Source organism: Promicromonospora sp. MEB111 (assembly GCF_030209445.1).
Taxonomy (GTDB): Bacteria; Actinomycetota; Actinomycetes; order Actinomycetales; family Cellulomonadaceae; genus Promicromonospora.
The window spans coordinates 1-115343 of record NZ_JARVSD010000028.1; the positions used below are offsets into that span (position 1 = coordinate 1).

88 protein-coding genes and 1 pseudogene (1 of these 89 running past the window's edge) are annotated in these 115343 nt (G+C 73.9%); 50 read left to right on the plus strand and 39 right to left on the minus strand.

All coding sequences use genetic code 11. The features are described from left to right. The 3 genes and pseudogenes from QRN56_RS25915 to QRN56_RS25925 all read left to right on the plus strand — a co-directional run. Nucleotides 1-200 (plus strand): annotated as a pseudogene (locus tag QRN56_RS25915) (ABC transporter ATP-binding protein); the annotation flags it as partial. A gap of 41 nt (nt 201-241) precedes the next feature. After that, complete coding sequence (locus QRN56_RS25920) at nt 242-2815, plus strand: ABC transporter permease (RefSeq protein WP_285108174.1); 2574 nt, start codon at nt 242-244, stop codon at nt 2813-2815. A gap of 55 nt (nt 2816-2870) precedes the next feature. Further along, nucleotides 2871-5540 carry an ABC transporter permease gene (locus QRN56_RS25925; protein ID WP_285108176.1) on the plus strand — a complete coding sequence of 890 codons (2670 nt, stop codon included), beginning with the start codon at nt 2871-2873 and terminating at the stop codon, nt 5538-5540. Between the two features lie 4 nt (nt 5541-5544). Here QRN56_RS25925 and QRN56_RS25930 read toward each other — a convergent pair whose 3' ends face one another. Both QRN56_RS25930 and QRN56_RS25935 read right to left on the minus strand, forming a co-directional pair. Further along, nucleotides 5545-6240, minus strand: coding sequence for a response regulator (locus tag QRN56_RS25930; RefSeq protein WP_285108178.1), 696 nt, complete (start codon nt 6238-6240; stop codon nt 5545-5547). Continuing rightward, nucleotides 6233-7681, minus strand: coding sequence for a sensor histidine kinase (locus QRN56_RS25935; RefSeq protein WP_285108179.1), 1449 nt, complete (start codon nt 7679-7681; stop codon nt 6233-6235). Before QRN56_RS25935 ends, QRN56_RS25930 begins: the two co-directional genes overlap by 8 nt. 153 nt (nt 7682-7834) lie before the next feature. Between QRN56_RS25935 and QRN56_RS25940 the strand changes: the two genes are divergently transcribed. From QRN56_RS25940 to purE, 4 genes are read left to right on the plus strand one after another with little or no spacing between them, the layout of a single operon-like run. Continuing rightward, nucleotides 7835-8518: a response regulator transcription factor gene (locus tag QRN56_RS25940; protein WP_026366105.1), complete on the plus strand. Its 684-nt coding sequence runs from the start codon at nt 7835-7837 to the stop codon at nt 8516-8518. 4 nt (nt 8519-8522) lie between these two features. Next, complete coding sequence (locus QRN56_RS25945; protein WP_285108180.1) at nt 8523-9878, plus strand: sensor histidine kinase; 1356 nt, start codon at nt 8523-8525, stop codon at nt 9876-9878. Between the two features lie 11 nt (nt 9879-9889). Next, complete coding sequence (locus QRN56_RS25950; protein ID WP_285108182.1) at nt 9890-11176, plus strand: 5-(carboxyamino)imidazole ribonucleotide synthase; 1287 nt, start codon at nt 9890-9892, stop codon at nt 11174-11176. Beyond that, the gene (gene purE / locus QRN56_RS25955; protein ID WP_285108184.1) at nt 11173-11682 is read left to right on the plus strand and encodes a 5-(carboxyamino)imidazole ribonucleotide mutase; all 510 of its coding nucleotides are present in this window, start codon (nt 11173-11175) and stop codon (nt 11680-11682) included. Before QRN56_RS25950 ends, purE begins: the two co-directional genes overlap by 4 nt. A gap of 82 nt (nt 11683-11764) precedes the next feature. Here purE and QRN56_RS25960 read toward each other — a convergent pair whose 3' ends face one another. From QRN56_RS25960 to QRN56_RS25970, 3 genes are all read right to left on the minus strand, one after another. Next, nucleotides 11765-12940, minus strand: coding sequence for an LCP family protein (locus QRN56_RS25960; protein ID WP_285108186.1), 1176 nt, complete (start codon nt 12938-12940; stop codon nt 11765-11767). A 421-nt stretch (nt 12941-13361) separates the two neighbouring features. Beyond that, nucleotides 13362-14690 (minus strand): LCP family protein, encoded by a 1329-nt coding sequence (locus QRN56_RS25965; protein ID WP_285108188.1) that lies wholly within the window; start codon nt 14688-14690, stop codon nt 13362-13364. Between the two features lie 164 nt (nt 14691-14854). After that, nucleotides 14855-15589, minus strand: coding sequence for a TIGR03089 family protein (locus tag QRN56_RS25970; RefSeq protein ID WP_285108190.1), 735 nt, complete (start codon nt 15587-15589; stop codon nt 14855-14857). Nucleotides 15590-16083: 494 nt separating this feature from the next. Between QRN56_RS25970 and QRN56_RS25975 the strand changes: the two genes are divergently transcribed. The 3 genes from QRN56_RS25975 to QRN56_RS25985 all read left to right on the plus strand — a co-directional run bounded on the left by QRN56_RS25975 (nt 16084) and on the right by QRN56_RS25985 (nt 21548). Then, complete coding sequence (locus tag QRN56_RS25975) at nt 16084-16425, plus strand: WhiB family transcriptional regulator (RefSeq protein WP_285108429.1); 342 nt, start codon at nt 16084-16086, stop codon at nt 16423-16425. 114 nt (nt 16426-16539) lie between these two features. Beyond that, nucleotides 16540-19911 (plus strand): glycosyltransferase, encoded by a 3372-nt coding sequence (locus tag QRN56_RS25980; RefSeq protein ID WP_285108192.1) that lies wholly within the window; start codon nt 16540-16542, stop codon nt 19909-19911. Further along, on the plus strand, nt 19908-21548 hold the full coding sequence (locus QRN56_RS25985) for a DUF5719 family protein (RefSeq protein ID WP_285108193.1): 1641 nt from the start codon (nt 19908-19910) through the stop codon (nt 21546-21548). Before QRN56_RS25980 ends, QRN56_RS25985 begins: the two co-directional genes overlap by 4 nt. A 24-nt stretch (nt 21549-21572) precedes the next feature. Here QRN56_RS25985 and QRN56_RS27680 read toward each other — a convergent pair whose 3' ends face one another. Next, the gene (locus QRN56_RS27680) at nt 21573-22220 is read right to left on the minus strand and encodes a metallopeptidase family protein (protein WP_350224612.1); all 648 of its coding nucleotides are present in this window, start codon (nt 22218-22220) and stop codon (nt 21573-21575) included. An 86-nt stretch (nt 22221-22306) separates the two neighbouring features. On the opposite strand from QRN56_RS27680, the gene QRN56_RS25995 reads away from it, so the two are divergent. After that, nucleotides 22307-23971, plus strand: coding sequence for a DUF2142 domain-containing protein (locus QRN56_RS25995; RefSeq protein WP_285108194.1), 1665 nt, complete (start codon nt 22307-22309; stop codon nt 23969-23971). A 1339-nt stretch (nt 23972-25310) separates the two neighbouring features. On the opposite strand, the gene QRN56_RS26000 is transcribed toward QRN56_RS25995, so the two are convergent. Beyond that, complete coding sequence (locus QRN56_RS26000) at nt 25311-26945, minus strand: glycosyltransferase family 39 protein (RefSeq protein WP_285108196.1); 1635 nt, start codon at nt 26943-26945, stop codon at nt 25311-25313. Between the two features lie 166 nt (nt 26946-27111). Between QRN56_RS26000 and QRN56_RS26005 the strand changes: the two genes are divergently transcribed. Genes QRN56_RS26005 through QRN56_RS26020 form a run of 4 tightly spaced genes read left to right on the plus strand, consistent with a single transcriptional unit; the run spans nt 27112 to nt 30674 of the window. Further along, entirely contained in the window at nt 27112-28191 is a 1080-nt protein-coding gene (locus QRN56_RS26005) for a glycosyltransferase family 2 protein (RefSeq protein WP_285108198.1), read from the plus strand. Continuing rightward, nucleotides 28188-29303: a glycosyltransferase gene (locus tag QRN56_RS26010; RefSeq protein ID WP_285108199.1), complete on the plus strand. Its 1116-nt coding sequence runs from the start codon at nt 28188-28190 to the stop codon at nt 29301-29303. Before QRN56_RS26005 ends, QRN56_RS26010 begins: the two co-directional genes overlap by 4 nt. Then, the gene (locus QRN56_RS26015; RefSeq protein ID WP_285108201.1) at nt 29300-30259 is read left to right on the plus strand and encodes a lysylphosphatidylglycerol synthase domain-containing protein; all 960 of its coding nucleotides are present in this window, start codon (nt 29300-29302) and stop codon (nt 30257-30259) included. Before QRN56_RS26010 ends, QRN56_RS26015 begins: the two co-directional genes overlap by 4 nt. Before the next feature lie 52 nt (nt 30260-30311). Beyond that, complete coding sequence (locus tag QRN56_RS26020) at nt 30312-30674, plus strand: DUF3499 domain-containing protein (RefSeq protein ID WP_026366101.1); 363 nt, start codon at nt 30312-30314, stop codon at nt 30672-30674. 72 nt (nt 30675-30746) lie between these two features. Here QRN56_RS26020 and manA read toward each other — a convergent pair whose 3' ends face one another. Next, on the minus strand, nt 30747-31997 hold the full coding sequence (manA, locus tag QRN56_RS26025) for a mannose-6-phosphate isomerase, class I (protein WP_285108203.1): 1251 nt from the start codon (nt 31995-31997) through the stop codon (nt 30747-30749). 180 nt (nt 31998-32177) lie between these two features. On the opposite strand from manA, the gene QRN56_RS26030 reads away from it, so the two are divergent. After that, the gene (locus tag QRN56_RS26030) at nt 32178-33683 is read left to right on the plus strand and encodes a phosphomannomutase/phosphoglucomutase (RefSeq protein WP_285108204.1); all 1506 of its coding nucleotides are present in this window, start codon (nt 32178-32180) and stop codon (nt 33681-33683) included. Next, nucleotides 33680-33880 carry a Trm112 family protein gene (locus QRN56_RS26035; RefSeq protein WP_285108206.1) on the plus strand — a complete coding sequence of 67 codons (201 nt, stop codon included), beginning with the start codon at nt 33680-33682 and terminating at the stop codon, nt 33878-33880. Before QRN56_RS26030 ends, QRN56_RS26035 begins: the two co-directional genes overlap by 4 nt. Before the next feature lie 31 nt (nt 33881-33911). On the opposite strand, the gene QRN56_RS26040 is transcribed toward QRN56_RS26035, so the two are convergent. Then, a complete protein-coding gene (locus QRN56_RS26040; protein WP_285108207.1) occupies nt 33912-35288 on the minus strand; it encodes a SpoIID/LytB domain-containing protein in 1377 nt (458 codons plus the stop codon). A 155-nt stretch (nt 35289-35443) separates the two neighbouring features. Between QRN56_RS26040 and QRN56_RS26045 the strand changes: the two genes are divergently transcribed. From QRN56_RS26045 to QRN56_RS26065, 5 genes are all read left to right on the plus strand, one after another. Further along, nucleotides 35444-37408, plus strand: a complete 1965-nt coding sequence (locus QRN56_RS26045; protein WP_285108208.1) for an N-acetylmuramoyl-L-alanine amidase — start codon at nt 35444-35446, stop codon at nt 37406-37408. A gap of 83 nt (nt 37409-37491) precedes the next feature. Further along, the gene (locus tag QRN56_RS26050; protein ID WP_285108210.1) at nt 37492-38427 is read left to right on the plus strand and encodes a hypothetical protein; all 936 of its coding nucleotides are present in this window, start codon (nt 37492-37494) and stop codon (nt 38425-38427) included. A gap of 110 nt (nt 38428-38537) precedes the next feature. Continuing rightward, nucleotides 38538-39875 carry a polysaccharide pyruvyl transferase family protein gene (locus QRN56_RS26055; protein ID WP_285108212.1) on the plus strand — a complete coding sequence of 446 codons (1338 nt, stop codon included), beginning with the start codon at nt 38538-38540 and terminating at the stop codon, nt 39873-39875. A gap of 106 nt (nt 39876-39981) precedes the next feature. After that, on the plus strand, nt 39982-40881 hold the full coding sequence (locus QRN56_RS26060; RefSeq protein ID WP_285108214.1) for a hypothetical protein: 900 nt from the start codon (nt 39982-39984) through the stop codon (nt 40879-40881). An 80-nt stretch (nt 40882-40961) separates the two neighbouring features. Further along, nucleotides 40962-42350: a polysaccharide pyruvyl transferase family protein gene (locus tag QRN56_RS26065; RefSeq protein ID WP_285108215.1), complete on the plus strand. Its 1389-nt coding sequence runs from the start codon at nt 40962-40964 to the stop codon at nt 42348-42350. Between the two features lie 197 nt (nt 42351-42547). Here QRN56_RS26065 and QRN56_RS26070 read toward each other — a convergent pair whose 3' ends face one another. After that, nucleotides 42548-44458: a glycosyltransferase gene (locus tag QRN56_RS26070; RefSeq protein WP_285108216.1), complete on the minus strand. Its 1911-nt coding sequence runs from the start codon at nt 44456-44458 to the stop codon at nt 42548-42550. Between the two features lie 66 nt (nt 44459-44524). After that, a complete protein-coding gene (locus QRN56_RS26075) occupies nt 44525-46633 on the minus strand; it encodes a polysaccharide pyruvyl transferase family protein (protein WP_285108218.1) in 2109 nt (702 codons plus the stop codon). A 237-nt stretch (nt 46634-46870) separates the two neighbouring features. Here QRN56_RS26075 and QRN56_RS26080 point away from each other — a divergent pair, with 237 nt between their 5' ends. The 3 genes from QRN56_RS26080 to QRN56_RS26090 all read left to right on the plus strand — a co-directional run bounded on the left by QRN56_RS26080 (nt 46871) and on the right by QRN56_RS26090 (nt 50341). Then, nucleotides 46871-48115, plus strand: a complete 1245-nt coding sequence (locus tag QRN56_RS26080) for an acylneuraminate cytidylyltransferase (protein WP_285108220.1) — start codon at nt 46871-46873, stop codon at nt 48113-48115. Nucleotides 48116-48172: 57 nt separating this feature from the next. Next, nucleotides 48173-49066, plus strand: a complete 894-nt coding sequence (locus tag QRN56_RS26085; protein WP_036959513.1) for an N-acetylneuraminate synthase family protein — start codon at nt 48173-48175, stop codon at nt 49064-49066. A 231-nt stretch (nt 49067-49297) separates the two neighbouring features. Continuing rightward, entirely contained in the window at nt 49298-50341 is a 1044-nt protein-coding gene (locus QRN56_RS26090) for a glycosyltransferase family 2 protein (RefSeq protein WP_350224613.1), read from the plus strand. 89 nt (nt 50342-50430) lie between these two features. On the opposite strand, the gene QRN56_RS26095 is transcribed toward QRN56_RS26090, so the two are convergent. After that, complete coding sequence (locus QRN56_RS26095) at nt 50431-51654, minus strand: DUF6716 putative glycosyltransferase (RefSeq protein WP_285108222.1); 1224 nt, start codon at nt 51652-51654, stop codon at nt 50431-50433. After that, nucleotides 51651-52724 carry a hypothetical protein gene (locus QRN56_RS26100; protein WP_285108223.1) on the minus strand — a complete coding sequence of 358 codons (1074 nt, stop codon included), beginning with the start codon at nt 52722-52724 and terminating at the stop codon, nt 51651-51653. The genes QRN56_RS26095 and QRN56_RS26100 overlap by 4 nt, the downstream gene beginning before the upstream one ends. Nucleotides 52725-52888: 164 nt before the next feature. Between QRN56_RS26100 and QRN56_RS26105 the strand changes: the two genes are divergently transcribed. Continuing rightward, nucleotides 52889-53884, plus strand: coding sequence for an ABC transporter permease (locus tag QRN56_RS26105; protein ID WP_285108225.1), 996 nt, complete (start codon nt 52889-52891; stop codon nt 53882-53884). Then, a complete protein-coding gene (locus QRN56_RS26110; RefSeq protein WP_502928841.1) occupies nt 53877-54890 on the plus strand; it encodes an ABC transporter ATP-binding protein in 1014 nt (337 codons plus the stop codon). Before QRN56_RS26105 ends, QRN56_RS26110 begins: the two co-directional genes overlap by 8 nt. Nucleotides 54891-55012: 122 nt before the next feature. On the opposite strand, the gene cysC is transcribed toward QRN56_RS26110, so the two are convergent. Continuing rightward, on the minus strand, nt 55013-56335 hold the full coding sequence (cysC, locus tag QRN56_RS26115; RefSeq protein WP_285108227.1) for an adenylyl-sulfate kinase: 1323 nt from the start codon (nt 56333-56335) through the stop codon (nt 55013-55015). Continuing rightward, nucleotides 56332-57396, minus strand: a complete 1065-nt coding sequence (locus tag QRN56_RS26120; protein ID WP_285108229.1) for a sulfite exporter TauE/SafE family protein — start codon at nt 57394-57396, stop codon at nt 56332-56334. The genes cysC and QRN56_RS26120 overlap by 4 nt, the downstream gene beginning before the upstream one ends. Before the next feature lie 239 nt (nt 57397-57635). Between QRN56_RS26120 and QRN56_RS26125 the strand changes: the two genes are divergently transcribed. The 4 genes from QRN56_RS26125 to QRN56_RS26140 all read left to right on the plus strand — a co-directional run bounded on the left by QRN56_RS26125 (nt 57636) and on the right by QRN56_RS26140 (nt 63095). Next, nucleotides 57636-58511, plus strand: coding sequence for an inositol monophosphatase family protein (locus QRN56_RS26125; RefSeq protein WP_285108231.1), 876 nt, complete (start codon nt 57636-57638; stop codon nt 58509-58511). 3 nt (nt 58512-58514) lie between these two features. Beyond that, complete coding sequence (gene cysD / locus QRN56_RS26130) at nt 58515-59417, plus strand: sulfate adenylyltransferase subunit CysD (protein WP_285108233.1); 903 nt, start codon at nt 58515-58517, stop codon at nt 59415-59417. Continuing rightward, on the plus strand, nt 59417-60739 hold the full coding sequence (gene cysN / locus QRN56_RS26135; RefSeq protein WP_285108234.1) for a sulfate adenylyltransferase subunit CysN: 1323 nt from the start codon (nt 59417-59419) through the stop codon (nt 60737-60739). Before cysD ends, cysN begins: the two co-directional genes overlap by 1 nt. Before the next feature lie 193 nt (nt 60740-60932). Next, complete coding sequence (locus tag QRN56_RS26140) at nt 60933-63095, plus strand: acyltransferase family protein (RefSeq protein WP_285108236.1); 2163 nt, start codon at nt 60933-60935, stop codon at nt 63093-63095. A 68-nt stretch (nt 63096-63163) separates the two neighbouring features. Here the strand turns inward: QRN56_RS26140 and QRN56_RS26145 are convergent, their stop codons facing one another. Beyond that, nucleotides 63164-64657, minus strand: coding sequence for a S8 family peptidase (locus tag QRN56_RS26145; RefSeq protein WP_350224614.1), 1494 nt, complete (start codon nt 64655-64657; stop codon nt 63164-63166). A 197-nt stretch (nt 64658-64854) separates the two neighbouring features. Here QRN56_RS26145 and QRN56_RS26150 point away from each other — a divergent pair, with 197 nt between their 5' ends. Beyond that, a complete protein-coding gene (locus tag QRN56_RS26150) occupies nt 64855-66966 on the plus strand; it encodes an acyltransferase family protein (RefSeq protein WP_285108240.1) in 2112 nt (703 codons plus the stop codon). Nucleotides 66967-67023: 57 nt separating this feature from the next. After that, entirely contained in the window at nt 67024-68385 is a 1362-nt protein-coding gene (locus QRN56_RS26155) for a CHAP domain-containing protein (protein WP_285108242.1), read from the plus strand. Here QRN56_RS26155 and QRN56_RS26160 read toward each other — a convergent pair whose 3' ends face one another. The 8 genes from QRN56_RS26160 to QRN56_RS26195 form a co-directional block, all read right to left on the minus strand. Continuing rightward, nucleotides 68386-69369, minus strand: a complete 984-nt coding sequence (locus QRN56_RS26160; protein ID WP_285108244.1) for an acyltransferase family protein — start codon at nt 69367-69369, stop codon at nt 68386-68388. An 11-nt stretch (nt 69370-69380) separates the two neighbouring features. Next, nucleotides 69381-71717: an acyltransferase family protein gene (locus QRN56_RS26165; RefSeq protein WP_285108246.1), complete on the minus strand. Its 2337-nt coding sequence runs from the start codon at nt 71715-71717 to the stop codon at nt 69381-69383. Between the two features lie 206 nt (nt 71718-71923). Then, a complete protein-coding gene (locus QRN56_RS26170) occupies nt 71924-73636 on the minus strand; it encodes a dipeptide ABC transporter ATP-binding protein (RefSeq protein WP_502928842.1) in 1713 nt (570 codons plus the stop codon). Further along, nucleotides 73633-74193 carry a GbsR/MarR family transcriptional regulator gene (locus QRN56_RS26175; RefSeq protein WP_285108248.1) on the minus strand — a complete coding sequence of 187 codons (561 nt, stop codon included), beginning with the start codon at nt 74191-74193 and terminating at the stop codon, nt 73633-73635. Before QRN56_RS26175 ends, QRN56_RS26170 begins: the two co-directional genes overlap by 4 nt. Before the next feature lie 22 nt (nt 74194-74215). Then, nucleotides 74216-75163, minus strand: a complete 948-nt coding sequence (locus tag QRN56_RS26180) for an ABC transporter permease (protein ID WP_285108250.1) — start codon at nt 75161-75163, stop codon at nt 74216-74218. Beyond that, nucleotides 75156-76082: an ABC transporter permease gene (locus QRN56_RS26185; protein ID WP_285108252.1), complete on the minus strand. Its 927-nt coding sequence runs from the start codon at nt 76080-76082 to the stop codon at nt 75156-75158. The genes QRN56_RS26180 and QRN56_RS26185 overlap by 8 nt, the downstream gene beginning before the upstream one ends. Further along, nucleotides 76079-77500, minus strand: coding sequence for a M14 family zinc carboxypeptidase (locus QRN56_RS26190; RefSeq protein WP_285108253.1), 1422 nt, complete (start codon nt 77498-77500; stop codon nt 76079-76081). The genes QRN56_RS26185 and QRN56_RS26190 overlap by 4 nt, the downstream gene beginning before the upstream one ends. Beyond that, the gene (locus QRN56_RS26195; protein WP_285108255.1) at nt 77497-79104 is read right to left on the minus strand and encodes a peptide ABC transporter substrate-binding protein; all 1608 of its coding nucleotides are present in this window, start codon (nt 79102-79104) and stop codon (nt 77497-77499) included. The genes QRN56_RS26190 and QRN56_RS26195 overlap by 4 nt, the downstream gene beginning before the upstream one ends. 173 nt (nt 79105-79277) lie before the next feature. On the opposite strand from QRN56_RS26195, the gene QRN56_RS26200 reads away from it, so the two are divergent. The 4 genes from QRN56_RS26200 to QRN56_RS26215 all read left to right on the plus strand — a co-directional run bounded on the left by QRN56_RS26200 (nt 79278) and on the right by QRN56_RS26215 (nt 82199). Next, a complete protein-coding gene (locus QRN56_RS26200) occupies nt 79278-79922 on the plus strand; it encodes an FMN-binding negative transcriptional regulator (protein WP_285108257.1) in 645 nt (214 codons plus the stop codon). Further along, nucleotides 79919-81526: an amidohydrolase gene (locus tag QRN56_RS26205; protein WP_285108258.1), complete on the plus strand. Its 1608-nt coding sequence runs from the start codon at nt 79919-79921 to the stop codon at nt 81524-81526. Before QRN56_RS26200 ends, QRN56_RS26205 begins: the two co-directional genes overlap by 4 nt. Before the next feature lie 164 nt (nt 81527-81690). Beyond that, the gene (locus tag QRN56_RS26210; RefSeq protein ID WP_285108260.1) at nt 81691-81954 is read left to right on the plus strand and encodes a ribbon-helix-helix domain-containing protein; all 264 of its coding nucleotides are present in this window, start codon (nt 81691-81693) and stop codon (nt 81952-81954) included. Beyond that, complete coding sequence (locus QRN56_RS26215) at nt 81951-82199, plus strand: toxin (protein ID WP_285108262.1); 249 nt, start codon at nt 81951-81953, stop codon at nt 82197-82199. Before QRN56_RS26210 ends, QRN56_RS26215 begins: the two co-directional genes overlap by 4 nt. Nucleotides 82200-82214: 15 nt before the next feature. On the opposite strand, the gene QRN56_RS26220 is transcribed toward QRN56_RS26215, so the two are convergent. The 7 genes from QRN56_RS26220 to QRN56_RS26250 are packed head-to-tail and all read right to left on the minus strand — an operon-like array spanning nt 82215 to nt 91122. Continuing rightward, nucleotides 82215-83240 carry a formylglycine-generating enzyme family protein gene (locus tag QRN56_RS26220; RefSeq protein ID WP_285108264.1) on the minus strand — a complete coding sequence of 342 codons (1026 nt, stop codon included), beginning with the start codon at nt 83238-83240 and terminating at the stop codon, nt 82215-82217. Continuing rightward, complete coding sequence (locus QRN56_RS26225) at nt 83237-83992, minus strand: GntR family transcriptional regulator (protein WP_285108265.1); 756 nt, start codon at nt 83990-83992, stop codon at nt 83237-83239. Before QRN56_RS26225 ends, QRN56_RS26220 begins: the two co-directional genes overlap by 4 nt. A 19-nt stretch (nt 83993-84011) precedes the next feature. After that, complete coding sequence (locus tag QRN56_RS26230) at nt 84012-85700, minus strand: dipeptide ABC transporter ATP-binding protein (protein WP_285108266.1); 1689 nt, start codon at nt 85698-85700, stop codon at nt 84012-84014. Then, on the minus strand, nt 85684-87612 hold the full coding sequence (locus tag QRN56_RS26235) for a gamma-glutamyltransferase family protein (protein WP_285108267.1): 1929 nt from the start codon (nt 87610-87612) through the stop codon (nt 85684-85686). The genes QRN56_RS26230 and QRN56_RS26235 overlap by 17 nt, the downstream gene beginning before the upstream one ends. A 5-nt stretch (nt 87613-87617) precedes the next feature. Further along, nucleotides 87618-88505: an ABC transporter permease gene (locus tag QRN56_RS26240; RefSeq protein ID WP_285108269.1), complete on the minus strand. Its 888-nt coding sequence runs from the start codon at nt 88503-88505 to the stop codon at nt 87618-87620. Continuing rightward, a complete protein-coding gene (locus tag QRN56_RS26245) occupies nt 88502-89455 on the minus strand; it encodes an ABC transporter permease (RefSeq protein WP_285108271.1) in 954 nt (317 codons plus the stop codon). Before QRN56_RS26245 ends, QRN56_RS26240 begins: the two co-directional genes overlap by 4 nt. 11 nt (nt 89456-89466) lie before the next feature. Then, entirely contained in the window at nt 89467-91122 is a 1656-nt protein-coding gene (locus tag QRN56_RS26250) for an ABC transporter substrate-binding protein (protein ID WP_285108272.1), read from the minus strand. Nucleotides 91123-91389: 267 nt separating this feature from the next. Here QRN56_RS26250 and QRN56_RS26255 point away from each other — a divergent pair, with 267 nt between their 5' ends. Further along, nucleotides 91390-92631 (plus strand): Nramp family divalent metal transporter, encoded by a 1242-nt coding sequence (locus QRN56_RS26255; RefSeq protein ID WP_285108274.1) that lies wholly within the window; start codon nt 91390-91392, stop codon nt 92629-92631. An 86-nt stretch (nt 92632-92717) separates the two neighbouring features. Here QRN56_RS26255 and QRN56_RS26260 read toward each other — a convergent pair whose 3' ends face one another. Continuing rightward, on the minus strand, nt 92718-93902 hold the full coding sequence (locus QRN56_RS26260) for a glycosyltransferase (RefSeq protein WP_285108275.1): 1185 nt from the start codon (nt 93900-93902) through the stop codon (nt 92718-92720). Continuing rightward, nucleotides 93899-94831: a DMT family transporter gene (locus tag QRN56_RS26265; protein WP_285108276.1), complete on the minus strand. Its 933-nt coding sequence runs from the start codon at nt 94829-94831 to the stop codon at nt 93899-93901. Before QRN56_RS26265 ends, QRN56_RS26260 begins: the two co-directional genes overlap by 4 nt. A gap of 127 nt (nt 94832-94958) precedes the next feature. On the opposite strand from QRN56_RS26265, the gene QRN56_RS26270 reads away from it, so the two are divergent. The 3 genes from QRN56_RS26270 to QRN56_RS26280 are packed head-to-tail and all read left to right on the plus strand — an operon-like array spanning nt 94959 to nt 98224. Beyond that, nucleotides 94959-95933, plus strand: coding sequence for an alpha/beta fold hydrolase (locus QRN56_RS26270; RefSeq protein WP_285108278.1), 975 nt, complete (start codon nt 94959-94961; stop codon nt 95931-95933). 11 nt (nt 95934-95944) lie between these two features. Beyond that, the gene (locus tag QRN56_RS26275) at nt 95945-96994 is read left to right on the plus strand and encodes a glycosyltransferase family 4 protein (protein ID WP_285108279.1); all 1050 of its coding nucleotides are present in this window, start codon (nt 95945-95947) and stop codon (nt 96992-96994) included. 39 nt (nt 96995-97033) lie between these two features. Next, entirely contained in the window at nt 97034-98224 is a 1191-nt protein-coding gene (locus QRN56_RS26280; protein ID WP_285108281.1) for an acyltransferase family protein, read from the plus strand. Between the two features lie 57 nt (nt 98225-98281). Here QRN56_RS26280 and QRN56_RS26285 read toward each other — a convergent pair whose 3' ends face one another. Continuing rightward, nucleotides 98282-99109, minus strand: a complete 828-nt coding sequence (locus tag QRN56_RS26285) for an RDD family protein (protein WP_285108282.1) — start codon at nt 99107-99109, stop codon at nt 98282-98284. Between the two features lie 78 nt (nt 99110-99187). On the opposite strand from QRN56_RS26285, the gene QRN56_RS26290 reads away from it, so the two are divergent. From QRN56_RS26290 to QRN56_RS26315, 6 genes are all read left to right on the plus strand, one after another. Continuing rightward, nucleotides 99188-100177: a stage II sporulation protein M gene (locus QRN56_RS26290; protein ID WP_285108284.1), complete on the plus strand. Its 990-nt coding sequence runs from the start codon at nt 99188-99190 to the stop codon at nt 100175-100177. A gap of 112 nt (nt 100178-100289) precedes the next feature. After that, nucleotides 100290-101504: a DUF7544 domain-containing protein gene (locus tag QRN56_RS26295; RefSeq protein WP_285108286.1), complete on the plus strand. Its 1215-nt coding sequence runs from the start codon at nt 100290-100292 to the stop codon at nt 101502-101504. Between the two features lies 1 nt (nt 101505). After that, nucleotides 101506-102225 (plus strand): DUF4129 domain-containing protein, encoded by a 720-nt coding sequence (locus QRN56_RS26300; RefSeq protein ID WP_285108287.1) that lies wholly within the window; start codon nt 101506-101508, stop codon nt 102223-102225. Next, nucleotides 102222-103517: a DUF4350 domain-containing protein gene (locus QRN56_RS26305; protein ID WP_285108289.1), complete on the plus strand. Its 1296-nt coding sequence runs from the start codon at nt 102222-102224 to the stop codon at nt 103515-103517. The genes QRN56_RS26300 and QRN56_RS26305 overlap by 4 nt, the downstream gene beginning before the upstream one ends. Continuing rightward, a complete protein-coding gene (locus QRN56_RS26310) occupies nt 103514-104653 on the plus strand; it encodes an AAA family ATPase (RefSeq protein WP_285108291.1) in 1140 nt (379 codons plus the stop codon). The genes QRN56_RS26305 and QRN56_RS26310 overlap by 4 nt, the downstream gene beginning before the upstream one ends. A 7-nt stretch (nt 104654-104660) precedes the next feature. Then, nucleotides 104661-106013 (plus strand): DUF58 domain-containing protein, encoded by a 1353-nt coding sequence (locus tag QRN56_RS26315; protein WP_285108292.1) that lies wholly within the window; start codon nt 104661-104663, stop codon nt 106011-106013. An 82-nt stretch (nt 106014-106095) separates the two neighbouring features. Here the strand turns inward: QRN56_RS26315 and QRN56_RS26320 are convergent, their stop codons facing one another. The 3 genes from QRN56_RS26320 to QRN56_RS26330 all read right to left on the minus strand — a co-directional run bounded on the left by QRN56_RS26320 (nt 106096) and on the right by QRN56_RS26330 (nt 109479). Beyond that, complete coding sequence (locus QRN56_RS26320) at nt 106096-107262, minus strand: trypsin-like serine peptidase (RefSeq protein WP_285108294.1); 1167 nt, start codon at nt 107260-107262, stop codon at nt 106096-106098. Between the two features lie 112 nt (nt 107263-107374). Then, complete coding sequence (locus tag QRN56_RS26325) at nt 107375-108031, minus strand: response regulator (RefSeq protein ID WP_285108438.1); 657 nt, start codon at nt 108029-108031, stop codon at nt 107375-107377. A 47-nt stretch (nt 108032-108078) separates the two neighbouring features. Next, nucleotides 108079-109479, minus strand: coding sequence for a sensor histidine kinase (locus QRN56_RS26330; protein WP_285108295.1), 1401 nt, complete (start codon nt 109477-109479; stop codon nt 108079-108081). Nucleotides 109480-109674: 195 nt separating this feature from the next. Here QRN56_RS26330 and mtrA point away from each other — a divergent pair, with 195 nt between their 5' ends. The 3 genes from mtrA to QRN56_RS26345 are packed head-to-tail and all read left to right on the plus strand — an operon-like array spanning nt 109675 to nt 113986. Then, nucleotides 109675-110355 (plus strand): MtrAB system response regulator MtrA, encoded by a 681-nt coding sequence (gene mtrA, locus QRN56_RS26335; protein ID WP_182619134.1) that lies wholly within the window; start codon nt 109675-109677, stop codon nt 110353-110355. Between the two features lie 32 nt (nt 110356-110387). Beyond that, nucleotides 110388-112241 (plus strand): MtrAB system histidine kinase MtrB, encoded by a 1854-nt coding sequence (gene mtrB / locus QRN56_RS26340; protein ID WP_285108297.1) that lies wholly within the window; start codon nt 110388-110390, stop codon nt 112239-112241. Further along, a complete protein-coding gene (locus tag QRN56_RS26345; protein ID WP_285108299.1) occupies nt 112241-113986 on the plus strand; it encodes an LpqB family beta-propeller domain-containing protein in 1746 nt (581 codons plus the stop codon). Before mtrB ends, QRN56_RS26345 begins: the two co-directional genes overlap by 1 nt. 112 nt (nt 113987-114098) lie before the next feature. On the opposite strand, the gene hpf is transcribed toward QRN56_RS26345, so the two are convergent. Both hpf and QRN56_RS26355 read right to left on the minus strand, forming a co-directional pair. Then, complete coding sequence (hpf, locus tag QRN56_RS26350; protein WP_285108301.1) at nt 114099-114764, minus strand: ribosome hibernation-promoting factor, HPF/YfiA family; 666 nt, start codon at nt 114762-114764, stop codon at nt 114099-114101. Nucleotides 114765-115025: 261 nt separating this feature from the next. After that, nucleotides 115026-115343, minus strand: the 3' end of a protein-coding gene (locus QRN56_RS26355; RefSeq protein ID WP_285108303.1) for a ComF family protein. It continues 426 nt past the right edge of the window; only the last 318 of its 744 coding nucleotides appear in the window; its start codon lies off the right edge, out of view — the gene reads right to left on this strand; the stop codon is at nt 115026-115028.

Consider the following 115343-nt stretch of genomic DNA (forward strand, 5'->3'; position numbering starts at 1 on the left):
GTTCCGTGCGCGAGCTGGGCCGGACCATCATCATGGTCACCCACGACCCGTCCGCTGCCGCGTACGCGGACCGGGTCGTGCTGATCGCCGACGGCCGCATCGCCGGCGACATCTCCGACCCGACACCGGAGTCCGCCATGGCCGGGCTGGACGCCCTGCGCACCCTCGAACCCGCCGTCACCACCGGGGCCGGCGCCTGATGGCCGGGACCGCACCCTCCGCACGCCTCACGCTCGCGCAGATGCGCCGCAGCCTCGGACGCCTCGCGTCCGCGGGCATCGCGATCACCATCGGCACCGCGTTCGTCGCGGCGACGCTGCTGGCCGGCAACGTCATCACGCGCACCACCTACGACCAGGTCGCGGCGGGCCTCGCCGACTCCGACCTCGTCGTCTTCGACGACAACGAGTCCCTGACCGACGCCGACGTCGAGGCCGTCCGGGGCGTCGAGGGCGTCGTCGCCGCCGACACCCAGGCCATGTCCTACACGGAGCTCAACCACGCCGGCACCTCGATCTTCCAGGGCATCGTCGGCACGGCGTCGGACGAGCGGCTCACCCCGCTCGAGGTCGCCGATGGCGCCTGGCCCGCCAAGGACTCCGAGATCGCGCTCCCCACCGACGTCGCCGAGCGCCTCGGCGTGAGCATCGGCGACGTCGTCGCGTCGTCCCGGTGGGTCGCGGGCGAGCCGGAGATCGCCGACGACGGCAGCGAGATGTACGGGGGCGAGGAGGTCGTCGACAAGCTGACGGTCACCGGTCTCGTCGACGACCCGTACGCCGCCTACGGCGCGATGGGCGGCGCCGCCGTGGTGGCGCAGCAGACGCTCGCGCAGTGGCGCGCCGACGAGGCGGGGCCCGGCACCGAGCCGACCGCCGGCTCCGTCGTCGTCGCGCTCGACCCGTCGGCCGACGCCGACGCCGTCGACGAGGTGCGTGCCGCCCTCGCTGCTGCCGTCCCCGCGGCCACCGACGTCACCACGACCGAGGAGTACGCCGAGAAGTCGGTCGCCTCCATGTCGGGCGGCCAGGACATCATCTTCCTCGTCTTCGTCATGACCTTCGCCGCCGTGGCCCTCGTCGTCGCCGGCCTCGTCATCGCCAACACGTTCCAGGTGCTCGTCGCCCAGCGCGCCCGCACCCTGGCGCTGCTGCGCTGCGTCGGCGCGACGACAGGGCAGCTCTACCGCAGCGTGCTGCTGGAGGCTGCGATCCTCGGCACCGTCGCGTCCGTCGTCGGGATCGTCCTCGGCTCGGCTCTGGTCCAGGCCGGGCTCATGATCGCGCCGGCCTTCGACCTCGGCGTGCCGCTGCCCCAGGCCATCACCCTGAGCTGGCCCGTGTTCGTCGCGCCGCTCGCCGTCGGCATCGTCGTGACCCTTGTCGCCGCCCTCACCCCCGCCCTCGCGGCGGCCCGGGTGGCGCCGCTCGCCGCGCTCCGGCCGAGCGACGCGCCCACCCTGCAGAAGGGTGCTGGGCGCGTGCGCGCCGTCTTCGCCGTCCTCGCCACGGTGGGCGGCCTCGCGGTGCTCGGCCTGGGCGTCGTGCTCGGGCTGCGGGGCACCATCGACCTCGGCCTGCTGGCCGCCGTCGGCGGCGGCACCGTGTCGCTGATCGGCGTGATCGTCGGTTCGGTCTTCTGGCTGCCCAAGGTCACCGCGGGCATCGGCCGGCTGGTCGGCTCGACGGGCCCGTCCGCCCGCCTCGCGGCGGCGAACACCCTGCGCAACCCGCGGCGGACGGCGGCGACGTCGACCGCGCTGCTCATCGGCGTCACCCTCGTCGGCATGATGACGACGGGCGCGGCCAGCGCCCGCGTCTCGATGGACAACGAGCTCGACGCGCGGTACCCGGTCGACCTGGAGGTCGCGTCCACCACCTACGACGACGACGGCCAGCAGGCCGCCGTGCCGTCGGTGGTCACGAACGCCGTCGACGGCGTCCCCGGGCTGCGCGGCGTCACCGAGGTCACCTCGGTCACCGCGACGACCGCCGACGAGGACGGGCCGGTGGTCCCTGCGATCGCGGTCGCGCCCGACGCGCTGCGCGCCGTCGTCAACACCCCCGACGAGCTCGGGGACCTGCGGCCGGGCACGCTCGTGGTCCCGGACCAGGTCGCCACCAGCTACGGGCTCGAGGGGCTCGACGAGATCGAGCTGAAGGGCCCCGGGGGCACGACGACGCTCGACGTCGTCGGCAGCGACGTGCAGTACGCGTGGGCGTTCATGGTGCCGGAGGACCTGGCGGCCATCTACCCCGACCTGAGGCCGAACCTGGTCTGGGCCGGCGTGGCGGACGGCGAGGACGTGGCCGGCACCGTCGCGGCGGTGCAGGACGCCGTGTCCACCACCGACGAGGTCGTGGAGGTGACCGGCGCGGTCGTCGAACGGAACTCGTTCCAGCAGGTGATCGACGTGATCCTCGGGATCGTCGTCGGACTGCTCGCCGTCGCGGTGCTCATCGCGCTGATCGGCGTGGCCAACACCCTGTCGCTGTCCGTCATCGAACGGACCCGCGAGAGCGCCATGCTGCGGGCCATCGGGCTCTCGAAGGGGCAGCTCCGGGCCACCCTCGCCATCGAGGGGATGCTCATCGCGGGGGTCGGCGCCGTGCTCGGCGTCCTGCTGGGCCTGCTGTACGGCTGGGCCGGCGCCGCGACCGCGCTGTCCGTGATGGGCGAGGTGCCGCTGGTGGTCCCGTGGACCGACATCGCGCTGGTGCTCGGCGTCGCGCTCGTCGCGGGGCTGGTCGCCTCGGTCGTGCCGGCGCGGGCCGCCGTGCGCACCCACCCCGTGGCGGCGCTCGCCGCGGAGTAGCGCCCGGCACGGACGGTCAGCACGCAGCAGCCTCGTCGACCCGAGGAGAGATCCCGTGGACACCCATCGTGTACCTCCCGTCGGACCGGCCAGGCCGCGCGTGCTGACCGTCGGCCCCACCATCCGGCTGACCCTCGCGCAGATGCGGCGCAGCCTCGGCCGGCTCGCCGCGGCGGGGCTCGCGGTGCTCATCAGCACCGCGTTCGTCGCCGCGACGCTGCAGGCCGGCACCGTCGTCACCCGCACCACGTACGACCAGGTGGCCGCGCAGTACGCGGACGCGGACCTCGTGGTCTTCGACCGGGCGGGCACGATGACGCCGGCCGACGTCGACGCGGTGCGCGCCGTCGACGGCGTCGCGGCGGCCGACGGGTTCCGCGGCACGTACGTGGAACTCGCCCGCGGCGGCCGGACGGTCCGCCAGTCGCTCGTCGCGGCGCCGTCCGACCCCCGGCTGACGCCCCTCGTCCTCGCGTACGGCGTCTGGCCGGACGGCCCCGACCGCATCGCCCTCCCTGTGGACGTCGCGGAATTGTTCGGCGTCGGCGTGGGCGACACCGTCTCGTCGACGCGCTGCCTGCGGGCCGGCAAGCCCGGCCCCGGCAAGCCCGGCCTCGGCGAGCGCGGTGCCGAGTGCTACGGCGGCCAGGAGGCCGTCGAGAAGCTCACGGTGTCGGGCCTGGTCGACGACCCCGTCTCGGCGTACGCCGCGGGTGGTGGCGTCGCCGTCGTCACCCCGGCGGCGCTGGAGCGACAGCTCGCCGGGGCCGGGGCCGCCGCGGCGCCCGGCATGCGGACCGTCGTCGTCGCTCTCGACCGGCCCGGAGACGAGGCCGCCGTCGCGGCGGTCCGGAGCGCCCTCGCGGCGGCCGTCCCGTCCGCCACCGGCGTCACCACCCCCGAGGAGTACGCCGAGGACGTGGTGGCGGGGATCTCGGGCGGCCAGAACATCGTCTACCTCGTGTTCGTCCTGGCGCTCGCCGCCGTGTCCCTGGTGGTCGCGGGCCTGGTCATCGCCAACACGTTCCAGGTGCTGGTGGCGCAGCGCTCGCACACCCTCGCGCTGCTGCGCTGCGTGGGCGCCGGCACCGGGCAGATCCACCGGAGCGTCCTGCTCGAGGCGGCGCTCCTCGGCACGGTCGCCTCGGTGGCGGGCATCGCCGTCGGCTCGCTGTTCGTGCAGGCCGGGCTCCTGGTCGCGCCCGCCTTCGATCTCGGGGTCGCGTTGCCGCGGACGATCCCCCTGACCCCGACCGCGTTCCTCGTGCCGCTCGCGGCCGGGCTGCTGGTCACCCTCGCCGCCGCGGTCGCCCCGGCGCGGGCCGCGTCGCGCGTCGCCCCGCTCGCCGCGCTGCGCCCCGCCGCGGGCCTCGACCCGTCCGGGACCGGCCGGGCCCGTGCGGTGTTCGCGGGGTTCGCCACCCTGGGCGGGCTCGCCGTGATGGCCGCCGGCGTGGCCCTGGGCAGGTCCGGCAGCATCGACACCGGGCTGTTCGCCGCGGTCCTGGGCGGCTCCGTGTCGCTCGTCGGCATCATCGTGGGGTCCGTCTTCTGGCTGCCCCGGGTCGCCGCGGTCTTCGGGCGCCTGGCCGGCGCCGGGGGCGCCACGGCCCGCCTCGCGTCCGCCAACGCGCTGCGCAACCCCCGGCGGACGGCGGCGACCTCCACCGCCCTGCTCATCGGCGTCACCCTGGTCTCGATGATGACCACGGGCGCCGCCAGCGCCCGCCTCACCATGAACGACCAGCTCGACGCCCGGTTCCCGGTCGACCTGCGCGTCACCAGCACCGCGCACGACGCCGACGGCGCGGCGGCTGCCGTGCCCGCCGTCGTCACCGACGCCCTGGCCGGCGTGGACGGCCTGGGCGCCGTGGTCCCGGTGACGAACGCGTCGGCCCGGCGGGCGGACGGGGGCACACCCGTGCAGGTCGCCGCCGTCGACCCCGACGACCTGCGGTCCGTCGCGAACACCCCCGCCGACGCCGGCCGGCTGCGGCCCGGCACGATCGTCGTTCCGCAGCGGGCGGCCGAGCTGTACGACCTCGAGGGCGCCGGCACGCTCGTGCTCACCGGCCCGGGCGGCCGGGTGACGCTCGACGTCGTGCACAGCGGCTCCCGCTCCGACCGCGCCTACCTGACTCCCCAGGACCTCGCCGCCCTCGCCCCGGGCCTGGCCCCCGGCGAGGTCTGGGCGCAGGTCGACGACGACCGCGACGCCGCCGACGTCGTCTCCGCCGTGCAGGCGGCGGTCTCGACCACGGGGGAGACCGTCGGCGTCACCGGGACCGTCGTCGAACGGTCCGCCTACCAGCAGATGGTCGACGTGATCCTCGGCATCGTGGTCGGGCTGCTCACGGTCGCCGTACTCATCGCGCTGGTCGGCGTGGCCAACACCCTGTCGCTGTCGGTCATCGAGCGCACACGGGAGAACGCGATGCTGCGGGCCATCGGGCTCTCGCGCGGCCAGCTCCGGGCCACGCTCGCCGTCGAGGGCATGGTCATCGCCGGCGTCGGCGCGGTGCTGGGCATCGTGCTGGGCCTCGTGTACGGCTGGGTGGGCGCCACGACCGCCCTGTCCGTGCTCGGCCAGGTGCCCCTCGTCGTCCCGTGGACCGAGGTGGGGGTCGTCCTCGCCGTCGCGCTCGTCGCCGGGCTGCTCGCCTCGGTGGTGCCCGCCCGCGCCGCCGTCCGCACCCACCCGGTCGCGGCGCTCGCCGCCGAGTGACCCGTCAGGCGCCCGGGCGGACCAGGCCCGTCTCGTAGGCCGTCACCACGGCCTGGACGCGGTCCCGCGCGTCGAGCTTCGCGAGGATGCGGCCCACGTGCGTCTTGACCGTCGCCTCCGCGACGAACAGGTCGGACGCGATCTCCGTGTTGGACCGCCCGCGCGCCATGAGCACCAGGACCTCGCGCTCGCGGCTCGTGAGGCCCGCCAGCGCCTCCTGCGGCCCCGCCGCCTCCTCGGGCGGCAGCGCCGTGACCAGGCGCTCCATGAGCCGCCGCGTGGACGACGGCGCGATCACCGCGTCGCCCTGGTGCACGGTGCGGATCGCCGTGAGCAGCTCCTCCGGCTGGGCGTCCTTGAGCAGGAACCCGCTGGCCCCGGCCCGGATCGCGTCGAGCACGTACTCGTCCAGGTCGAACGTGGTGAGCACGACGACGCGGGGGTCGCCCGCCGCGACACCGCCCTCGCCCAGGAGCGCCCGGGTCGCGGACAGCCCGTCCATCCCCGGCATGCGCACGTCCATCAGCACCACGTCGGACGCCGTGGCGGCGAGCAGGCGCAGTGCGTCGCGGCCGTCGTCGGCCTCGACCACCACCCGCAGGTCGGGCTGGGAGTCGATCACCATCCGCAGCCCGGCGCGGACCAGCGGCTGGTCGTCGACCAGGGCGACCCGTACGGGCGCGTCGAGGGTGTCAGTCATCGTTCTCCTTCGGCGTGGTGCTCGGTTCGGTGGTGCGCGCGACGGGCTGGGCGGGCTCCGCGGGCGCGGTCGGTTCGGGGGCCTCGGCCCGCGGGATGGGCACGACGAACCGGACCGAGAACCCGCCGCCGCCGCGCGGCCCGGCGGTGAGCGTCCCGCCGAACATCTCGGCGCGCTCCCGCATCCCCAGCAGGCCGAACCCGGCCGCGGGCTGCGGTTCCGCCGCGTCGGCGGACCCGGCCGCAGCGAGGCCACGGCCGTCGTCGTCCACGCGGAGCTCCACCTCGTCCTCGCCCCAGCGCAGCAGCAGGGTGACGGCGGGCCGGGGGCCGGCGTGCTTGCGCACGTTGGTGAGCGCCTCCTGGCACACCCGGAACAGCGTGAGCCCGACGCCGGGCGGCAGCCGCCGCTCGACGCCCACCCGGGCCCAGGAGACGCGCAGGCCGTCGTCCCGGGCCTGGTCCACGAGGTCGCGCAGGTCCGTGACGTCGGGCTGGGGGCGCAGCGGCGCCCCGCCGTCGGGCGCCCCGGCCCCCGCCGAGGGCGCGGCTTCCGCCCGGTCGTCACCGGGACCGGCCGCGGTGCCGCCCGCGCCGGACGCCGGCCGGGGGTGGCCCGACGATGCGCGGTCCGGCGCGACCAGGCCGAGCGGGATGCCGCCGTCGTCCGGGCCCTCGCGCAGCACGCCGAGCAGCCGGCGCATGTCGGCCAGCGCCGCACGGCCGGTCTCGGCGATGGTGCCCAGCGAGCGCTGGGCGGCCGCGGGGTCGGCGGCCGCGGCGTACCGTCCGCCGTCGGCCTGCGCGATGACCACGGACAGGGAGTGGGCCACGATGTCGTGCATCTCGCGGGCGATGCGGGCCCGCTCGGCGGCCGTGGCGATCTGCGCCTGCTGGTCGCGCTCGATCTCGAGGCGCTCGGCGCGGTCGCGCAGCGCCTCCATCATGAGGCGGCGGGACCGGCGCACCAGGCCCAGGGCGAAGGCGGTGGCCAGCAGGGAGCCGGCCCCGATCATCGTGGGGATCCCGTGCGCGAGGCTGCTGCCGAAGTGGAGCCAGCCGGAGATGCCGAGGGTCAGCACCCCGACGACCGCGGCGCCGCCGGCCGCCAGGTAGGACCACCGGGGCCCGTACACGGTGACGCAGTACAGCGACACGAGCACGACGAGGTCCGCGGGCAGGACGATCGGCACACCGAGGAACGTCATGTGCACCATGCAGGCGACGAAGACCAGGGCGCAGGAGACCACGGGGCGGGTGCGGCACCACGGCATCGGGGCGAGCACGGAGGCGGAGATGATGACGGCTTGTGTCGTCGGTCCGGACGAGTAGAGGTCGGTCGAGGTGACCAGCGCGAGGAGCCCGAGCAGGACGGTCCACGTGAGGTCCACGAGGAACCTGTGCCGCTCCGTCCACCCCTGCCACTGTTCGTACCAACCCATGCAGGTCAGAGTAGGTGGAACCGTTGCGCCGGCGCGTCATACCGTGGTAGCACTTGCGCCATGGCGGTGTCAGCCGAAAGGATTCGGTATGACGGCTGTCAAGAGCCGTGACCGGGTAGCGCCAGAGCGTCGGTTATGCCCTACGATGGCGAAATGACTCACGTACTCCTAGCCGAGGACGACCCGGCCATTGCCGAGCCGTTGGCACGAGCGCTCTCCCGTGAGGGATACGACGTCGTCGTGCAAGGAACCGGCAAAGGTGCGATCGAGAGCTCGACCGGTGCGGACATCGTAGTTCTGGACCTGGGCCTTCCCGACATGGACGGGCTCGATGTCGCGCGCGAGATCAGGGCCAACGGCCTCACCGTGCCCGTGCTGGTGCTGACCGCCCGTGCCGACGAGGTCGACCTCGTCGTGGGCCTCGACGCCGGTGCCGACGACTACGTCACCAAGCCCTTCCGCCTGGCCGAGCTGCTCGCCCGCGTGCGGGCGCTCCTGCGCCGCTCGCACGGCGAGACCGGCGAGGAGGAGGAGCTGCACGCGCAGGACGTCCGTGTCGACGTCTCCGCGCACCGCGCCTTCCAGGGCGACCGCGAGCTGCACCTGACCACCAAGGAGTTCGACCTGCTGCGCGTCCTCGTGCAGAACGCCGGCTCCGTGGTCGTCCGCGACACGCTGATGCGCGACGTGTGGGGCTCCGACCCGGTCGGTTCCACCAAGACGCTGGACATGCACGTCTCGTGGCTGCGCCGCAAGCTCGGTGACGACGCGAACGCCCCGCGCTACGTCTCCACCGTGCGCGGTCTCGGCTTCCGTTTCGAGATCGGGGCGAGCTAGCCAGATGCGCGCCCGCGTACTGCAGGCGACGATCGCCGCGGTTGCGGTCGCGGTCCTGCTCCTGGGCATCCCGCTCGCGATCTTCGGTGCCCGCTACATCTACGGCCAGGAAGAACAGCGGGTCGAGACCCGGGTGCAGGACCTCCTGGCTTCCTCCGTCAACTCCTACGAGCGCAACCGCTCCGCCGCCGAGGCCGGGTTCGTCGACCAGTCGGTCCTGGACCGGGCGGTGCAGCCGCAGGGCAACGACATCGTCGCCTACGTGACCGTGAACCAGCCGAACGGCATGCAGCTCACCTCGGGCGAGCCCATCGCCGGCGCCACGATCGAGCGCGGGCTCATCTCCGAGGAGCAGCCCGTCATGGGCGTGCTGGTCTCGGTCTCGGCCTGGCCCGCGTACATCAAGGCGATCAACGTCGTGGTGCTCGTCGTGTTCGGCAGCGTGGGGGCCTTCGCCGCCGGCGCGGTCACGGCGGCCTGGCAGGCCAACCGGCTGGCGCAACCGTTCGTGTACCTCGCGGCGTCGGCGGAACAGCTCGGCGCGGGACAGGTGCGTCCACGGCTGGATCCCTCCGGGGTGGAGGAGATCGACCTGGTGGCGGCGGAGCTGGCCCGCAGCTCGGACCGGCTCGCGGCGCGGCTCGCCGTGGAGCGGCAGTTCACGTCCGACGCCTCGCACCAGCTCCGCACGCCGCTGACGGCGCTGACGATGCGCCTGGAGGAGATCACGCTCACCTCCAGCGAGCCCGAGGTGCAGGAGGAGGCCCGGATCTCGCTCGAACAGGTGGAACGTCTGGTCGGCGTGGTCGACGACCTGCTCGCCCGCTCCCGGCGCGCGCAGGGCGGCACCACCGAGTCGGTGGACGTCGCCGTCGTCTTCCTCCAGCAGGAGGAGGAGTGGCGCGAGTCCTTCGAGCGGGCCGGCCGCCACCTGAACGTCGAGGACTCGGGCGGCGCCCGCGTGCTGGCGACCCCGGGTGCGCTCGCCCAGGTGCTGTCCACCCTGCTGGAGAACTCGCTCAAGCACGGCGGCGGCACCACCACGCTCCGGATCCGCGAGGGACAGCGCGGCGCCATGGCCGTCGAGGTCACGGACGAGGGCGACGGCGTGCCCGAGGACATGCAGGGCAAGATCTTCGAGCGCGGCGTCACGTCGGGCGCGGGGACGGGCCTGGGCCTCGCCCTCGCGCGCGACCTCGTCGCGGCCGACGGCGGCAACCTGCAGCTCACGCAGCGCACCCCGCCGGTGTTCTCCGTGTTCCTCTCGGGCGTGCCGAAGACCCTCGACCCGCACCAGGTGCTGCCTGTCGGGTCGAAGATCTCCACCCTCGGGCAGAAGAAGGTGCGCGGCCGCCGGTAGGCTTCACCGACGTGAGTGCAACAGATTCCCGTCAGTCCGGCCCACCCGTCGTAGCCGTCGTCGGCGGCGGGCAGCTCGCCCGCATGATGGCCCCCGCCGCCGGCGAGCTGGGCATCCGGCTGCGCGTCCTGGTCGAGGACCCGGCGTCGTCCGCGGCGCAGGTCGTCACCGACGCCCCGGTGGGCGTCGCGTCCGACGAGGCGGCGATCCGCTCGCTGATCGCGCCCGACGGCGACCGCGCCGCCGCCGTGCTCACGTTCGAGCACGAGCACGTGCCGAACGCGCTGCTCACGGACCTGATCGAGCACGGGACGCCCGTGCGGCCCGGACCGCACGCGCTGGTGCAGGCGCAGGACAAGATCGTGATGCGGCAGCGCCTGACCGAGCTCGGCGTGCCGTGCCCGCGGTGGGCGCCGCTCCCGGCGTCGTCCCCCGAGGACGGGCGGGCCGCCCTGGCGGCCTTCCTGACGGAGGTGGGTGGCAGCGCGGTGGTGAAGACCTCCCGCGGTGGTTACGACGGCAAGGGCGTGCGGGTGGTCACCTCCCCGGACGACGTCGCCGACTGGTTCGCGGCGGTGGCCGACGGCGGCCCGCAGCTGCTCGTCGAGGAGAAGGTGCCGTTCACGCGGGAGCTCGCGGCGCTGGTCGCCCGGCGCCCGTCCGGCGAGGTGCGGCCCTGGCCCGTCGTGGAGTCGATCCAGCGGGACGGCGTCTGCTCCGAGGTGATCGCCCCCGCGCCGGGCCTGTCCGCCGGCCTCGACGCGCGGGCCCGCGAGATCGCGGCGACCGTGGCCGAGGGCCTGGACGTGACCGGCGTGCTGGCCGTCGAGCTGTTCGAGGTGCCCGGGCCGGACGGGGCGCCGACGGTGCTGGTCAACGAGCTCGCGATGCGCCCGCACAACAGCGGCCACTGGACCATCGACGGCGCCGTGACCAGCCAGTTCGAGCAGCACCTGCGCGCCGTCCTGGACCTGCCGCTGGGCTCGGCGGAGCCGACGGCCACCTGGACCGTCATGGCGAACGTGCTGGGCTCGACGCTGGACGAGCTCACCGACGCGCTGCCGGACGTGCTCGCCGCGTTCCCGGAGGCGCGCGTCAACCTGTACGGCAAGGGCATCCGGCCCGGCCGCAAGCTGGGCCACGTGAACGTGAGCGGCGACGACCTGGACGAGGTGCGGCGACGGGCGATCGCGGCCGCGGCGCTGCTGCGCGGCGAGACGCCGGACGCCGTCGCGCCGGCACCCGCCGCCGCGTCCGCCGTCGCGGCCGCGACCACCGAGGAAGAGGCGAACGCATGAGCACCAACCCGCAGGTCGGCATCGTGATGGGGTCCGACTCCGACTGGCCCGTCATGCAGGCGGCGGCCGAGGCGCTGGGCGAGTTCGGCGTGCCGGTCGAGGTCGACGTCGTCTCCGCGCACCGCATGCCCACCGAGATGATCGACTACGGTCGGCAGGCCGCCGGCCGCGGGCTGCGCGTGATCATCGCGGGCGCGGGCGGGGCCGCGCACCTGCCCGGCATGCTGGCGTCGGTGACGCCGCTGCCCGTGATCGGGGTACCGGTGCCGCTGAAGTACCTCGACGGCATGGACTCCCTGCTCTCCATCGTGCAGATGCCGGCGGGCGTCCCGGTCGCGACGGTGTCGATCGGCGGGGCGCGGAACGCGGGGCTGCTCGCGGCGCGGATCCTCGCGTCCGGCGCGGGCGACGAGGCCGCGGCGCTGCGCGAGCGCATGGAGGCGTTCCAGGAGGAGCTGAGCGCGGTGGCGCACGCCAAGGGCGAGAAGCTGCGCGCCCAGCTCTGATCCGGCCCGCTCCCGGACATGTCAGACGCCCGGGTCCCTCGAGGGACCCGGGCGTCTGACATGTAGCGGGGAGGCGCGCGGGTCAGGAGCCCGGCATGCCGCCGATCTTCTCGCCCGCCGGGTACTCGCCGTCGCGGATCTTGGCCCAGAACTCGCCGGTCTGGTTCTCGTCCAGCAGCACGGCGGAGGCGCCCGCAGGCGTCCGGTAGTTGATCGTCGCGATCGGCGGGGTGCCGGTCACGCCGTCGTCGCCGTTCGCGGACCGGAAGGCCAGCCCCAGCATCGCGACGTCGATGATCCCCGTGTCGGTGTCGGTCACGACGGCGGCCAGGCCGGCGTCGGCGAGCCCCACCTGCGAGGCCGGGTTGAGCAGCACGCCCGGGTCGGCGACCTTCTTGCCGATCTGGGCGATGACCTGCTGCTGACGCTGCGCGCGGCCGATGTCGCCCGTCGGGTCGGAGTAGCGCATGCGGGAGAACGCGAGGGCGGTCTTGCCGTCCGCCATGTGGCACCCCTTCTCCCACTTGAGCTTCGACTTCACGTCGTGCACGTCGTAGTCGAGGCACAGCCGCACGCCGCCGACGGCGTCCACGACGCCCGAGACGCCGCCGAAGCCCACCTCGACGTAGTGGTCCACGGTCAGCCCGCTGAGCTGCTCCACGGTCTTGACCAGGAGCGGTGCGCCGCCGTACGAGTAGGCCGCGTTGATCTTGTCGCCGCCGACGTCGGGGATCTCGGCGTAGACGTCACGGGGGATCGAGATGAGCGCGACCGGACCCGACCGCGGCTTGTGCAGCAGCATGATCGTGTCGGTACGGGCGCCGCTCGTGGAGTCGTCGATGCCGCCGCTGCCGCGGGCGTCCGAGCCGGCGAGCAGGTAGGTGGTGCCCGGGGTGTTGTCCGCGCCGGACAGCGCCTCGACGTGCTGGATCTTGCCGTTGGCCCAGATCAGCAGGCCGATCGGCCACGCGAGGACCGCCAGGAGCACGAGCACCGCGATGACGCCGGCCACGCGGCCCTTGCGGATGCGGATGGTGCTGCCGCCCCGGCCGCCGCGCCCGCCCGAGGCGAGGGCGCCCTGCTGCGGGTAGCCCCCACCCCGGCCGTTGCCGCCGGCCGCGGGACGGGGAGCGCTGCGCACCGGCGTCGGGCGCACGGGCCCGGCGCTCGCCCGGACCGGGCGGCCCGGCGGGATGGCCTGCGGCGGCTGGCCGCCGTTGCTCGGCGGGGCCGACCGCGGCGGGATGGATCTCGGCACCTGCCCGGCGGACTCGCTGCGCGCGGGCAGCCCCGACCTTCGTGGTGGAACGGGCGGGGGATTCGTCCCCCTGCGCTCGCCGGACACCGGTACCTCCCGTGAAGACTGTCGACGGATACGTGGTTCGTAGCGCGCCTCGTCGGAGCCTTCCGGCCGTCCGATGCGGTGGGCGCCACCGACGCCGGGAACCCCGACGCCGGGCGTCTCCGCATTAGCGGGTCCGCCCTGCTGCTGCCTGCTCGACGCACCACCGGGGACGGTTCGCGGGCGCTCGCCCGTGTCACCGACCGGGATGGCGTCGTCGGCGCCCGGACGCCCGCTCGCGCCCTGGGGCGTGAAGCTGGGCGGGATCCGGACACGCGTGACGTCGTCGTCGGCCTGCGGGGCCGAACGGTTCGACGTTCTGGGATCTGACATGGGCTCAGCCGCAGACCTTGGTGGTGTCGGCGCCGGTGAAGGCCTCTTCACCGGCCTGCTTGATCTCGGTCGACTCCGGCGTGGGCTCCGTCTCGGAACCGTCGCCGGCCTCTGTTCCGGCGTCGGTCCCGGTATCGGTCCCCGCGTCGGTCTCCGTGCTCTCCTCGCCCGTCGCCGTACCGTCGTCCGTCGCGGAACCCGAGGGGTCCGCGGACGGGTCGTCCGGGTCGCTGTCGAGCGGCCTGTCGTGCTTGACGTTGTCCCACAGCTGTACGGCATCGTCCGTCCACACGACGTTAGCCGTGTTGTTCGGGTCGTACTCGTTGGGGACGGTCATGAACGTGATCGTGTCAGGCCGCACGTTCCGCATGGAGTAGGCCAACCCGGCGAGTCCGTCGATGCTGGCCAGCTCCTCGTTCATGGTGAGCGAGCCGGTGACCGCGTTGAGCAGCTTGAGCGTCTTCGACGGGTTGGTCAGCACCTCCTGGCTCAGCACCTTGCGGGCGAGCGAGGCCATGACCTCCTGCTGCCGGCCGATGCGGCCCAGGTCGGAGCCGTCGCCCAGGCCCTGGCCCGTCCGGGCGCGGGCGTAGTCGAGGGCCTTGACGCCCTTGAGCGTGTGCAGCCCCGTGTCCAGCGACAGGTGGTTGGCCTTCTCGGAGTAGATGGGCTCCTCGACGCAGACGTCGATGCCGCCCACGGCGTCGACCATCGACGAGAAGCCGGCGAAGTCGACCACGATGAAGCCGTCCATGTAGACGCCGGTCAGCTCCTCGATGGTCTTGACGGTGCACAGGGCGCCGTCGGCGACGGTCTGGCCCACCTGGACGCCCTGCGAGAACGCGGCGTTGAACTTGGTGCCGTACAGCTCGGCCGTGGTCGCGCCGTCGGCCGTGGTGCAGCTCGGGACGTCCACCGTGGAGTCGCGGGGGATCGAGATCATCTCGACCCGCGACCGGTCGCCCGAGATGTGCATGACGACGGTCGTGTCCGAGCGGGCGCCGATCTCGCCGCCGCCCGCCAGCGCGTCGTTGTCCCCGCTGCGCGAGTCGCTGCCCATCACCACGATGTTCAGCGGGGTGCCCGCGTTCGGGTCCTTCGGGAGCACCTGCTTGGGCCGGTTCGTGCCGAGCGCCGCCATGTCGGCGGTCTCGATGTTCCCGGTCAGCTGGGTCACCGCGGCAGCGCCGCCGGCAACGGCCAGCGAGAGGACCGCGACGACCACCATGGCGATCGCGCGGGACACGCTGCTCAGCTGTCCCAGCGCCCGGGCGTGGGACGGTCCCCGGGAGGGGTTCGTCGCACCAGAGGCGCTGAAGTCGGGAAATGTCACGGCCACCGATCCTAGAGGCTGCATGTTGCACGGCGGCGCACCGCCCGGGGGCGGACCGTAGAGGGTTCGTGGAGAAGCCCTGGCCCGATTGTCCTGGGCCCTTTTCGACCGGTCCGTGCCGGGTGATGGCCCGGGGCAATTCTGTGGTCCGGGCTTTGCCCGGTTCAGTCGATACGTTCGCTGCCGCGCAGGCGCGCGAGACGGTCGTCGTCCGCCTCCAGCGCGGCGGCCGTGGCGGACGACGTGAGGACCACCGACCCGCCGCCGGCCCAGATGCCGAGCAGGTCGCGGAGCACGTCCGCGACGGGCGCGCGCCCGTCGACGAGCACGCGTGCCCCGTCGCCGGGCTCCGGGACCAGCACCTTGTGCCCGACGGTGCCCGCGGCGGTCACCAGCGCGTCCTGGTCGGGGTCCACCTCGGGCACCCAGGCGATCGCGTCGCCATAGGTCATCACGGCCGAGGCCGCGTCGACGGCGCCGGGCGGCAGGTCGCCGTCGTACTTCCGGGCGAGCGCGGGCAGGGAGATGACGACGAGGTCCGCCCCGCCGTCCGCCCACTGCTCCGGCGTGTCGGTGACCACCACGTCCGGGGCGGCCACGCCGGCGTCGGCCAGGGCGACCGTCGCGCCGGTCCGCCAGGCGGCCAGCGCCCAGACGGCGGTGCGCCAGTGCACGGGCAGGTCGACCACGACGGTGGTGCCGGGCGCGGCGTCGAACTCCTCGACGAGCAGGTTGACCGTCTTGCTGGCCCAGTTGGCGAGGACGGCGCCGGAGAGCTCGACCCGCTCGCCGTCGTCGCCGTACCAGGTCAGGCGCGGCCGGCCGCCGTCGGCGGCGAGGCGGGCGAGGAGCGAGGCGACGTCGGGCACGGAGCCGCCGGTGCGAGGCGCGATCTGCATGCGGCCAGCCTAGGTGTGAACCCAGGGGGAGGTCGTGGCGCGGCGTCGTGCGCGGGGTGACGGGTGTGTGCGCGTGCTGCGTGCGTGGCGCACCTCGAGCGGCATGTCGGACACGCGCCCCACATCCCGACCTGATCGTTATCGCGGTCGCCGGTCCGCTGGTTCACCGGCCATTGTCCGCAGGGGGCTGGAAGGACACTCCGGCGTGTCGGCGCGCCGGAGGTTTCGCAGGCCGGAAAAGCGGCCGGCGAGTGAGACGTGCGCCACGACCTGCGGAAGGACTCGTGAATTACCCGTGGAACCCGTGGGCGATAGCACATTTCCGCTTGACGACTCCAGGCGACACGCGTGTAATTCCATGTATGCAGTTTTCGTAGCGAATACGCAACGGGGCCTGAAACTGCAGGTCTGGCCAGTCAGGCTTGATGGGTCGGTCGATCACACGATCTACCGGCCAGGCCTCGGGGCACGGACACGGCATGGAGGGGCACGTCATGTGGAACATGCTGGAATCGGACGTGGAGTTCCCGACTGACGCTGAGAGCGAGGTGGCACCGGTGGCACCGGTCCTGCCCCTCTTCGGCGAGCTGTATGTGCTGACGGAGCCGGACGAGTCCTTGCTCGGCTGGCAGGAGCGCGCCCTGTGCGCGCAGACCGACCCGGAGGCCTTCTTCCCGGAGAAGGGCGGGTCCACACGCGAGGCCAAGAAGGTCTGCTCGGGCTGCGAGGTCCGCGCGGAGTGCCTGGACTACGCGCTGGAGAACGACGAGCGGTTCGGCATCTGGGGCGGTCTCTCGGAGCGCGAGCGCCGCAAGCTCAAGCGCCGCGCCGTGTGACACGTCCGCCTCCAGGCGGACTCGGCAGGGGGAGCGCAAGCAGCGCACCGTTCGGCGCCCGACCGGCGCGTCTGCGGCGTGTCGGCACAGACGCGCCGCATGATGTGAGGCGAGATGAGCGCTCCACGTACCGACAGCCTGTCGGCCCCCAGCCCGGACCGGGGCTCCCATGCCGCCCCGGCGGGTCCGGTGTGGGCCAAGGTCCCGGCCCAGCCCTCCGTGCAGCCGCCCGTGGCGGTCACGGTGACCGCCGTCGTGGTGACGCGCGGCAGCAGCCCCTACCTCGCCGCCACGCTCGCCGCGCTGCGTGCTCAGTCGCGCACCCCGGACGACGTGGTGGTGGTCGACGTCGACACCGCCCCCGCGACGTCCGGCCACCAGGACCTGCAGCTCGGCGGCGCCCGGTACGTGGCCGGTGCGGGTGCCCGCACCTTCGGTGAGGCGGTCCAGGCGATGCTCGCCGCGACCGGGGTGCCGGAGCGCGGCTGGCTCTGGTTCCTGCACGACGACTCCGCCCCTGCGCCCGGCGCACTGGCAGCGCTGACGCGGGCGGTGGAGCACTCCCACGCCGTGGCGGTGGCCGGGGCCAAGCAGCGGCACTGGGAGTCGGGACCGGACGGGCTGCCGCTCGACCCGGCCGAGGCCGACCGGGGCGTCCTGGTCGAGGTGGGGCACACCGTGTCGCCCCTCGGCAGGCGCATGACCGGCATCGACGACACCGAGATCGACCAGGGGCAGCACGACTCGCGCGAGGACGTGCTCGCCGTGGGGCTCGCCGGGGCGCTGGTGCGCGCGTCGGTGTGGCGCGAGGTGGGCGGCACCGACCCGGCGTACGGCCAGTTCGGCGACTCGACCGACTTCTGCCGGCGCGTGCGGCTCGCGGGCCACCGCGTCGTCGTGGTGCCGGACGCCGTGGTGCGGCACGCGCAGGTGGCCCTGCACGCGCCCGGCTCGGCCGGCGCGCGCCTCCGCAGCCAGCTCTACCTGCGCCTCACGTCCGTCGCGCCGTGGGCCCTGCCCGTCGTGATGCTCGCGATGGTGGCCTGGGCGCCGTTCGCCGCGAGCTACCGGCTCGCCATGAAGCACCCCGACCGGGCGCGCGACGAGCTGGTCGCGCCGCTGTGGGCGGTGTTCCGGCTGGGTCCGCTGCTGCGCGCCCGACGTCGGATCGCGCGCACCTCGACCGTGCCCCGCAGCGTGCTGCGGCCGCTCCTGGGCACCTGGCGCGAGGTCGCCGCGGAACGGCGCGACAAGCGGCTCGCCCGCGGCGAGGCCCATCGCGTCGACGCCGCGCCGTCGGAGCTGGAGCAGGCCGAGCTGCAGGTCCTGGCCGTGCGGCGCCGGACGGCGCTCGCCGTGGTCGTGGTCGCCGCCGTGGGCCTCGCGGCGGCGCTGTTCGGTCCCGGGCTGGGCGCCCTCGCCTCGGGCGGGCGGCTGGTCGGCGGGGCCCTGCTCCCGGCCGGCGGCACGACGGCGACCACCTGGTCGGCGGCGACGTCCGGCTGGGTGCGCGACGGGCTCGGCACGGCCGCACCGGCCGACCCTCTCCTCCTCGTGCTCTCCGGGCTGTCGGTGCTCGCGGGCGGCACCCTGCAGCACGCGGTGAACGCGCTGCTCCTGCTGGCACTGCCGCTGGCCGCCGTCGGCGCCTGGGCCGCCGCGGGCACGGTGACGCGCTCGGTGTGGCTGCGCACGCTCGCCGCGTTCGCGTGGACCGTCTCCCCGGCATTCCTCGGTGCCCTGGACGGCGGCCTGCTCGGCGGCGTGCTGGTGCACGCCCTGCTGCCCTGGACCGCCGTCGCGCTCGTCCGCGCGGTGGGCGCCCAGGCCGTCGACCGGGTGGCGCACGCCGACGGCGCGCCGGACGCCGCGGACGGCGAGGCCGGCGTCTCTGCGTTCGCCGCACGGGCCGGCAGCGGCTCGCTCGGCGCGGCCGGGGCGGGCGGCCTGCTGCTGGCCTGCGTGGTCGCGGGCGCGCCCGTGCTGCTCCCCGCCGCGGTCCTGGTCCTGGCCGGTGCGATGCTCGTCGCCCCGCACCGGCGGGCGCACCTGGCGCTCGCCCTCGTGCCGGCCCTCGTGGTCGGCGCGCCGCTCTGGTGGACGGCGCTGCGGGACGGCGACCGCGGCCTCCTGACCGCCGAACCCCTTGCGGGATCGGGCGTCCCGGCCCCCGGTACGGCCTCCGGTCTGGAGCTGTTGCTCGGCCTGCCGGCCGCTCCCGGCGCGTGGTTCGACATGCCCGACGGCGGCCCCCTGCTCACCGCCGCCGGCGCCGTGGTCTCGGCGGGGCCGTGGGTGCTCGGCGCGCTGGTGCTCGCGTTGGCGGTGCTCGGGCTGGTGGGCGCGCTCGCCGGGATCGGCCGCTCGGGCGGCACGGTCGCCGCGCGGCACGTCGCGGCCACGTCGCTGGTCGGCTGGCTGGTCGCCGCCGTGGGTCTCGCCGCGGCGGTGCTCGCGCAGGACGACGGCCGCTGGGCCGGCCCCGGGCTGTCCCTGCTGCTCCTCGGCCTCGGCGCCGCGGCGGTCGCGGGCGTCGGTGTGCTCACCGGGCACGGGGCGCCGCTCCGCGGCGTCCTGGGCGCGGCGCGCACGGTCGCCGTCGTCGGCCTGACCGTGGTCGCGGTGCTGCTCCCCGCGACGCAGGCGGTGGTGTGGCTGACCGGCTCCGGCAGCGTCGCGCACGGCGGCCGGTCCGGGATGCTGCACGTGACGACTGACCCGGTGGTGCCCGCCGTCGGGCAGCAGATGCAGGCGCCGCCCCGGCAGGCCCGCGTGCTGCAGGTGGGCTTCTCGACCGACGGCACGGTGCGGTACGCGCTGCTGCGGGCCGACGGCTCGCAGCTCGCCGACGCCTCCGTGGCGCCGCGCGTGGCCGCCCGTCCCGCGGGCGACCGGGCCGCGGACCCGGCGACCGACCCGGCCGCCGCGCTCGACGTGGCCGTCGCCGCGCTGACGTCCGGCGCGACCGAGGGGGTGCCGCAGCAGCTCGCCGACCTGGGGATCGGCGCGGTGCAGGTCCGGTCCGACGCTCCCGCCGTCGGCGACCTCGTGGCCACGCTCGACATGGTGCCCGGCATGAGCCGCGTGACCGAGGGCCAGGCGGTCTCGGTGTGGCGCGTGGCGCCTGCCGAGGAGCCGGCGCCCGGCTGGGCGCGGATCGAGGAGGACGGCGCCACGCGCCAGGTGCTGCCGTCGGGCGGCACGGCCGTGCACACGGAGGTCGCGGCCGGGGGCGCGGACCGCGTCGTCGTGCTGGCGGAGACCGCGGGCCGGGGCTGGCACGCGTCCCTCGACGGACGGCGGCTGGAACCCGTCGCCGCGGACGAGGCGGCCGGGCTGCAGGCCTTCACGCTCGGCCCCGACGCCGGGCACCTCGTGGTCCGCTACGAGGCGCCGCACCGCACGGCCTGGCTCGTGCTGACGACGTTCACGCTGGTGGTCTTCGCCCTGCTGGCACTGCCCGTGGGACGCAGGAGGGGTCGATGAAGCGCAAGAACCTGACGGTCCCGTCCGCGGTCCGGCGGGCCGCGGCCGCGGTGGGCGCCCTGTTGTGCGCGCTGGCGGTCGGTGCCCTCGCCACGACGGGTACGGCCGCCCCGGGCGGCGCCGCCCGCGACGCGGCCCCGGCCGTCGACGACGCGCGTTCCGTCCCCGTGGCGGCCACCGAGACAGGGCTGGTCTGCCCCACGCCGGCGCGGCTGGAGCAGCCCGACGTCGGGGACGACGCGTTCAGCGCGGCCCCCGTCGCGACGACCACGACGCTGACCGCGGCCGTGCTCGACGGGGCCGACGGCGAGCAGCCGGCGGTCACGACGCTCGACGGTGAGCAGGAGGCGGAGCTCACGGGGCCGCTGGAGCAGGGCGCCGACGCGGCCGTGCTCGACGGCAGGTTGCCGGGCGCGCGCGTGCTGCGCCTGACGCCGGGCACGGCGACCTACGCGGCCGCGACCGTCGCGTCCGTGACCACCGAGGGCGACCTGCGCGGCCTGGTCGCCGGACCGTGCGTGGAGCCCGCCGTCGAGCACTGGCTGGTGGGCGGCAGCACCTCCGTGGGGTCGAGCGGGCGCCTGGTGCTGCAGAACCCGGGCCGCACCGCGGCCACCGTGACCCTGCAGGCCTGGGGCGCGTCCGGCCCGGTGGTGCTGGGGAGCCAGTCGCTCGTCGTCGTGCCCCCGGGGGAGCAGGTGGTCACCATGCTGGAGGCCGTCGCGCCCGACCAGAGCCGCCTCGCGCTGCACGTCACCGCCGAGGGCGGCCGGGTGGGCGCCTACGTGCAGCACCACCGGATCGAGGGGCTCGTGCCCGCGGGCGCGGACCTCGTCGTGGGCGGCGGCGCGCCGTCGCGGACGACGGCGGTCTCGGGCGTGACCAGCACGGGCGAGACGGTGGACGACCCGCACGCCCCGCGCCTCGACGTGCTGACGCCGGGTACCCGGGCCGGCACGGCGCGGCTCGCGGTGCTCGGGCCCGACGGCCCGGTCCGGCTGCGCGGCGGCGAGGAGCTGCCGCTCGAACCCGGGCAGGTCACGACCCTGCCGCTGGGCGGCCTGCCCGCGGGGAACTACACGGTGGTGGTCGACGCCGACGTGCCGGTGGTGGCCGGCGCGGCCGTGGACCGCAAGGGCGCCGCCGCGGACGATGCCGTGATCGACGAGGACCCGTACGACCGGGCCTGGCTGGCCGGGCAGGCGGTGGCCGGGCAGAAGACGGGCGCCGAGCAGACGGGCGGGACCGCCGACGGCGCGGTCGCCGTGCCGGAGGACGCCGTGTACGGCGTGACGCTGAGCGGCGTGCCCGACGAGCGCGGCCCCGACGAGATCGAGGACGCGACCGGCAGCACCGAGGTGACGCTGCGCGGCGTCGGGCCGGACGGCGAGGTGGCCTGGACGCACGCGGTCGACGTGCCCGCGGGGCAGACCGTCGAGGTGGGCTGGTCCGAGCTGGAGGACCTCGGCGACGCCGTGGCGCTGGTCGCGGAGCAGCCCGCCGACCAGCCCGAGGTGGTCTGGTCGGTACGGCTGGTCCAGGCCGACGACGCGAGCCTGTTCTCGGTGCTGGCCCCGACGCCGCCGCTCGCGGCGGACGGCGACGTGCGCGTGCGCCGGGTCGACGCCGCGGGCTGACCCTGGGGCCGCCGACCCCGTGACCTAGGAGCGCTCGCCGAAGTTCGGGTCGATCTCCTCGGGCGTGCGGGCCAGCAGGTGCGCCACCTGCTCCACGACCACGTCGCGCACCAGGTCCGCGAGGTCGTCGAGGTCGACGGCCCGTACCTCCACGGGACGGCGATAGACCACCACGCGGCCGGGGCGCCCGGCCTCGGCGGGGAAGAAGCGTCCGAGCAACACGCCGCCGTCCTCCCACGGCGCGGGGTCCGACGGCGGCACGTCCTCCACGGCGAACTCGGTGCCGTGCAGGTGCGTGGCCCAGGTCCGGTCGAGGTCCTCGACGACGTCGAGCACGAGGTCGTCGAACCGCTGCGCGCGGGTGCGGTGCGCGGGGGTGCCCGGCGGGAACATCGGGCCGCGCAGTCCGCGCCCGCGCCGGTCCCGACGCCGCGGCCCCGCATCCTGTCCGGCGCCCTCCCCGGAGGCCTCGCCGGGCGCGCCGGGGCGGGCGGCCGCGAGCCGGAGCAGGTCGGCCTGCGAGGCCTTGGAGATCCCGGTGGGGCCGGGTGAGCCGCTGGTGGAACCGGTACCGGAGGAGCCGTTGCCGGAGGAGCCGCTGGACGAGCTGCCGGCAGGGCCGGAGCCACGGCCCGACCGCCGGTTCCGGCCGCGAGGAGAAAACGGAGGCACCTACTGACGATACGTCGGATCGGGGGTGCGATCGGTCATCGCCACGACGAGGGGCTCACGTCACCTCGCACCCCTATCCTGTGGGCGTGCGCGACGATCCCGCCGAGGCGGCGTACCGCAGAGCCCTGGTGCTGGTCACCGCGCTCGTCGTCCTGGTCGGCGGGCTGTGGGCGGTGCTGACCCCGGCGTTCCGCGCCCCCGACGAGCCGCAGCACGTCAACAGCGTGCTCCGCCTCGCGTACGGCGGCGGCTGGCCGCCCGCCGGCGAGGCGCTGGTGGGTCCCGCCGTCGACGCGGCGCGGGACCAGGCCGCGCTGGACACCGACGTGCCCGGGCGGCACCTCGACCGCGACGGCATCCCCGCGTTCGTCGGCGAGCCGCCCACCCCGGACGCCGAGCGGGGCACGGTGACCGGCGCGAACGCCCTGGCCCACCCGGTGCCGCCGGGCACCAGCACGCGGCACCTCGCGACCTCGGCCGTGGACCAGATGACCCAGCACCCGCCGCTGTACTACGCGGTGGCTGCCGGCGTGCTGCGCGCCACGGGCCTGGCCGAGGCGCGGTGGGACCTCCAGCTCCTGGCGCTGCGGCTCTTCGACGTCGTCCTGCTGGCGCCCCTGCCGCTGCTGGCGGCCGCGGCGGTGCGCCGGCTGTCGCGGTCGCGGGCGGCGGCGCTCGTGGCGGCGTCGTTCACGCTGTTCGTGCCGCAGGTGGGGCACATCCTGGGCAGCGTCACCAACGACGCCCTCGTCACGCTCACCGGCGCGGCGACCGGGTACCTCTGCGTGCGTGTGCTCACCGGCGACCTGCGGCCGCGGACGGCGGCCGCGCTCGGCGCGGCGGTGGGCCTCGGGCTGCTCACCAAGGTGATGGCGGCGTTCGCGCTGCCCGTGGTCGTGGCCGCGTACCTCCTGGCGTCCGGCCCGCGCGTCCGGCGTGCGGCCGGTGCGCTGCTGGCGGGCGGCGCGGCGTTCGTCGTCGGCGGCTGGTGGTGGCTGCGCAACCTGCTGGTGCTGGGCACGGTGCAGCCCGTGGGCATCCCGGACCGGTTCCCCGAGGCGGAGCCCCGGGGTCTCTGGTACTTCCTGCGGACCGTCGTGACCAGCGTGACCAGGTCGTTCTTCGGCAACTTCGGCTGGCTGGAGGTCCGCGTGCCCGACGCCGTCTTCTGGACGGCGGCGGTCGTCGTCGCGGCGCTCTGCGCGCTGGCCGTGCTGCGCGGTCCCGCGCGGCGCGCCACCGCCGTCCTGGTGCTGCAGCCGGTGGCGCTGTGGTGCGGCGTCCTGGTCAACGCCTGGCCCGACTACGCGGCCCACGGCTGGATCTCCGCCGTGCAGGGCCGCTACCTGTTCGCGGGCCTCCTGGCGCTGAGCGCCGGGACGGCGCTGGGCCTGCTCGCCCTGCTCGGTCCGCGCCTGCGCCGCGCCACGCCCTGGGTGGTCGTCGCGGCGGGCCTGGTCTCCGCGGGCGGCCTCGCCTACGGGTTCTGGGGTTTCTACCAGGGCCCGGGGCAGTCCGTGGCCGACGCCGCGGCCCGCTGGGCCGGGTGGAGCCCCCTGACCGGGGCTCAGCTCGTGGCGGTCGGCGTCGTGGTCGTGGCCGGGGCGATCGCCGCGGTGGTGGCCACGGCCCGGTTCGCGCGCGTCGCCCCGGAGTCCCGGACCGCCCGCAGCGCGAGCGTCGACGAGACGGCGACCGCGCCGGCCGCGAGCACGCCCACGACCGCGGCCGGCAGCGGCAGGTCGGCGTAGTAGCCGGGCGGCGCGGGCGTGACGAGCTCGACCGAGAGCCAGACCGCCAGGTCCGCCACCGTCAGGGCGGTCCAGGCGGGGACGAGCAGCCGGGACCGCACCGCCAGGCCCGCCGCGATCGCGAGGCACAGCGGGAGCGAGACCACGAGCAGGTACCGCGGGTAGACGCCGCCGCTGCTGGCGGCATACGTGACCTGCACGGTCACCGAGACCGCGACGGCGGCGACGGGCAGGGCGAGCAGCAGCAGCCGGTCGGTGCGGTGGGCCGGCGCGCCGTCCGGCCCGTCCGGCGGCACGGGGGAGGTGAGGCCCCGGGCGGCCGCCCGGCGGAGACGGGCCGCCGCGACCAGCGCGAGCACCAGGGGCGTCCAGACGAGCAGCCCGGCGGTGACCACCATCGTGGTGAGCGTGAGCGCCGTGTTCGGGGGCAGCCGCCCGGCCCACCAGAACAGGTCGGGCAGGCGGGTCCAGGTCTCCGGGTCGGCGAGCACCGCCCACACGGGACGCTCCTGCCGGTTCTGGTTGGCCAGCGCCCAGTCGAAGTGCGAGCCGGTGACCGTGCCGGTCAGCTCCAGGTTGCGCAGGTAGAACCAGCCGCTCGTGGCCAGCACGGCGCCGGGTCCGGCCAGCGCCAGCGCGCCGACGTGCGCCCACCGGCCCCGGCCCTGCGTGGCCCGCACCGCCCCGGCGGCCAGGGCGAAGCCCGCGACGACGGCGGCGATGAGCGCGGCGGACAGCCGGGTCAGCGCGCACGTCGCCGCGACCAGCGACAGCAGGGCGATCAGCCGGGCGTCGAGCCCGCGCCGGACCGCCGTCGCGGCCAGCCCGAACAGGACGGTGACGGCGGTGGCGGCGAGCAGGTCGTTGTACGCGCTGCCGCCGACGTGCGCCGCGGCGGGCATGGCCCCCGCGAGGAAGGCGACGAGCGGGGGCAGCGGGCTGCCGGGCCGGGTCAGCCGGCGCGCGCTCCACCACGCCGCGAGCACGAGGACGCCGCTGAGCAGCACGTTCACGCCGCGGGCCGCGTACACGGCGGCGACCGGCTGGCCGGCGTCCGCCAGGGGGCCCACGAGCGGGGCGACCAGCAGGTAGTACAGCGGCGGGTGCTGGGCGGTCCACTGCACGGGGGCGAGCCACGCGCCGTCGGGCCGCAGCGCGAGGCCGTCCTCGAAGACGGGCAGCGCGCCGTGCCACACCTGGTAGGCGTAGTCGACGTGCGGGGGCTCGTCGCCGGTCGCGTAGGGCGCGTCGGCGAGGGCGACGGTGAGGGACAGGAGCATCCCGGAGAGCATCGCGACCAGGAGGGCCAGGCGTTCGGCCCGCTCCCCACGCAGCCGGGTCATGCGGCCGGCACCGGGTCGGCGTCGGCCGCGCGCCGCCGGGCGGCGTCGTCCGGCGGCGGGGCGGCGGCGGTCCGCGCGACCGAGACCGCGACGGCCACGGCGAGCGCCGTCCCGGCGGCCGCCACCGCGCCGAGCACCGCGGCGGGGAACGGGTACCAGTGGCCGACGGCGGCCAGCGCGCTGCCGAGCGCGCCGGGGCCGTGCGCGGGCCACCAGTACAGGCGCCACACGTCGTACTGGTAGGCCAGGTGCATGCCCCCGGCGAGCACCAGCAGCGCCGTGGGCACCGCCCGTCGCCACCGGGGTCGCAGGACGGCGGCGCCCGCGAGCGCGACGACCAGCAGTCCGACCAGGCCGGTGTAGAGGTAGCGGCCCTGCTGTGCGGCGCCGAGGTCACCGAACGCGGCGAACTGCTCCCAGGACCCGCGGGCGACGATCCCGGCCAGCGCGGGCACGGGGAACAGCAGCACGAGCGCGTCGAGGCGGGGCACCGGCCGCCGTGCCAGGGCGGCGGCGATCCCGGCGACGACGAGGACGAGCGCCACGCGCGCCGCCCACCAGGACGCGTCGTGCGCGCGGGCGGCGGCGTGGTCCTGGACGAAGAAGAGCGTGACCATGCGCTCGGCGAACCGCCCCAGCCAGGTGAGGCCGCCGTCGGACCAGCCGTGCACGGGGGTGAGGTCGGGCGGGGTGGCGTGGGTGCCGTGCGGCTGGAGCATCCCGTGGACCACCACGTTGCGCACCCACCACGCGATCCCCGGCACGGTGACGACGGCGACCACCAGCAGCGACGTCGCGGCCGACCGGACGCGGCCGCGGTAGCGCCACGCGGCGACGAGGTAGGCCAGGAGGATCCACGCGGGGAACATCAGCGCGAAGCCCTTGGTCAGCAGCGCGAGCGACGAGACGAGCCCGAGCAGCAGGGCCGTGCGGCGGGTGAGGTCGCCCGTGAGCACGCGGGTCACCAGCAGCGTGGCGCACGCGCCGAGGATCACCAGGAGGTTGTCGTTGTTGACGGCGGACTCGAGGTGCGTCAGCTCGGGGACGGCGAGGGGGGCCAGGGCCGCCGCGACCGGCAGGGGTTCGGGGAGGCGCAGCCTGCGCGCCGTCGCGAACAGGAGCAGCGGCAGCGGGAGCGCGAGCAGCGCGTTCCACCAGCGCAGGAGCAGCCAGACCTGGTCCAGCGGGGCGTCCTGCCACCCGGGCACCAGGCCCACGACGCCCGCGCCCAGCAGGTAGTACAGCGGCGGGTGCTGCACGAGCTGGTTGAACACCGGGGCCTCGTGGCCGTCGGGCCCCTGCGCCGTCAGGGCGGCGCCGCCGCCGGCCGCCCGGTACGACGGGCGCTCGCCGCGCGGCGGCACGTCGTCGCGGTCCGCGAGGTGCTGGGGCCCGTCCAGGCTGTCGGCGTCGACGAAGCCGCCCGCCGTCACGCCCTGGGTGACGTACGTGGTGCCCGGGCCGGGCCACGGCCAGGCGTCGCCCTGCCGCACCTGGAGCACGAGGTCCACGTGCTGGCGCTCGTCGGGCGAGCGGACGTTGGGGAAGACCGCGGTCTGGGCGAGCATGACGGCCAGGTGCAGGAGCACGATCAGCCACACGACGCCGGGGACCGCGCGGGGTCTGGACACGCGTGCAGGGTAGCCACGGCAGGTTGCCCCGGCCGGGTGCCCCCGGTCACGGCCGGGTAACAGTCATTCCTCGGCACCCAGTGTTCATGCCCTGGTCATGTGCCGCTCCTACGCTCGTGACGACAGTCACTGCTCCTCGGAACACTGCTCATCGAAAGCACAGGCCATGAAGCTGTTCGTGCAGATTCCCTGCTTGAACGAGGAAGAGACCCTTCCTGACGTGCTTGCCACGATCCCCCGCAGCATCCCGGGGGTCGACGAGATCGAGATCCTGGTCGTCGACGACGGGTCCACGGACAACACCGTGGAAGTCGCGCGCCGCCTCGGCGTGCGCCACTTCGTGCGGCACACGAGGAACATGGGCCTGGCCCGGTCGTTCCGCGACGGCGTGGACTACGCGCTGCGGCACGGCGCGGACGTCGTGGTGAACACCGACGGCGACAACCAGTACCCGCAGGAACGGATCGGCGACCTGGTGCTGCCCGTGGTCCTCGGGAACGCCGACATCGTGATCGCCGACCGGCAGACCGCCACCATCGCGCACTTCTCCCCGCTCAAGAAGCTGCTGCAGCAGGCGGGCAGCGCGGTGGTGAACTTCGCCGCCGGGACCGACCTGCCCGACGCGGCGAGCGGGTTCCGCGCCTACTCGCGCGCGGCGCTGCTGCGGCTCAACGTCGTCACGCAGTTCAGCTACTGCATGGAGACGATCATCCAGGCCGGGCACAAGCGGCTGCGGATCGCGAGCCTGCCGGTCACCACCAACCCGAAGACCCGCGAGTCCCGGCTCTTCACGAGCATGTGGCAGCACATCGCCAAGTCGGCCCAGGCCATCAGTCGGTCCTACGTGATGTTCAAGCCCCACACGGTGTTCGTCACGCTCGGGCTCCTGTTCGCGCTCGGCGCCGCGCTCCCGTTCGGCCGGTACGCGCTGCTCCTCGCCACGGGAACCGCGGGGCAGCACCTCCAGTCGATCGTGCTCGGGGCGACGTCGCTGGTCGGGGCGCTGCTCAGCTTCGCCCTGCTCGTGCTGGCCGACCTCCAGCGCACCAACCGCGTGCTGCTCGAGGAGACGCTGGAGCGACTCAAGGAGGTGCAGTACGGCACGACGGCGGGACCCGCCCTGCCCGGCGCGCCGCAGAACGGCCGGCCCTCGGGCGGCAACCTGCCCGGGCCGGTCGACCGGTCCGCCGGCCCGGCCCGGCCCGTGGGGCCGGGACTCGCGGACGTCCCCGCGGGCGTGCAGTGATCACCTTCGGCACGTACGACGCCGCACGACACCCGCGCACCGCCGTCCTGGTCGCCGGGCTGCGCGCCCACGGGGTCAAGGTCACCGAGCTGAACCGGCCCCTCGGCCTCTCCACCGCCGAACGGGTCCGGATGCTGCAGCAGCCCTGGCGGCTGCCCGTCCTCGCCGCCCGCCTGCTGCGGTGCTGGGCCGCGCTGATCGGCGACGCCGTGCGGCACCGGCGGGCGGAGGGCCGGCCCGAGGCGGTGCTCGTGGGGTACCTGGGCCACTTCGACGTGCTCCTGGCCCGCCTCCTGTTCCCGCGGTCCGTCGTGGTGCTCGACCACCTCGTCTCCGCCGGGGACACCGCCGCCGACCGCGGGGCCGCCGGCCTGCGCGTCCGGCTGCTGACCGGGCTCGACCGGCTGGCCGTCGCGTGCGCCGACGTGGTGGTCACCGACACCGACGAGCACCGGCGGATGCTCCCCGACCCGGACCAGGGCGTGGTCGTGCTGGTCGGCGCCCCGGACGAGTGGCGGACGGCGGGGGAGACCCCGCCGCCGGCGCCGGCGTCCGGACCGGGCGGCGAGCACCACCTGTCCGTCGTCTTCTTCGGGCTGTACACCCCGCTGCAGGGCGCGCCCGTCATCGCCGAGGCGGTGCGCGACGCCGTCGCGGCGGGCGCACCCCTGCGCGTCACGATGGTCGGCGCCGGCCAGGACCTGCCCCGCACCCGCGAGATCCTGGCGGGCACGCCGGGCGTGACCTGGCACGACTGGGTCGAGCCCGGCGAGCTGCCCGCCCTGGTCGCCGCGCACGACGTCTGCCTCGGCATCTTCAGCGACACCCCGAAGGGCCTGCGCGTGGTGCCCAACAAGGTGTACCAGGGCCTCGCGGCCGGCTGCGTCGTGGTCACCTCGGACACCCCGCCGCAGCGCCGCGCGCTCGGGGAGAGCGTCGAGCTGGTCCCGGCGGCCGACGCCGCGGCGCTCGCGGCCGAGCTCGTCGGCCTGGGCGACCCGGCGGCGCTGTCGGCCACCCGGGAGCGGGCCGCGCGCGGCCGCGACCGGATCCGGCCCCAGGTGGTGACCGAGCCGCTGGTGGCCGAGCTGCGGCGCCGGGGCGCGCTGTGACCGGAGGGCCGGGTGCGCTCGCGATGGTCCGCTCGCGCTGGGTGCGGTGGGGCTTTCTCGCCGTCGCCCTGACGCTCGCGCTCTGGTACGTGGTCGCCCACCGCGACGCGCTGGTGCGGGCCGCGGCCGGGCTGTCCGCGGCCGAGGTGGCGGTCGTCGTCGTCCTCGGGGTGGCGTACGTGTGGTGCACGCTGCTGGCGTGGCGCGCGGTCCTGGCCGACCTGGGCTCGCCGCTGCCGCTGCGCGGCGCCGTCGCGGTGTTCGGCACCAGCCAGCTCGGCAAGTACGTGCCGGGCGGGGTGTGGAACGTCGTGGCCGCCGCCGAGGTAGGCGCCGGGCACGGCGTGCCGCGCGCCCGGTCGGCGGCCGCGATGCTGGTGGCCGTCGCGGTCTCGGTCGCCTCGGGCGCGGCGGTGGGCGCGGTGGCACTCCCGCTCCTCTCCGCGGATGCGCTCGGCGTGTGGTCCTGGGTGGTGTGGGCCGCGCCCGCGGTCGTGGTGGTCCTCGCACCGCCCGTGCTGAACCGCCTGATCGCGCTGGCCCTCCGGGTCGCCCGGCGCGGCGCGCCCGAGCGGCCGATGACCTGGGGCGGCCTGGGCCGCGCCGCCGGGTGGTCGGTGGCCGGCTGGCTGGTGGCGGGGCTGCAGCTCTGGGTGCTCTGCCTGGGGCTGGGCCTGCCCCCGACCGCCCGGACGTTCGCCCTGGCGACGGGCGGCTGGGCGCTCGCCTGGACCGCCGGACTCCTGTTCGTGGTCGCGCCGGCGGGTGCGGGCGTGCGGGAGGTGGTGCTCGCGGCGGTGCTCGCCGGGGTGCTGCCGGGGCCTGCCGCAGGGCTCGCGGTGCTCGTCAGCCGGGTGGTCCTGACCCTGGTCGACCTGGCGTTCGCGGGCGCGGGGCTGCTGCTCGCGCGTGCCGCCGGACGAATTGGTGCCGGATCACCGCCGTTACGCCCGTGAATGCCCGGCGTGTTCGGCACGTCCTACCCGGTCAGCGGCGTAGTCTCGGCGCGTGAGATCGGTGAGACAGTGTTCGCGCTCGGCCTGCACCAATGCGGCCGTGGCGACGCTCACGTACGTGTACGCGGACTCGACCGCGGTCTTGGGTCCGCTGGCGCACCTGGCCGAGCCCCACAGCTACGACCTGTGCGCGGAGCACGCCGAACGGCTGACCGCGCCGCGCGGGTGGGAGGTGGTGCGCCTCATGCCCGAGTTCGAGGACGCGGGGCCGAGCCCCGACGACCTGTCCGCGCTGGCCGACGCCGTGCGCGAGGCCGGCCGCCGGCGCCGTCCGGCAGAGCCGCCCACGGTGACCGAGACGGCGCGCCGCGGCCACCTCCGGGTCCTGCGCGCGGACGACGACAACTCCGCCTGAGCTCCCGTCACGTGTCAGACGTACAGGTCACCGGAGTGACCTGTACGTCTGACACGGAACGGCGGAAGGGGATCAGGGGACCCAGGCGCAGACCGCGTGGCCCGCTCCGGTCAGCTCCAGGTTGCCGGCGTCGTGCGGCACGAAGACCGACTCGCCCTGGGCCAGGCGCTGCGGCCCCTCCTCGGACCGGTCCGCCGTGAGCACCAGCTCGCCGTCCAGGCACAGCAGGATGCGCGGCCCCGTCGCGGGCAGCGCCACGGGCTCGCCCGGGTCGACGTCGGCCGTGGTCAGCGCGAACTCCGTGACCGGGACGCGGTAGGTGTGCACCTGCCCGCGGCTGCCCGCCGTCGTCACCTCGGGGGCGGACGGCTGCTGCGGGGCGAACACGGTGCACGCGACGAGGTTCTCCTCGTCCACGAGCTTGGTGGTCAGGCCCGCACGGAGCACGTTGTCGGAGCTGGCCATGATCTCGATGCCCACGCCGGACAGGTAGGCGTGCACCACGCCGGCGGGCGTGAACGCCGCCTCGCCCGGCTCCAGCGAGAACCGGTTGAGCATGAGGGACGCGATGGCGCCCGGGTCGCCGGGGTGCTGCTCGGCGAGGTCGATCACCGTGCGGTCGGCGCGCTCGAACGGGGAGCCGGCCGCCAGGCGGGCCCGGACCGAGCCGAGGGTCGCCTCGATGTCGGCGGCGCAGGCCTCGTCGGCGCGCGCGGACAGCAGGTGGTTGAACGCCTCGCGCATGCCGTCGTGGCTGCGGTCGTGCAGCAGGGCGGCCCGCACGCTCGCGACCATCTCACCCGACAGGCCCTCCAGCACGTCGAGGATGGTGCGCGGCGTGCGGAAGCCCGCCAGCCCCTCGAACTGCGAGAGGGCGACGATCATCTCGGGCTTGTGCTGGTCGTCCTTGAACGACCGCTTCGGCGAGGTCAGCGGCATCCCGGCCTTGTTCTCGCGCGCGAAGCCCTCCCGGGCCTGCCGCGGCGAGGGGTGCACCTGCAGCGACAGCGCCTTGCCGGCGGCCAGCACCTTGAGCAGGTACGGCAGGCGCGGCCCGAACTGCTCCGCGACCCGGTGGCCGAGCGTCTGCACGGGCGCCTCGCGGACCAGGCGGTCGAGGGCGACGTGGTCGACCTCGCCGTCGCGCGTGATCGCGCTGACCGACGGCGCGCTGGTGTGCGCGCCGAGCCACATCTCCGCCTGCGGCTCACCGTCCGGTTCCGCGCGGAGCAGGTGCGGGATCGCGTCGACGGATCCCCAGTCGTACCGCTGGATCGTGTTGGTCAGCGGGAGCGGGGCGTGGAACTGGGCAATCGCAAGCACCGCGCAAGGATAACCGTACGAAACATCCGGTTCCTGGACAGGATGCGGGGACGCCGTGCGGGGACGAGGTGGGCGACGTGCCGCGACGCGCGGCGGCGGCCCGCGGTCGGGGCACCCCTACCCGCAGATCGGGGGCACCCCTGATCGCGGTGGGCCGCCCGGGTTCCGTAGGCTGGCGGCGTGGCCATCGACCTGAGCACCCTCGTCAAGGCGTACGACGTACGCGGTGTTGTTCCCGACCAGCTCTCCCCGCACGTGGCGCAGGCCCTGGGGGCCGCGTTCGCCCGGGTGGTCGTGCTCGCGGACGCCGCGGCCGGCTCCACGGACGGCGACGACGGCGCCGGCGGCGACCCGGCCGCCCGCCCCGCCATGGTGATCGGCCGGGACATGCGCGACTCCGGTCCGGAGCTGGTGGACGCGTTCGCCCGGGGGGTGACCGACCAGGGCGTGGACGTGACGCTGATCGGGCTGTGCTCCACCGACGGGCTCTACTTCGCGTCGGGGCGGCTGGACGTGCCGGGCGCGATGTTCACCGCGAGCCACAACCCGGCGCGCTACAACGGCATCAAGCTGTGCCGCTCCGGCGCGCGCCCGGTGGGGCAGGAGACCGGCCTGGCTCAGGTCCGGGAGCTGGCGCAGGGTTACCTGGACGGCGGGCTCCCGGAGCCGGTGGCCGGGCCCGGCCGGGTCACCGAGCAGGACGTGCTCGCCGACTACGCGGGGTTCCTGCGGGAGCTGGTGGACCTGTCGCAGGTGCGGCCGCTGAAGGTGGTCGTGGACGCGGGCAACGGCATGGGCGGCCTGACGGTCCCCGCCGTCCTGGGGGACGCCGCGGGCCTGGCGGGGCTGCCGCTGGAGGTGGTGCCGCTGTTCTTCGAGCTGGACGGCACGTTCCCCAACCACGAGGCCAACCCGCTGGAGCCGGCCAACCTGATCGACCTGCAGGCCGCGGTCGTGGCGAACGAGGCGGACCTGGGGCTCGCGTTCGACGGCGACGCCGACCGGTGCTTCGTGGTGGACGAGCGCGGCGGCGCCGTCTCGCCGTCGGCCATCACGGCGCTGGTCGGGCTCGCGGAGGTGACCAAGGAGCTGGCCGCGGGCCGCACGCCGACGGTCATCCACAACCTGATCACCTCCCACGCGGTCCCGGACCTGCTGTCCGCGGCGGGCGCTCAGACCGTGCGCACCCGGGTGGGGCACTCGTTCATCAAGGCGCAGATGGCGGAGCACGACGCGGTGTTCGGCGGGGAGCACTCGGCGCACTACTACTTCCGCGAGTTCTGGTTCGCGGACACCGGGATGCTGGCCGCGCTGCACGTGCTGGCCGCGCTCGGGTCGCAGGACCACACGATGTCGGAGCTGGCCGAGATGTTCGAGCCGTACGTCGGCTCGGGCGAGATCAACTCGACGGTGCCGGACGCCGCCGCGGCGACCGAGCGGGTGCTGGACGCCTACCGGGCGGCGTACCCGGGGATCGTGGTGGACACGCTGGACGGGGTGACGGTCTCGCACTGGGAGTCGCACCCGCAGTGGTGGTTCAACCTGCGCGCGTCCAACACCGAGCCGCTGCTGCGGCTGAACGTCGAGGCCGCCGACCAGGACATCATGGAGAAGGTGCGCGACGACGTCCTGTCGCTCGTGCGTGATCCGGCCGCCGAGCCGGGCGAGGGAGAAGAGACACCGTGAGCACTGCCAAGACCGAGGCGCTGGAGCCGTGGGTGCGCGAGATCCTGCGCTGCCCCGTGACCGGGGCGACCCTGACGGACGGCGTCGGGCCCGGCGGCGAGCCGGAGCTGCACTCGACCGACGCCGAGCGGCCGCTGGCCTACCCCGTGCGCGACGGCATCCCGGTGCTGCTGGAGTCGGACGCCCGCCCGCTCTGAGCGGCCGGTCGGGCCGAGCAGCCGGCCGGGCTCAGCCCGGCCGGATGCTCGTGAACCAGGACGACGGCACGTTGCCCGCCGAGGTCTTCACGCCCACGCGTGACCGTATCTGGTCGGCCTTGCCCGAGATGCTCCGGGTGGCGCCGCTCGGCGACGTGGCCACGAGCCGCTTGACCTGACCGCTCGAGTACCGGTCCGTCACCTTGATCGACGCGACCCGGTCCAGGCCGAAGAGCTGCTGCGCCCTGGCCTGGCTGAGCGCCCGCTCCCACCGCACCATGCCGTTGCCGGGGGCCGCCTTCGAGTACGGGTCCGTCTCGGACCGCTCGTAGGGCACGGCCGACGACCAGACGTCCTCGGACCGCGCGCTCCGCCAGCCGTACCGGCTGCTCCCGCCGCTCGACGAGTAGTAGTGGGCGGCCACCGGCCGGCCGCCGTAGGTCAGCACGCTCGCCCGGGTGAGCGTGCGGGCCGTGGAGCTGACGGCCTTGCGCCAGTACGTGCTGCCGTCACCCGACGCCTTCTTCCACCCGGAGAACTGCTGGTCGCGGATGTCGTCCACGACGTGGCAGCGGCAGACCGCCTTGCGCTGCCCCGTCTCCAGCACCGCGTAGGAACGGGCGACCACGGCCTGGGCGCGCAGCGCCTGCTGGCCGCCGGCGGAGCCCCAGGACGAGGGCATCTCGGCGACGCCGTACAGGTAGTCGGTGTTCAACCGCAGCCGGTTGACGATGTTCGGCACCCCCTCGGAGGCGCTGAGCAGCAGCCGCCCGGACCGGTAGGAGCCGTGCGCGCCCTTGACGCTCGCCGTCGCCGGGCTCGCGCCGGGCTTGTAGTAGGGCGTCCCGGCCCACTGCAGCACGAGCTGGTCGTGCCGGTGCAGCACGCCGTCCGGGGTGCGCACCAGCACGTCGCCCTTGGCCGTGGACACGTTCAGCGTGCCCGCCGGGCCGAAGGCCACGGTCCGCTCGCCCGCGCGCAGCCGCCATCCGCCGCCGTGCACCGTGACCCTGGTGGCGCCCGAGTCGCCGTAGCTCGCGTACGAGTACGGGTCCGGCCCGTAGACCTGGACGTCGATCAGGGCCTTGGTGTTCACCCGTTTGGCCACGGTGCCCTGGTAGTAGTGCGCGAGGATGCCGGCGGCGGAGTGCCCCCGCCGGGACATCTCGTAGGCGCCGTACTGCGGCATCCCGACCCCGTGCCCGAAGCCCGAGCCCTCGATGACGAACCGGTCCGGCACCGCTGCGCTCGCGGTACCCGGGGCCGCGACGAGCGACGCCGCCGCGAGGACGAGGGGGAGGAACAGGTGGCGCCAGCGGTGCCGGCGACGCCGCCCGGGCTGGCGTTCGCGCCCGCCGCGCGAGGCGGGGGAGGGGACGGGTCGTTCGGCGTCGGCTCGTGTGCTCATGGTGATCACCCCTGACTGCACTGTGCATCACCGCCGGACGCTCGGCACCCGGGGTCGCCCCGGAGTCACCCGGGAGTCACCCGTGACTCACCCGAAACGGGTGATTGATGCCAACTTGGGTGCGGTGTCGCCCTGCCATGCCTACGGTCGGGGCCATGACGCCACTCGTGCGGAGAACGACCACGACATCCCTGGTACTCGTGCTCTCCGCCGGTGGCGTGCTGCTGCCGGCTGTCGAGCTGCCCCTCCCGGAGGCCTCGGCCGTGACACCGGAGCTCGACGAGGTACGCCTGACCGGCATCGATCCCGCGGCGCGGCGCGACCCGACCGCCCTGCGCGCGGCGCAGGGGCACGACGAGGCCCACGCGGACGCCCACGCGGAGACGAAGGCCGACGCCGGGGCGGGCACGGAGGGCGGCACGCGGTCCGACGCCGCCGAGGCGGTGCCCGGCCGGCTCGCGGCGCTGAGCCGCCGCACCGAGACCCTGGAGTTCCTCGTGGCCGGCGTCACCTGGGACGCCGGCACGGACGAGGAGGTCACCGAGGTCGCCCTGCGCGTCCGGGAGGACGACGGCTGGGGCGCCTGGCAGTCGGTCGGCGTCGAGGAGGTCGGTGCCGACGGCGCCGGGGTCCCCGGCGGCCGGGCCGGGACCGAGCCGTTCCTCTCCGCCGGCGCCGACGCCGTCCAGGCCCGCGTGCGGACGGTGAGCGGGCGGACGCCGTCGGGCCTCCGGGTCGACGTCGTGGACCCGGGCGCGACGGCCGCCGACGCGAACGCGGGGGCGGCGGCGCAGCCGGCGGGCTCGGCGAACGCGGCGACCGGCGACGAGATCCGGCCGGCGCTGGTGTCGCGCAGCAGCTGGGGCGCCGACGAGTCGCTGGGGGAGGTGTGGCCCGAGGTGTCGGGACGGCTGGACGCGATGTACGTGCACCACACGGCGGGCACCAACTCCTACAGCCGGAGCCAGTCGGCGGCGATCGTCCGGGGCATCTACGCCTACCACACGCGGTCCCGCGACTGGCCGGACATCGGCTACCAGTTCCTCGTCGACCGGTACGGGACGGTCTTCGTGGGGCGCCGGGAGGCGGCGACGGACAACCCGATCGGAGCGCAGGCGGGCGGCTTCAACACCGGCACCATCGGCATCTCCGCGATGGGCAGCTTCGACTCGGCGTCCCCGACGTCGTCCCTGCTGCGCAGCCTGGAGCGCGTGCTCGCGTGGAAGGCGTACCGCTACCACATGCCCGTCACCGGGACCGTCCGCCTGCCCAACGGCGGCAGCACGGGGTCCGGCACGCGCAGCGACCCGGGCGACGTGGTGCGGGTGCCCCGCATCCTCGGTCACCGCACGACGAACTGGACCGCGTGCCCCGGGACCCGGCTGGCCGAGCGCCTCCCGGCGATCCGCCGGGCGGTGAACGCGATGAAGAGGGCCGCGCTCGACCGGTACGGCACCGTGCGCTACACCACCGGCACGGTCACGGCCCGGGCCGCGGAGGGGAACCAGTACCCGGTCCAGTGGCCGGCCCGCACGCGGTTCCGGTGGGCCGCCGAACCGGGGGCGGTGCGCTACCAGGTGCTGGAGCGGTACGCGGGCTACCGGTCGCCCATGCCGAACGAGCGCTACTGGCGCCGTATCATCACGGTGTCGGGCACCTCGGCCAACCTGTACGCCGCCGAGGGGCTCTCGGTGCAGTACGGCGTGCGCGCGGTCGACCGCAACGGCCGGCTCGGCCCGATCTCGCACCTCGTGCGGACCACCCGCCCCGTGTCCTTCGCCTCGATGGCCAGCACCACGGGCACGTGGGCCCTGGTGCGCAACGACGCCTACTTCCGCGACCGGGCCTGGTCCACCGTCCACGCCGACAGCCGGCTCGTGGTGTCCGACGTCGAGCGCGTGACCCAGGTCCGCGTCATGACCGCGACGGCGCCCGGGCGCGGGCGGGTGGCCGTGTACGTGGGGGCCACCCGGGTGGGCGTGCTCGACACCGACCGGCCGAGCGCGGCGCAGCGGGTCCTCACCGTCCGCCTCCCGCGGACGATGTCGGGGCGGGTGACGCTGCGCACGCTCGACGACGCCCGGGTGCGGGTCAGCGGGGTGGCGTTCGTGCGGTGGTGAGGTGCCCGGAAAGCACTTCACGGAGCGGGTAGGGACCGCCTGTATCCTCGTGGGCGTTCATCCGCCCCGAAAGGTTGGTTCCCGTGAAGCACCTCGTCCTGCACGTCGGCGCGCACAAGACCGGTACGACGCTGGTGCAGAAGGCCCTGCGTGCTAGTCGTGAGGCCTTCGCGGCGCGTGGTTACGACGTACTCATCCGCAACGAGTACGAGAACCTCACCGAGGGTTACCACTCCCGGTGGCGCAGGCAGGGCGGCACCCTCCGCAACGTGACCCGGGCCTTCGAGATGGTCCGGAACGCGGCGACGCAGGACAGCCTGATCATCTCGCACGAGGACCTCCTGGCCTCGGTGCACTCGTTCCGGACGGGTCCCCTGTACGCGCCCGCCGGCGACGTGCTGGGGATCGCCCAGGAGGTGCTGCGGCCGGAGCGCACCACGGTGCTGCTGTACGTGCGCCGCCAGGACCGGTTCGTCGAGAGCTCCTACCTCCAGACCGTGCGCGTGGGCTCCACCCAGTCGTTCGAGGAGTTCATGGAGCCCGTGACCACGGACAACCTGCGGTGGGACACCCTGGTCGAGACGATCAAGGGGGCCGTCCCCGCGGACGCCGAGGTGCGGGTCAACTACTTCGAGGGCATCAAGGAGCTGCACTCGCGGCCGTTCGTGCGCGAGTTCTACCAGCAGACCGGTGCGGGTGTGACGCCCACGTTCTCGTTCAACACCGAGGCCGTCAACCGCGGGTACTCTGACGCGGCGCTGAAGCTCGCGCTCGTCGGCAACGGCGAGCTCGACGCGGAGGACCGCCGTAAGCTCCGCCTGTTCCTCGACGCCAACTTCTCCAACGTGACGCACCCCTCGCCGCTGCTCCTGACGCCGGAGCAGCGCGAGCAGATGCTGACCGAGCTCGCGCCGTCCAACAAGGCGCTGCACGAGATGGTGACACCCGGCCTCTCCCAGGCCGCGGCGGACCTCGCGGTGAACAAGGGCGAGTCGCCGTACCTCCGCGGTGGGAAGTGACTCGAACCGCGACATGACGTTCCGTCGCCCAGGGGGCGGCGGGCTTGGCAGATCTGACCACAGTGATCAAGGATGGTTCCCGTGCATTCCAAGACCCGGCGCGTGACACGATGAAGCGACTTCGACTGTTCCATTTCGACATCAAGACGTACGGCAACTACGGGGACACCCTGCTGTTCGAGACCGTGCGCGAGCTCTTCGAGGGCTTCGCGGGCGGGGACGCCTTCGAGATCGTCCAGAGCCGACAGCTGCGCGACCCCGTGACCCCGCGTCTGGTCGACTTCATCAACGAGAACGTCGACGCCGTCGTCGTCGGCGGTGGTGGCCTGTTCCTCAGCGACACGAACCCGAACCAGCGCTCCGGCTGGCAGTGGAACATCTCGCTGGACCTGCTGCGCCGCATCGAGAAGCCGCTCATCATCTTCGCGGTGGGCAACAACCGCTTCATCGACCAGCCGGACTTCGAGGACCCGTTCCGCGAGCACGTCAACCTGACGCTCGAGAAGTCGGTCTTCTTCGGCCTGCGCAACCACGGCTCGGTGGAGACCATCAAGCCGTACATCACCCCGTCGAACCGGGACCGGGTCACGTACCAGCCGTGCCCGACGACGCTCTCGTCGTTCCTGTACCCGGACCTGTTCCGCGACGAGATCCCGCACGAGCGCCGCATCTCGGCCGAGTCGATCGTGGGCAAGCGCCAGGCGCGCGCCGGGTTCGACGCCGACAAGATCTACGCCGACCAGGTGGACGTGCTGGCCAAGCTCTCCGGTGAGGGCTGGCGCATCGAGAGCGTGCCGCACGCCCGCGCCGACATGGGCTTCCACGACCGGCTCACCGAGCGTGGCATCGTGGACAGCGAGCACGTGCTGTGGGGCAACCGCGACGTGCTCTACCAGGGCATCGAGTACTTCGCCGGCCTGCCGATGATCCTGGGCACGCGCGGCCACGCGCAGATGGTGCCGTTCGGCATGGGCGCGATCCCGCTGTCCCTGTACGTGCACCACAAGATCCGCTACTTCGCGACCGACATCGGCCACGCGGACTGGGCGATCGACCCGCGCGCGGACGGCTTCCAGGACACGCTGTACCGGACCATCAACGAGTCCTACGAGCGCCAGCCGGAGCTGCGCAAGGAGCTGGCGGGCGTCCGCCAGGGCTTCTTCGACACGTCGATGGACAACCTGTCGACGATCTACAAGAACCTCACGGGCGAGACGGTCACGCCGTCGTTCCGCGCGCTGACGCCGCCGGAGCGCCGCACCGCGGCGCGGGCGTACGACTCGTCCATGCGGTTCGACAAGCTCGAGCAGGACAACGGCCGGCTCAAGCGCGAGCTGAACAAGGCCCGCAAGGACCTCGAGGCCGTGGGCGGTCCCCGCAAGCAGCTGGTGCCGGACGGCCTGCGCCGGCGGCTGCGCCCGCTGCGCAAGCGCCTCATGGGCGGCTGACCGGCCGATCCGGCCGGCGAACGCCGGGGTGGTCCTGGACCACCCCGGCGTTTTCGCTGTCCGGAGCCGGATGGCGCCGCGGCCGCCCGCGCGTAGTCTCGGTGCGATGAAGCACCTCGTGCTCCACGCGGGCGCCGCCAAGACCGGCAGCACGCTCGTGCAGAAGGCCCTCAACGCCAACCGGGAGAAGCTTGGGGCGAAGGGTTACGCGGTCCTGGTCCGGCACGACTACGAGGCCGCCACCGGCGGGGCGCACGCGCGGTGGCGCCGCAGGGGCGCCGGGATCGAGAACGTCAGCCTCGGCTTCGCGCGGCTGCGGGACCAGCTCGAGCACGAGAGCCTCGTGCTGTCGCACGAGGACCTGTTCGCGACGGTGCAGTCCTTCCGCAGGGGGCCGGTCTACCGGTCGGCGGGCGACGTGCTGCGCCTCGCCGTCAAGGAGCTGCGCCCCGAGCGGATCACGGTGCTGTTCTACGTGCGCCGGCAGGACCGGTTCGTGGAGAGCGCCTACCTGCAGACCGTCCGCATGGGCTCCACCCTCACGTTCGAGGAGTTCATGGAGCCGGTCGCCGACGAGTACCTGCGCTGGGACGTGCTCGTCGACCAGATGCGGGCGGCGCTGCCCGACGGCGCGGACCTGCGGATCAAGTACTTCGAGACCATCAAGACCCTCGGGTCGCGGGGCTTCGTGCGGGACTTCTTCGCGGCGACCGGGGCGGGCGTGCCGCCGACGTTCTCGTTCAACACCGAGAGCGTCAACCGGGGCTACTCGGACGTGGCGCTGCAGATCGCGCTCCTCGGCAACGCCCTGCTCGAGAAGCAGGACACGCAGGAGCTCCGCCACTTCCTGGACGCGCGCTTCTCCAACCTCACGCATCCGCCGCCGCAGCTCCTGACCCCCGAGCGGCGGGCCGGGCTGCTCGCCGCGCTCGCGCCGTCGAACGAGGCTCTGCACCGCCAGATCGGCGCGGACGGCACGTCGCCGTACCTGCCCGGCGCCGGGTGACACCGTAGCCGTCCCCGCGCAGGTCCGGCGGCTCGCGGCTATATTCCCCTCAGGGGGCAGCCGCGCGATGTGAGGGGACCATGCGACGCCAACGCCTTCTGCACCTCGACCTCAAGACCGTCTACAGCTACGGCGACCAGCTGCTCTTCGAGCTCGTCCGCCAGACCTTCAACTCCTGGGGCGGCGGTGAGCATCTCGAGCTCACGAGCAGCAGCCCGTTCCGCGAGCGGGCGACCAGCTCGTTCGTGGACGACATCAACGAGCACTTCGACGCTGTGGTCATCGGCGGCGGGGGCATCTTCCCGCGGCGCACCAACGCCACACCCGCCTCGGGCTGGCAGTGGAACATCACCACGGAGCTGCTGGCGCGGCTGAGGAAGCCGATCATCGTGTTCGGCGCGGGCAACCCGGCCCCGTTCGACCCGGAGCGCTACAACGAGGTGTTCCGCAGGCACGTCAACCGGACGATGGCGCAGAGCGTCTTCTTCGGGCTGCGCTCCACCGGCGCCGTAGAGGACATGCGTGACTGGCTGGAGGCGCCGGAGGACGCCCCGCAGCTCACCCTGCAGCCCTGCCCGACGACGATCGCGCGCGTGCTGCTGCCCCGCCTCGCGAGCGAGCCCCCCGACGACGACACCCGGCGGATCGGCATCCAGGTGGGCCTGGAGGTGGCGCACGTGGACTCGGGACTCGAGCCGGGTGCGATCTTCCCGCGGCTGCGCGACCTCGTCGTGGCACTCCAGGAGGACGGCTGGGCCGTCGAGTTCCTGGGCCACAAGCGCACGGACATGAAGTTCTTCCAGGAGTACGGCGCCGAGCTCGGGCTCGTGGGGCACCGGCTGTTCGGGAGCACCCGCGTGCTGTTCGAGGGGGCCCGCACCTACGCGCACCTCCCGGTGGTGCTCGGCGCGCGCGGCCACTCGCAGATGATCCCGTTCGGCCTGAACAACATCCCGCTGTCGCTGAGCACCAACAACAAGATCAAGTACTTCGCCCACGAGATCGGCCATCCCGAGTTCCTGGTCGACCCGTGGCGGAGCGACTTCGCGACCGACGCGTTCGCGCGGATCACCACGGCCGACCGGAAGCGCGCGGAGCTGCGCGCGGAGCTCGCGGCCACCCAGCAGCGCTTCGTCGACACGACCCGGCGCAACCTCTCGGTCATCTACGAACGCCTCACGGGGGAGCAGGTCGACGCGGACCTCGCCCCGTACAGCGAGCGGGAGCTCAGCCTCGCCCAGGCCTGCTACGACGCCGACTACGAGCGGCGCCGGCTGGCGGAGGCCGCCCGCGACGCGGAGGCCGGGGCGCAGGGGCAGAACGGTGGCGCGGCGGCCGCGCGCGCCGCCGCCGGCAAGCCCACCCGTGCGGCGGCGCACGCGGCCCCGGGCAGGAACGGGTCCCTGACCACCTTGCGGCGGATCGTGCGGGCCGGGCGGCGCAGGGCCCGGCGCGTGCTCAGCCGGTAGCACGAAGCCCGTGGGGCGGGAACCTTTCGGTTCCCGCCCCACGGGCTGCGTCGCGCACGGGTCAGGCTCTGTTTGCCTCGGCTCTCACCCTGCGCTGCGCCTCCGGCTCAGGCTCAGTTTGTCGTCGCCTGAGCCTGCGGCTCCGCTCCGGGCGAGTGCCTCGTTCCTCGGCTCTCACCCTGCGCTGCGCCTCCGGCTCAGGCGAGCTTCTTCTTGATGGAGCGCGCCTGCGCCAGCATCATGTCCTTCATCACGCTGCGGCGCGGGTCCATGGCGTACGCCTGCTTGAGCACGCGGGCGCAGTCGTCGTGCCGGCCCAGCCGGCGGTACGCCTTGGCCAGCTCGCGCAGCTCGCCCGACGTCGGCTGGCGCTCCGCGATGACGCCCTCGAGCAGGCGCACGGCCTCGTTCGCCTTGTTGGTCCGGTTGGCCAGCTGGGCCTGCCGGAACGGGCTGCTGCTGCCGGCCTCCGGCGGCTTGCCGCCGGCCGCGGTGTGCCGCAGCTCGCGCACCAGCTCGTTCTTCTCCCAGTCGGAGAGGTAGTCGAGCCAGGCGTAGTCGAGCTGGTCGTACCGCTCGCCCTTCGACGTCGGCTCCCACGGCTTGCGGCCCACGTAGTGGAGAACCTTGACGTCCTCCTCGTTGAACACCTGCGGGTGGTGGGAGTAGATGCGCTTGGTGGTGTTGTACTCCAGGGGCAGCTTGCGCCAGTCCGAGAAGAACTGGTTGAGGAAGCCCTGGTCGCCGCCGTCGTACGACGTCGTGTGGCTCAGCTGCGACATCATCTTCTCGAACATCCCGTGCGAGGGGTTCACGGCGAAGACGCCGGAGTTGAACACGTTGCCGTCGGGCAGGTCCAGGCCGGCGTCGGGCACGGCGGCGAAGTCGTCGCCCTCGAACAGCTCGTCCAGGCTGCCCTTCACGACGGTGTCGCTGTCGAGGTAGACGACGCGGTCGAAGAAGTCGAGCCGGAACACGTGCAGCTTCGTGTACGTCATCGCGAAGCGCGCCTGGATCTTGTTGCCGCCCGAGTTCATCGGGTTGCGGATGCCCGGGACCTGGATGGTCCGGATGTCGCTGGCGGCGAGGGCGCTGCGGTCGGCGTCAGGCGTGACGAGTGCGATGAGCGGGACGTCCGAGTGCTCGCGCAGCGAGTTCGCCAGGGCGCGCGCGCCGTGGTGGTACGAGCCGGAGACCACGGTGATGTACGCGCACTTGCGCCCGTCGATCTCCTTCCACAGCGGGCCGCCGACCGCGGGGACGATCACGGAGGTGTCCTCGCCGACCTCGGGGAGCTCGAGGTCCACCGTGTCCTTGGACACGGCGAGCGTCGGCACCGCCTCGGGCGTCAGGTGCGGGCGCTCGGTCAGCTCGTCGGCCGGGGGCACGAACAGGTGCAGCGTGTCCGACTGGCTCACCGAACGGATGGTCGCGTCCGGGAACTCGGCGAGGCAGGAGCGCAGGAACGCGAGGTCGGAGTCCAGGCCGTGGGCCGACTCGTAGCCCGGCGTGAGGTCCTTGTCCTTGAGCGCGGACTCCGCCGCCTGGGTGACCGTGTAGCCGTAGCGGCTGTCCTTGGACTCGTAGAGGTCGACACCGGCGAGGTAGATCTCGCGGAAGCCGACGCCGAGGCCGAACGCCAGGGCCTGCATGCCCGTGGTGGGCAGGCCCGGCCGGCTCATGAAGGCGCGGGCGAGGCGGGGGTGCCGCGCCGGGATGGACCAGGAGTCCAGCTCCTCGACGCCGGCGAGCGGGTCCAGGCCGTACTTGTCGCCGTCGCGGTTCGCGGCGTGGCGCATCGGGCTGAGGATCCGGCGGACGTCGTAGCGTCCCGAGCGGACCTCGTCCTGCAGCAGCTTCTCCAGCTTCTCGTTCGGGATGGCGCTGAAGTACGCGTCGACCCGGTCACCGAAGTGGTAGTTGCTCTCCAGGAAGAACCAGTTCATCCGGAAGACGACCACGTCCGCCGGGATCCGGTGATAGGGAGGCATGGCCGACGACGGCCCGTTGCCGACGATCAGCAGGGGCCTGTCGATCAGGTCGGCGAACGATGCGATCTCCGCGTCGCCCGGTTCACGGCCGAGCGGCACGCTCCGCATGGTGGGCATCGAGATAACTCCCTTTCGGTGTACTGAGACCGGTTGAGTCTAACGGCGATGTGGTGACACGAGAGGTCAAGCCTTCGCGACGTCCGCGGCCGCGGCGCGGACGTGCGGGAGCAGCAGCTGCTGGCGGTCGGCGACGTCGGCCCGGTACTCGTCCTCCCGGGCCAGCACGTCGAGGGTCCGCTCCGCGAGCCGGGCGCCGAGGTCGGCGTCGGCCACGTCGTAGCCCCAGTCCGGACGCTCCACGTCCTCCAGGAAGTACCGCATCTTCGGGTGCGACACGATGCTCAGGACGGGGGTGCCCAGGCCGAACGGGATCATCGTCGCGTGGCCGCGCATGCCGATCACGAGCGACGCCTGCCGGTAGACGGCGAGCGCGTCGGCCTGGTCCATGTAGTGGAGCTCGTCAACGGGCAGCGTCAGGTCGTGCGCCGCCTCCAGGTCCTTCGCCAGCTTGAGGTCGCCACGGGTGTGCGCGGCGATGCGGACCTCCGCGCCGCCCTTGCCCGCCTTCTCCGCGAGCTCGACGATCTGCTCCAGGAAGTCCGCGTACCCGGCGCCGAAGCGCCGCTCGCTGCGGTCGAACGCCGCGTTGACCAGCACCGTGCCGGATCCGGTGCGTCCGGCGGGCAGGTCCGGGCGGATGTGCTCGAGCACGGTGGTGGGGCAGGGCACGAAGCGCACCTTGTCGTGCAGCTCGGCGGGCAGCAGGTCGCGCACGCGCTCCATCGAGCCGGTGTTGCGCAGGCCCAGGAACTCGGCCTTGCGCGTGAAGGCGATCAGGCTGCGGCGGAACAGGTCGCCCTTGAACCGCTGCCCGGTGAAGAGGTTGAAGCCGACGGCGAAGGCGTAGACGGGCACCGTCACCGCGTCGAGCGAGGCGGGCGGCACGTTCCACTGCCAGCCGCTGTTCGAGTTGGGCGAGGTGTCCGGGAGGAAGAGGCCGCCGCCGCCCACGACGAGTGCGCGCTGGGCGTTCGCGATCCGGACGAACTCGTCGTCGAACACCTGGTGCGCGTGGAACGACGTCCAGTCGGTGGGGCCGGCGGGCTCCGTGATCGCGTCCCGGACGGCGTCCGGCAGCACGATGTCGCCGAAGTTCTCCCCGCGGTCCACGTAGAACGCGACGTGGCCCATGCCGCCCGTGGGGGCGTCGGCCTCGGCCGGCGTGACCGGGTGCTCGGCCCGGGCGAGCACGGTCCGCACCGACGAGCGCGGCATGTCGTGGCGGATCGCCTTGCGGGCCAGGGTGTGCGCAGACTCGTCGTCGTGCATGATCCAGGCGACCTGCGCCGCGCGGGCCGAGCCGAGGCCGGGGCTGGCGATCCGGAAGGCCCGGCGCGCCGCGTCGTACCGGCTGAGCGCCGACAGCGTGGTGCCGAGGGCGACGAGGTACCGCTCGGTGACCATGCCGTACTGGCGGAACGTGCCCTGCAGCAGGTGCAGCGCGCCGGCGTGGTCGCCGTCGGCCGCGATGAACTCGGCGTTCTCGACGGCGACGTCGAGCAGGTCGGGCCGTGCCTCCAGCACCGTCATGCGGCCGGCGTCGGCGTACGCGTCCAGGAGGTCACCCAGCGGTCCCTCGACGCCGTGGGTGAGGCACGCGACGAGGTACCGGCCGAAGGCGGCGTCGGCCGCCCTGCGGTTCGCGAGGGAGACCGACGCCGCGAGCTCCCGCAGGTCCGCCAGCTCCGCCGGGCCGTCGTCCTTGAGCATTCCCTTCCGGAAGTCCACGAACTGCTGCATGTCCTCGACCGCGCGCTGCGCGTTGGTGCGGCGGCGGGCCACCGAGCCCGTGCCCTTGGACGCGTCGTAGAAGTGCTGCTCCGCCGCCTCGGCGTCGCCGCCGAGGAGGGCGACGATGCCTGCGAGGCGGAGGGTCTCGGGGTCGGGCGACCCGGTCCGCAGCAGCCTGGTCAGCGTGGTCGCGGCGGTCAGGTCCCAGCGGTCGATCGCCGTGCTCGCGCCGGCGAGCAGCGCCGCGCGCACCTCGGGGACGTGCTTCCAGGCGATCACGCCCCGCGCGAGCGCGCGCGTGGTGGCATGGTCCAGCTTCGGCCGGGAGCCCGTGGCCCGCTGCAGAGCGCGCATCACCTCGGCGGTGCGCTGCGCGTTCTCACGCCGCTTGGTCCGGGACACGGCCCGAGGCACGTCGCCGTCGTGCGGGGAGTTCGCCATGCGACCTTCGGTTCCGGGCACTCGAGCTGTCTCCGTTCTCGGCACGGTCACGCCGGCTTCTGGGGCGCCGCATACCGTTTCGTGGGGATTCTTCTGGGGGGCCGGCGGCTGTCGCCGCGCTACGGCAGGATCCCACATCCTGCCCGACGCCGGGGGCGGGCCCGTGTGCGTCGGACGGCGCTGGTCACGCTACTGTGGACGGCGTACCCGTCCAGACCCGATCCGAGAGTGCCACGTATGTCAGTACCCGGTGAAACCCCGTCCGCCGTAGTAGTCATCCCGGCCCGGGGAGGTTCGCAGGGCGTACCCCTGAAGAACCTCGCGCGGGTGGACGGGATCACGCTGGTCGGGCGTGCCGTCCAGGCGTCCCTCGCCGCCCCCTCCGTGGCCGAGGTCATCGTCTCGACCGACCACGACGAGATCGCCGCCGAGGCGCGCCTGCACGGTGCGCGCGTGGTGGTCCGCCCCGCCGAGATCGCCGGCAGCACGGCGTCGTCCGAGTCGGCCCTGCTGCACGTGCTCGACCGCGTCGAGGCCGGGGACGGCGGCCTGCCCGCCCAGGAGATCCCGCCCGTGACCGTCCTGGTGCAGTGCACCTCGCCGTTCATCGACCCCGAGGACCTGGACACCGCGATCCGCCGCGTCACGCGCGGCGAGAAGGACGTCGTGGTCGCGGTCTCCGAGACGCACGACTTCCAGTGGCGCATCGACGACGGCGTCGCGACGCCCGTGGGCCACACCACCGACTTCCGCCCGCGCCGGCAGGACCGCGCCCCGCACTTCCGCGAGACCGGTGCGTTCTACGTGATGCGCACGGACGGGTTCCGTGAGACCGGCCGCCGCTTCTTCGGCGACGTCGGCATCCAGCCGCTGGCCCCCGAGTGGTCCATCGAGATCGACGAGCCCCGCGACCTCTGGCTCGCCCGCCAGCTCGTCGACCAGGAGAGCGACGCGGCACCGGTGCCGCTCGACGTGGACGCGCTCGTCACGGACTTCGACGGCGTGCACACCGACGACCACGCCTACGTGGACCAGGACGGCACCGAGCAGGTGCGCGTGAGCCGCGGTGACGGCATGGGCGTGTCCCGCCTGCGCCGGACCGGCCTGCCGTTCCTCATCCTCTCGACCGAGACCAACAAGGTGGTCGCGTCCCGCGCCGACAAGCTGAAGGTGCAGGTCATGCACGGTGTCGAGGACAAGGCCACCGCCCTGCGGGCGTGGATCGCCGAGCAGGACCTCGATCCGGCACGGGTCGCCTACGTCGGGAACGACGTGAACGACCTGGCCGCCATGGCCGTCGTCGGGTGGCCCGTCGCGGTCGCCGACGCGCGTCCCGAGGTCAAGGCTCAGGCCCGGCTGGTGCTGTCCCGCGAGGGCGGGAACGGTGCGGTCCGTGAGATCTGTGACCGTATACTCGCTGCGCGTCCGGGTGAAGTCACCGCCGGTTCGGCAGCCACCCAGACCCCCGTCGTCACCGGTTAGTCCCGACGACACGTAACAGCACTACCCTGTGCTCGACCCTTTCGGAAGGACCTTCTTATGAGCGCGACGAACGCGCAGCCCGCGCCGGTCACTATCGGCGACCTGCAGGTCGGCGCCGACCAGCCCGTGTACGTGATCGGTGAGATCGGCATCAACCACAACGGTGACGTCGAGATCGCCAAGAAGCTGATCGATGTCGCGGTCGAGGCCGGATGCCAGGCCGTGAAGTTCCAGAAGCGCACTCCGGAGATCAGCACGCCGAAGGACCAGCGTGACAAGATCCGTCAGACGCCCTGGGGCGAGATGACGTACCTCGAGTACAAGTACAAGGTCGAGTTCGAGGAGCCGGAGTACACGGAGATCGACGCGTACGCCAAGGAGAAGGGCGTCCAGTGGTTCGCCTCTCCGTGGGACGCCCCCTCGGTGGACTTCCTGGAGAAGATGGGCGTGCCGACCCACAAGGTCGCCTCCGCCTCGGTCACCGACCACGAGATGCTTCGCGCGCTCGCCGCCACCGGCAAGCCGATCATCCTGTCGACCGGCATGTCGACGCTGGAGCAGATCGACGCCGCCGTGGAGATCCTGGACACGAGCAAGCTCGTGATCCTGCACGCCACGTCGACCTACCCGCTTCCCCCCGAGGAGGCGAACCTGCGCACCATCACGACGCTGCAGGAGCGCTACGGCGTGCCCGTCGGCTACTCGGGCCACGAGACCGGCCTCCAGATCTCCCTCGCCGCCGTGGCGCTGGGCGCCGTGGCCGTCGAGCGGCACATCACGCTCGACCGCGCCATGTGGGGCTCGGACCACGCCTCCTCGCTCGAGCCCAAGGGCCTCGAGAACCTGGTGCGCGACATCCGCATCCTCGAGAAGGCGCTCGGCGACGGTCAGAAGCGCGTCATGCCCGGTGAGTTCTCGCCGATGTCGCGCCTGCGTCGCGTCGACGCCTGAGACGAAGGTTCAGCGCAGGGTGGGGGCCGAGGAACGAGGCACCTGCCCGGAGCGGAACCGCAGGCTCGGGCGTCAGAAGGACAGAGCCTGAGACCGCACACCGCACCACTGCTTGAGTCGTCGGAGGCGGGCCCCGCACGCGCGGCGCCCGCCTCCGATGTATCCGGAACTGACAGAACACGAGATCGTGGACCCATGGGTCCCGCCAGCGCGTCAACGAGAGGAGGCCTCGTGCCCGAGCGGGTAGAGGCGGCGAGCATGCCGTTGGTGACGGTGGTCGCCGTCGTACGTGACGAGGAGCCCTACCTCGAGGCGATGGTGCGCTCGATCCTGGGCCAGGACTACCCGCACCCGCTGCACATGGTGCTCGCGGTGGGACCGTCCAAGGACCGGACCCGCGAGATCGCGGACAAGCTCGCCGTCGAGACCGGACGCGTCACCGTGGTGGACAACCCGACGGGCTCCAAGCCGCTCGGCCTGAACGCGGGCCTTGAGCGCATGCCCGAGGGACACTCGATCTTCGTCCGCGTGGACGGCCACACGGTGGCCGAGCCCACGTACGTGCGCCGCGCGGTGGAGGCCCTCCAGGCCGCGGGCGCGGACGGCGTCGGCGGACGGATGCTTCCCGTCGGCGACACCCCGGTGCAGAAGGCCGTCGCGCGCGCGATGAGCCACCCGGCGGGCCTGGGCGCCGCGTCCTTCCACACGGGCGGCGTCGCCGGCCCGGCCGAGACGGTCTACCTGGGCACGTTCCGCCGCGAGGCGCTGGAGCGCGTGGGCGGGTACTCGCCCGTGTACGTGCGGGCCCAGGACTGGGAGCTGTGCCTGCGCCTGCGCACGAGCGGCAGCCTGCTGTGGTTCGACCCGTCGCTCGTGGTCGAGTACAAGCCGCGCCGCTCGCTGGGCGCCGTCGCCACGCAGTTCTGGCGCACCGGCATGTGGCGCCGCGAGGTGGTGCGCCGCAACCCCGGCACCGCGAACCTGCGCTACCTCGCCCCGCCCACCGCCGTCATCGTGCTCGGCGTGTCCGTGCTGGTGGCGATCGGCGGTGCCGTCGCGGGCTCGCTGCCCGTGACGCTGGTCGGCCTCGTGCCGCCGGCCGCCTACCTCCTGGGCGTGCTGGCGGCGTCGGCGCACGCGGCGACGCGTCGCCCGCGGCTCGACCTGCGCTCGGCGCTGGCCCTGCCGGCGACGCTCGTGACCATGCACATGGCGTGGGGCGCCGGGTTCCTGCGCGGGCTCACGGAGCGCGTGCGGGTCGACGACGGCGTCTGACGCCCCCGAACGTCGAACGAGGTGTCAGACGTACAGGTCACTCGGGTGACCTGTACGTCTGACACCTCGTTCGGCTCTGGACGGTCGGGTCAGGCCTTCTTGTCCAGGAACAGCAGCCGCACCGGACGGGTCGTCAGCCGGATCACGTCGTAGACGAACTTGGGCAGGTACATCTGCAGGGCCATCCGCAGGTAGCGGGCGCGCAGCCACGGCTTGACCTCGGCCAGCTCGGTGAGCGTCCCGGCCTCGCGGCGTGCGGCCAGCTCCCGGACCGTCGCGGGCAGCTCGGAGTCCGCGGCGTGCAGGTAGTTGTCCTCGAGCCAGGCGGTGTCGGGCTGCGGCCCGCCGGCGCGGAACGCCTCGGCGGCGTCGGCCACGTGCATCACGCAGCCGCTGCCGGCGAACGGCGCGTTGAGCAGCTCGGGGCTCACGCCGAAGTCGTCGATGATGACGGTCGACAGGCCGAGGGCCAGCCCCTCCATCGCGGCGGTCGAGCTGACGGTCATGAGCGCGGAGCCGGCCTGCAGCCACTCCGCCATCGGACCGTCGACGAACCGCAGCGCGTCGCTGCGGTGCCCGAGCCGCTCGTGCTCGGTGTCCCACAGCTCGTCGTAGGGGAACGCCTCGTTGTGCGTCTGCCGCTCGCCCTTGCGGGCACGCAGCTTCACGATGACCTCGAAGTCGTCCTCGGCGAGCTTCGCGAGGCGGTCCAGGAGGGTCACGCGGTCGGGCCGGTTGTCCGGCACCTTCGCCTGCGCGGCGAACACGACGCGCTTGACCGGCTCGGTGCCCAGGCTCGCGGCCGTGTGCTCGAGGAACGGCAGGTGGGCCAGCGGCACCTCGGGCGTGACCCCGTGCGCGGCGAAGGCCTCGTGGTAGGCGTCCACCTCGAGGCGGCTGTGCACCACGAACGCGTCGCACCAGCGGCGCCAGCCCGTGCCCTCGGGCGTGGCGGGCAGCGCCATGCCGGGCAGGCCGGTGATCAGGGCGGGCCGGCGCTTGCCCGCGGCGGCCACGACGGCGCGCGCCACGACCTCGGCCACAGGCCCGGTGGCCGCGATGAGCACGACGTCGGGGGTGTTGTCCCGGATCTGCGCGGCGAGGTCCCGGACGGGCAGGACGGCGGGCCGGACCACGGAGGACCCGGCGACGGCGGCGGCGATCTGACTGGTGGTCGGTGCGATCGGCGTCTTGACGATCACGGCCGAGCGGTCGAGCCCGCTCTCGTCGGCCGGTCCGAGCCTGTCCAGCGTCGCGCATGCCCACTTCAGATACGAGTCGCTGTCCGCGACCGCGAGCACGCGGATGGTCATTCGTTCGCCTCCGGGGAGTCGGTTTCCGAAGCGTCGTCGGCTGCGGCCCGGGCTTGCCGGGCGAGCTCGACGACGCTGGTCAGGTGTGCTCGTTGTTCGGCCGTGGCGCGCGGGGTCCACCAGTCGGCGGGCACGTCGAGCGCGGTGACGGGGACACCGAGCGGTGAAATGATAGTGGTCAACAGGATGGTCGATGTCGACGGCAGGCTCAGCACGCGCTGGCCCGCCCGCAGGCCCCGCAGCCGGATCTCGACGGGGGCACCAGGCACGTCGACGGTCACGCCGTCGATCCCGGCCAGGGTAGCGAGCAGCTCCGGCGTCTGACGGCGGTGCGGCACGTAGCGCAGGGCGCTCTCCTTGGCCAGCGACCGGATCCAGTCGACGTACCGGTGCGGGTCGATCAGCTTGTCCGCGGCCATCGCCGACCCGACGACGATCGTGGGCTCGGGCATGGCCTCGTCGGCGGGCTGCGCGGTGAGCCAGCCGAACTGGTTGTGCCGCACGTCGAAGCCCTGGGCCCGCAGGCCGGCGGACAGCTCGGGGGTCAGCGGCATCGCGGTGAAGATCGTGACGCGGCCGTCGGCGGCGAGCGACCGCAGGCGGCCGGCGGCGACGGCGCCGAGCCGGCGTCGGGGGGCACGCGCGGGCCGGCCGATCCGGACCAGCGGGTCACGGCGCACCAGGAGGCGGCACAGCTCGAGGGTGGCCAGGCCGTCGTCGACCAGGACCATGCGCTCCGGGCGCCGCAGGGGCGCGGTGGCCTGGAACAGTCCGGAGAAGGCGTCGCCCACGAGCCAGACGGGCTCGCGCGCGGTCAGGGCGCTGCGGCGGCCCGCCAGGTCGAAGGTCAGCCCGTCGGGGAGGCTGAGCTCGCGCACCGCGGACAGGGCGTCGCCCAGGGCGGGGACGTCGTCGCGCACGTGCACGTGGGTCTCTGTACCGCCGTACCCGGCGGCGTGCGCTTCGACCGTGCAGAGCAGCTGCAGCGGCGACTCGACCAGGGCGCCGGCGACACGCGGGGACGCGGTGCCCGGGTCGGTCGTTCGAGGAGCGGGACGGGGGTGCTGCACGCGTGGCAGTCTCTCACGGGAGACGTCCGCCGAGGTCCGGCGGGCGTGGTCCCGCGCTGTCGCCCAGGAATCCCGACCACACTGCTAGGGTTCGTGACCCGCTAGGATCGAACGGCCGGACAACGCCCGGCAGTGCCCCCGACCAGACAGGTATTTCACGCACCGTGAGCACACCTACTACCGACGCGGCAGCGCCTGCGAAGCCCGCCGCCAGCGGCAACGCCAAACAGCCGCCGCCGCCGCTCGTTCCCGGCACCACGTCGGCCGAGCGTCTCGCCCTCGCGAAGCAGTACGGACTGCGCCCCCTGAACGTCCGCCCGCCCCTGGGCGAGTACATCCGCGACCTGACCGGACGCTGGGCCTTCATCCGCGTCCTGGCCACGTCGACGGCGTACGCCAAGAACCAGAACAACTACCTGGGCCAGCTCTGGGCCGTGCTCAACCCCATCCTCAACGCGACCGTGTACGTGCTGATCTTCGGCATCCTGCTCGGGCTCAACCGCGGGGTGGACAACTCGATCGCCTTCATCGTGATCGGCGTCTTCATGTACCGCTTCATCGAGTCCTCGGTGACCGGCGGTGCCAAGTCGATCAGCGGCAAGACCCAGCTGCTGCGCTCCCTGCACTTCCCGCGGGCGGTGCTGCCGATGTCGACGGTGCTGTCGCTGCTGACCACGCTGCTGCCCGCGATCGTGGTCATGTGCATCGTGACGCTGCTCAGCGGACTGCTGCCCGGCTACGAGATGATCCACGTGACCTGGTGGTGGCTCCTGCTGCCCGCCGCGATCGCGCTGATGTGGATCTTCAACACCGGGCTGGCGTTCTTCATGGCGCGGTACGTGGCCACGACGCCGGACATCGAGAACGTGCTGCCGTTCGTCATGCGCGTCGTGATGTACGCCTCCGGCGTCATCTTCCCGCTCGCCGACTACGTCGCGCGGCTGGAGATCCCCGAGACGTCGAAGGCGATCGTCGGCGGTGTCCTGGAGTACCAGCCGGTCGCGGTGTACCTGTACCTGGTGCGCTCCGTGCTGATGCAGGAGGAGCAGTTCCCGCCCAGCGGCCTCATGTGGGCCCTCGGTGGTGTGTGGGCCGTCGTGTTCTTCGTGATCGGTTTCATCGTCTTCTGGCGCGGTGAGGAGAGGTACGGACGTGACTGAGGCCGACGAGCACATGGACTTCGACCTCGAGGTCGAGCCCGAGGACGCCGGGCAGGAGGCGCTGGAGACCGACCTGGGCGACCCGTGCCTCGTGGTGGACGACCTGCACGTCGTCTACCGCGTCATCGGCGGACGGGCCCGCAAGGAGGCCGAGAAGGGCGGGGCCGAGATCCGCGAGATCAAGGTCAAGGTGCCCTTCCACAAGCGGCTGCTCCAGGCCGGACGCCGGCACGTCGGCGCGGTGAGCGAGGTGCACGCCGTGCGGGGTGTCTCCTTCACGGTGCGGCACGGCGAGTCCATCGGGATCGTCGGCGTCAACGGCTCGGGCAAGAGCACCATGCTCCGGGCGATCGCCGGCCTCATGCCCCCCAAGAAGGGCAGCGTGCACGTCTCCGGCGAGCCGTCGCTGCTCGGCGTGAATGCGGCGCTCATGCCGCAGCTCACCGGCGAGCGGAACATCATGATCGGCGGCCTCGCGCTCGGGCTCACGCCCAAGCAGGTCGACGAGAAGTTCGACGAGGTGGTGGAGTTCGCCGGCATCGGCGACTTCGTCTACCTGCCGATGACGACGTACTCGTCCGGTATGGGCGCGCGCCTGCGGTTCGCGATCTCGTCGGCCGCGTCGCCGGACATCCTGATGATCGACGAGGCCCTCGCCACCGGCGACGCCGCCTTCAAGGAGCGCAGCAAGTCGCGCATCGAGGAGGTCCGCGCCAACGCGGGCACCGTCTTCCTGGTGAGCCACTCGATCTCCACGATCGAGGCCATGTGCACGCGTGTGCTGTGGATGCACCAGGGGCAGCTCGTCATGGACGGTCCCGTGCACGAGGTCGCCGAGGCGTACAAGAACTTCGTGCGCGCACAGCGTCCCGGCATGGGCCCGGCCCGTCGTCGGGCGCTCCAGCGCAAGCGTGCGGCGGAAGAGGCCGCGCGGAAGAAGGCGGAAGAGGCCGAGCTGAAGAAGGCCCAGGAGGCCGAGGCGAACAAGGCCGAGGCCACGGCCTGAGGCCCCGCCGGGCCTCGGCCCAGGGCCCAGGCCCGGCGGGTGATCGGTAGAAGGTCAGGTGATCGGCAGCCCGAGCTGCCGGTCACCTGACCTTTTCGCCGGTCACGCCGATCCGCGCCGCGTCAGTCCAGCAGCGCCAGCAGGTGGCGGCGGACCTGCTCCACCGCGTCCGGGACCGGGACGTCGGTGGTGTCGATGACCAGGTCGGCGTCGTCGGGCTCCTCGTAGGGCGACGAGATGCCCGTGAACTCGGCGATCTCGCCGGCGCGGGCCCGGGCGTAGAAGCCCTTGCGGTCGCGGGCCTCGCACACCTCCAGCGGCGTGCTGACGTGCACCAGGACGAAGTGCGCCCCGGCCTCCTCGGCGAGGGCGCGCACCCGCGCGCGGCCGGCGGCGAACGGCGCGATCGGCGCGGCGACGGCGATGCCGCCGTGCCGGGCCACGAGCGCCGCCACGTAGCCGATGCGCTCCACGTTGGTCTCGCGGGACGCGCGGTCGAACCCGAGCCCCTTCGACAGGTGCTGGCGCACCTCGTCGCCGTCGAGCAGCGTGGTGCCCAGGCCGTCGTCCTCCAGCTCGGCCGCCAGGGCGCGCGCCACCGTCGACTTGCCCGAACCCGACAGGCCCGTGAAGAACACGACGGCGCCCCGGCGGTGGGCGCCGCTCGCGGCGCGGGCCAGCTCGGCCGCCGAGGCGGGCGGGTACAGCGCCCGGACCGCCTCGTCCCGCACGCCGGGCAGGGCCGCCACGCGCTCGGCCGTGGCCGGCGAGCGGTGCGCGGCCAGCCGCTCGACGCGCGCCGCGCCGTAGGCGGCCGCCACCTCGTCGAGGGACGGGTCGGCGGGCCCGGACCACGGCACGACGACGGTGATCACCCGCGCGCCGGTGCGCTCGGCCAGGGTGCCGGCCAGCCCCTGCGCCGCCCGCACGAGCCCGGGGGCGCCGACGACGCCGGGCTCGGGGGCGCGGCGGGCGACCGGCACGAGCAGCAGCACGGTGCCGGGGGCGGCGCCGTCCGGCACGGTGCTGCGGCCGGGGGCGGTGGCGCCGCCGGGGGCGAGCGCGACCGCGGCGTCCGACTCCTCGCGGGTCGGCACCTCGGTGACGAGCAGGCCGACGCTCGCTCCCGGGCCGTCGCCCAGGCCCGCCCGCACCTCGCGGGCCGGACGGCGCACGGCGGCGTCCCACTGCGGCCCGATCGCCGCCGCGAGGGGCTTGAGCGGTTCGACCGCGGGCGCCTCGCCGGCCCGGGCCGTGAGGCGGGCCAGCGGCGTGTTCTCGGCGTCGGTCAGCACGACGTCGGTGGGCGCGTCGTTCGGCGCGGCACCCGCGGGGCCGTCCTGCAGGGCCGCCACGAGGGCCGACGGCGGGAGCGCGCCGCCGAGGGTGAGCTCGAGGACGTCCAGCTCGTCGTCGGACAGGACGCGGGCGGGGGAGTCGGTCATCGGTGCGGGCTCGTCTCTGCCGGGTCGTCGGCGGTGTCGGGTGCTGGTGCGGTCGGGGATCCGGCCGTGGGACCGGCCGCCGTCCCTGCCGGTGGTCCGGATGGTGGGCCGGTCGGCGGACCGGCCGGGGCCGGGTCCTCGTACGTCGAGTCTGCTACGGACGCCGGCGGGGCGGCGCCGAACCGGCGCCTGACCCACAACCACAGAAGGTTGCCGAACACCAGGGCGGCGCCCGCGGCGCCCAGCACCACGGGCAGGCTCGCGCCGAGCAGCTTGAGCGCGGACGCGAGCAGCAGGATCGCCAGGGCGCGCCGGATGATGCCGCCCGGCGCGCGGGACGACACGTGGGCGCCGAACCAGGCGCCGGGGATCGCGCCGACGAGCAGGGAGGTGGTCAGCCCGAGCGAGAAGTCGCCGTACAGGATGTGGCCCAGCGACGCCGCCGCCACGAGCGGCACGGCCTGGACCAGGTCGGTGCCCACGAGCTGGGACGCCTTGAGCGCCGGGTAGAGCAGCAGGAGCACCACGATCACCACGGAGCCGGCGCCGACCGACGTCATGCCCACCAGGAGCCCGGCCACGGCGCCGAGGACCACGGTGGGCACGGGGCGGACCACGAGCTCGCGCGGCGCGGACGCCGGCGTCGGACCCTCGCCGAGTGCCGAGCGGCTCCGCACCATCTGCAGCACGGCGCGCACCACGAGGCCGCCCGACGCGATGAGCAGGGCCACCCCGAGGATCGTCTGGAGCGCGGAGTCGAGCGAGTCGCCGAACGGCAGCGCCTTGATGAGCAGGGCGCCGGAGAACGCGGCGGGCACCGAGCCGACGCAGAGCCACAGCACGAGCCGCAGGTGCACCGTCCCGCGCCGCAGGTGCACGATCGCGCCGGCGGGCTTCATGAAGAGGCTGGCGACCACGTCGCTGGAGACCGCCACGAGCGGGTCCACGCGGAAGACGAAGATGAGCATCGGCGTCATGAGGGCACCGCCGCCCATGCCGGTCAGACCGACCACGAAGCCGACGGCGAGGCCGCCCAGGACCAGGGGAAGGTCGATGCTCATCCCGCGCGGACCTGGGGCCGGGCGCCGACCGTCGCCTTCCCGATCAAACTCATCGGAATAGTAGTCATTAGCGCTCCCTGCTGCCGGTAGTGATGCTTACTGGTCCACTGGCGCTGGATCGCATGGCGGAATGGTAGCCTCGGCGCGTCCGCCGGACTGCACCTGTGGCACCTTGGCCCCCTGTCGAGCGTCGCGTCAGGACGGCCGGATCTGCCGGAAGCCGTCCACCCTGGAGACCGATGAACGCGCTGTCCCCCACGCTCCCTCCGGCGTCGCTCGACGACGACGCCCTCGCCCGCGCACTCGCCCAGGGAGCGGCAGAGGTGCTCCTCGCGCTCCGCGCGGAGGTCGACGCCGCCGGCGGCGCCTTCGTCGCCAAGGAGCTCAAGGACGCCGGTGACGCCGCCGCCCAGGCCTGGCTCGCGGCCGCGCTGACCGCCGCCCGGCCCGCCGACGCCGTCCTCTCCGAGGAGGCCAAGGACGACGCCGCTCGCACCGCCGCGGACCGGGTGTGGATCATCGACCCGCTCGACGGCACGCGCGAGTTCGCCGAGCGGCACGCCGACGGGCCCCTGGCCGGGCAGTGGCGGGACGACTTCGCCGTCCACGTCGCGCTCTGGGAGCGGGGCGCAGGCCTCACCTCCGGCGCCGTCGCCCTGCCCGCCCGCGGGCAGGTCCTGACCACCGCGGACGGCATCGTGCCGGGCGACGACTCGGCCGCCGTCCTGTCCGGGGACCGGCCGCTGCGGATCGCCGCGAGCCGGAGTCGCCCGCCCGCCTTCGTGGCCGCCCTGGCCGAGCGCGACGACGTCGAGCTCGTGCCGATGGGCTCCGCCGGGGTCAAGGTGCTCGCCGTCGCCGACGCTACCGTTGACGCCTATGTCCACGGGGGTGGGCAGTACGAGTGGGACTCCGCGGCCCCTGTCGCCGTGGCCCGGTCCCGCGGTCTCGTCTGCACCCGTGTGGACGGATCCGAGCTCCGGTACAACCGGGAGAACCCCTGGCTCCCCGACCTGTTCGTATGCCCCCCGGCACTGGCTCCGCGCCTGCGCGAGCTGCTCGACACCGTAGGTGTCGCGTCCGTGGTCGGGGCAGATAGCAAAGAAGGTGCTTGAGGAGTGAAGAGTCACGTCCTGAGCCAGCTGCGCAGCCTGGAGGCCGAGAGCATCCACATCATGCGCGAGGTGGTCGCCGAGATGCAGCGGCCCTGTCTGCTGTTCTCCGGCGGCAAGGACTCCATCGTCATGCTGCACCTCGCGGTCAAGGCGTTCGCCCCCGCGCGCGTCCCGTTCCCGATCATGCACGTCGACACGGGCCTGAACTTCCAGACCGTGCTCGACTGCCGCGACCGCTGGGTGGACCGCACGGGCGTGCAGCTCGTGATCGCCTCCGTCCAGGAGGGGATCGACCGGGGTCTGGTGCAGGAGGAGCCCAACGGCTCGCGCAACCGGATCCAGACGCCGGTGCTGCTGGAGGCGGCCGAGAAGCACGGCTTCGACGCCCTGTTCGGCGGCGGCCGCCGCGACGAGGAGAAGGCCCGCGCCAAGGAGCGCGTGTTCTCCTTCCGCGACGACTTCGGCCAGTGGGACCCGAAGAACCAGCGCCCCGAGATCTGGAACCTCTACAACGGCCGCGTGCACCAGGGCGAGTCGATCCGGGTGTTCCCGCTGTCCAACTGGACCGAGCTGGACATCTGGTCCTACATCGAGGCCGAGAACATCGACCTGCCCGACCTCTACCTCGCCAAGGAGCGCGAGGTCGTGGAGCGCAGCGGAATGCTCTACGAGGTCAACGACTTCACCCCGCTCAAGGACGGCGAGAGCGCCCAGGTGCTGTCGACGCGATACCGCACCGTCGGCGACGCGAACCTCACCGCCTGCGTCGAGTCCGCCGCGGTCACGCTGCGCGACGTCGTCGAGGAGGTGGCCGCCGTCCGGCTCACGGAGCGCGGCGCCACGCGCGGCGACGACAAGGTGAGCGAGGCCGCCATGGAGGACCGCAAGAAGGAAGGCTACTTCTGATGACGACGACTCTTCCGGACGCGGGCGAGGCCGCCGGGGCGCACCACGAGGTCGTCAGCGGCGACCTCCTGCGGTTCGCCACGGCCGGCTCCGTCGACGACGGCAAGTCCACCCTGATCGGCCGGCTGCTGTTCGACAGCAAGTCGATCTTCGCCGACCAGCTCGAGTCGGTGGAGCAGGTCAGCCGGGACCGCGGCAACGACTACGCGGACCTGTCGCTCCTGACGGACGGGCTGCGCGCCGAGCGCGAGCAGGGCATCACCATCGACGTGGCGTACCGCTACTTCGCGACGCCCAAGCGCAAGTTCATCATCGCGGACACCCCCGGCCACATCCAGTACACGCGGAACATGGTCACGGGCGCCTCGACGGCGGACGTGGCCCTCATCCTCGTGGACGCGCGCAAGGGCGTGGTGGAGCAGTCGCGCCGCCACACGTTCCTGGCCACGCTGCTGGGCGTGCCGCACGTGGTGGTCTGCGTGAACAAGATGGACCTCGTGGACTACGACGAGCAGGTCTTCGAGAAGATCCGCGCGGAGTTCACCGAGTTCGCCTCCCGCCTGCGCGTGCCCGACCTGACGTTCATCCCGGTGTCCGCCCTGGCGGGCGACAACGTGGTGACGCGGTCCGAGAACATGCCGTGGTTCGACGGCTCGCCGCTGCTCAGCCACCTCGAGCGGCTGCACGTGGCCTCCGACCGCAACCTGGTGGACGTCCGGTTCCCGGTGCAGTACGTGATCCGGCCCCAGCAGAACGACACGCGCGACTACCGCGGCTACGCGGGCACGGTCGCGTCCGGCGTCATGAAGCCCGGCGACCGGGTGCTGGCCCTGCCCGCGGGGCTGGAGACCACCATCGCGTCCATCGACACGGCCGACGGTCCCGTCGAGGAGGCGTACCCGCCCATGTCGGTGACGGTGCGCCTGGCCGACGAGATCGACATCTCGCGCGGCGACATGATCTGCCGCCCGAACAACGCCCCGACGGTGACACAGGACGTCGACGCGCAGATCTGCTGGATGGACGAGTCGGCCGCCCTGGTGCAGGGCAAGAAGTACGCGATCAAGCACACCACCCGGTGGGCGCGCGCGATGGTCAAGAACATCAACTACCGCGTGGACGTGAACACCCTGCACCGCGACGAGGAGGCCACGGAGATCAGGCTGAACGAGATCGCGCGCATCCGCCTGCGCGTGACCCAGCCGCTGTTCGTGGACTCCTACCAGGCCAACCGCCAGACGGGCGCGTTCATCCTCGTGGACGAGGCGACCAACAAGACCGTCGCCGCCGGCATGATCGGCGGGGCCGCGCACCAGTACTGAGTCACCTCCGGGTCACCGCTCGGGCGGGGTCCGGCCAGCGCTGGGTGCGTCCACCCGGTCCTGATACGCTCCGCAGCGCCAGAGGGCCGCCGACCTCGGTCGGCGGCCCTCCGACGCTGCCGAAGTGGTCCCTGGCCAGGGCGCTCGTCCCCTCCGCCGGACCACACGCTCCGTGCACCGACCCGGAGGATCAGTGACCGTTGTCTCCGACCCGCTGCCGCCCTCGGGCGTGACGGCGGGCCCGGCCGGTGCGCCCGACGACCGGCCGCTGCCGTTGGCCGTCGTCCGGCCCCGCGCGAGCGCGCACATCCCCGAGCTGCACGGCCTGCGCGGCCTGGCCCTGGCCCTCGTGGTGACGTTCCACCTGTTCGGCAACGGGCGGGTCTCCGGCGGCGTCGACGTGTTCCTGGTGCTCTCGGGGTTCCTGGCGACCGGCTCGCTGCTGCGCCGCGCCGACACCCGGAGCCTGCGCCTCGGCGAGCACTACGGGCGCACGTTCGCCCGCCTGGTGCCCCCGGCCCTGCTGGTGCTGGCCGCGACGGCGGCCCTCACCTGGTGGGTCCTGCCGCGCGGTACCTGGGTGCAGACCGGCCGTGAGCTCCTCGCCTCCGCGCTGTACTACGTGAACTGGGAGATGATCGCCGGCCAGCTCTCCTACGGCGCGGCCGGCCCCCAGACCAGCCCGCTGCAGCACTTCTGGTCGATGTCCGTCCAGGGGCAGTTCTTCCTGGTCTGGCCCGTCGTGGTGCTGCTCGTGGTGGCGGTCGCGCGCCGGCTGTGGATCAGCTCGCGCGACCTGCTGCTCGTGGTGGTCGGCGCGCTGACCGTGGCCTCGTTCGTCTTCGCGCTGAACCTGCACGGCACGGACCAGCCCGTCGCCTACTTCCACTCCTGGGCGCGGTTCTGGGAGCTGGGCGTGGGCGGCTTCCTCGCCCTGCTGCTGCCCTGGCTGCGGGTGCCCCACGGCCTGCGGCCGCTGCTGGGCTGGGCGGGGCTCGGCCTGGTGGTCTCCAGCGGCTTCGTGCTCGACGGCGGCGTGCTGTTCCCGGGGCCCTGGGCCCTGTGGCCGGTCACGGGCGCGCTGCTCGTGCTGCTGGGCTCCGGCGGAGGCGCCGCCTGGGGGCCGCGCCGGCTGCTGCAGGTGGCGCCCCTGCGCTTCGTGGCGGACATCTCCTACGCGCTCTACCTGTGGCACTGGCCGCTGCTCATCGCCTACCTGCACCACGCCGGGCTGGACCGGGTGGACCCGCTCGGCGCCGCGGCGATCATGGCGGTCTCGGTGGCGCTGTCCTGGCTCACCACCAAGCTGGTGGCCGATCCCGCGCAGCGGTTCCGGGAGGCGGTGGGCGGCGCGCGTGCGCTCGTGGCGACCGCGGTCTGCGTGTCGCTGGTGGCGGGCGGCACCGTCGTCGGCATCCGGCTGCTGGAGCGGCAGGACGCCGCCCTGCTCGCCGCCGCCGAGGCCGCCGCGCAGGCGGACGCGCGGGCCTATCCCGGGGCGCTCGCCCTGAGCCCGGCGCACGGCGCGGACGTGCCGGACGACGTCGAGGTGCTGCCGGCGCCCGCCGTCGCCGCGCTGGACCTGCCCGCCGTCGACGACGACGGCTGCATCCAGGAGAACGTGGTGAACCCGGGCACCGACGTGCCGATGACGTGCACGGTCACCGACTCGCCGGACGCGGACCACCTTGTGGTCATGGTGGGGGACTCCCACATGATCCAGTGGGCGCCGGCCATGGCCGAGGTGGGCAGCAGGGAGAACTGGGAGGTGCTGCTCCTGGCCCGGCGTGGCTGCCGCCTCGCGGCGCCCGTGGGTCCGGTGGACCCGGCGGACATGTGCTGGTCGTGGCGGATCAACGCGCTGGAGCGGCTCGAGGAGCTGCGGCCCGACGCCGTGGTGGTGATCGGCAGCCGCACGTCGACCACGGAGCCGGGCGACACGGTGATCCCGGCGGAGGCCCGGGCCTGGCGGCAGCTCGCGAACGCGGGCATCCGGGTGGTCACCCTGCGCGACAACCCCCGGTTCGGGTTCCAGGTGCCCGCGTGCGTGGAGCAGCACGCCGACAGCGTGAGCTGCGCCCGGGCCCGCGCGGACGTGTACTCGCCGGTCAACCCCGTCGAGGACGCCGAGGGCGTGCCGGACTCGGCCGTGCACCTCGACCTGACCCGGTACATCTGCGGGGACCAGCTCTGCCAGGGCGTGGTGGGCAACGTGCTGATCTACCGCGACGACAACCACATGACCGCCACCTACGCGGGGACCCTCGCCCGCCCGCTGCACAACGCGCTGCGGGCCAAGGCGCAGTGGCTGTTCGTGGACCCGATGAAGCCCCCGGCGGTGCGCACCCGCTTCTGACCCCCGAACGTGTCAGACCCTCAGATCCCCGGAGGGATCTGAGGGTCTGACACGTTCAGGGCGCGGCGTCAGCGGTCGACGGCGTCCAGGGCGTCGGCGATGCCGTCACCGTAGAAGCTGTTCTCCGCCGGCGTGCCCACGCAGGCCGGTCCGGCCGTCGTGGTGGTGCACTCGTGGTCGTCGGCCTGGGCCCGGACGGCCGCCTCCAGCCGGGCGGGCGACCAGCGCGGGTGCGCGGACTTCAGGAGCGCCAGCACGCCCGCGACGTGCGGCGACGCCATCGACGTGCCGCTCTTGAGGCCCCACGTGCCGTCCAGCTCGGTGGACAGGATCGAGCTGCCCGGCGCGGAGACGTCGATCTTGCCGAGGCCGCGGTTCGAGAACGAGCTCAGGTTGCCCGCCTGGGTCAGCGACGAGACGGACACGACGCCGTCCAGCTCGGCGGGGATCTCCTCGCAGCCCGAGTTGATGACGCGCTGCACGGCTGCCGAGTCGTTCGGGCTCGACGCGTCGGAGGTGTTGTTCGCCAGGTCGGTGGCCGCGTTGCCCGCGGCGGCGGCGTGCACCACGCCCCGCGCGGTCGAGAACTCCACCGCGCGGCGCACGGCCTCCTTGGCGGCGGCCTGGTCGGGCTGGTCCTCGCACCAGTACATGAACGGGTCCACGTAGTACGAGTTGTTCGTGACGTCCATGCGCTCCAGGCCGGCCCAGACGAAGCCGCAGACCGCGTACTCGGGGTAGATGTAGCCGTCGTCGTTCACGACCTTGACCGAGGCCAGCTTGACGCCCGGGGCCACGCCCACGATGCCGGTGCCGTTCTGCGCCGCGGCGATGGTGCCGGCCACGTGCGTGCCGTGGTCGGACGTGGTGGGCAGCCAGCCGGTCGCCGACAGGTCGGGCCTGCCGCCGTCGGTGCAGTTCACGGACTGGTCGGCGTCGACCTGGGAGGCCAGGTCGGGGTGCGCCGCGTCGATGCCGGAGTCCAGCACGCCCACCGTGACACGCGACGACCCGGGGTTCACCTCGATCGCCTGGTCGGCCTTGATCATCTCCATGTCCCACTGCGTCACCTCGCCCGGGTCGGGGTCGGCCGCGGTGGAGCGGGACGGCCCGTCGACGGTGCCGCCCACGGAGCTCTTCTGCCCCTTGCCCACCACGGACCGGCTCTCCTTGGCGCCCGCCGGGGCGTCGGTGCCGGGCGTGCCCTCGGTGGGGGAGACGGTGCGCGTCGCGCCGACCGACTCGATGACGCCGAGGCGGTCGAGCGCCACCACGTCCTCGCGGAACGAGCCGTTCGCGGAGTGCACCACGACGACGCCGATCTGCGGCCAGCTCTGCACGACGACGCCGTCGGCGCGCTTGACCGCCTTGGTGGCGAGCGCCGTCTGGGCGGCGCCGGCCCGCTCCGTGTTCACGACGTACGAGAACAGAGCCCCGTCCGGCGTGACGATCGGGACGGGGGTCGACTCGGGCTCGTCCGCGGCGCCGGCGACACCGCCGAGCGCGGTGAGCGCGAGCGTCGTCGCCGTGGCGACGGCGAGTGCTCGACGGGAGTGGGACATGCGCATGCTTCACTCTCCAGTGGCTGAAAGTTCGAGTCCCCCTGCGGGACCCCGTAGGGCAACCTACGCGTCCTGACCAGGATCGCCATCGCATCCGCACATCTGAGACGGACGCGAAACACGAAATTCTTCACCCCACTGTTTCTGTGGGACACTCGGCCCCGTCCTTGCCCCCGAAGCGAAGAGTCTGACACTCCATGACGGCAACGACGACGGCACCCGCCGCCACTGAGGACCGCGCCTCCACGACGTCCGAGGCCCCCGTCCGCACCCGCAAGTTCCGTCCCGAGGTCCAGGCACTGCGAGCCCTCGCGGTGCTGCTCGTGGTCGTCTACCACATCGATCCCGCGGTCCTCCCGGGCGGCTACATCGGTGTCGACGTCTTCTTCGTGATCTCCGGGTTCCTCATCACGGGCCACCTGTGGCGCGAGGTCTCGACCACGGGATCCGTGAGCCTCAAGAAGTTCTGGGCCGCCCGCGCCCGGCGCATCCTGCCCGCCTCGGTGGTCACCACCGTCGGCGTCATCGTGCTCTCGCTCGTGCTGCTGCCGCCCTCCCTCGTGGAGTCGTGGTGGCGGCAGGCGCTCGCCTCCGTGCTCTACGTCGAGAACTGGGCGCTCGCGGCCGAGGCCGTGGACTACCAGGCGGCCAGCAACGACCCGACCGCGTTCCAGCACTTCTGGTCGCTGGGCGTCGAGGAGCAGTTCTACCTGGTCTGGCCGCTGCTCGTGCTGCTGGCCGTCGGGATCTGGGGCGGCGCGCGCCGCGGCGTCGTGGTCAAGGACCCCGAGTCGCTGCGCCGCGTCCTGCTGGTGATCTTCGGCGTGGTGGGTGTCGCCTCCCTGGTCTGGGGCGTCCGGCAGTCGCTCGCCGACGACCCGGTGGCCTACTACTCGACGCTGACCCGCGTCTGGGAGCTCGCCGCGGGCGGCATCCTGGCGCTGCTGATCCGGGACACGCAGCGGTTCGCGCCGCTGCGCAGCACGATGGCCGTGTTCGGCGCCGCGACCATCGTGGCGGCCGCGTGCCTGTTCGACGACGGCACCCCGTTCCCCGGCTTCGCCGCCCTCGCGCCCGTGCTGGGCGCGTGCGCCGTGATCCTGGCGGGCCGCACCACGGGCCCGGGCTCGCTGCGCACGGTCACCGAGTCGTGGGGCGTGCAGCGCATCGGCGACATCTCCTACTCGCTGTACCTGTGGCACTTCCCGGTGATCGTGTTCTTCGGCGTCTACACCGGCCGCGACCCCCGGTTCACCGACATCATGGTGATCCTCCTGGCCTCGTTCTCGATGGCCATCGCCAGCTACGCCCTCGTGGAGCAGCCGGTGCGCGCGTCGCGCTGGTTCCGGGCCGACGGGCGCATGCTCGTGACCGCCCTCGTCGCGATGCTCGTCGTGGCCGGGCTCACCCTGACCCTGCCGTGGCGGGTGCAGGGCATCATCGAGCGCTGGGACCACAACGCCCAGGAGGCCGCGGGCGAGGCGGACCAGACCATCCCCGAGGGGATCCAGCGGGACTTCGCGCCGTTCGTCGACGGCAGCACCGCGATCTCGCCCAACCCGATCAAGGCCGCACAGGACAAGAGCCCCGAGGTCGACGCCTGCCAGGCGGGACAGCGGGACTCCGTCACGACCCCGTGCGAGTTCGGCGCGACGGAGGACCCGACGGCGACCGTGGCCGTGGTGGGCGACTCGCACGCGGCGATGTTCACCGAGCCGCTCGTCCAGGTCGCCACGGAGCGCAACTGGCGCGTGGTCACGTACCTGCACTCCGCCTGCCCGTACAGCGCCGACTCGCGCAACGGCGCGAGCCCGGAGATCGACGCCTGCAACGCGGCCAACGCGCAGACCCGGGCCGAGCTGCGCGAGCTCGCGCCCGACATGGTGGTCACCACCTTCCAGGAGTCGTACTCGCTCGCCCCGCGCGACGGCGAGGAGCACTCCGGCGCCGCGGGCCTCGCCGAGGTCTGGAACGAGCTCGCCGACCTGGGCTCGCAGGTCGTGGTGCTGCGGGACACCCCGCACGCCCGGGACGACGTGATCGAGTGCGTCACCGAGAACTACACGGACCCGACGCAGTGCGACCAGCCGAGGAGCGACGCCCTGGGCGGCCGGGACACCGTGCCCGGCGCGCTGGAGGAGGCGCCGCGGGTCACGTCCGTGGACGTTCTCGACTACTTCTGCGACGAGGAGACCTGCCCCGCCGTGATCGGGAACGTGCTGGTCTACCGCGACCCGAACCACGTGACACGCACCTACATGACCGAGCTCACCGACCGGCTGCGCGAGGCGCTGCCCGCGCGGCTCTGACCGGCCGGGTGCGCGTTCGTCCTGCGCGTTCCGCGGGTCGGACGTAGCCTGCCGGACATGTGGCGATCTTTCGCTCGGCAGCCCGGTGCGGGGACGGACCGGGTCGCCAGGGGCGCGCGGACGACGCCACGGCACGCGGGGCGGACCGGCCCGCGCCGGCCGCGCCGCTGGGTCGGCACGGCGCTGGCGGTCGCGCTGCTCGTGCCCACCACGGGTGTCGCGGCGAGCACGACCGCGGCCGGAACGCCTGCCGGCGGGACCGGGGCCGGAGCGGCGCGCGCCGCGGCGCCGGGCACCACGGTCGACGCCGTCGCCACCGCCGCGCGGTCGAGCGCCCTGACCGGCGCCGTCACCGAGCGGCGGCTGCGCAAGGGCGAGACGTTCTGGATGTTCGGCCGGCTCACGGTGAGCGGCTCACCGGCGCGGGGCCGCGCCGTCGTCGTGCAGAAGAAGCGGATGGACGAGTCCGGCTGGCGCACGGTGGGCACGGACACCACGAACCGGTCCGGGCGGTACAGCGTGCGCGTGCGTGCGGGCGCCGTCTACGAGTACCGGGCGATCTACCGCGGCTCGTCGAGCGCGCGGTCGTCATGGACGGCGCGGATCGGCGTCGGGTTCACCACGGCGGACCGGACCATGACCTCCCGCGAGCGACAGATGGGTGCCGCGATCGGCAGGCCGACGTCGGGCCACCGGCAGGTGACCCGCACCGTGGTGTCCCGCTCCTACGAGAAGGGGATCCTCGTCAAGGTGACCCGCTCGGGGCGCGACCGCACCTGGTGGGTGCACGGCGGCATCCTCGGCGAGTACCGGCACCTGGGCGGCGCCACGGGCCGCATGGGCGCCCCGGTGATGGACCCGCTGTGCGGCCTGGCCCGCGGCGGCTGCGTGCAGCGGTTCGAGGGCGGCGTGCTGTACTCCAACGGCGACGGCGCCGAGGCGGCGACCGGGCTGAAGGGTGCACTGGGCGAGGTGGTGGCGGCGGCCCGGTCCCAGGTGGGCTACCGGGTGCGGTACGACGGCGACAACGGCTCGCGCTACGACTGGTACAGCAAGTACAACGTGTGGGCGCGCACGAACGCGCCGTGGTGCGGCCTGTTCCAGTCCTGGATCTTCAAGGCCTCCGGCCACGCGGGGCTCGTGCCGCAGTCCACCACGTGGGGCGCCTACAAGGACTCCGTCCGGCGCAAGCTGCCCACCGGGTCGACCCCGCGGGTCGGAGCACTGGCCTTCGTCTCCTACATCGCCTCCGGTGCGGCGTCGCACACGATGTTCGTGGTGCAGGTGGACGGCTCGCGGATCAAGGTGATCGACGGCAACACGGGGGGCGGCGGCGCGCTCCCGTCGGGCGTCCGCGGCGTCGTCGAGCACTGGGTGCCCGAGTCCCAGGTGCTCTACTACGCGTACCCGCGGTACTGACTAGCCGAGTCTGCGTGGCCGACGGCGCCACACGCCGACCCGCTCCAGGACGCCCGCCACGACGCAGCTCGCCACCAGGATCGCGACGGTCACGGCGGCGCCGAGCGCCATCGAGCGCGCCCAGCCGATCTCGGGGGTCTGCAGCGCGTCCGTGACGAACGGGTGCAGCAGGTACACGTACAGCGAGTACTGGCCGACCGTGCGCAGGCCCTCGCCGACGATCGGCAGGGGTGTGCGCAGGGCGTCGCGGAGCGCCGGCACGCACAGGGACGCGCCGATCGACAGCACGGTGAACGCGGCGACGCTCCACCACGGCCCGGCGGCGTCCGAGGTGTAGACCCAGCTCCGGGCCACGAGGCCGACCGCGACCACGGGCAGCACCCACGCCAGGGCGAGGCGCGGGAACCACCCGTTGCGCACCGCCACACCGAGCAGGATCCAGACGAAGTACCCGGCGTACCGGGCGTCCACGTTGTCCAGGACGACCTGCGGGACCAGCTCCTTCAGCGGCGTCTGGAACAGCAGCGCACCCGCGACGGCGGCCAGGCCGAGCGCCGCCCGGGCGGCGACGGAGCGGTTGAGTGCCGGGCCGAGCAGGCGCAGCAGCAGCACGCTCAGGAACAGCATCGGCACGTACCAGAGGTGGAACGACGGGCGCAGCAGCAGCACCTCGACGAACGACCGCACCGAGTCGAAGGCGTCGGGCTCCTGCACCGCCAGCCACAGCACGCTGACCACGAGCCAGGCCGCGATCATGCGCTTCCAGTAGTGACGCAGCAGCTCGCCCCACGGCCGGGTGCCGAACCGTGCCATCGAGATCATGTACCCGGACAGGAACAGGAACATCGGCATGTGGAAGCCGTAGATCATCCACTTGGCCCACGACTCGCCGACGCCCTGCCAGAAGGTGTGCCCGAAGATCACGAGCACCATGAGGATGCCCTTGAGCTGGTCCGGTCCCGGGTCGTGCTGCGTGCTGCTCATCGCCGCAGAGGTTACCCCGGTCCGGTGCTCCGCCCGTCCTCGAACAGCCAGGGCGCGCCCGACCGGAGCTGCCGCCCCACGGCGGGCGTGAGGGTGCGCACGTACGTGTCGGTCAGGTGGTCGTCGTCGCGGTAGACCAGCACGTTGCCCACCACGGCCGCGCACACCTCGGGCCCGCAGATCGAGTCGGTGAGGTCCAGGTGGACCGCGGACGCGGGCACGCCGGGCGCCGTCGGCGCGGGCGAGACGGCGGCGAGCTGCTCGGCACGGGGACGCCCGCAGGCCTCCGGGAAGGTCGTGGTGTCGAGGCACTCGGGCACGAACCACTCGAAGCGGGGGTTGTCGCGGACGGTCACGACGCGGATCCCGGCGTCGTCCAGCGTGCGCCACGCGCCCACCTGGCCGGGCAGCACCTGCTCGGGCGAGCCGTCCTCGTACGTGCGCGTGCCGATCACCACGACGGCGTCCGGGCGGGCCGCCACCAGCGCGGCCAGCGCCCGCTCGTTCCACGTGGCGCACGACGGCGGGGGCACCGGCCCGGCCGACCCCTCACCGCCGCCCGACGTCGCGAGGCGGCACCCGTGCTTGAGCATCTCGCGCAGCTCCCAGCCGTGCGCCCGGGCCAGCGCGGCGAACGCCTCCTCGTACTGCTGCTCGTGCGACGCCCCCGCGAGGTAGAGGACGGCCGCCGGGTCGGCCTGCGCCACGATCGTGCACTCCAGCAGCTCGGACCGGTCGCCGCCCTGCGCGCAGTCCGGCCGGTCGGGATGGTCGTCGTAGGCCACCCACGTGGCGGGCCGGAACGGGACGGCGTCCAGGCCCCGGGGAGGGTCCGCGTCGGGCGCGCCCGGGGCGAGCACCGCGGCGCCCGGATGGTCCGGCGAGGGCGCCAGCAGGTCGTCGACGCTCTGCCGCACCGTCACGTCGTGCGCGGTGGCCGCGGCCTGGGCACCGCCCAGCATCAGCACGGCGGCGCCCGCCAGCACGGCGAGCGTCCGCCTGCCCGACGGCGGCGCGGCGGCCCGGGAGGTCACGTCGCCCGCCAGGTCGGCGGGGCCGGGTCGATGGGCCGGGTCGGCGGGGCCGACGGCGCTCGCGGGCCGGCGTGCGGCCAGGCGTGCCGTGACGTGGGCGAGCAGCGGCTCGGCGACGTACCGCGTGGTGAGCCAGGCGAGCCCGGCCGAGACCACGAGCACCCCGGCCGCGGTCAGAGGGCTCGCGCGGTGCGCCCCCGTCGTCAGGAGCCAGAACACCAGGACCGGCCAGTGCCACAGGTACAGCGCGTACGAGACGCGCGCGCCGAGGCGCAGCGGGGCGCTGTCCAGGAGCCGCTCGACGCCGTGGGACGGATGCCCGGCGGGGCGGGCTCCCGCCGTCGGCCCCGGGGCGGTCGCGATCAGCACCAGCGCCGCGCCGCCGACGGGCACGAGGGCCCAGGCCCCGGGGAACACGTCGGCGCCGTCGACCAGGAAGCCCGACCCCACGACCAGGGCGAGGCCCGCCCACCCGAGCAGACTCCGCACGCCACCGAAGCGGGCGGCGGCCTGCACGGACGGTGCCGGGGCGACGCGCCCGGCCCGGGCCATGGCGCGGCCGGGGTGCGGGAGGAGCAGGGCGAGCAGCGCGCCCACGCCGATCTCCCAGAACCGCGTGAAGGTGCTGAGGTAGGCGACCTGCTGGTCCGCGTGGACGAGCCACAGCGCGTGGGCGAACGACGTGGCGGTGGCCGCAGCCGTCACCGCGGTGACCAGGCGGCGGGGCGGCAGCGGGGTGCGGCCGGCCCACGCGCGGCGTCGGGCGACGGCCACCAGGCCCAGCACCACCAGCGGCCAGACGGCGAAGAACTGGCCCTGCACGGAGAGCGACCAGAAGTGCTGCAGCGGGCTGGCGTCGGGTCCGGCCGCGCCGTACGCGAGCGCGGAGTGCACCAGCTCCCAGTTCTCCCAGAAGGTCGCGGCCGCGCCGACCTCGCGCAGCCCCGCCGACCAGCGCAGCCGGGGCGCGAGCGTGAGCAGGGCGACCGTGACGGCGGCCAGCACCACGAGCGCCGCCGGGAGCAGGCGCGCGAGCGTGCGGGCGTAGTGCGCCGCGAGCCGGAGGGTGCCGGCCTCGGCGCGTCGTAGCAGGGCGGCGGTCGCGAAGTACCCGGACAGCACCAGGAACACGTCGACGCCGCCCGAGACCCGGCCCTGGCCGAAGAGGTGGAACGCGACAACGAGGAGCAGGGCGAGACCGCGCAACCCGTCGAGGGCGCCGACCCGCCCGGTGGCGCCGACCTGCCCGGTGGTACTGACCTGCTCGGTGGCGCCGGCTCGTGGTGCTGCGCCGGCGGGGTGAGGTAGGGGCACGGCGGCACGCTAGGGCCCGCGCCTTACGACGGGGTTGACCGCAGGTCACGGCCGGATCTCGGCTGCCGGTACCGGCCCCGGTTCAGCAGGCGGTCCGCGACCGTCAGCGGGGTGCACGCGGTCGTGGACCGCCTGCTGAACCTCCGTCAGCCCACGGCCGCTCAGCCCACGGCCGCTCAGCCCACGGCCGCTCAGCCCACCGCCGCTTAGCCCACGGCCGCTCGGCGGGCCGCCTGTTCGGCCGGGTCCGGGACCGGGGCCGCCGCCAGGAGGCGTCTCGTGTAGTCCTGCTCCGGGCGGCCGAGCACCTGGGCGCGCGCGCCCGTCTCCACGAGGCGGCCCCGGTGCATGACGGCGACGCGGTCGGCGAGCTCGTCCACCACCGCGAGGTCGTGGCTGATGAACAGGCAGGCGAAGCCTAGGGACTGCTGCACCTGGCGGAACAGGTCGAGCACGGTGGCCTGCACGGACACGTCCAGGGCCGACGTCGGCTCGTCGGCGATGAGCAGGTCCGGGCCCAGCGAGATGGCCCGGGCGATCGAGACGCGCTGGAGCTGGCCGCCCGAGAGCTCGTGCGGGTACCGGGACACCCACGACGCCGGGAGCTCCACGCTCTCCAGCAGCTCGGCGGTGCGCCGTTCGAGCTCGGGTCCGCGCAGGCCCGCGTGGACCCGCAGCGGCTCGGCCACGGACTCGCCGATCGAGTAGCGCGGGTTGAGCGACGCGGCGGGGTTCTGGAACACGACCCCGATCCGGGCCCGGGCGGCGCGCACCGTCCGCGGGGTGTCCTGGCCCGGGCGGGTGCCCACCACCTCGACCGAGCCGGAGGTGACGGGCGCCAGCCCGAGCGCGCAGCGGCCCATCGACGACTTCCCGGAGCCGGACTCGCCCACCAGCGCGACGATCTCGCCGGGCTGCACGCTGAGGGTCACGCCGTCCACGGCACGCACGGCGCGGCCCCGCCGGTCGCGGTACTCCACCACCAGGTCGTCGAACGCGAGGGCGGGCCGGCCCGCGCCGTCGGCCCCGCTCGGGCGGTCCGGCGTGCCCACGCGGGGCACGGCCGCCAGCAGCTCCCGGGTGTACGCCGCGCGCGGCGCCTCGAAGAGCCGCCGCACCGGCGCGGTCTCGACCACCTCGCCGCCGCGCATCACGACCACGCGGTCCGCGAGGTCCGCGACCACGCCCATGTCGTGCGTGATCAGCACGATCGACGTGGCGACCCGCTCGCGCAGCCGGCGCAGCACGTCGAGCACCTCGCGCTGCACGGTGACGTCGAGCGCCGTCGTCGGCTCGTCCGCGAGCAGCACCTCGGGGTCGCAGGCGAGCGCCATCGCGATCATCACGCGCTGGGCCTGGCCCCCGGAGAACTGGTGCGGGTAGAACTTCAGGCGCTCTGCCGGGTCGGGCAGCTCGACCAGGCGCAGCAGCTCCACGGACCGTTCCCGGCGCTGGGCACGCGTGAGGTCCGGCGCGTGCCGCCGCAGCATCTCGTCGAGCTGGTAGCCCACGGTGAACACGGGGTCCAGCGCACCCGACGAGTCCTGGAAGACCATCGCGACGCGGCGCCCCCGCACGTCCTGCAGCGCGCGCCGGTCGAGGCCGATCAGCTCGACCCGCTCCTGCCCGGCCCCGCCGAGGAGGGCGCTGCCGCCCACTTCCGCGTGCCGGCCGAGCAGCCCGAGCAGGGCGAGCGACGTGACGCTCTTGCCCGAGCCGGACTCGCCGACGACGGCGAGCACCTCGCCCGGCAGCACGTCGAACGACACGCCGCGCACGGCGTGGACGTCGGGGGCGTGCCCGTCGTCGACGCGGAACGTGACGGTCAGGTCGCGGACCTCCAGCACCGGGGAGGTGCCGGACGACGGGCTGGGCTCGGTCTCGGGCGAGGGGCCGGAAGCGGTGGCGACGTCGGTCACGGTTCTCCTGTTCCGTCCGCCGGCTGGGCGTCGCGGTACGCCTCCCAGTCGGCGAGCATCTTGCGGTGGTACCCGGCAAGCCATTCCATGTAGTTGCGCGCGTTGACGAGGCGCTTGTGGGGACCGTCGGCGTCGCCCGCGATGGCGAGCCCGTCGTCGATCACGTTCCGCAGGTGGGACAGGTAGTTCCGCTCGCCCGCGAGGAAGCTGCCCCAGATGTCGTCCTCCACGCGGAAGTAGTGCTGGCGGTCGCCGAGCACGGAGTGGCGCTTGATGAACCCGGCCTCGGCCAGCCGGCGGGTGCCGGTGGACACGGCCCCGGCGCTGGCCTTGAGCAGCCTCGCGATCTGCTGCGCGGACAGGTACGGCCGGTCCATGATCATGAGGAGCGCGATGATCCGGCCCTCCATCCGTGGGCTCCACGTCAGGGCGAACTGCTCCACGAAGTGCTCCGCGGCGGTATCGAGCAGGGGCTCGTCGGCGCCATCGGCGGGCAGGTCGGCGGGCAGGTCGGTGGGCTGGTCCGCGGGCTGGTCAGCGGGGGTGTGGCTGCTCATGCGCCCACCCTAGGAGCCGGGCTCACGAGCGACCCCTCGGGTCGAGCACGTCGCGCAGCACATCACCCAGCGTGATCATGGCCAGCACCGTGATCGTGAGCACCACGGCGGGCGCCACCAGCATGTGCGGCGACGTCTGGAAGAACGACTGCGCGCTGGAGAGCTGCAGTCCCCACGAGATCGACGGCGCGTTGAGGCCCAGCCCGAGGAACGTGAGGGTGGACTCCGCCACGATCACGCTGCCCACCATGATCGTCGCGACGGCCAGCACGGGTCCCAGCGCGTTCGGGAGCACGTAGCGCGCGATGATCCGCCGGTCGGGCAGGCCCATGGCGCGCGCCGCCTCCACGTAGGGCGCGTCCCGCACCGTGCGTACCGAGCCGCGCACCAGCCGGGCCATCGTGGGCCACGAGAACAGGGCCAGCACCAGGGCCACGGACACGGCGGACCGCGAGCCCACCGACGTCAGCACCACCACGGCGCCGAGCAGGAACGGGAACCCGAGGAACACGTCGGTCAGCCGGGCCACGACCCGGTCGAGCCAGCCGCCGTAGTACCCGGCCAGTGTGCCGACCACCAGCGCGACGGCCAGCGCCACCGCGGTGCACAGCAGCCCCACGGTGAGCGACGCGCGCGTGCCGAACACGACGTTGGCCCACACGTCGCAGCCCTGCACGTCGGTGCCCAGCACGTGCCCGCCGCCGGGCGGCAGGGCACTGGAGGCAAGGTCGCAGGCCCGCGGGTCGGGGTGGCCGAACCAGCCGGCGAACGCCGACGGGACGAGCGCGACCAGGCCGAGCACGGCCAGCACGGCCGCCGACACCCAGAACAGCGGACGACGGCGCAGCGTGCGCCACACGCCGCGCCGGGCGACGGCCGGTGCGGTGGCGGGGGCCGCGGCGGTGGGTCCGGTGGTGGGTCCGGTGGTGGGTCCCGCGGCGACGGGGGCGGCGGGCAGGGGTTCACTCATGGCGGATCCTCGGGTCGAGGACGGAGGCGAGCAGGTCGACGAGCAGGTTGGTCAGCAGGAACACGAGGATGAGCGCGGTGGACACGCCCACGATCGTGGGTCCCTCGTGGGCCCGGATCGCCTGGAACAGCAGCTGTCCGACGCCGGGCAGGTTGAACACGCCCTCGACCACGACGGTCCCGCCGAGCAGGTACCCGAGGTCGATCGCGAGGTAGGTCAGCACCGGGATCGCGGAGCTGCGCATCACGTGCACCCCGACCACCTGGCGCTCGCGGAGGCCCTTGGCCCGCAGGGTCCGCACGAAGTCGGTGCGCAGCGTGTCCACCACGGAGCCGCGCATCAGCCGGGCCACCGAGGCGAGCCCGAACACGGCGATGACCGCGGCGGGCAGCAGGTACGCCGTCGGCCAGCCCGCGCCCGTGCCCGCCACGGGGAACCAGGCGAGCTCCACGCCCAGCCAGAGCTGGGCGGAGACGGCGAGGACGAACACAGGGATCGACGTCGCCACGACGGTGCCGGCCAGGACCAGGCGGTCGCTGACGGCGCCGGCGCGCAGCCCGGCGACCAGGCCGAGCAGCACCCCGAGAAGCACCTCGATGCCCCAGGCCGTCAGCGCCAGGGTGATGGTCACGGGCCAGCGCAGGGCCATCCGGTCGGCCACGGACTGGCCCTGGAACGTGGTGCCGAGGTCGCCCTGGAGCAGCCCGCCGAGGTAGCGCAGGTACTGCTGCAGCACGGGCTCGTCCAGGTGGTACCGCTCGCGCAGCTCGGCCACCACGTTCGGGGCCAGGGGCCGGTCGCCGCCGAGGGCGGCGATCGGGTCCCCGGGCAGCGCGAAGACCATGAGGTAGATGATCAGCGTGACGCCGAGGAAGACCACGAGGAGGTCCACCAGGCGCCGGGTGACGCGCCGGGTCATCGCCGTCCGCCCCCTCCGCCGGAGCCGGACCCGCGCGCCGCGAGCACGTGCGACACGGCCAGCGTGGCGCCGTACTGCACGCCCACGAGCCGCTCCACCGGCAGCACCTCCAGGCCGGCCACGGACCGGGCGTCGGCCAGCCAGCCGTCGTACAGGTCCCGGGCCCGCGCGTGCACGCGGTGCAGCCGGGCCGTGGCCAGCCCGGCCGTGGCCTCGGCCTCCAGCGCGCGGACCAGCATGCCGCCGAACCGCAGCCGGAACATCCGCACGACCTCCTCGTTGCTGAACACCTCGGCGCCGGTGGCGGGCCGCGACGGCAGCCGCCCGGCCCGCACGAGCTCGCTGGTGCCCGCGTCCGTCATCATCGGCACGAAGGACTCGCTGGCCCGCAGGAACGGGCTGCGCAGCGTCAGGTCGCCCCGGACCTCCTCCAGCAGGCCGGTCAGGGTGCCCCCGAGCTCGACGAGCGCCTCGGCCTTGGTCCGGACGACGTCCGCGTAGTCGGCGTCGCTCTCGGCCGTGTCGTCCGCGGCCGGGTGCGACCAGTACGGCAGCTCGGCGATCAGGCTGACCGTCCCGTGCCGCCGGGCGTAGGCCGCCGACCCCTCGCCGCCCACCAGCGACGGGGCGTCGAGACCGAGGGACTCCAGGTAGTCGTACTCGTCCCGGGTCGAGCCGGCCCGGTAGATCGCGGGCGCCAGCCGCTCCAGGGCGGGGGACTCGGGCTCGCCCGTGTCGAGCGGCAGGCCCAGCGCCGCGGGCACGGCGTGCAGCGGCGCGACGGCGTCGGGCAGGTCCTCGCTGAGGTAGTAGTACACGCCGCCCAGCTCGGCGTTGTGCAGGCTGACCATCAGCTCGGGCCGCAGCTCGTCGATCAGGCGCATGAGCGCCTGGGTCTCCGGGATCACGTCGTCGAAGTACGCGTCCTTGTACGCGAAGGGGAACGTCCACTCCACCTGCTCCGACGGCGCCGGACGGTAGAAGCCCCGGGCGTAGGCGGCGCGGTCGGCGGGGTTGCCGAACCAGGACTCGTTGAGCCGGGTGCCGTCCGGGTCGATGCACGGCACGAGGTGCCACGTGGCGCCGGTCGAGGCGCGCAGCCCGGGGTCGGCCACCAGCTCGGCGGCCAGGTGCTGCAGCGTGCGGAACCCGATGGGCTCGTTGGGGTGCACGCCCGCGAAGAGCAGGTGCGGCCGCGGCCCGTCGCCCACCGAGAACATCTCGATGGGCTCCCCGAGCCGCGACGTCCCCACCCGCCGCCGGCGCACCAGCGACGGGTGGTCGTCGGCCAGGGCCGAGAACCAGTCCAGGAGCGCGTCGACGGTGGGGAAGTCGCTGATCGGGGGGACGGCGCGGGCCCGGTCGAGCACGTCGTCGAGCAGGCCCGCGTCGAGCCCCCCGGTGGTCACGCCGCTCATGCGCCCTCGGCGAGCACGACGGCGGAGAAGGTCGGGTTGCCCACCGCGGACGTGGGCAGCTCCGCGACGCGCTCCGAGGTGACGTAGGAGTACGTCTCGAAGAACAGCGGCGGCGCCGGGAAGTCCTCCAGGATCCGCTCCTGCACCGCGGCGTAGGCCTCGCCGGCCGCGTCGGGGTCGGCCTCGGCGTCGGCCGCCGCGATCAGCTCGGCGACGTCGTCCTCGTAGTAGGGGATGCAGTTGGGGCAGCCGCCGTTCTCCACGAAGAACGAGCGCAGCGTGTTCTGCTGGCTGGGGTACAGGGCGCCCCAGCGGGAGAAGAACGGGCCGTCGATGTCCCCGTTGGTGCGGTTCTCGGAGAACTCGGCCCAGTCGGCGCTCGGCGTGGCGACGGCCTCGACGCCCAGGTTCTGGCGGAGCTGGTTGGCGATGGCCTTGTACAGCTCGTCGAGCCCGATGCCGCCCGGGAAGTAGATGTCGATGGTGCCGTCGAACCCGCCGGCCTCGTCCAGCAGGGCCTTGGCCGCCTCCGGGTCGTACGCGCAGAACTCGCCGCAGATGCCCTCGGGCGTGCCCGCCTCGACGGCCGGGGTGAACGCGGTGGCCGGCGTGTAGAGGCCGCCGTAGACCACGTCGGAGATGGTCTCGCGGTCGATGGCCATCGAGATGGCCTGGCGCACCCGCACGTCCTCGTACCGCTCGTCCCACAGCGGGAGCCCGAGGAACGAGATGCCGGGCGCCTCGAAGGTGTGGAGGCGCTCGCCGAAGTCGCCGGAGGCCTGCGGCAGCCGGGCCGCCGGCACGCTCGCGACGTCGATGTTGCCGGCCTGCACGTCGGTGTAGGCGGTGGTGGCGTCGGCGTACGGCACGAACGAGATGGCGTCGACCGTGGGGGCGGTGCCCTGGTAGTCGGCGTACGCCTCGGTCTCGATCGGCTCGTTCTCCACGTAGTCGCCGACCACGGCGAACGGGCCGTTGCCCACGGGGTGGGCGTTGTAGGCGTCCATGTCCTCCAGGGCGGAGGCGGGCATCGGGTACATGGCGGTCTGGGCCTGGCTGACCTGCATCGGGAACTGCCCGTCGGGACCGTCCAGCGTCACGGTGAACGTCAGGTCGTCCGTGACCGCCAGGCCCGACATCTCGGTGGTCTTCGGCTCGCCCTCCGCCGGGTTCAGGTCGTCGTACCCGGCGATGCCGGCGAGCTGGCCGGAGTTCTCGAACGCGTCGGGGCCGTAGGCCACCGCGTTCCAGGAGTCGACGTACGACTGGGCGGTCACGGGGGTGCCGTCGTGGAACGTCCAGCCGTCCCGCAGCGTGACCGTCCAGGTGGTGGCGTCGTCCGACTCGATCGACTCGGCGGCCACGTAGGTGAGCTCGCCGTCGGCGTCGATCCAGGTCAGCGGCGACCACACGGCCATGTTCAGGTCGTAGGCGACGGTCTGGCGGCCGGGGATCGTCTGGATCGGGTCGGTGACGGCCACGCTGATGGAGCCGCCGCCGGCGTCACCGGCCGCGTCGTCGGCGCCGGCCGAACCGCAGGCGGACAGGGCGAGGGTCAGCGCGAGGGCGGTCGCGACAGGGAGCGGCCGGAGTCTCGGGTTCATGGTTCCTCCACGGGTAGCGCGCTCTCGCGCACCGGGGTCCTGCTCGGGTGGCGAACAGTTGAGCGCACACCGTCGATCAAGGTCAATGAAGTTTCAGAAGGAAATGAAAGTTTTACGCGGCGGTCACACGGGACGGGTCCCGGACAGGCCCGTCCTGATGGTTCGATGACCCTGTGATCCACACGACCGACTACGAGATCCAGGACGAGGCCCGCGTGCGCGACCTGGTCCGCACCCACGGCTGGGCCACCTTGGTCTCGGTGGCCGACGACGGCGCGCCCGTCGCCTCCCACCTGCCCGTGCTGCTGGAGGACACGCAGCCGGGCGAGCCCATGAGCCTGCTCAGCCACGTCGGCCGGCCGGACGAGGTGCTGCACGCCCTGGACAGCGGCCGCGAGTCCCTGCTGATCGTGCAGGGCCCGCACGGCTACGTCTCGCCCGGCTGGTACGACATGACGCCCGCCGTGCCGACGTGGAACTACCTCGCCGTCCACCTGTGGTGCACGGTCGAGCTGCTCGGGCCGGAGGAGTCGTACGCGGTCCTGTCCGACACCGTCGACCGGTACGAGTCGGTCATGCCCGAGCCCGTGCGGCTCCCCGGTGTCGAGGAGTACGCCCACCGCATCGCCAAGGGCGCCGCCGGCTTCCGCCTGCGCGTGATCCGCTGGCAGGGCAAGGCGAAGCTGAGCCAGGACAAGCCGCGCGCCGTCGTGGAGCGCGTCGTGACGGCGCTCGGGTCCGACCCGCACTACGCGCAGCCGGCGCTCGCGGCCGAGGTGCGCGCCGAGCTCGACCGCCGCCCGGACGGCGCGGCATGACCGCCCTGCTCCTGACGAACGCCCGCCTGGTCGGCGCGTCGCCGTCGAACGTAGGGAACGTCGGCGCAACAGGGGGTGTTGCGCCGACCGGTCCTACGTTCGACGGGTCCGTCGGCGAGTCGGGCGGGCTCGTCGACGTGCTGGTGCGGGACGGGCTGGTCGAGGTCGTCGGGGCGGCCGGGCTCGTCGGCGACGGCGGTGTCGAGCGGGTGGACCTGGGTGGGCGCATCCTCATGCCCGGGCTCTGGGACGCGCACGTGCACCTCACGCAGTGGGCGCTGGTGCGGCGCCGGCTGGACCTGTCGGGCGCGCGCTCCGCCGCCGAGGCCGTCGCGCTCGTGCGCGACCGCCTCGCCGAGGGGCCGCCCGAGCCCGGCACGGCGCTGGTCGGCTACGGGTTCCGGGACGGGCTGTGGCCCGACGTCCCCACGGCAGAGCTGCTGGACGCCGGCGCGGGCGAGGTGCCCGTGGTGCTCGTCTCCGGCGACCTGCACTGCGCGTGGCTCAGCACCGCCGGCCTGCGGTTCGTCGGCGTCGGCGCGCACCCCACGGGCGTGCTCCGGGAGGCCGACTGGCTGCCGCTGGCCGCCGCCGTCGATCGGGCGCCGGACCACCTGGCCGACGCCTGGGTGGCCGACGCCGCCGCGGCCGCCGCGGCGCGGGGCGTGGTCGGCGTCGTCGACCTGGAGATCACGGACAACCTCACGGCCTGGCGCCGCCGGTTCGCCGGCGGGTTCGGCGCGCTGCGGGTCCGGGCGGGGGTGTGGACCCCCTGGCTGGACGATGTCCTGGCCGAGGGGTTGCGCAGCGGCGACGTGCTGCCGGGCACGGGCGGCCTGCTGGAGCAGGGGCCGTTCAAGGTGGTCACGGACGGCTCGCTCAACACGCGCACCGCCTACTGCCACGACCCGTACCCGGGGCTGACCGGGCCCGAGGCGCACGGGATCCTGTCGGTGCCGCCGGCCGAGCTGGTCCCGCTCATGGCCCGTGCGCACGCCGGCGGGCTGCGGTGCGCGATCCACGCGATCGGTGACCACGCCAACACGCTCGCGCTGGACGCGTTCGCCGCGACCGGGGCGCGCGGCTCGGTCGAGCACGCGCAGCTCCTCGACCCCGCCGACCTCGCCCGCTTCGCCGAGCTCGGCGTGATCGCGTCCGTCCAGCCCGAGCACGCCATGGACGACCGCGACATCGCCGACCGGCACTGGTCGGGGCGCACCGGGCGGGCGTTCGCGTTCGGCGCGCTGGACGACGCCGGGGCCGTGCTCGCTCTGGGCTCGGACGCGCCGGTCGCGCCGCTCGACCCCTGGTTCGCGGTCGCGGCGGCGGTCAGCCGGTCGCGGGACGGCCGCGCGCCCTGGCACCCGGAGCAGCGGATCGGCCTGCGCACGGCCCTGGAGGCCTCGACCGACGGCCGCGGCCTGGTCCCGACGGCGGGGGCGCCGGCCGACCTGGCGGTCCTGGACGCCGACCCGCTGGCGCCGGGCTCCGGCTCCGGCTCTGGCTCCGAGGCCGACGACGCGGCCGCCGCCGCGGCAGCCCTGCGCGAGATGCCGGTGGCGGCCACCCTCCTGGCGGGCGCCTGGACCCACCGCACGTTCTGACCCCGGCCCCGGCCCCGACCCTGGCCCCGGCGCTGGCCCCGACCCTGGCAGCCGAACGTAGGAGCAGTCGCCGCACGAGCGCTCATGCGGCGACTGCTCCTACGTTCACCTGATCAGCGGAGCATGGCCGTTGACTGCCACCACTTTACGTATACGATATTCACATGAGCGACGGGAAGATCCGCGGACAGGCGGTGAGCGAGGAACAGATCCAGGCGTGGGCCGACGAGGCCGAGGCCGGCTACGACGTGACCAAGCTGCGTCGCCGCGGTCGTCCGCCGGCCGGTGACGGGCCGGGCGAGGTGGTGCCGGCTCGGCTGGACGCCGCGACCCTCGCGGCCCTGGACCGGCAGGCCAAGGCAGAGGGGCTGGCGAACAGGTCCGAGGCGATCCGGGCGGCCGTGCGTGCCTGGGCGCACGTCGCGTGAGGCTGCACGACTCCGCCCGTAAGCACTTTCGCCGCGACCGGCTGACCGAGGCAGGCGTCCTGCGCGCCGTCGAGCAGCCCGCCTATCCAGCGCCGCTGGACGATGAGGACGACCCGCGCCGCTGGCTCCTGCTCGGGTTCGACGACGCCGGACGGCTGCTCGAACTCGTGACCCTCGACTTCGACTCCGGCGAGACGTTGGTCATCCACGCGATGAGGCCCGCGCGCAGTACCGCGACCTGCTGACCTGAACGGCCCCGCTCACAGACCCGGGGCGAGGGCCACCGTGCGGAAGCCCGCGTTGCCCATCGACGAGTCCGGCGTGTTCGACGAGCGCGCGGAGTTCCGATAGCGGTTGCAGTACGAGATGTGGCACAGGTAGCTGCCGCCACGCAGGATCCGCTGGGCGCCCCGGTCGGGGCCCGCCGGGTTGGCCGCGGGGGAGTGCGCGTAGTAGCCCGGGTCGAACCAGTCCTGGCACCACTCCCAGACGTTCCCCACCGGCTGCCACAGGCCGTACCCGTTGGGCTCGAACGTCCGCACCGGCGCGGTGGTGAGCCAGCCGTCGTCCAGCGTGTTCGTCCGCGGGAACGAGCCCTGCCAGATGTTGGCGCGCCACCCGCCGTCGTCCACCTCGGCGTCGCCCCAGGGGTACTTCGCGCCCTCGACGCCGCCGCGGGCGGCGTACTCCCACTCGGCCTCCGTGGGCAGGCGCCGGCCCGCCCAGGCGCAGTAGGCGACGGCGTCGTTCCAGCTCACGTGGGTTGCGGGGTGGTCGTCGAGGCCGTCGACGACGGAGCGCGGCCCGCCCGGGTGCGCCCAGTCCGCGCCGCGGACGCCGAACCACCACGGGGTGCCGTCGGCCTGGCCCATGATGTCGCCGGGGTCGGCCGCGACGGCGAGGTGGAAGACCGCCGAGAAGCCGAACGTCTCCGCCTCGGTGCGGTAGCCGGTGTCGTCGACGAACCGCGCGAAGTCGGCGTTCGTCACCGAGGTCGCGTCGATCTCGAACGCGTCGAGGGCGACCTCGTGGAGCGGTGCCTCGCCGTCGCCGGGGTTCCGGTCGCCCGACGAGTCGCCCATCGTGAACCGGCCGGCCGGCACCTGGGCCTGCTCGACGTCGTGCCGGCCCCGGGCGGGTGCCGCGGCGGCGTCGGCCGGGCGGGAACCGAGCGGGAGGAAAGCCTCCCGCCCCGGGGCGCCGCACCCGCACCCGCAGCCCTCGTGCCCTGCCCCGGTCTGCTCGCCCCCGGTCTGCGCTGCGCCGGTCTGCTCGTCGCTCGTCACGCCCCCACGGTATCGGCGCCGGGCCGGGCGCCGTCGGGCGCACCACCCTGCTGCTGCCGCACCGCGGCGGCGACCTCGGGGTCCGAGCTGGGCCTCGTGATGCCGTAGCGTGACAGGTAGCCGATCCGCGACTCCCGGACGTGGGCCGCCATCAGGGCGGCGGCCCGCTCGCCGTCGCCGGCGTCGATCGCCCCGACGATCACCCGGTGGTCGGGCCAGAGCCGCTTGCCGCGCGACTGCATGTCGGCGGCGTAGAGCCACTCGATCTTCCAGGAGAGCTGGCGCAGCAGCCGGGTCAGGGTCGCGCTGCCGCTGAGCTCGGCGATCGCGATGTGGATCTGGTCGTTGATGCCCACCAGGGGGTCCAGGTCGCCGGCGGCGACGTGTGCGTCCCCGGCGTCGAGCAGCCCGGCGATCTGCCGTCGTAGGCGCCACCAGTCCTCGGGGCTCTCGTCGCCCGAGTAGAGCGCCGCCGCCCGCCGGGCGGCGCTGCGCGCCGTCGACACCTCCAGCGCCTCCCGCACCGCGAACAGGTCGTCGGCGTCGTGCACCGGGATCGCGGCGACCCGCGAGCCCACGTGCGGCCGGGAGTCGATGAAACCCTCGCTCTCCAGCCCGCGCAGCGCCTCCCGGACCGGCACCCGCGAGACGTCGTACCGCTGGGCCAGCGAGGCCTCGGTCACGCGGGCGCCGGGCGTCAGGACGCCGGCGATGATGTCGCGCCGGATCGCGTCCTGCACGGTGGGTCGCACCAGAGGGGGGAGCGCGGGCTCATCGGGCGAAAGCGGCACCGGGGATGGCTCCTAGCAGGTCTCGGGTGTAGTCGGCCCGCGGGGAGTGGAACACGTCGTCGACGGACCCCTGCTCCTCGACGCGGCCCTGCCGCAGCACCACCACATTATCCGCTATGCCGCGGACCACCGCGAGGTCGTGGCTGATGAAGAGGTACGACACGCCGAGCCGTTCCTGCAGGTCAGCGAGGAGGTCCAGGATCTGCTCCTGGACCAGCACGTCGAGCGCCGAGACCGCCTCGTCGAGCACCAGCAGCTCCGGCGCGGGAGCCAGCGCCCGCGCGATGGCGACCCGCTGCCGCTGCCCGCCGGACAGCGCGCCCGGGTGCCGCTGCGCGACGTCCCGGGGGAGCGCCACCTGGTCCAGCAGCTCCGCGACCCGCGCCCGGCGCGACTCCCGGTCGCCGATGCCGAAGATCCGCAGCGGCTCGTCGACGACCCGCTCCACGGTGTGGGTCGGGTCGAGCGACGCGTACGGGTCCTGGAACACCGGCTGCACCCGACGGCGCAGGGCGCGCCGGTCGGCCCGGCCCGCCCCGGCGATGGCCTTCCCGTCCACCAGCGCCTCGCCGGAGGTGGGCGTCTCCAGGCCGAGCAGGATGCGCGAGACCGTCGTCTTGCCCGAGCCTGACTCGCCCACCAGCGCGGTGGTGCCGCCGCGCGGCACGGAGAAGGACACGTCGTCGACGGCGCGCAGCAGCCCGCCGCGCCCGCGCACCCGGTACTCCTTGACGAGGTTCCGGACGGTGACGACGTCGCCGGCGGCCGGGCCGTCACCGCCCGGCGCGCCGGGCGCCCCATCGTCGGCCGGAGCGCCAGGCGCGACGACGACGGCGGCCCGGCCCGCCGGCACCCCCGCCTCGCCCTGCGCGACGACGGCCGCGGGCGCCGCCGCGACCAGCCGCCGCGTGTACTCGTGCTGCGGGGACCGCAGCACCTGCTCGGGCGAGCCCTGCTCCACGATCCGGCCGTCGAGCATCACGATCACCCGGTCCGCGCGGTCCGCCGCGAGCCCCAGGTCGTGCGTGACCAGGATCATCGCGGTCCCGTGCGCCTCGGCCAGCGCCACCAGGTGGTCCAGGATGCGCCGCTGCACGGTCACGTCCAGGGCCGACGTCGGCTCGTCGGCGAGCAGCAGCTCCGGCTCGCGGGCCAGCGCCGTCGCGATGAGCACGCGCTGGCGCATGCCACCGGAGAACTCGTGCGGGAACTGCTTCGCACGGCGCTCCGGCTCGGGCACGCCGGCCTCGGCCAGCAGCTCCAGCACCCGCTGCCGCACCGCCGGACCCCGCAGGCCGCCCGCGCGCAGGGCGTCGGCCACCTGGTCGCCCAGCCGCATGGCCGGGTTGAGGTTGGTGCCCGGGTCCTGCGGCACCAGCCCGATCCGGCCGCCCCGGACGGCCCGCATCCGGGCCTCGCCCGCGGCGGCCAGGTCCTCGCCGTCGAGCTCGACGGTCCCGCCGGTGATCCGGCCCGCGCCGGGCAGCAGCCGCAGGAGCGCGGCGATCACCGTCGACTTGCCGGAGCCGGACTGGCCCACGATCGCCACCCGCTCGCCCCGCGCGACGTCGAGGTCGACGCCGCGCACGACGGGGGTGTCGCCGTACGCGACGTCCAGGCCGCGCACACGCAGCAGCGGCGCGGCGGAGTGGTCAGCGTCCTGCGGCATATCCCTGCGCTCCTCTCGGGTTGGCGGCCGCGCCCAGCAGGCCCGTGGCCGGGTCGCGGGTCACGGCGGACAGGCGCCCCAGCGCCCAGTCGCCGGCCCGGGTCACGACGTGGCCGCGGGCCTCCAGCGCGGCGATGACGTCGTCGCCCAGCCGGTCCTCCACGACCGCCCCGCCGGGCGTCCAGGTGCGCGGCCAGAACGAGCCGGGGAACGACGTCGTGTGCAGGGCGGGCGCGTCGATCGCCTGCTGCGGGGTGTACCCGCCCACCAGCACCCGCAGCAGGAACAGGAGCTGCCACTGGTCCTGCTGGTCGCCGCCCGGCGAGCCGAGCGCGATCACGGGCTCGCCGTCGCGCAGCACGAGGGTGGGCGTCAGCGTGGTCCGGGGGCGTCGCCCGGGCGTCAGGGCCGACGGCGACGCCTCGTCCAGCCACGTCATCTGCAGGCGGGTGCCCAGGCAGAAGCCCAGGCCGGGCACCGTGGGCGAGGACTGCAGCCAGCCGCCCGACGGCGTGGCCGAGACCATGTTGCCCCAGCGGTCCACGACGTCGATGTGGCACGTGTCGCCGCGGGTGGCGCCGGTGTGCTCGGGGGAGTCGGGCTCGGTGGTGGGTGCCGGCACGGTCGGCTCGCCCACGCCGGGCGCCGGCACCGTCGGCTCGCCCACACCCGCAGCCGCGCCGCTCCCGGGCGCGCCCGGCAGCGACCCCGCGGGCGCGCTGGTGGCGTACTCGGTACGCAGCACCGGCAGGGCCGGCGTCGTCCGGCCCGGCACGTCGCCCGCGCGCAGCTCGTGGCTCGCGGAGTCCGTGATGAGTGCCCGGCGCGCGGCCGCGTACTCCTCGCTCAGCAGGTACGTCAGCGGCACGTCGTCCGCGGCCGGGTCGCCGTACCAGACGTCGCGGTCGGCCAGCGCCAGCTTCTGCGCCTCGATGACCGTGTGCGCACCGAGCTCGGTGGACGGGTCCAGCGCGGCGTCGTCGAGCCCCTCCAGGATCTTGAGGGTGGCCAGCAGCGCCGGGCCCTGGCCCCAGGCGCCGGTCTTGGCGATCGTGTACCCGCGGAACGTCACGGTGGTCGCGTCCTCGTACGACGCCGAGAAGGCCGCGACGTCGGCCGCGGTGATGACGCCGGCGTGGTCGCCGCCGTCGGAGTGCCGGTGCGGCGTGGCCACGAACTCCTCGACGGCCGCGCCCACCCGCTCGCGCCACGCGGCGCGGGCCAGGTCGATCGCCGCCGCGCGGTCCGGGGCCTGCGCACCCGCGGCGGCGACGGCGTCCAGCAGGTCGGCGTACTCCGGGTTGGTGACGACCGTGCCCGGGGCCGGCACCTCGCCGTCGGGCAGCCAGCGCGCCGCCGACGTGGGCCAGTGGTCCCGGAACAGGCCCGCGACCGTGCGCAGGGTGCCGGCGACGCGTTCGAGCAGGGGGTGCCCGTCGCGGGCGTACCCGATCGCGTAGGCCAGCACGTCGCCCAGGTCCCAGGTGCCGTGGTCGCGCAGGAGCAGCAGCCAGGCGTCGACGCTGCCCGGCACCGCCGCCGCCAGCGCGCCCGAACCGGGCACCAGGTCGAGGCCCTCGGACCGGTAGTGCTCGATGGTCGCGCCCGCGGGCGCCGGACCCTGGCCCACCAGCACGCGCGGGTGCGCCGGCTCGTCCGCCGTCACGAAGACGCCGGTCATGTCACCGCCCGGCCCGTTGAGGTGCGGCTCCACGACGTGCAGCACGAACGCGCCGGCGACCGCCGCGTCGAACGCGTTGCCGCCGCGCTCGAGCACGGCCTGGGCGCTCGCGGTGGCGATCCAGTGGGTGGAGCCCACCATCCCGAACGTGCCCCGCAGGTCGGGCCGCGTGGCCGGGGTGGTGGGGCGGACGAACGGCGAGGTGTGCCGGGCGGACGGAGCGGAGGTCATGACACTCACTTACGGTCGGTGGACGGGTCGAGGGCGTCGCGCAGGGCGTCCCCGAGGAGGTTGAAGCCGAGGCAGATGGCCACGATGGCCAGGCCGGGGAACAGCGCGGCGGTGGGCGCGCGGCCCAGGTACTGCTGCGCGTCCGAGAGCATGATGCCCAGAGACGGGGTGGGCGGCTGGATGCCGAGCCCCAGGAACGAGAGCACGGCCTCGCCCAGGACCGCCGCCGGCATGATGACCGTGGCCTGCACGATGATCGCGGACAGGCAGTTGGGCAGGACGTGCTGGGCGAGGATCCGGGGACCGGACGCGTCCATCGCGGTCGCGGCCAGCACGAACGGGCTCTCCTTGAGGCGCATCGTCTCGGCGCGCACCACACGCACCATCGTCGGCACCTGCGCGATGCCGAGCGAGATGGCGGCGCCGGCCAGGCTGGGCCCGTTGATGGCGGCCAGGCCCACCGCGAGGATGAGGAACGGGAACGCGAGGGTCACGTCGGTCAGGCGCGAGACGGGCGCGTCGAGCAGGCGCCAGTAGCCGGCGGCCAGCCCGAGCGGCGTGCCGACGACGACGGCGAGGCCCACCGCCACGATCCCCACCATGAGCGACGCCCGGATGCCGTACATCATCCGGGACAGCACGTCGCGGCCCAGGTCGTCCGTGCCGAGCGCGAAGCCGACGGTGCCGGGCAGCTGGAACGGGGCGTCGAAGTGCACCTCGGCCGGGCCGTGCGGGGCCAGCAGGGGCGCGAGCAGCCCGGCCAGGACCACCACCGCGAGCATCGCGGCGCCGGTGATCGCCTGCGGGGTGCGCAGCCGGGACAGCAGCCGCCGGGGGCCGACGACGGCGGGTGCGGCCTCCGGCGCGAGATCGCTGTGCTCGATGACGGTCATGAGCGGCCTCCCACTCGGATCCGCGGGTCGATGACGGAGTACAGGACGTCCACGGCGAGGTTGACCAGCACGTAGCCCACCGTGGTGAGCACCACGACGGCCTGGATGACCGGGTAGTCGCGCTGGAAGACGGCGTCGAGCGTGAGCTTCCCGAAGCCGGGCAGCGCGAAGATCTGCTCGGTCACCACGGCCCCCGAGATGAGGCCGCCGAGCTGGAGCCCGGCGATCGTGACCACGACGATCAGGGAGTTGCGCAGCCCGTACCGCAGCAGCACCCGGGTCCGGCCGAGGCCCTTGGCGCGGGCCGTGCGCACGTAGTCGGTGCGCATGGCCTCGATCATGGAGGCCCGGGTCTGCCGCATGATGACGGCGGCCAGGCCCGTGCCGAGGATCAGCGCCGGCAGGGTCAGGTGCACCAGCCAGCCCACCGGGTCGTCGGTGAGCGGCACGTAGCCCGACGCCGGGAACAGGCCCAGGCCGATGCACAGGTAGAGGATCGCGAGCATGCCGAGCCAGAAGTTCGGCACCGACAGGCTGGTCAGCGCCGCCGCGTTCGCGACCCACTCGGGCCAGCGGCCGCGGTAGCGCTCGGCGAGCAGGCCGAGCGCCACGCCGGTCACGACGGCCACGACGATCGCATAGAGCGACAGCCAGAGCGTCACCGGCAGGGTGGCGCCGATCATGCTCGCGACGGACGCCCCGGTGCGGGTGGACTCGCCGAGGTCGCCCGAGGCGACCTCGGCGAGGAAGCGCCCGTACTGCACCCAGACCGGCTGGTCCAGGCCGAGGTCGGCGCGGATCATGGCGAGCCGCTCCGGCGTGGCCTCCTCGCCCGCCATCGCGAGCGCGGGGTCGCCGGGCAGCATGCGCACACCCAGGAAGATCACCATCGACGCCAGCAGCAGCGTGATCGCCGACTGCCCGAGGCGGACGAGGAGGTAACGACGCATCGGAGGTGCTCTCAGCCTTCGTTCGGGTCGACGAACGCGGCGTGGCTCAGCCGGACCACGCCGTCGGCGTACGTGGAGATGCCCGCCACCTCGTCGGCGTAGCCGGTCAGGCTGCGCGTCCGGTAGAGATAGATGATCGGGTTGTCCTCCTGGACCTGCGTGACGACCTGGCCGTACAGGTCGGCCCGCTCGGCCGGGTCGATGACGGTGGCCGCCTCGGTGAGCAGGTCGTCGACCTCGGGGTTGCTGTACCCGGAGTAGTTGTTGCCCGCGCCCGTGGACAGGAAGTTGAACATGTTGCCGTGCGGGTCCACGCGGCCCGACCAGCCGAGCTGGAGCAGGTCGAAGTCGCCCTGCTCCTGGACCTCCAGCAGCGAGGAGTACTCGACGGGAACGATCGTCAGCTCGAACCCGCCCTCGGCCACCGAGGCCTGGACGGCCTGCGCCAGGCGCAGGGTGTCGGGCGTGTTGGTCACCTTGATCTCGATCTTGTACGGCACCTCCACGCCGGCCTCCTCCAGGAGCGCCTTGGCGCCCTCGGGGTCGTACTCCGGGCACGCCTCGCTCGCCGCGGTGCTGAACGTGGACGCGGGGGAGATGGGCGAGCAGGCCGGGTCGAACCGGTCGTTGAAGACGGACTTCACGAGCTGCTCGCGGTCCACGGCCATCGAGAGGGCCTCGCGGACGCGCGGGTCCGTGGCGATGGGGGTGTCGATCGTCCCGGGCGGGGCGCCGACGCCGTCGGTGTTGCCCACGTTGACCGTCATGGCCTGGTAGCCCAGGGAGCCGACCTCCAGGAGGCCCACGCCGTCGGCGTCCTCCAGCTCGGCGAGGTCCTGGGTCGAGAGGGTGTCGGCCACCTGCACGTCGCCGGAGCGCAGGTTGGCGGAGCGGATGCTCGCGTCCGTGATGATCCGGTACGTGATCGTGTCCAGGTGCACGTTCTCGGCGTCGTAGTACAGCGGGTCGCGCTCGACCGTGATGGACGTCTGGGGCACGCGCTCGACGAACTTGAAGGCACCCACGCAGACGGGGTGCTCACCGAAGTCGTCGCCGGCCTTCTCGAGCTCGGTCGGCGACATGATCATGCCCGCGCGGTCGGCGAGCACGGCGGTGAGCGGCGCGAACGGCGTCTCGTAGGTGATCTCGACCGTGCTGTCGTCGACGGCGGTCACCTTCTCGATCGGGCCCAGCTCGCTGCGGCGGGACGAGTCCTCCTTGGTGAGGTGACGCTCGATCGAGGTCTTCACGGCCTCGGCGTCGAACGGCGTGCCGTCGGCGAACTGCACGCCCTCCTTGAGCGGGAAGGTGACGGTGAGGCCGTCGTCGGACACCTCGGGCAGCTCGGTGGCGAGCATCGGGACGATCTCGCCCGCCTCGTCGATGTCGTAGAGCTTCTCGCACATCGTCTGCATGACGTACCGCGTGTAGAGCGACGACGACGTGGTGGGGTCGAGCACGTCGGGCTCGGCCGACAGGGCCATGACGAGGTCTCCGCCCTCGGAGATCGTCCGGCCGTCCAGGGTGACGCCGGTGACGTCGGCCGTCTCCTGCGCGGGGGCGGCGGTCTGCACCTCCTGACAGCCGGACAGGACGAGCGCCGCGGCGAGAAGGCCGGCGGCGGGGGCGAGTGGGCCGCGCAGCCGCGGCGGCAGGGGAGTGCGCACTGGAGAATCCAATCCGGGTCTGAGAAGGACGATTGCATACAATCACTCTGGTGAGGTCGAGTGTGTATGCAATGGATTGCAGTCCTGTTAAACCTCTGTGACACCGGACAGGTGCGGGCGCGTCCCTTTTGGGCGGGTGAAACCCGTGGGTACAGTCACGCCATGGAAAAGGACAATGAGGTCACTTCGCAGGGGGTTCCAGGAGATCGGCTGACCGAGGACCCACCAGCACCACGCGAAAGGTCAGGCGTGGGGCAGGACCAGTCCTTGGAGAGACCGCGCTGGCGCATCATCGGCCCGGGCCTCGTCGTCGCGGCCACCGGCATCGGCGCCGGTGACCTGGTCGCCACGATGGTCGCGGGCAGCAACTACGGCTACGCGCTGCTGTGGGCGGTGATCCTCGGCGTCGTCGTGAAGATCGCGCTCGTCGAGGGGGCCGGCCGCTGGACGCTCGCGACCGGCCGCACCATCTTCGACGGCTGGAAGTCGCTCGGCCTGTGGGCCGTCGTCTACTTCGGCGTCTACGTGGTCGTCTGGGGCTTCAGCTACGGCGCCGCCGCCATGTCCGGCGTCGGGCTCGCGCTGAACGGCCTGTTCCCGGTGCTGGACGTGCGGTACTGGGCGATGCTGTCCGGCGTGGCCGGGCTGGTGCTGGTCTGGTTCGGCAAGTACAAGCCGTTCGAGAACGTCATGGCCGTGCTCATCGGCGTCATGTTCGTGACCGTGGTGGGCTCGGCGGCGCTGACGACGCCCAACCTCGGCGAGATCCTGGCCGGGCTGGTGCCAGTCATCCCCGAGGGCGCGGTCCTCAACACGCTCGGCCTGGCGGGCGGCGTCGGCGGCACCATCACCCTGGCCGCCTACGGGTACTGGCTCACCGAGAAGGGCTGGGACACGCCCCGCTGGATGCGCGTCATGCGGATCGACAACGCGTGGGCGTACTTCATGTCCGGCGTCTTCGTGATCGCCATGCTGATCGTGGGCGCCGAGCTGCTGTACTCGGCGGGCCTGGCCGTGGCCGACGGCGAGCAGGGCCTGGTCGACGTCGCCGACGTGCTCGCCCAGCGGTACGGGGCGTTCATGGCGCCGCTGTTCCTGGTCGGGTTCTTCGCCGCGACGTTCTCGTCGGTGATCGGCGTCTGGCACGGCGTGTCGCTCATGTTCGCCGACTTCGTGGCCACGATGCGCAACCTGCCCGCCGACGACCGTCGCCGCGGCGCCGGCGGCACCTACTACCGGTGGTACATCCTCTGGCTGACGTTCCCGCCGATGGCGCTGCTGTTCCTCGACAAGCCGATCCTGCTCGTCGTGGTCTACGGCGCGCTGGGCTCGCTCTTCATGCCGTTCCTCGCGCTGACCCTGCTGTTCCTCATGAACTCGAGGGCGGTGCCGCAGCAGTGGCGCAACCGCTGGTGGGTCAACGTGATCCTGGTGCTGGTGGCCGCGATGTTCCTGGTGCTCGGCGGCAACGAGCTGGTCAAGGCGGTGGCGCCGGTCTTCGGCGGCTGACCCCGGTCGGACGCGGCCGTACGTGTCAGACCCACAGGTCACCCGAGGGACCTGTGGGTCTGACACGTACGGGACGTGCTGACAGGTCAGGCAGCCGCCGCGGTCGCGCGCATCGCGTGGACCTTCTCGTAGATCTCCGCGAACGCGTCGAGGGTGCCGTCCACGGCGTGCGCCGCGACGAGCTCGCGGCTCGCGGCGCCCATGCGGTGCCGCAGGCCGGCGTCCGCCAGGAGGTCGCCCAGCCGGTTGGCCAGCTCGCGCACGTCGCCCGGCGTGTAGAGCCAGCCGTTGACGCCGGGGCGCACCAGGTGGGGCAGTGCCATCGCGTCGGCGGCGACCACCGGCAGGCCCGAGGCCATCGCCTCCAGCGTGACCAGGCTCTGCAGCTCGGCCACCCCCGGCATGCAGAACAGGTCGGCCTCGGAGTAGGCGGTGAGGAGCTCGTCGTCGGGCACGTACCCGCGGAACCGGACCCGCCCCGCGACGCCGGACTCGACGGCGAGCGCGGCCCAGTCGTCGGCTTTGGCGCCGGTGCCGACGATCTCCAGCCGGCCCGGGAGGCCGTCGGGGAGCAGGGCGAAGGCGCGGATGATCTCGTCGACCCGCTTCTCCTGGTCCAGGCGGCCCACGAACAGGACCGTCGGCTCGGTGCGGCCGTCGCGGACGGTGGTGGTGTACCGGTCGGTGTCGATGCCGTTGGACACGGGGATCGCGTGGCCGAGCCCGGCGTGCTGCGCGAGCAGGTCCACGGCACGCGGCGTGGGGGCGGTGACGACGTCGGCCTTCGCGTAGACGCGGCCGATGTCCTGCCACAGCCAGCGCCCGACCGTGCGGTGCATCGAGCCGGGGACCAGCAGGTACCCGACGAGGTTCTCCGGCATCAGGTGGTTGGTCGCCACGATGGGCAGGTGCCGGCGGTGCGCGGCGTCGACCAGGGCGCGGCCGACGATGAAGCTGCCGTTGGTGTGCACGACGTCGGGCCGTACCTCGTCGAGGATGTCCGTGATCGCCCGGCGCGTCTCCCAGGGGAGGGAGATCTGCAGGTTGTGGTGCGTGGGGTACCGGCTGGAACGCAGCCCGTGCAGGACGACGCCGTCGCGCACCTCGCGCACGGGGCGGCCCGTCGGCGACGGGGCGACGACGTGCACCTCGTACCCGCGGCCGGCCAGGCCGGTGGCCAGGCTGCCGGCGAACCGGGCGGCGCCGTTCACGGCGGGCGGGTAGGTATCGGCGCCGATCAAGATCGTGCGGGGAGTACCAGGCAGGTTCACTGTGCTGTACCTCTCGATGGTTCGGGAAGTCTCGAAGGGGTGGTGCGCGCCGCGCGGGCCGCGACGGCGTCGGGGTGAAGCCGGGCAAGGACGAGGACCCCGGCGGCCGCGGCGAGCGCCGCGCCACCGAGGAGGAACCAGGTGGCGACGGGCGTGTCGGCGCCCTCGCCGAGGAGCACCGCGCCGAGCAGCACGGCCACGATCGGGTCCACGACCGTGAGGCACGCGACCACGACCTCGGGCGGGCCGGACGGGTAGGCCTGCTGCACGAGCCAGCCGCCCAGCACCAGCGCGGCGATCGCGGCCGCGGCCGTGCCGAGCACCTGCGGGTCGTGCCAGGGGGTGCCGACCGCGAGCTCCTGGAAGATCACGCGCATGAGCGCGGAGAGCAGGCCGAACGCGGTGGCGCCCGCCGTGGCGCAGGCGACGCAGCGCAGCCAGCCGCCGGCCGCCAGGCCCGCGATACCCAGGCCCACCACGACACCCCCGACGACCAGGACGGTCGGCAGCGTGGAACCGGGTGGTGGCACGTTGCCCGAGGTGGCGCTCACGGACGCGGCCACGAAGACCGCCACCCCGGCCATGGTCAGGGCGACGCCGAGCAGCACGTTGCGGCCGGGCACCCGCCGCAGCAGCAGCGAGGAGAGCAGCACCGCCACGGGCACGGCGAGCACGCCGATCGGCTGGACCAGGCGGAGCGGCGCGAGCGCCAGCGCCACCGCGTGCACGATCGTGCCGCCCGCCGCGAGCCCGAACCCGGCCAGCCAGCCCGGCCGTCGGACGATCCGGCTGAGGCGGCGCAGGGACAGGACACGCTCGCGGGGGAAGGGCTGCCCGTAGAGGTCGGCCACCTCGCGGTGCTGCAGGACCGCGGCGCCGGCGAACAGGGCGGCGCCGAGGACGGCGAGGGCGACCGCTATGGCTTGCATGGGACAACGGTGACGTAAGGACGCCCTTCTCCGCCACCAGGTTTCCCCCCGTAATGAGATGGGGGTTTTCCCCCATCTTTCTCCGACCACTCCCGTGACCGTCCCTCGAGTGCTTAGGGTCAGCGCGATGAACACCGACACGCACCCGCGCGATCTCCAGGCACCGTACGCGGGACTCGTCGCGGCCACACCCGCGCGCGACGAGGACCTTCGCCTCCGCGGCGTCCGCGCGCACGTCCGTGTGTACGGGGACGCCGCGGCGCCGCACCGGCTCGTGTTCCTGCACGGGTTGCGCGGCGACCACCACGGGCTGGAGCCGATCGTGGCGAACCTCGTGGAACAACGTCCTGACCTGCAGGTATGGGTTCCCGACCTACCCGGTTTCGGGGCGTCGGCACCGCTGCCGGACGGGGTGCACGACGTCGCCGGCTACGCCGCGTGGACCGCCGAGCTGCTGGCCGTCGTCGCGCCAGGAGGTGACGCGGTGCTGGCCGGGCACTCCTTCGGCTCGATCGTCGCGGCGGCGACGGTGGCTGGCCCGGCCGGCGGCGCGGCTCCGGCCGGACCACCCGTGCGGGCGCTCGTGCTGGTCAACCCGATCGCGACGGCGGCGCTGGACGGCCCGCGCCGGGCGATGAGCGCCGTCACCGTGGGGGTGCACCGGCTGGCCGCGGCGCTGCCGGAGCGGGCCGGGACCGGCCTGCTGCGTCACCCGCTGTTCACCCGCGTGGCGAGCCTCGCGATGGTCACCTCGAACGACCCTGACCTGCGGCGCTGGATCCACGCGGAGCACGACCGGTACTTCTCCGGCTTCGCCGACCGGCGCACCCTGCTGGAGGCCTTCCACGCGTCGGTGGGCACCGACGTCTCCGCCTACGCGGGGCGCATCACCGTGCCGACGCTCCTGGTCGCCAGCGAGAACGACGACGTCGCCCCGCTGCCGTCCCAGCGGGTCCTCGCGGCGGCGCTCGCCGACGCCCGGCTGGCCGTGGTCCCGCGGATCGGCCACCTGGCCCACTACGAGGCGCCGGATGTCGTGGCCCGGGAGACGGCCGGATTCCTGGCCGGTCTCCAGGCCACCGGCGACCGGGATGAACAGTGAGGGAAGATCAGATGAAGATCGTCGTCGACTGCCGCTACCTGCGGGTCGGCCGGCACGACGGGATCAGCCGGTACACCGCGGGCATCGTCACGGCGCTGGCCCGGCTGCACCCGATCGAGGTGCTGGTGGACGACGAGCGCCAGCTCGCCCACCTGCCGGAGGGGCTGCCGTGGCACAAGGTGAGCGCCCCGACGAGCTGGCGCGAGCCGTTCGTGGCCCGGCAGGTGCGCCGCACGGGCGCCGACGTCGTGTTCAGCCCGATGCAGACCATGGGCACCTGGGGACGGGACTACCGGGTGGTCCTGACCCTGCACGACCTCATCTACTACCGGCACCCCACGCCCCCGCGGAACCTGCCCGCGGCCGTGCGGCTGCTGTGGCGGGCGTTCCACCTGGCGTGGTGGCCGCAGCGGGTGCTGCTGAACCGGGCCGACGCCGTGGTCACGGTCTCGGAGACCACGCGCGACCTGATCGCCCGGCACCGGCTGACCCGGCGTCCGGTCACGGTGGTGCCGAACGCGCCCGACCCCGTGCCGGACCTGACCCGCGCGCCCCGCACCCGGTCGCTCGTCTACATGGGCTCGTTCATGCCGTACAAGAACGTCGAGCTGCCGGCCCGCGCCATGGCCCGCCTGCCCGGCTGGGAGCTGCACCTCATGAGCCCGGTCACGGCCGAGCAGCGCACGCGGCTGACGGAGCTGGCCGGCGAGGGCACGCTCGTGTTCCACGACGGTGCGTCCGACGAGGTCTACCGCGACGTGCTGCGCGGCGCGACGGCGCTGGTCTCGGGCTCCCGCGACGAGGGCTTCGGGCTCCCGCTGGTGGAGGCCATGACGCTCGGCACGCCGCTGGTGGTCAGCGACATCCCCGTGTTCCGCGAGGTCGGCGGCGCGGCGGGGGCGTACGTCGACCCGGACGACCTGGACGGGTACGTCGCCGCGGTCCGCGAGCTCGACGACCCGCGCACCTGGGCCGAGCGGTCGGCCGCCGCGCGGCTCCGCGCCGCAGGGTACGACTGGGACACTTCGGCCAAAACGCTCCTGTCGCTTCTGGTAGGGTGATTTTGACCGTTATCGTTCCGTGATCTAAGGTCGGCGGCGATGACCCGTCCTGACGAGAGCCTGACCGCATCCGTTCCCGAGGCGAATCCCGAGACCACGGGCAGCCCGCGCCGGAAGATCACCGGCCGGCTCGTGGCCATGGACGGCCTGCGCTTCGGCGCCGCGGCCGCCGTGCTGCTCTACCACTTCACGGCCACCTCGACGGTCACCAGCTACTGGGGCGCCGACCCCGACCGGGCGTTCCCGCTGCTCAACGAGGTCACCCGGTACGGCTGGCTGGGCGTCGAGCTGTTCTTCATGATCTCCGGGTTCGTGATCATGCTCAGCGCCGACGGCCGCGGGATCGCCGGCTTCGTCGCCTCCCGGGTGGGCCGCCTCTTCCCGGCGTACTGGGCGTGCATCGTGCTGACGGTCGGCCTGCAGCAGTTCTGGTCCGGCGGCCGGCAGACCGACCTCACCGAGACCCTGGTCAACCTCACGATGGTGCAGGACCTCTTCGACGTCACCGGTGTCCAGGTCGTGTTCTGGACCCTGCTGGTCGAGCTCAAGTTCTACCTGCTGGTGCTCGTGGTGCTGGCGCTCGGCCCGCTCACCCGCAACCGCGTGCTGACCTTCGCCACCCTCTGGCCGCTCGCCGGCTGGGCCGCGCAGGAGCTCGGCGCCCACTGGCTCGCCGACTGGCTCGTGCCGGTCTACGCCCCGTACTTCGCCGTCGGCATGCTGCTCTTCCTCGCCTACCGGGACGGGTTCGACCTGGTCACGAGCGCGCTGCTCGCGGGCGGCCTGGTCCTGTGCGTGATGCGGGTGCAGGAGGCCGCCGGCCGCGCGTCCGACCTGCAGGGCGTCACCGTGGACCCGGTCATCGCCGTGATGATCATGCTGGCCAGCGTCGTGGCCGTCTGGGCGACGACGCTCCGCGGCAGGACGGCACCACCCCGCAGGGTCGCGACCGTGCTCGGCACCGTCGGTGCCCTGACCTATCCCGTGTACCTGGTGCACACCCAGTTCGGGTACGCCGTCATCGACGTGCTGGCCCACGAGACCACGCGCACGGTCGCCCTCTTCGCCGCGGGCGCGCTGAGCCTCGGCCTGGCGGTCGCGATCCACTACGGCATCGAGCGGCCGACGTCGGCCCGGCTGCGCCGGGCAGTGCAGGCCGGTCTGCTGCGCTGCTCGGCGGCGCTGCGCTCACGTGGCCTGATGCGGGCCTGGGACGACGTCCGCACCTGACCTGACCTGACAGGGCCGGCCCGACCTGGCCGGGTGTCGGGGGCGCCGCGAGCCGGCTCAGCGCGGCGGGTCGGCCACCGCGAACGGGAGGCGGTGCAGCAGCTCCGCCTGCTCCAGCGCCCGCCGGCGCTCCCGCTGACCCGCGTCGAGCTCGCGCTCGCGGCGCTCGGCGAGCACCGCGTGCAGGAACGCCTCGGGGTGCGTTCCCGGCGGCGGACCGGGGGCGACGTACGGCTCGATGCGGCCGGCGAGGTCGTCGGCCAGCCGGGCCCGGGACTCGGGCGCGAGCCGGGCGGCGCGGCCCAGCATCTGCCGGGCGGCCAGCGCCAGCCCGTCCGGCAGGCGGCGCATGTCCGCGGTGTGCGCCCACGCGGCCAGGGACTGCGGCATCACGACCGGGGCCGACGGCGGCTTGCCGCCCCGCACCCGCACCGCGTACGTGCCGGCCGCGAGGTCGCCGAGGCGCTTGCCCTTCGCGTTGGACAGCGACGCGATCGCCGCGATGCCGCCGAACGTCAGCCACAGCTCGATCACGCCGATCAGCGCCCGCACCAGCGCGTGCCGGAACCGGACCGGGCCGCCGTCGTCGCGCACCACGCGGATGCCGCAGGCGAGCTTGCCGACCGACCGGCCGCGCGAGAGCGTCTCGACCGTGACCGGGATGCCCACCATGACCACGACGTTCGCCAGCACGTAGACGATCGCCGCGATGTCCTCGCCCAGCACGGCGTTCTCCAGGAACCAGACCGCGCCGACGACCAGGACGGCCGTGATCACCGCGCCGATCACGAGGAAGTCGAGCATCGCGCCCATGGCGCGCGTGATGAACGACGCCGGGCGTGCGTCCAGCACCACGCCCTCGCCGATGACGATGCCGTCCTGCACGATTCCTCCGGTCCGGGGTGCTGTCGGATGGTGCGGGCCTCGGGACGTGCCGCGGTCCCTGTGCGGCAGACTACCGTCGTGGACATCGACGCCTTCACCGCCGTGCACGCCGCAGAGTGGGACCGCCTCAAGGAGCTCGCCTCCCGACGCCGGCTGGACGGTGCCGAGTCGGACGAGCTGGTGCGCCTGTACCAGTCGGTGGCCACGCACCTGTCGACGGTCCGGTCGGCGGCGCCGGACCCCGCGCTGGTGACCCGCCTGTCCGACGTGCTCAACCGGGCGCGCACCCGCATCGCCGGGTCGCACGAGCCCGCGTGGCGCGAGGTGGTGCGGTTCGCCGTGGTGTCGCTGCCCGCGGCGTTCTACCGGATCCGGTGGTGGTCGCACGCGGTGACGGCCGCCTGCGTGCTCGTCGCGGTGGTCGCGGGCGTCTACATCGCGTCCGACGCCGACGCGATGAACTCCCTGATGCCGCCGTCCGCCCAGGAGGAGTACGTCAACAACGCCTTCGCCTCCTACTACGACCCGGGCATCGGGTTCGCCGCCGTGGTCTGGACCAACAACGCCTGGATCGCGGCGCAGGCCGTCGCCGGCGGGATCACCGGCTTCTTCACCCTGAACGTGCTGTGGCAGAACGCGGTCCAGATCGGCGCCACCGGCGGCATGATGGCGGCGCACGACGAGCTCGACCTGTTCCTCACGCTCATCGCACCCCACGGCCTGCTGGAGCTGACCTGCATCTTCGTCGCGGGCGCGGCGGGCCTGCGGCTGTTCTGGACGCTCATCGACCCCGGGCACCGCAAGCGGTCGGTCGCGATGGCCGCCGAGGGGCGTGCCCTGATCACCACGGTCATCGGGCTCGCGGTGGCCCTGGCGGTCTCGGGCCTCGTGGAGGGCTTCGTGACCGGCTCCGAGCTGTACTGGTGGCTCAAGATCGTCATCGGCGCGATCGTGCTCGCCGGGTTCTGGGCCTACGTGTACGTGCTGGGCGGGCGCGCCGTCCGGGCCGGCGCGACCGGCGACCTCGCGGAGCACGAGGCCGGCGCTACGGTGGTCACAGCGGGGTGACGGTCGCGTGGCGACCCGCCCGCACGCTCGAATTACGCCGCCCCCTGTCAGTACCGCGTACTAGGGTTGCGGCGCACAGGCACCACCGCAGACGACACCCGGAGCACGCCCCATGACGACGCCCGAGAGCGCACCCGACCAGCCGGCGCAGCCGACGCCCCCGCAGCCCGGAGGCTCCCAGCCCACGGGCTGGGGCGAGCCGCCGCGGTACGGGCAGTACGCGCCCGGGTACGACCCGTCGGCCCCGCAGGCGCCGGAGCAGCCGCAGTACGGGACGCCGCCGGCCGGGCCCGCCGGTCAGTACGGTCAGAACCAGTACGGGCAGACCCAGTACGGCCAGCACGCGCCCGGCGGCGCCCTCCCGGGCTACCGGCCCGCGGCCGACAAGCCCGGCATCGTCCCGCTGCGCCCGCTCACCCTGGGCGAGCTGTACGACGGCGCGTTCGGCGCCGTGCGGCACAACCCTGCCGTCACGCTCGGGCTCACGGCCATCATCGTGGTCGTGGCCGTCGCGATCGGCACGTTGCTCAGCATCCCGCTGACCACCTGGTTCACCGACCTGTGGGGCAGCTTCTTCGCGGAGCTCGAGAACGACCCGGCCATGCAGGACCTCGGGTTCACGCAGGACATGCTGGGGGTGACCTACGGGTCGCTGCTCGGCACGAGCCTGCTGCTCATGCTCGCCTCGCCCCTCGCCATGGGCGTCATGGCCGTCTCCGTCAGCGACTCGGTCATCGGCCGCAAGATCTCGGTGTCCGACGCGTGGCGGCGCGTCGCCAAGCGGGCCTGGTTCCTGATCGGCTTCTCGCTGCTGAGCACCCTCGTCGTGCTCGTGGCCTACGTGCTCGCCGTCGGCATCGTCGTCGGGCTGTTCTCCGTGGACCCGACGCTCGGCGTGGTCGGCCTGCTCGTCGTGCTCGCCGGGCTCGTGGTGGCCGGCGTCTGGGCGTTCACCCGCGTGATCCTCGTCCCGCCCGCGCTCGCGGTCGAGGGCGGCGGCTTCTGGGCGACGTTCACCCGCGCCTGGAAGCTCTCGCGCGGCTCGTTCTGGCGGGTGCTCGGCATCTACCTGCTGACCTCGATCATCCTGAGCGTGATCGGTCAGATCGTGTCCCTCCCGATCGGCGCCGTCCTGGGCCTGGCGATGATGTCCGCCAGCGACGTGGCCGTGGCCGTCAGCTACGGGGTCACCTACGTCATCACGGGCGGCATGAGCGTCCTGTTCCTCGGTGGCGTCACCGCCCTGCTCTACATCGACACCCGGATGCGTCGCGAGGGACTGGACGTGCAGCTGCAGGCCGCGGCCGCAGCCGCGGCGGACAAGTGACATGAGGGCCGATCTGCCCGTCGTCCCGGACCGGGACACCGCACGCGAGTGGCTGACGAGCGAGCTGCAGCGCCCCGAGTACGCGGAGCGCGAGTCGCTGCTGTCGCGCGTGATCCGCTGGGTCCTGGACTGGCTGAACGGCATCGACTGGCCCGACACCGCGATGTCGGGGCCCCAGCTCGGGATCGTCCTCGCGGTCGTCGCCGTGGTCGTCCTGGTGATCGCCTGGCTGATCGCCGGACCGGTGCGGCTCGGCCGCGACCGGACGGGAAAGGCCGAGGTGCTCGACGCCGACGACGCGCGGACGGCCGCGCAGATGCGCGCCGCGGCCGACGCCGCGGCGGCGTCGGGCGACTGGCGGACGGCGGCCGTGGAACGCTTCCGCGCCGTCGTCCGGTCCCTGGAGGAGCGGGTGATCATCGAGCCGCGACCCGGCCGCACGGCGCAGGAGGCGGCGGGCGACGCGGGCGAGCGCCTGCCCGGACAGGCCGCCGGCCTGCGCTCGGGCGCCGACCTGTTCGACGGCGTCGAGTACGGCGACCGGGTCGCCACGGCGGCGGACGACGCCGCGCTCCGCGAGCTCGACGGCCAGGTCACCGCGGCCCGGCCCGCGGCGGTCCCCGCGACCGCTACCGGCACGGGCTCCGGCCCCGATACGCACGACGACGAGCCCGCGGACGCCGCCCGGGGCGCCCACGAGAAGCCGGGGGTGTCCGCATGACCACGCAGCTGCCCTCCCCGTACGCCCCCGCGCCGCCCGCCCCGACGCCGCCCTCGGCGACGCCGGTCGCGGCCACGGGGCCGGTCGACGAGCCGCCGGTGGTCATCGGCGACGACACCACGGGCCGGTCACGCGCCGCGAGCCGGTGGCGCCGGATGCGCTGGCCGCTGACGGTGCTCGCCGCGGTCGCCCTGTTCGTCCTGTTCCTCGCGGTGGTCCGCACACCGACGTCCGCCGAGCCCAACGCGCCGGACAACCCGGAGCCGGACGGGGCCATGGCCGTGGCCGAGGTCCTGAAGGACCAGGGCGTGCGCATCACCCACGTCACCTCGGTGGCCGACGCCGTCGCCGCGGCCGGGCCGGACAGCACGCTCCTGGTCACGCCGAACCCGTCGTTCTTCGCGGACGACCAGGTCTCCGCGCTCAACCGCACGGGTGCCGACCTCGTCGTGCTCAACCCGGACTACAGCATGGTCGCGGGCGTGAGCCGCGACAAGCTCGACATCACCTACGGCGAGCGGCCCGACCCGGTCGAGCCGCAGTGCGACGACCCTGCGGCGCAGGCGGCGGGCGCGGTCACGCTGGCGCCCGGTCTGTACGACGCGTCCGCCGCCGGCGACAACGTGCGCCCGGTCCTGTGCTGGCCGGACGGCGCCGGCGCGTTCGCCTACGCCCGCCTGGACTTCCCGGACCGGTCGGTGACCGTGGTCAGCGACCCCGCGGTGCTCCGCAACGGCACCGTCCTCGACGAGGGCAACTCGGCGCTCGCGCTGTGGATGCTCGGCCAGAACGAGGACCTCGTCTGGCTGGTCCCGGACCCGATGGACATCACCACCGGCAGCGACGAGCCCACCCCCGCCGAACGTGGCCAGGTGAACGCGGTCATGCCGCCCGGTTCCGCGCCGGTCGCCCTGGTGGCCCTGCTGGCCGCGGTGCTGCTCGCGCTCTGGCGCGTGCGCCGCATGGGGCCGCTGGTCGTCGAGGACCTGCCGGTGCTCGTCCGCTCGGCCGAGGCCACGCGCGGTCGCGCTCGCCTGTACCGGGCCGCCCGCGCCCGCGGGCACGCCGCCGCCGGCCTGAGGGCGGCGTCCGCCGACCGGATCGCCTCGCGCCTCGGTCTGGCCCGCTCGTCCGACGCCAACACCGTGGTCGACGCCGTCGTGGCCGCCACGAACCGCCCGTCGCAGCAGGTGGCAGACCTGCTCTACGGCCCACCGCCCGCTGACGACGCCGCGCTCGCCGAGCTCGTGCGCCGACTCGACACCCTGGAGAGCGAGGTCCACCGACCGTGACCGAACCAGCCTTCCCCGCGCAGAGCGCGAGCCGGCCCGCGGAGCCGACGTCCGACCCGCAGGCCGGGCAACCCGGGGCGCCCGCCGCCCCGGCCGCCCAGACCGTGCAGACGGTGCCGGTGAACGGCCCGGCCGCGGCCGGCCCGGTCGACGCCGCGCCCGCCCCGGCCCAGCCGCCCGCCCCGTCGCAGGAGCTGCGCTCCGCCCTGGCGGCGGTCCGTACGGAGGTGGGCAAGGCCGTCGTCGGGCAGGACGCGGCCGTGACCAGCCTGCTCATCGCGCTGCTGTGCCAGGGCCACGTGCTCCTGGAGGGTGTGCCGGGTGTCGCCAAGACGCTGCTGGTCCGCACCCTCGCGGCGGCCCTGAAGCTGGACACCAAGCGCATCCAGTTCACGCCCGACCTCATGCCGGGCGACGTGACGGGCTCGCTCGTCTACGACGCGCGCACGGCCGAGTTCTCGTTCCGCGAGGGACCGGTGTTCACCAACCTGGTGCTGGCGGACGAGATCAACCGCACGCCCCCCAAGACCCAGGCGTCCCTGCTGGAGGCGATGGAGGAGCGTCAGGTGTCGGTGGACGGCACGCCGCGCCCGCTGCCGGACCCGTTCCTGGTCATCGCCACCCAGAACCCCGTCGAGTACGAGGGCACCTATCCGCTGCCCGAGGCCCAGCTCGACCGGTTCCTGCTCAAGCTCGTGCTGCCGCTGCCCGAGCGGGAGCAGGAGGTCGAGGTCCTGGCCCGGCACGCCGCCGGGTTCGACCCCCGCAACCTGGCGGCCGCCGGCGTCACGCCCGTGGCCGACGCCGGGGTGCTGGAGCGCGCCCGCGCCGAGGTCGCGCGCGTCCAGGTGTCGCGCGAGGTGCTGGGCTACGCCGTCGACGTGTGCCGCGCCACGCGGTTCTCGCCGTCGCTCTCGCTCGGTGTCTCGCCGCGTGGCGCCACCGCGCTGCTGCGCACGGCGCGGGCCTGGGCGTGGCTGTCGGGCCGCTCGTTCGTGACGCCGGACGACATCAAGGCGCTGGCCCACCCGACGCTGCGGCACCGCGTGCAGCTGCGCGCCGAGGCCGAGCTCGAGGGCGTCACCGCCGAGGGCGTGCTGGACACGGTGCTGGCCTCCGTGCCCGTGCCGCGCTGAGGGCCGCATGGTCGTGACGTGGCGGGCCGCCGCCCTGATGGGGCTCGGCGTGGTGCCCGTGCTGCTCCTGCCGGCCAACGGGACGGTGCTGGTCTGGGCCACGTTCGTGGTCCTGGTGTGCGTGGCCGACGTCGTCCTGGCCGCCTCGCCGCGCCGCGTGGCGGTGCAGCGGCGTGTGCCGGCGTCGGTCCGGCTGCGCTCCGAGGCGACGAGCGAGCTCGTGGTCCGCAACGCGTCCGGCCGGCGCCTGCGGGCGGTGGTCCGGGACGCGTGGGGCCCGTCGGCCGGTGCGGGTCCGGGGCGGGGCAGGTCCGACCGCGTGCGCCCGGCGTCGGGCGGGCCGGGGCGCCACCACGTGGACCTGCCCGACGGCGAGGCCGCGCGCCTGCCGACCGTCCTCGTGCCGACGCGGCGCGGCGACCGGGCGGCGGGCGGCGTGACCGTCCGCAGCCTCGGGCCGCTGGGCCTGGCCGGCCGCCAGGTGACGCTGCCTGTCCCGGGCCGGCTGCGCGTGCTGCCGGAGTTCGCCAGCCGCAAGCACCTGCCGTCGCGCCTGGCTCGGCTGCGGGAGATGGACGGCCGCGCCGCCGTGCAGATCCGCGGCGAGGGCACGGAGTTCGACTCGCTGCGGGAGTACGTGGTGGGCGACGACGTCCGCTCGATCGACTGGCGGGCCACCGCCCGCCGTCGTGAGGTGGTGGTGCGCACCTGGCGCCCCGAGCGGGACCGGCGCGTGCTGATCGTCCTAGACACCGGCCGCACGGCCGCGGCCCGCGTGGGCGCGGCCGACTCGACGGGCGCGCCGCGCCTGGACGCCAGCATCGAGGCGGCGCTGCTGCTCTCGGCGCTGGCCGGGCACGCGGGCGACCGCGTGGAGCTCGTGGCGTTCGACCGCACCGTGCGGGCGCGGGTGGCGGGTGCCGCCGGACCCCGGCTCATGCCGGCCCTGGCGGAGTCGCTGGCCACCGTGGACCCCGTGCTGCTGGAGACGGACTGGCCGGGCGTGGTGGCGCAGGTGCGCACCCGGATGACGCAGCGCGCGCTGGTGGTGCTGCTCACCACCCTGGACCCGGCGGCGGTGGAGAACGGCCTGCTGCCCGTGGTGGACCAGCTCGCCCGCGACCACACCGTGGTCGTCGCCTCCGTCGCGGACGAGGAGGTGGCGGCGCTGCGCGCCGGCCGCGAGACGGTTGCCGACGTGTACGACGCCGCGGCCGCGGCCCGGGGCGACCTGGAGCGCACCGCGGTCACCACGATGCTGCGCCGCTACGGGGCCGACGTCGTCGAGGCGCTGCCGGACGACCTCGCGCCGCGGCTCGCCGACGAGTACCTGGCCCTCAAGGCCGCCGGCCGGCTCTGACCGACCGGCTCTCACGGAGCGGCCGCCGGCCGACCCGGACGAGCACAGCGCCCGGCCGCACGAGGCGGCCGGGCGCTGCTGCTCACCCGTTGGTCTGGACGGCGAGCCGGTGCACCGCGCTGTCGAAGTGCGGCGCGCCGATGGACCGGTTCTGCGGGGTCCCGTACGAGGTGACCCCGCGGACGTACCCCAGGCGCGTGCGGTCGCTGTAGTGCCACACCCACGGGCCGCCGGAGGACCCGGTGCCGAAGTTGCACCCGCTGATCAGCGAGGTGCGGGCCGCGACGCTGCTCTTGCGGGTCATGCCCTGGCAGCCCCACATCACCTCGCCGTAGTCGCGGTTCGACGGGTACCCGAAGACCTTCACCGGCCAGCGGTAGTACTGGTCGATCTTCAGCCCGTTGCCGCCGACGGCCGGGACCACGCGCTGCCCCGCCTCGTTCGCGAACGTGGTCATCATCCCGACGTCGCGGTACCAGCCCTGCGCCGTGCCGCCCTTCTGGATCCAGGTCTTGAAGGTGTGCAGGGTGCGCGCCTGGAACGTCCCGTAGGGCGTCGGGTCGGCCGCGGTGCCGTCGTACCTCGGCACGAAGACCAGGTTGCTGTGCCAGGTACCGCCCCGGCCCTCGTGCACGCAGTGCCCGGCGGTGATCACCACCCGCTTCGACCTGGTGTTGATCGTGGCCGCCGAGCAGTAGCTCCCGCTCCCGTAGCCACCGATGAAGAGCTTGCCGGTGCTGATCGGGAACGTGTTGATCGACTGGGTCTGCGCCCCGCCCGCCGGGGCGCCCTCGGGTGCCACCGGGCGGGTCACGACCTTGCCGTCCTGGGCGTCGTCGCCCAGCGGGGCCGCCGGCAGGCCGCCCGCGCGGCCCACCGTGGTGCCGGCCATGAGCTCCGCGGCGACCCCCTTCGCCATCTTCTCGACGAGCGCGGGGTCCCCGGGGGCGTCCAACGGCTTCGCTGCCGCCATCCGCTCCTCCGTCCAGTACTCCAGCACGGCGGGGTCGCCGCCCTCCGCGTCGACCCGCTGCAGCTCCTGGGCGGAGTAGGTGCGCCGGGAGGCGCCGTCCGCCTTCAGGACCGGCGCGACCGCCGACACGATCCCGGTGTCGGCGGTCTTGGCCACCCGGGCCGGCGGCGCGCCGGTGGCGGCCGCGCCCCAGGCCGTCGGGACGACGGCCACCGTCGCCGTGACGGTCACGGCGGCCGCCATGGCCGCGAGGCGCAACCTCTGCGTTCTGCCCATAGATCTCCCCTGTCCACTTGTCCGGTTCATCCGGTCCATGCCGAATCGGACACATGCTAGACAAGAAACGTTAGGGGGTCTATCGGTTTTCGGTCGTGGGCTCCGCCCGCGGTCACACGCCGAGGTGGCGGAGCACGGCCAGGACCCGGCGGTGGTCGGCGGCGTCCTGCGGCAGGTCCAGCTTGGTGAAGATGGCCGCGACGTTCTTCTCGACCGCCCCGGCCGACAGGTGCAGCAGGTCCGCGACCGCCTTGTTGGACCGGCCCTGCGCCATCAGACCCAGCACCTCGCGCTCCCGGGCCGACAGGCGGTCCAGGGCGGTGTCCTGCCGAGCGGAGCCCATGAGCTGCGTGACCACCTCCGGGTCCAGCACCGTGGCGCCCTGCGCCACGCGGCCGAGCGCGTCGACGAAGTCGCGCACGTCGGCCACCCGGTCCTTGAGCAGGTAGCCGACGCCGCGTGCGTCGCCGGCCAGGAGCCGGCTCGCGTACCGCGTCTCCACGTACTGCGAGAACAGCAGCACGGGCAGGCGCGGGTGCCGGGCGCGCAGGCTCAGCACGGCCCGCAGGCCCTCGTCGGTGAAGGTGGGCGGCATGCGGATGTCCGCCACGACGACGTCGGGCAGCGACTCCTCCCGGACGGCGCGGGCGACCTCGCGCTCCAGCGCGTTCCCGTCGCCGACGCCGGTCACGGTGTGGCCCCGTCGCGTCAGGAGCGCGGCGAGGCCGTCACGCAGGATCGCCGAGTCCTCCGCGACGATCACGCGCAGACCGGTGCCGGTGGTGCCGGTGCCGGACGTCGGGTCGGCCGGGCCGGTCACGGGCGTCCGGACGGGCTGGGGGTGGGCAGGGTCACGGTGACCACCGTAGGCCCACCGGCGGGGCTGGACAGGTCGAACGTGCCGTCGACGGACCGCACCCGGTCGGCCAGCCCGGCCAGGCCGGACCGAAGACCCGAGCCGTCGGGCGCGACGACCACGGCGCCGCCGCGGCCGTCGTCGCGCACCCGGATCCGGAGCGCCGCCCCGGCGCCGCCGGCGCCGGCCGCGGGCTCGACCAGCACGTACACGCCGGAGGCGCGCGCGTGCTTGGCCGCGTTCGTGACGAGCTCGGCGACGCTGAAGTAGGCGATCGACTCCAGCGCCGGGGCCAGGCGGCCGTCCGCCTCGACGCTCGGGTCCACGTCGACGGTGACGGGCAGGGCCGACCGTGCCGCGAGGGTCTCCAGCGCCACGCCGAGGCCGCTGTCGAGCGCCGGCGGGTGGATGCCCCGGGCCAGCTCGCGCAGCTCGGTGAGCGCCTCCTTGGTCGACGCGTGCGCGGTGTCGACCAGCTCGGCGGCCTGGGTGACGTCGCCGCCGTCGGCCAGCTGCTCGCGCGCCTCGCCGAGCTGCATGGCGACGGCGACCAGGCGGGCCTGCGTGCCGTCGTGCAGGTCGCGCTCGATGCGGCGCAGGCGGGCGTCGGCGTCGTCCACGGTGCCGGTGCGGGACCGCTCCAGCTCGGCGACCCGCAGGCTCGCCCGGGTGGGGCTCAGCAGGCCGGCGGTGAGCACCCGGAAGAGCAGCGCGAACATCCGCGTGATCCACGGCCAGCAGAGGAGCAGCAGCAGCCCGGCGAGCGCGGCGAGGGCCAGGCGCGGCGGCGTGTCGAGGAAGTAGGCGTCGCCGAACTGGGCGCCGCGGTGCAGCGCGCCGTCGCTGCCGGTCTGCTCCGGCAGGTACCGGTACCAGAACCAGTAGGTCAGGCCGCCCAGGCCGGTGGCCAGGAACGTGATGCTCGTGACGAAGGACAGGATGGCGAGGGGGAAGGTGACGAACATGAACAGCAGGGCGCGCCACCCGGTGGCGTCGCCGATCAGGGAGCCGATCGTGCGCCAGAAGCCGCGCGGCCGGACGTACGGGGCGGGCACGGCGACGTCGAGGTCGAGCAGGTCGCGGGCGAGACCGCGGTACATCGCGCCCCAGCCGCGGCCACCGGCCACGACGGCCCCGGCCACGAACAGCCCGACCACCGTGACGGCGATGCCGGCCGTGAAGCTGACCGCGAAGAGCGTGTAGGTCAGGGCGAACGGGGCCAGCAGGAGCACCAGCGTCAGGTAGCCCTGCTCGCGCCAGGTGCGGGCCGCGAACGGTGCGGTGAGGAAGCCGGGGCCAGGCCGCGCGGCGCCGCCCGGGACGGCGACGGGTGCGAGCCGGTCGGCGGTCATGGTTGTCATGGTGCCAGGTTCGCCCCTCACGGGGCGGCGGCGACATGGGGTCGACCGCCGGGTTGTCCGGGGGTTTTCCCCCGTACCGGGATGCGGTCCACCCGCGGCCCGCGGCATACCCCCACCGGGTGAACCTGGGCCGAACACGCCAGGTCGGGGCCCACAAGGCCGGGTTTGCTGGACCAGGCTGGCACACTGGAGGGCATGAAGGTACGAGTTCTTGTCGTCGACGACGACACAGCACTGGCGGAGATGATCGGCATCGTCCTCAAGGGCGAGGGCATCGAGGCGATCTTCTGCGCCGACGGGGACTCCGCGCTGGGCATGTTCCGGACCCATCAGCCAGACCTCGTGCTGCTCGATCTCATGCTGCCGGGCAAGGACGGCGTCCAGGTCTGCCGCGAGATCCGCGCCGAGTCGGGCGTGCCGATCATCATGCTGACGGCCAAGTCGGACACGCTCGACGTGGTGGTGGGCCTCGAGTCCGGCGCCGACGACTACGTGTCCAAGCCGTTCAAGCCCAAGGAGCTCGTCGCCCGGATCAAGGCCCGCCTGCGCCGCAGCGAGGACCCGGGCCCGGAGCGGCTGGTCGTCGGCGACGTCGAGATCGACGTCACGGGCCACACCGTGACGCGCGACGGCGAGCGCATCGCGCTCACCCCTCTCGAGTTCGACCTGCTCGTCGCGCTGGCGCGCAAGCCGTGGCAGGTCTTCACGCGCGAGGTGCTGCTGGAGCGCGTGTGGGGCTACCGGCACAGCGCGGACACGCGCCTGGTCAACGTCCACGTGCAGCGCCTGCGCTCCAAGATCGAGCGTGACCCGGAGAACCCGGAGATCGTCCTGACGGTGCGCGGCGTCGGCTACAAGGCGGGCGCGACACGCTGATGCCGTCCGGCCTGGTCACACGGCTTCGCCGAGTGGTCTCACGGGTCCGGGTGGTCACGGTCCGGGCCACCCGCCGCGGGGTCGCGCAGTGGCGCTCCTCGCTGCAGCTGCGTGTCGTCACCACCGCGCTCGCGATCGGCCTGGCGGCGATCGCGGTGCTCGGGCTGTACCTGTCGACGTCGGTGCGGGACGGGATCTACGAGCAGCGGCTCGCGGCGATCGACCGGGAGGCCGCCGCATTGACGACGCAGGTCTCGGAGAACTTCTCGAACTCCGCGACGACGTCGAACGGCGACCTGCAGAGCCTGCTCAACGACACGGTCTCGACGCTCACCGCCACCAGCGGCTCCACCGCGCAGGACTACTTCCTGCTGCAGGAGCCCGGCGGTACCGCGCAGGTGTCCGACGTCGTGTCCCGGGGCGACCTGAGGGACGTGGTCATCACCGACGAGCTGCGCCAGGCGAACATCGCCTCCGAGGACGACCAGGTGCTGCAGGCGGTGGGCATCCCGGCGGTCGACGACCCGAGCGTGGTCCGGCCTGGCGTCATCGTGGGCTCCACGGTCCAGGCGGCGCCCGACGCCCGCTACGAGATCTACTACCTCTACTCCCTGGAGCCCGAGCAGGAGACGCTGTCGTTCGTGCACCGCGTGCTGCTCGCGGGCGGGTTCGGGATGCTGGCCCTGCTCGGCGTCGTCACGTGGACGATGGCCCGGCAGACGGTGACGCCGGTGACGAGGGCCGCGACCGTGGCCGAGCGCCTCGCCGAGGGGCACCTCTCGGAGCGCATGCCCGGCGCGCGGGGCGCCGACGAGATGGCGAGCCTGGCGCGGTCGTTCAACGAGATGGCCGAGAGCCTGCAGGACCAGATCCGGCGCATGGAGGAGCTCTCCGCGATGCAGCGGCGGTTCGTCTCCGACGTGTCGCACGAGCTGCGCACACCGCTGACGACCATCCGGATGGCGAGCGAGATCATCCACGAGTCGCGTGACCAGATGGACGCGGACGCCAGCCGGTCCGCCGAGCTGCTGCTGGGTCAGATCGACCGGTTCGAGTCGCTGCTGGCCGACCTGCTGGAGATCAGCCGGTTCGACGCCGGCGCCGCCGTGCTCGACGCCGAGCGCCGCGACCTGGGCGACCTGGTCATGTCCGTGGTGGAGCAGGCCGCCCCGCTGGCGGAGACCAAGGACGTCCGGGTCTCGGTGCGCCTGCCCGACGGCGACGCCGCAGCCGACTTCGACCCGCGCCGGATCGAGCGCATCCTGCGCAACCTCGTGGTCAACGCGATCGAGCACGCGGAGGAGCGCCCCGTCGAGGTGACGGTCGCGGAGAGCGACCGCGCGGTGGCGGTCGTGGTGCGCGACTACGGCGTCGGCATGACCAAGCAGGAGGTCGAGCACGTGTTCGACCGGTTCTGGCGGGCCGACCCGGCGCGCGCCCGCACCACGGGCGGCTCCGGCCTGGGCCTGGCGATCGCCCTGGAGGACGCCCACCTGCACGCGGGCCGCCTCGACGCCTGGGGCCGCCCGGGGCAGGGGGCGAGCTTCCGCCTCACGCTCCCGCGCAGCGCGGGCATCCAGCTGGGGGAGCCGCCGGTGACCATGGCGCCCGCCTCGCACGGGCTCGGCGCGCGCACGGGTCAGGTCCCCGCGGTGCACCCGGCCGCCGGTCCGACGCCGACGCAGATCCCGGACCTGTCCGGTCAGGGTCTGTCGGACTCCAGGCCTTCCCGTACCGAGCCCGGCGAGCCGGAGCTCGCGGAGCCGGAGCTCGCGGAGCCGGAGCTCGCGGAGCCGGAGCTCGCAGGGCTGGATCTCGCGGAGCCGGACGAGCGCGGCGAGCGTGCCGGATCGAGACCCGCGACGAACGACCTGGAGGTGCACTGATGCGCAGGGCAGCGAACCGCAGGGCGGCGAACACGGTGGCCGCCGTCGCCGTCGCCCTGCTCACCGCCGTCGGGCTCGGTGCCTGCGCCCAGATCCCCACCTCCGGCCCCGTCCGGGTGGGCACCGCGCCCGTCGAGCCGCAGGCCGACATCGCGATGCTGCCGCGCGGACCCATGCCCGGCACGGAGCCGCAGGCGATCGTGTCGGGCTTCCTCGGCGCTGCGGCGGCTGCGGCGACGTCGCCCAAGGAGTTCCAGACCGCCCGGGAGTTCCTCACGGCCGATGTCTCGGTCGCCTGGAACCCGGACGAGGCGGTGCGCGTCGTCCGCGAGGCGCCGCTGCCGGAGCCGCTGGAGGAGGAGATCGACCTCGGGACCACCGACACGGTGGAGATCGTCGTCAAGGCGACGACCATCGCGACCCTGGACAGCACCGGCGCCTACACCGAGGTGGGCAGCCCGCGCGAGGTCGGCTACCGGTTCACGCTCGTCATGGTGGGCGGCGAGTGGCGCATCTCGGCCCTCGACAACGGTGTGCTCGTGCCCGCCAACCTCTTCGCCAACCAGTACCGGGCCACGCGGCTGTACTTCCCGAGCGCGAACGAGGTCACGACCCTGGTGCCCGACCTGCGCTGGTTCCCGCGCCGGTTGTGGCAGAAGGTGGCCGTGGAGCAGATCCTCGCCGGGCCGCCCGAGTGGCTCCAGGGCGCCACGCAGTCCCTGGTGCCGGACGGGACCGGGCTCGTCTCGCCCTCCGTCCAGAGCAGGGACGACGCCGACGTCGTGCCGATCCGGCTCACCGAGCAGATCAGCGAGGTGCCCGCGGCGCAGCGCGCGGTGATCGCGGCGCAGTTCTCCGCGACCCTCTCCGAGGGCGCCGGCCGGGTGATTCCCGTCGAGCTGTTCAGCAACCAGAACCGGCTGTCGGTCGACGCGGCCGACGTGGACCTCCCGGCGACGATCGCCCAGGCGATCGTGCTCCAGGACGACAGCCTGTTCCGGGTGGACGACGGCCGGCTCGTCGAGCACGACGTGTCCGTCGACCTGTCGGGCATCGACCCGACCGCGCTCGCCGTCAGCCCCGGGACCACACCCATCGTGGTGCGCGACGGCACGGACCGGATCGTCAACCTCTCCCTCGACGAGGGCGAGGGCCCGGTTCCGGTCCTGGAGGGGTCCGACCTGGCGGCGCCGTCGGTGGACAAGTTCGGCAGTACCTGGACCAGCGGCGACGCGGGCAAGCTGCGGGTGGCGACGGACGCGCTCGACGTGGTCGAGCTGAAGCCCGAGTGGCTCAAGGGCCGCAGGGTGATCAGCGTGTCGGTGTCGCCGGAGGGCTCGCGCGTCGCGGTCGTCAGCGAGACGCCGTCCGGCCGGCAGGTGCAGGTGGCCGGCATCGTGCGCGACGCCGAGCACGCCCCGGTCAGCCTGGCGCCGGCGCTCTCGGTCGCCGCTCCGGTGGCCGACGTCGTGGAGGCCCGCTGGGCGGGGCTCACCACGCTCGCCCTCCTGACCCGGAACGGTCAGGGGACGTCCTCCGTCTGGAACGCGGGCGTCGGCGGCCTGGCCGGCACCGCCGGGCAGTCGCGCCAGCTCCCGGGGCTCACCGACGTCGTGCAGATCGCGGCGGGCGTGAACGACGAGGGGATTCTCGTGCTCACCGAGGACGGCAGCCTGGAGCACGAGGAGACCGGCGTCTGGCAGCCGATCGCCGAGGACGTGGACCTCGTCAGCTACCCCGGCTGACCCGGCCGGGTCCGGCCGGGTCCGGCCGGGAGACACGACGGCGGCGAGGCGGAACCGCATCCGCCTCGCCGCCGTCCTGCTCTGGTCGTGCCCTCTCGGCTACACCGTCTCGCTACGTCAGGTCGGTGACCGGGGCGCCGCCGCACGGGTTGTCGAGCTGGATCACACCGAACGACCAGCCCTTGCGCTTGTAGAGCACGGACGGACGCGACGTCTCCTTGTCGATGAAGAGGTAGAAGTCGTGGCCCACCATCTCCATCTCGTAGACCGCGTCGTCGAGGGTCATCGGGTCGGCGTGGTGCAGCTTCTGGCGGATCACCACGGGCGAGTCGCCGATCGTGGTCTCCACGGAGTCACCCGGCGCGGCCAGCGCTGCCGGGGTCGAGATCTGGGGCTCGGGTCCACCGGAGCCGCCGTCGGTCAGGATCTCGTCGAGCGGGCGCACGTCCACGGGGGCGAGCACCTTGTTGTTCCGGTGGTCCTTGCGACGGTCCCGGGCTCGGCGGAGTCGTTCGTTCAGCTTGTCGATCGCGAGGTCCAGGGCGCCGAAGCGGTCGTCTGCCGCAGCCTCGGCGCGGATCACCGGGCCCTTGGCGCGCAGCGTGAGCTCGACGCGCTCGCGGTTCTCGGACAGCCTCGGGTTGTTCTCGTGCGTGACCTCCACGTCCACCCGGCGTACGTAGGGGGACAGCAGCTCCACCTTGGCGAGCTTGTCCTCCACGTGCTGGCGAAAACGGTCTGCCACGTCCGTGTGCCTGCCGACAACGACAATTTCCATGTGCGTATCTCCGCTCCGGGAACTCTGGGCCACGCCGTCCCTTGCCGGCGGCGCGCGCCCGTCTCTACTGGGTCTGGCACCCCCTGCTGGTGCCGGGCACGAACCACCTCCCGTCGCGGCGCCCGACAACTTCGTCGAGCCTCGGATCTTGCGTGGGAGGTTCAGGCTAACTCCGTCGCCTGGGTAACGACAGTCCCAACCAACGGTGAACAAGACGACACAGATCTGTCACACTTTCAGGTTCGGATCGGAACGCCGCTTTCACCCGACGGTCACGTTTCCGCGATCCGCGGCTCGCGTCCCGGGGGCCGGCGTCGCTGCCAGCACGGTTGCTCCCAGCACGTCGTGCCCGCAGCCCTCGAGCGCCCGTTCGACGGCGGCGAGGGTCGCGCCGGTCGTGAGCACGTCGTCCACAAGAATGCACATGGATCTTTGTCCGAGCGCCCGCGCCCCGCGTCTCGTCATGCGGACGGAACTGCTCAGGTTGCGCCCGCGGGCCCGTGCGCCGAGGCCCACCTGGTCACGCCCGCGGCCGGTCCGGGCGAGGGCGGGCACCACACGCGCGGGCACCCCGCCGTC

Coding starts and splice junctions, on each gene's coding strand:
- QRN56_RS26320 (WP_285108294.1), bottom strand. CDS start 107,262: ATGGGCAGAACGCAGAGGTTGCGCCTCGCGGCCATGGCGGCCGCCGTG.
- QRN56_RS26180 (WP_285108250.1), bottom strand. CDS start 75,163: ATGAGTGAACCCCTGCCCGCCGCCCCCGTCGCCGCGGGACCCACCACC.
- QRN56_RS26085 (WP_036959513.1), top strand. CDS start 48,173: ATGAGCGCGACGAACGCGCAGCCCGCGCCGGTCACTATCGGCGACCTG.
- QRN56_RS26075 (WP_285108218.1), bottom strand. CDS start 46,633: ATGGCGAACTCCCCGCACGACGGCGACGTGCCTCGGGCCGTGTCCCGG.
- QRN56_RS26315 (WP_285108292.1), top strand. CDS start 104,661: ATGGTCGTGACGTGGCGGGCCGCCGCCCTGATGGGGCTCGGCGTGGTG.
- QRN56_RS25970 (WP_285108190.1), bottom strand. CDS start 15,589: ATGCAGATCGCGCCTCGCACCGGCGGCTCCGTGCCCGACGTCGCCTCG.
- cysC (WP_285108227.1), bottom strand. CDS start 56,335: ATGACCGACTCCCCCGCCCGCGTCCTGTCCGACGACGAGCTGGACGTC.
- QRN56_RS26160 (WP_285108244.1), bottom strand. CDS start 69,369: ATGAGCAGCACGCAGCACGACCCGGGACCGGACCAGCTCAAGGGCATC.
- QRN56_RS26190 (WP_285108253.1), bottom strand. CDS start 77,500: ATGAGCGGCGTGACCACCGGGGGGCTCGACGCGGGCCTGCTCGACGAC.
- mtrA (WP_182619134.1), top strand. CDS start 109,675: ATGAAGGTACGAGTTCTTGTCGTCGACGACGACACAGCACTGGCGGAG.
- QRN56_RS25940 (WP_026366105.1), top strand. CDS start 7,835: ATGACTCACGTACTCCTAGCCGAGGACGACCCGGCCATTGCCGAGCCG.
- QRN56_RS26040 (WP_285108207.1), bottom strand. CDS start 35,288: ATGAGCACACGAGCCGACGCCGAACGACCCGTCCCCTCCCCCGCCTCG.
- QRN56_RS25945 (WP_285108180.1), top strand. CDS start 8,523: ATGCGCGCCCGCGTACTGCAGGCGACGATCGCCGCGGTTGCGGTCGCG.
- QRN56_RS25930 (WP_285108178.1), bottom strand. CDS start 6,240: ATGACTGACACCCTCGACGCGCCCGTACGGGTCGCCCTGGTCGACGAC.
- QRN56_RS26275 (WP_285108279.1), top strand. CDS start 95,945: ATGAAGATCGTCGTCGACTGCCGCTACCTGCGGGTCGGCCGGCACGAC.
- QRN56_RS26055 (WP_285108212.1), top strand. CDS start 38,538: ATGAAGCGACTTCGACTGTTCCATTTCGACATCAAGACGTACGGCAAC.
- QRN56_RS26210 (WP_285108260.1), top strand. CDS start 81,691: ATGAGCGACGGGAAGATCCGCGGACAGGCGGTGAGCGAGGAACAGATC.
- QRN56_RS26195 (WP_285108255.1), bottom strand. CDS start 79,104: ATGAACCCGAGACTCCGGCCGCTCCCTGTCGCGACCGCCCTCGCGCTG.
- purE (WP_285108184.1), top strand. CDS start 11,173: ATGAGCACCAACCCGCAGGTCGGCATCGTGATGGGGTCCGACTCCGAC.
- QRN56_RS25935 (WP_285108179.1), bottom strand. CDS start 7,681: ATGGGTTGGTACGAACAGTGGCAGGGGTGGACGGAGCGGCACAGGTTC.
- QRN56_RS25975 (WP_285108429.1), top strand. CDS start 16,084: ATGTGGAACATGCTGGAATCGGACGTGGAGTTCCCGACTGACGCTGAG.
- QRN56_RS26155 (WP_285108242.1), top strand. CDS start 67,024: ATGTGGCGATCTTTCGCTCGGCAGCCCGGTGCGGGGACGGACCGGGTC.
- QRN56_RS26145 (WP_350224614.1), bottom strand. CDS start 64,657: ATGTCCCACTCCCGTCGAGCACTCGCCGTCGCCACGGCGACGACGCTC.
- QRN56_RS26120 (WP_285108229.1), bottom strand. CDS start 57,396: ATGAGCATCGACCTTCCCCTGGTCCTGGGCGGCCTCGCCGTCGGCTTC.
- QRN56_RS26070 (WP_285108216.1), bottom strand. CDS start 44,458: ATGCCCACCATGCGGAGCGTGCCGCTCGGCCGTGAACCGGGCGACGCG.
- hpf (WP_285108301.1), bottom strand. CDS start 114,764: ATGGAAATTGTCGTTGTCGGCAGGCACACGGACGTGGCAGACCGTTTT.
- QRN56_RS26245 (WP_285108271.1), bottom strand. CDS start 89,455: ATGCGTCGTTACCTCCTCGTCCGCCTCGGGCAGTCGGCGATCACGCTG.
- QRN56_RS26185 (WP_285108252.1), bottom strand. CDS start 76,082: ATGACCCGGCGCGTCACCCGGCGCCTGGTGGACCTCCTCGTGGTCTTC.
- QRN56_RS26305 (WP_285108289.1), top strand. CDS start 102,222: ATGACCACGCAGCTGCCCTCCCCGTACGCCCCCGCGCCGCCCGCCCCG.
- QRN56_RS26330 (WP_285108295.1), bottom strand. CDS start 109,479: ATGACAACCATGACCGCCGACCGGCTCGCACCCGTCGCCGTCCCGGGC.
- QRN56_RS25920 (WP_285108174.1), top strand. CDS start 242: ATGCGCCGCAGCCTCGGACGCCTCGCGTCCGCGGGCATCGCGATCACC.
- QRN56_RS26295 (WP_285108286.1), top strand. CDS start 100,290: ATGACGACGCCCGAGAGCGCACCCGACCAGCCGGCGCAGCCGACGCCC.
- QRN56_RS26080 (WP_285108220.1), top strand. CDS start 46,871: ATGTCAGTACCCGGTGAAACCCCGTCCGCCGTAGTAGTCATCCCGGCC.
- QRN56_RS26125 (WP_285108231.1), top strand. CDS start 57,636: ATGAACGCGCTGTCCCCCACGCTCCCTCCGGCGTCGCTCGACGACGAC.
- QRN56_RS26060 (WP_285108214.1), top strand. CDS start 39,982: ATGAAGCACCTCGTGCTCCACGCGGGCGCCGCCAAGACCGGCAGCACG.
- QRN56_RS26205 (WP_285108258.1), top strand. CDS start 79,919: ATGACCGCCCTGCTCCTGACGAACGCCCGCCTGGTCGGCGCGTCGCCG.
- QRN56_RS26005 (WP_285108198.1), top strand. CDS start 27,112: ATGAAGCTGTTCGTGCAGATTCCCTGCTTGAACGAGGAAGAGACCCTT.
- QRN56_RS26095 (WP_285108222.1), bottom strand. CDS start 51,654: ATGACCATCCGCGTGCTCGCGGTCGCGGACAGCGACTCGTATCTGAAG.
- QRN56_RS26150 (WP_285108240.1), top strand. CDS start 64,855: ATGACGGCAACGACGACGGCACCCGCCGCCACTGAGGACCGCGCCTCC.
- QRN56_RS26270 (WP_285108278.1), top strand. CDS start 94,959: ATGAACACCGACACGCACCCGCGCGATCTCCAGGCACCGTACGCGGGA.
- QRN56_RS26240 (WP_285108269.1), bottom strand. CDS start 88,505: ATGACCGTCATCGAGCACAGCGATCTCGCGCCGGAGGCCGCACCCGCC.
- cysN (WP_285108234.1), top strand. CDS start 59,417: ATGACGACGACTCTTCCGGACGCGGGCGAGGCCGCCGGGGCGCACCAC.
- QRN56_RS26280 (WP_285108281.1), top strand. CDS start 97,034: ATGACCCGTCCTGACGAGAGCCTGACCGCATCCGTTCCCGAGGCGAAT.
- QRN56_RS26065 (WP_285108215.1), top strand. CDS start 40,962: ATGCGACGCCAACGCCTTCTGCACCTCGACCTCAAGACCGTCTACAGC.
- QRN56_RS26235 (WP_285108267.1), bottom strand. CDS start 87,612: ATGACCTCCGCTCCGTCCGCCCGGCACACCTCGCCGTTCGTCCGCCCC.
- QRN56_RS26300 (WP_285108287.1), top strand. CDS start 101,506: ATGAGGGCCGATCTGCCCGTCGTCCCGGACCGGGACACCGCACGCGAG.
- QRN56_RS26345 (WP_285108299.1), top strand. CDS start 112,241: ATGCGCAGGGCAGCGAACCGCAGGGCGGCGAACACGGTGGCCGCCGTC.
- QRN56_RS26230 (WP_285108266.1), bottom strand. CDS start 85,700: ATGCCGCAGGACGCTGACCACTCCGCCGCGCCGCTGCTGCGTGTGCGC.
- QRN56_RS25980 (WP_285108192.1), top strand. CDS start 16,540: ATGAGCGCTCCACGTACCGACAGCCTGTCGGCCCCCAGCCCGGACCGG.
- QRN56_RS26045 (WP_285108208.1), top strand. CDS start 35,444: ATGACGCCACTCGTGCGGAGAACGACCACGACATCCCTGGTACTCGTG.
- QRN56_RS26175 (WP_285108248.1), bottom strand. CDS start 74,193: ATGAGCAGCCACACCCCCGCTGACCAGCCCGCGGACCAGCCCACCGAC.
- QRN56_RS25985 (WP_285108193.1), top strand. CDS start 19,908: ATGAAGCGCAAGAACCTGACGGTCCCGTCCGCGGTCCGGCGGGCCGCG.
- QRN56_RS26265 (WP_285108276.1), bottom strand. CDS start 94,831: ATGCAAGCCATAGCGGTCGCCCTCGCCGTCCTCGGCGCCGCCCTGTTC.